Below are 115,343 nucleotides of genomic sequence, written 5' to 3' on the forward strand. Positions count from 1 at the left end.
GACTACCACAAAGAAAAATCGCGGCAAACGCCCCCTCTCCTTTTTTGCTAAGACCTTGCCTCGTGAGGTTAGCTAACTCGATTTAAACGAGCATGAAAAACAATAGTGCAAGGCATTGGCAGAAAAAATTAGCTATTATCTAAAACACCAAACAGTGCTGATGTGAGCAATGTTTTATAGCATCGTCGAGATCGAGAAAGCTAACTGTTTTATTCTTAACAATTATAAGTCAAGTGAATAAAAGAACTAACGAAAGCAGAGCAAGATATCGATTCACTACTACCTTTTGTATCGCTTCATAGGTTCATGTGCCGTGTACTTTCAAAACAACAAAGCCGGAGGTTAGCTCTCCGGTAAATGATTTATTTATTTGAAACCGGCTTCATTCATATTATTTACAACAATTTCTTTCTGTTCTGGTGTAAGTGGCAATAATGGCAAACGAGCATCGCCCGCATCAATATTATGAAGTGCCATAGCAGCTTTTCCTGCAGATACACCGCCAAATTCAACAAGTACCCGGATCAATGCAATAACATTATCCATTTTGCTAATCACGACATCATGTTGACCAGCTTCAAATGCTTCAATAATTGAATTAAAATGCTTTGCTGCATAATTATAAGTACTGCCAACCGCACTTTTAGCACCAACAGCAAGAGCTCCAGGTAAGAACTCGTCAACACCCCATGGAATATCAAATTTACCATCGCATGCACGTAAACAGCGTTGGTATTCATATAAGTCACCGCTATTGAATTTCAAACCCGATAGGTTAGGAATACGTTTATCCGCTGCTATTAAAAACTCTTCCATATCAACATTTACGCCTGACATACCTGAGTGGTAATAGTAAAAACCTTTTGAAGGCGCAGCTGCTGCAACGGAAGCACAATACTCAACAAGCTCATTCACGCTACCAGGTTTAAAAAAACAAGGGCCAATAGCTGATGTCGCTAAAATATCAAGCGTATCTGCGTGCTTGGTTAACTCTAGCGTATCAACAATGCTTAATGCGCCAGTATGTACAATGATATCCATTTTTCCATTGGTTGCAGAAACCCAACGTTCAGCAATCAGTTTTCTTTCTTCAACGCTACAGTGGATCCCTTCCCCCGTCGTTCCACAAATGTAGATACCTTTAACGCCATCCTTAATCAAATGAACAGCAATATTGTCAATCTCTTCAAAGTTGACTTGGTTGTCTGTGTTAAACGGTGTGTGCGGTGCTGCTATTAGACCCGATAATTTTTTCATGGTTTCCTCAGTCTGTACCAACGTACATTTAGTCTCATTGAAGTCAAACTTCATAATTAAAGCAAAAAGTGGAGCTGAACTCATACTATGGAGTGAAGTTCCACTATTCAATAAAAACCGTAATAGAAAAGACTATAAATGTGATGTCGGTTTAGATTAATGTTTGAGTCCCCCTTATAACGCCTCTTCAACTAAGGCTTACTGATTACAATAAATTCGGAGTTTAACTTCAAATAAAATACTTATTGTGTGAGAATACATACAATCAATGCTTAACGTCGAGTACACTCTATATGGCACAAATTCGAGCTGGCAACATCATAGATACCATGGGTAGCCTTTATAATAGCCTTACCCCCTCAGCAAAGCGTATTGCAGATTATGTATCATCTAACCCCGCTAAAATCAGTAAGCTCTCGATTGCGGACCTCTCCGTTGAGGTCAATACTGGAGACGCGACCGTTATTCGCTTCTGTCGCACTCTCGGTTTTAGCGGCTATCAAGACTTTAAATTACAGCTGGCGATAGAAGTTTCAACGACTCAAGCAACGGAACCAACGATACTCGATACAGATGTAACGGAAGACGACAGTTCCGAGATCATTGGTAAAAAGCTACAATCATCGATCGATCAGGTACTGTCAGAGACATTAAATCTACTCAACTTCACGCAGTTAGAAAAAGCCTCAGAAATTGTAAAGGAAGGAAAGGCCATCTATTTCTTCGGTGTTGGCTCTTCTGGCATCTCAGCGGAAAGTGCCAAATATAAGTTTATACGTATCGGACTTAATGTTGATGCTTATACCAACAACCACTTTATGTATATCAAAGCCTCCTTGTTACAGCCGGGCGACGTTGCTATTGGTATCAGTCACTCTGGTGATTCAGAGGAAACGACCAAGGTACTGAAGCTAGCAAAAGAGAACGGGGCGGCAACCATTGCTATCACGCACAACCCCCGCTCAGCTATTACCAAATACGCCGATAACGTGCTCGTTAATGGTAACCGTCAAGGGCAACTACAAGGTGATTCGATAGGCACTAAGATATCGCAACTGTTTGTTCTCGACCTTATGTACGCTCTATTGGTTCAAAAAGACATATCTGGCACTCACGATATCAAACTAAAAACCACAAAAGCATTAAGTTAATCCCCTTCATTCCCTTTTTTACAAATATTCCTCAGAGGGCATACCCGAGATACTTACCGAGACAACGCTAACGCGTATTGACATTCATCTACAGGGAAACCTGTAGCTTTCTATATTCACAGAAGAAAGCCAATATCGATAATATTGACTTTTTATCTTGGCATTAGGCGTTCAAACATTATGGTAAGAACGTCTATTTTATTTCTAGTTTGCCCGCTGATATACTAATTCGCCCATTTGAATGGTACGGTTGACTTTTAGCTCATCATCTAAAAAAACTAGATTGGCTTTGTATCCTTTCTCTATTTTTCCATAGCGATCATCCACACCAATGGACTCTGCAGGGTAGAGCGATGCCATATTCAACGCTTCAGGCAATGGCACATCCGCGTATTCAATCAAGTTTAGAATACTCTGATTCATGGTGATCGCTGCGCCGGCAATTGTTCCATCTTCATAATGACACTTCCCATTAGTGACAAAAGCTTGCATTCCCGCCATATCAAATTCAGTTAAGTCTGTACCCGCAGGTGTGACTGCATCAGTTACTAGAAATAGCTTTTCACCCAAGAGCTCGCGAGCAATCTTTAGTGAGGAGTAATCAACATGAATACCATCAGCAATAATGCCCGCGTGTGGTTTTTTGTTGAACACATAACCTACCGCCCCTGGCTCACGATTGGTGAGTGGTGACATGGCATTATATAAATGCGTTGCCATTTTTATGCCTTCTTTCGCAATGAGTTGATTGTACGTCGCATCGGTATGACCCATAGATACAGTAATCGATGATTCATTGAGTAGATCTAAAACCTTTTGACTAACGTTTTCTGGCGCGACCGTTAACACCGAAATGTGCTTCTGGTTTTCAATAAGGTAGTTGGCAGTAGCAATATCTAACTCACGAATAAATTGCGATTGATGAGCACCTTTTCTTTCAGCATTGATAAACGGCCCTTCTAAGTGCAAACCTAATACACCCACTTTTTCTGCACTTTTTATACTCGCCATTAGATCAAGGGCCTGTTTGAGAGATTGCTCCTCGCTGGTAATCAAAGTAGGGAGAAATTGCGTTACGCCGTATTGAACGTTTGTCTCGTTCATGGTTTTCAAGGTATCGCTCGATATGTCTGTATTGAATAACACGCCGCCACACCCATTAAGTTGTAGATCGATAAACCCAGGGTTAACCAACTGGTTCTTTGCGTCAATAACATTGAAAGGAAGTGAGTCTATTGTATCCATATCAGCGACCTCAGTAATCGTGTCCCCTTCGATAACAATTACCTGATTTTCTAATCGCTCACCATTACGATAAAAACTTGCATTTTTAATGACATATATAGGAGATGACTTCGTCGAATTTGTATTTTTGGACTCTATATCCATATTGATGCACTACCTTATGATGTGAAGTTATACTCCACAACCTCTCACAATCCTCCCCCACGAACAAGATACACTTAACAATCAGTTTGATATTTTTCATCCTTTAGTCACAAATCACTCGAATTTTTAGCCACAAAACGAGAGAACAATCACCATTTCAAAACAAACAATTTGAAGTAATACTCCAAAACAAAAATAATGGAGCAATACTTAATACTGAGTTTATTTTTTGGAGTTTAACTCGCATGATTAGCAACGATTCCCCTATTCTTGATAAGCTAGCACACGGATTTGTGTCTTCATGTCAACCTGTTGATGACGGCCCAATGGATAAACCATCAATTGTCGCAGCTATGGCCGCTGCAAGCGTAGCTGGTGGTGCGGTAGGTTTAAGAATTGAAGGTATTGAAAATCTTAAAGCAGTTCGATCGCTTGTGACAGTTCCAATCATTGGGATTGTTAAGCGTGACCTTTCTGATTCAGATATTCGTATCACCCCTTACATAGAAGATGTTATTGCGCTAAAAAATGCAGGCGCAGATATCATAGCTATTGATGCCACCAACCGATCTAGACCAACCGAAATCGCAGTTCTTATTGAAAAGATTCATCAACTCGGTTGTTTGGTCATGGCTGACTGCTCTGACTATGATGAAGGTATGGCTGCGTATAAATTAGGCGTCGAAATTATTGGAACCACCATGTCTGGTTACGTGTCGGGACCTGTGCCTAGTGAGCCTGACTTCCCATTCATTACTCGTTTATCTGAGCAGGGCTGTTTTGTTATGGCAGAAGGCCGTTTCAATTCACCGGAACTGGCCAATCAGGCAATTAAAGCCGGCGCATCTTGTGTCACCGTAGGCTCTGCTATCACACGAATTGAACACATTTGCCAATGGTTTGACCACGCGGTTCGCAACGCAAAAAGCGATAACATGGAGGCCATCGCATGAATACCTGCCTAGCTATCGACATTGGTGGAACCAAGATCGCTGTAGCACTAATTGAATCGGGTCAAATTCTAAAGATCGATCAGCGTGAAACGCCGTCGTCCAATTACTCTGAGGACATGACGCTCGCATTAAAGGAGTTACTTGCGCCTTTCAAAGAGCAAGCGGACTTTATTGCCGTCGCTTCTACAGGGATCATAAACCAAGGCGTGCTAACCGCGCTTAACCCTGACAATCTCGGCGGTCTAAATCAATACCGCTTAGCAGACACTCTTGAGCAGATCTGCCAAAAACCAGTAATGGTGATTAATGACGCTCAAGCAGCAGCATGGGCCGAGTACAAAACCCTGGAATCCAAATTTAATACAATGGGATTTATCACCGTTTCAACAGGCGTAGGCGCTGGGTTTGTCATCAACGACTCTCTTCTTATCGGTCAATACGGAATCGCAGGCCACGCAGGGCACATCCTAGCGGATCCTAATGGCCCTACGTGCGGCTGTGGTCGTCAAGGATGTGTTGAAAGCATTGCATCAGGCACCGCCATTGGAAAAGCAGGCCAGGCATTTTTCGGTAGTGACTGCACAGGTAAAATAGTTTTTGCTCAATACCAGAAAGGCCACCCAGAGGCGATAGCTATCGTAGACAACGCAGCTAAAACCATTGCTAATCTTATCGCTGATCTCAAGATCACTCTAGATCTTCAAGTTGTATGTCTTGGCGGTAGCATTGGATTAGCACCCGGTTTCTTACCACGTGTGCATCATCACCTCAGCTTATTACCTTCAGCTCATCAAGTTAAAGTGATGCATGCTCACAGTGGTGCTAATGCTGGTCTATTAGGTGTCGCATCATGGGCTCAGCATATTTACAACAATAAAGCTTTACCAAGATAGAAATGGCATTGCCATTTAATAAGATGCAAAGCCAACGATCTTATACCTACACATCAATATCTCTTTTATTAGGCACAAGAGTGTCTATTTAAATCCTACAAAAAAGGTCTACACTTATGGAAGCAAGTTCATTTGGTACCCTAAACTATTTAGCTTTAATAGTTTATTTAAGTGCAATTATGGGAGTCGGCGTATATTTCGCGAGGCGCCAAAAGTCAGCGGATGATTATTTTAAAGCAGGTGGGAGAATTCCGGGCTGGGCTGCTGGCTTCAGTGTTTTTGCAACTACACTGAGTTCCATTACATTTATGTCAATTCCAGCTAAGGCTTACACCGACGACTGGACGTTCTTAATCGGTCAATATATTGCGATCGCTATTTTACCTATCGTATTTTGGTTCTATATTCCTTTTTTTAGAAAACTGAACCTAACCTCTGTTTACGAATACCTAGAACGCCGCTTTGATGTAAAAATGCGTCTATTTGGTAGTATCTCGTTCATGCTATTCCACGTTGGCCGAATAGCAATCGTTACCTATTTGACAGCTCTTGCACTCATGCCGTTTATCGACATGAGCCCACTAATGATAGTGTTCCTGATTGGCGTGCTTTGCATCGTGTATACCTTCTTAGGTGGTATTGAAGGTGTAATTTGGACAGACGTTATTCAAGGTGTAATGCTTTCTGGTGCCGCTATCCTGATCTTCGTAGTCATCTGCTTCAACGTTGATGGAGGTATCAACGAAATATTCAGTATGTCAGCGCGTGAAGACAAATACTTCCCTGTGGACCAATTCCGCTGGAGCTGGAGTGAAAGTACCATTCCTGTATTGATGATTGGTTTCTTTTTCGCCTCTTTACAACAATTCACAGCGAGCCAAGATGTAGTGCAGCGCTATATTGTTACCGAAAACGTCGAAGAAACAAAAAAGGCACTGATCACTAACGCTAAACTGGTAGCGTGTGTGCCGATCTTTTTCTTCGCTGTTGGATCTGGCTTATATGCTTACTACTCGCAAAACCCAGGGCTTCTACCAGAAGACTTCAACACAGGTGGTATCTTACCATTTTACGTCATTTCGCACATGCCTGCTGGTATCGCAGGCCTGATAATCGCCGCTATTTTTGCAGCATCGCAATCAAGTATTTCAAGTAGCCTTAATAGCATCGCCGCTTGCTTTACTACTGATATCTACGAAAAAATCAGCAACACACCATCTCCAGAGCAAAAACTAAAAGTAGGACGTATAGTGACCGTCGCTACTGGTATCTTAGGGGTTGTCGCATCAACGTACCTTATCCTATCAAACGAAAGCGAAATATGGGATGCGTTCAACAGCCTACTTGGCCTAATGGGTGGCCCAATGACAGGTCTATTCATGCTGGGTATCTTCGTACGCAAAGCGAATGCTTCTAGTGCACTAGCTGGTGTGGTTTCAAGTATCGCGACGGTTGTGTGTGTACGCTATTTCACCGACCTGAACTTCTTCTTCTACGGTGTGATTGGTACGTTAATGGTAGTCATTGTGGGTTACCTAACTGCGCCACTGTTTAAAAACACGTTAAGCGACGCAGACAAAGAGCAACTGACTGTGGGAAAGCTTGCTAAGGCGTAACCAACCGTGCAAGGGCTCGCAACGAGCCCTTGCAACCTACCCTAGAATTTGGAGATAACCACTGTGATTTACGGTCATATTCAACATCATAACATTAATCAATATTTGCCAAAGCCAATCTTACGTTGCTTGGACTACCTACAAACCATCGACTTGATGGAATTAGAAGTGGGGCAACACACCATTGATGGCGACGATATCTTCGCGAACGTCATGGAATTCAATACAGTTCCTGCCGAAAGCAAACAAGCTGAAGTCCACCAAGACTATCTTGATATTCAATGCCTTATCTATGGTGAAGAGCGCATTCAATTTTGCAACGAGTCACCAAAGAACCTTCCGGCGAGCGACTACGATTCCGAGAATGACTTCTACTTAGTCAGTAACATGACCGACGCCAGCGAGGTGGCTCTACAACCAGGCATGTTTGCGGTGTTCTTCCCTGGAGAACCTCACAAGCCAGGCTGCGAAATAGTTCAGCCTGAAAAGATCAAGAAAGTGGTAGTGAAACTCCACAAGCGTTTGCTCGCTAACTAACAACTTTTACGAATACACGTCATCGTCCTCTTATTATGCCATTTCTAATGGCAGGGGCTTTGTCGTGCCAAAAACAAGCAAATACGGATATTTGCGAGTGAAACATTAGGGATATATCTCTACAAAAGTGGTACTTAGAATGAAAAAAACTTTACTTGCTCTAGCGCTGGCTCCGGTTGCTCTACTGCCTATTACCTCTCAAGCAGCACAAATTTATAAAGCAGAAGATGGCTCAATGTTGAACATGTATGGCCGTGTTCAAGGTGATTTCAAATATCACGATGAGCACAGCAACCCAGCCGCAGACGGCGACGAGAAACTGAACGGTTCAGTCAGTGCTCGTGTTGGCTTCAACGGTCACCAAGTGATCAACGACGATTATTCACTCATTGGTCAGATGCAGTACCAATTGGTTTCAAACGATGAAGACGCTAGCATTGATTGGCAAGCTCGTTACGTGTGGGCAGGTATCGACATGAACGAGAATGGCCGTATCGAAACAGGCCGTGTGCTGTCGGTTGTGACGCTGTTCTCTGACATTGGTGATATATTCTCTACTGGTGGCGACCCAGTTGCGGGTTACCACGTAGGTGAAGTTGACTCCAGTGCCGCGCTTATCTTCCGTCAAAACGGTACGTTCCAATACCGTAACGAAATCGGCAACTTGGCATTCGGTACAGCACTTATCACCAACAGCAACGTTGATTACGGTTACAACGCAGCAGCGCGTTACACCATCAATATGGGTGATGCGGGTGTCCTAAAGCCAGCCGCAATGTTCCAGTACAACCAATCTGACGATGTGAACGCTGACGTACAAGATTACCAGACTTGGGGCTTGGGCTCGCAATACTTCCTGGGCGGCCTATACCTAGGTGCAGCTTACACTCAAGAATCAATGGGGCTTAGAAACAGCAGCGACAATGCCGATACTACAGGCTACGACTTCCGTGCAGCATACGATTTTGGTAAATGGGTTGTCCGTGCGGGTTACCGTTACTTAGCACTGGATGAATCCACCAATGGCGAAGATGTGATTGAAGATGCAATTCAAACTGAGGTTCAATATCGCCTAACGCGTCAATCGTCTATATTCTTGAACTACACCGACAACAAAGGTGGCAACTCAGAAATTACGTCTTCTGGCGCAAGCGTATCTGGTCAGAAAGGCGCAGTGTTTACCACCAGCCTACGTTACGAGTGGTAGCATCTCCCCCATAACTACGTAATATGGTACCTTCCCCTATAGGTACCAATAAAAAGCCGAGCCCTAGTCCAGCTCGGCTAAATGTCTTAGTTCACGTCCTTCACCCTAGGTTGTACGCTTTTCGTCACCTTATTAAATATTTCTGAGTTATGTCGTCTGGCTAATAAGGTTCTGGATACCCCACCTTAAAGTTAATGCCCTAAAAAATCATCTCAGATTAGAAATAATCTACTCTTGTTGATATATTTGAATTAGCAAAATCCTCAATTATTACTTAAACGTGTATTTTATCGCTTTGCCTAGCGGTCTAGAATCTATCGCCTTTAGGGTCGTCATCCATTAGTAATGGTTCGTCGAGTATCGGCTTGGAAGACTTTATTTAAGAAAGAAGCAAATGATGATTTCGAATGAAATTAGTGCGCCTTCTTACAACGAACCGCAGTTTACCAGTTACTGAGTGACCATTGAGGAAGCATTAAAGCTTTAAGAGCGTATCGCAAAGATAATTAAAGTGAAGGTTTGAGCCCTATGCAGTACAAGTTGCACATACGCTTCAGAGAAGGGAGGCTCTATCCTACAAAATCAGTTAGCTCACTCCCCTCCAGGAAAACCAATCTGACGCCACGCTTCGTAACTTACAACCGCTACCGCATTCGACAAATTCATACTCCTAGCATCAGGCAACATCGCTATACGAATACGTTGTTCTTCGGGTATACCGTTACGGATCTCATCTGGCAAACCAGATGTTTCTGCCCCAAACAATAAAACATCACCCTCAACATAATTAGGTTCGTCATGCGGACGAGAGCCTTTCGTCGTAAGAGCAAATATGCGCCTTCCCTCCATCGCTTTCTCAAAAGCAAAGTAGTCAGGGTGCACAGTCACTCTTGCAAGATCTCTATAATCAAGAGCGGCACGTCGCAATTTTTTTTCCTCTAGATCAAAACCAAGAGGCTCAATCAAGTGCAAGTGGCAACCGTTATTACTAGCCAATCGAATAATATTACCAGTGTTAGCGGCTATTTTAGGAGAGTACAAAGCAATATGAAACATAGTCTTTCGATGCTCTTAAATTAATGGTAAGCGCTTTCTCTGCGCCAATTATTCGTTCAATTATACACTTTTTTTCTTAGGTCGCTTTCTTTAGGTAACGATCTATATGTAGGTACCTATCTTAATTGGGCTTTTTCATCTTAACCTAAAAAAAATAAAATTTTCAGATTGCCATAAGTTTCCACATCATCCGCCTATGTGCTAACTGCGGCGCAAACCTGCATCTTATCGAACCGCTTGGCTTTGATTTTGAAGAGAAGAAAGTTCGTCGTGCTGGCTTGGATTACCACGACCTTGCGCGAGTAAAGCGTCACAAGAACCTAGAAGCTTTTCTTGAGTATCTAGAGAATGAACGCGAGGGTGACTTCCGCATCTTTGCTTGCACCACTAAAACGACAGGCCACCACGTTGATGCGAAATTCCAACAAGGTGATGTGCTGATGTTTGGCCCAGAGACTCGCGGCCTGCCTGCTGAATTCATCGAAAGCATGCCAATGGAACAACGCATTCGTATCCCAATGATGCCAGACGCACGTAGCCTGAACCTGTCTAACGCAGTGGCAATCATTGCTTTTGAAGCATGGCGACAAATGGGTTTTGAAGGCGCGGTATAACCAAACGCTCAAACTAATCTGTTATCTGTTATCTGTTATCAATCGTAAACAGTAAGTAACATCAGGCGACAGACAATAAAAAAGGCTCTTACCATTATCACTTTCTTGCGAAGGATAAAGGTAAGAGCCTTTTCTGTTTTTCTATCTATATAAAGAAGAGAGAAAAACAAAGAAGAGAAAAAACGGATTAGTTTAAGCGGTTACGATCGTTGTCGTCGTCTTTCTTCTCAAACTCACCTTCAAAGGTGTTGCCGTCTTTTGATTGGTCAGATGGATCGCGATTGAATGGGTCTTGTCCAAATGGACTCTGGCCAAAACCAGCTTGTCCACCCGCATGGAAACCACCAGACATATTGGTCACCACCATTTTTTCCATCATTTTCTTGGCAATCATCGCTCTTGGTGCTGGCAGTAATACCAACATACCGAGTGCGTCCGTCATAAAGCCCGGAGTCAGCAGCAATACACCTGCAACCGCAAGCATCACGCCTTCAAGAATCTGCTGTGCTGGCATTTCGCCTTGTTGCAAACGACCTTGCACAGACATAAGCGTCTGAATGCCTTGGCTACGAACCAGTGATGCACCCACAAATGCAGTGATAAGAACCAACGCAATTGTTGGCCACAATCCTAAGAAGCCACCAACTTGAATAAATAACCCAATCTCAATGATGGGTACGAAGATAAATAGTAATAATAAGATAGGAAACACACGCCCTCCTTTGTTACTTGCAGTTTACGCTGAAAGCCCTAACAATCTCAAATTTATCCTGTAAATAAGCGTGTTTATTGACCAAGAATAACTTTGCAAAATATTGACTAAACAAAACCGAAAAAGGTGATCCACTTAATATTTTTATGCGCTAAGTACAGTATCATGTGCCACATAAGTCAGGACGGATTTATCAGCCCAATATTCTAGCGAACGGAGTATTTGCACACAGAATAGGCTAATAACTAACTATATAATCAGAATAATTCTCTAAGGATCCTGTTATGGCTACTCAATCAGAAGCTCAAGTTGAAGCTCCTCAAGCTACTCGTCTCGAAGAAGATCTATTAGGTCAACGTCATGTTCCGGCTGATGCTTACTACGGCATCCACACTCTACGCGCAGTTGAAAACTTCAACATCTCAAATGTAACGATCTCAGATGTACCTGAATTCGTTCGCGGTATGGTGATGACTAAGAAAGCAGCGGCTTTAGCAAACAAAGAGTTAGGCGTAATCCCAAGCGAAGTGGCTAAATATATCATCCAAGCTTGTGACCTAATTCTAGACACGGGTAAGTGCATGGATCAGTTCCCATCGGACGTTTTCCAAGGTGGTGCTGGTACTTCTGTAAACATGAACGCGAATGAAGTTATTGCGAACGTGGCACTTGAACTTATGGGCAAAGAAAAAGGCCAATACGAGTTCATCAACCCGAACGACCATGTAAACCGCAGCCAATCTACAAACTGTGCCTACCCAACTGGCTTCCGTATCTCTGTTTACAACAGCGTTCGTAAACTGATTGATGCGATTGAATACCTAAAAGGTGCATTCGAGCTTAAGAGCCAAGAATTCAACACGATTTTGAAGATGGGTCGTACTCAGCTTCAAGACGCAGTTCCAATGACGGTTGGCCAAGAGTTCCACGCTTGGGCTGTAACCATCAATGAAGAAATCAAAAACCTAGAATACACTTCAAAGCTACTGCTTGAGGTAAACCTAGGCGCAACAGCTATCGGTACAGGTCTGAACGCAGCACCGGGTTACCAAGGCCTAGCAGTTAAACACCTAGCAGAAGTAACGGGCCTAGAGTGTGTTGCGGCTGAAGATTTAATCGAAGCAACGTCTGACTGTGGCGCATACGTAATGACGCACGGCGCTCTTAAGCGTCTAGCCGTGAAACTGTCTAAAATTTGTAACGATTTGCGTCTGCTTTCTTCAGGTCCACGTACTGGCTTGAACGAGCTAAACCTACCTGAACTGCAAGCAGGTTCTTCAATCATGCCTGCTAAAGTAAACCCAGTTGTACCTGAAGTAGTAAACCAAGTTTGCTTTAAAGTTCTAGGTAACGACAACACGGTTTCTTTCGCAGCTGAAGGTGGTCAACTGCAACTGAACGTAATGGAACCTGTTATTGCACAAAGCATGTTTGAGTCTCTAGACATCCTAACAAACGCTTGTGTGAACCTACGCGACAAGTGTGTAGACGGCATTACGGTGAACAAAGAAGTGTGTGAATCTCACGTATTTAACTCTATCGGTATCGTCACTTACCTAAACCCATACATTGGCCACCACGAGGGTGACATCGTTGGTAAGATCTGTGCTGAGACAGGTAAGAGCGTGCGTGATGTGGTTCTAGAGCGCGGTTTATTAACCGAAGAAGAACTTGATGACATTTTCTCTGTTGAAAATTTGATGCATCCTCAGTATAAAGCAAAGCGCTACGAATAAAGTTAGCGAGAAAGGGCTCCAAAGGGAGCCCTTTTTTAGGCTCCAATACGGTTAACCATGATTATTTTGTGGATTTCCGTTGGTTGCGCTTTTGCCAAATTAAATCTAAACCATAGAACTATTATGTGAACATTCCAGTGGCGAATGTTCACATAATAAAATCTAACTGAGGTGTTACTTATGATTGCAGTAGAACTGTTTGTCGTCCTGCTCTTTATCTTTTTGGGGGCCAGAATTGGCGGTATCGGTATTGGTTTTGCCGGTGGTGCTGGTGTTATTGCCCTTTCACTTATTCTTGGCGTTCCAACAAGCCAATCTTTCATCCCGATCGACGTAATCTTGATCATCATGTCTGTTATCACCGCAATTGCTGCAATGCAAGTTGCTGGCGGTATGGACTGGCTGGTACAAATTGCAGAAAACTTTTTGCGTAAACACCCTGAACGCATCACCTTTTATGCGCCAATCGTGACCTTTGTAATGACATTGATGGCGGGTACTGGTCACACAGCATTCTCTACGCTTCCTGTTATTGCAGAAGTAGCAAAAGGCCAAGGCGTGCGTCCTTCTCGCCCACTGTCTATCGCAGTTGTTGCTTCTCAAATTGCTATCACAGCTTCGCCAATCTCGGCAGCGGTTGTGGCTTTCGCAGCAATGCTGGCACCATTTGGTGTTGATTACCTAACGCTATTGATGGTTTGTATCCCAACCACCTTCATCGCTTGTATGGTTGGTGCAGTTGTTGCTAACTACATGGGTAGCGAACTGAAAGACGATCCTGTTTACCAAGAGCGTCTAGAGAAAGGTCTAATCAAACTGGCAACAGAAGAGAAGCGCGAGATCCTTCCAACAGCGAAGAAAGCAACTTACATCTTCCTAGCAGCGATTGGTTTTGTGGTTTGTTATGCAGCGGCTATCTCTAGCTCTGTTGGCCTAATTGAAAACCCAGCTCTGGGCCGTAACGAAGCAATCATGTCTGTGATGCTGGCAGCTGCTGCTGCAATTGTTATGTTCACTAAGATTGATGCTGCGAAGATCTCTTCAGCACCAACATTCCGCTCTGGTATGACGGCATGTGTATGTGTACTTGGTGTAGCTTGGTTAGGTTCAACGTTTGTAAACGCACACGTTGCTGAGATCAAAGACGTAGCAGGCGCTCTACTGGCTGACTACCCATGGATGCTGGCTCTTGTTCTGTTCTTCGCTTCTATGCTGCTTTACTCTCAAGGCGCAACAACCGTTGCACTTATGCCTGCAGCTCTAGCGATTGGCGTAGCACCACTAACAGCCGTAGCTTCTTTTGCTGCAGTAAGTGCGTTGTTCGTACTTCCAACTTACCCAACGCTACTGGCAGCGGTTGAGATGGATGACACAGGCTCAACGCGTATCGGTAACTACGTATTTAACCACCCATTCTTCATTCCTGGTGTGGCAACAATCAGTACAGCGGTAGCACTAGGCTTCGCGTTCGGTGGTCTGTTCATCTAACATTCGCTGATGATTAAAATTTAAAAGGAAGCTTCGGCTTCCTTTTTTGTTTTCTACTCATGTGATATTTGATACACATCAAATAACCATTATAAACTTCAAAAACCGACCCAAAAAATAAAGTTTGAATAAAATTCCAAGATTATTCAACTCAACCAGAAGCAACACCTATCAAATCAATCTCCCCTCACTTTCCTTTAATCTATAGCGAATATTAATCCAAGCTAACCAACCAAAAAACCTTGCCATTTTTTTCACCATTTCCCAGTCCATTCATTAGCGATTATTTTTGTGAACAACACCAAAATTAAATAGTTAAGTAAGGAATAAAATAACCGCAGCTAAAATAAATCTAAATTCATTTGGATTGGTAAATATAAAAATAACCTTAATTTAAAGTCAGCAACTTTTTATCGTTGGGCACTTTATAATAGTCAATGTATTTACAATCTATAAATCATTAGTCGCTAATTCACATCACTTCTATTTAAGATGATGTAAGGAGATAGCCATGACAACTCAAACGATACCAAGCGAGACAAAAAAGGGCGGCTTCTTTGCCAATTTTAAATTCCCTTCTGCTTATACCATTTTATTTATTCTAATTGCGTTCGTTGCTCTACTTACCTGGATTGTTCCTGCGGGACAATACGACCGAGCAATGAATGAAGAACTCGGCCGAGAAGTACCCGTAACAGGCACTTATCAAGCGGTAGAGGGTAACCCTCAAGGCGTAATTGATGTACTGCTAGCGCCTATTGACGGCTTCTACGACCACAATAGCTACGAAGCTGCGGCAATCGACGTTTCGCTGTTCATCTTAATCATTGGTGGCTTCTTAGGGTTAGTAACTAAAACTGGTGCGATTGATGCCGGTATCGAACGTGTCACCGCCCGCTTAGAAGGGCGAGAAGAGTTGATGATACCGATACTGATGGCGCTGTTTGCTGCTGGCGGTACCGTCTACGGCATGGCGGAAGAATCACTGCCATTCTATACGCTGCTAGTACCAGTAATGATGGCCGCTCGCTTTGACCCTTTAGTTGCTGCTGCCACGGTACTGCTTGGCGCAGGGATTGGGGTGTTAGGTTCCACCATTAACCCATTCGCGACCGTGATCGCTGCCAACGCCTCTGGTATTCCATTTACCGATGGTATCGTACTGCGTGTCGGTATGCTGATTGTTGGTTGGGGTATTTGTGTCGCTTACGTTATGCGTTACGCAAGAATGGTTCAAGCCGATCCAAGCAAATCGATTGTGTACGACAAGTACGAAGAGAACAAAGCGCACTTCTTAGGTAATGCGAGCGGCGAAAAACTTGAATTCACCATGACTCGCAAACTGATTCTGACCATTTTTGGTGGCTCGTTCGCTGTGATGATTTACGGCGTATCCGTTGCTGGATGGTGGATGGCTGAAATCTCCGCGATGTTTTTAGCAGCAACTATCATCGTTGGTATTGTGTCTCGCATGAGCGAAGAAGAGTTTACCACTAGCTTCATTGACGGTGCTCGAGACCTACTGGGCGTAGCGCTTATCATAGGTATCGCACGTGGTATTGTGGTGGTGATGGACCGCGGTATGATCACCGACACTATCCTCTTCTCTGCAGAGCAAATGGTCACCGGCTTGTCTTCGGTTATCTTTATTAACGTGATGTTCTTCTTAGAGATTCTCTTGTCATTCTTAGTGCCTTCAACCTCTGGTTTAGCGGTACTCACCATGCCAATCATGGCGCCATTGGCTGACTTTGCAGGCGTAGGTCGTGACCTTGTTATCACCGCTTACCAATCAGCTTCTGGCTTGGTGAACTTAATCACACCAACCTCTGCGGTCGTAATGGGTGGTTTGGCGATAGCTCGTGTCCCTTACGTACGCTGGGTTAAATGGGTAATGCCATTAATCGGTATCTTGATGGTGTTCTGCATCATTGTTCTGAGTATTGGTGCACTTATCTAAAACCAACACACCTCACTTTCTCACTCAAAGCCGCTTTCTAGCGGCTTTTTTGTCACTATCGTTCACCAACAAGACCCTTCCATCGAAACACCCTCACAAGCTGCACACGCATCATTTAAAGCCTCTCTATCAACCTATAAGCCCTATCGCCCTATCAAAGCAGCAAAACCTAAACGAGCTGAGACACTTGCTAGAAAGCAAAACTAACCTTTAAACATCGACGCTAAGGTTAATTAAAAAGCAAATATTCATCGCTACTATATTTAGAAAAATACTTAGTCACGTATTATCGTTAATTATATTTAAAGTAATTCACGCTGTAATAACCAAAGGAAAAACATTAGCTATTTTCATAGAAAACCGGATTAAAACACTCGATTATAAAGTGTGACCGCAATAGCTTAATTCGCATTTAAATTGTTAAGGAATAATTAATTTCACATTCAAAATTAAATATATAAATACTAACATTGCATACTTCCACCTTAAGCTCATTCTTATCAATAAATTTAATTTGCATATAAACCCCTAGAATTCCCATTCTAGTAATACGGGTGAAAAAAGCATGCATAATATTCCCAAAGAGCTAACTATTTAGAAGGGGTAGCCAATAGTTAAAAGTGCATAAAGTTTGTTAAAACCATTAATTTTAAAGGGCTGCGGGATAAAAAACGATTTGTGATAGATCTCTAAGAATACCTGACTAGCAGGCGTAATATTAATTCCAGACAAGAGATATGAATAAATAATTCATTCTTCTCAACTGAAAATAAATAATTACTCTTAGCGATAAAAGTAATTCAAATATATAAGAGAGAGACGATCATGAGTAAGTTCTATGTAGGTTCTGAAATAGGTCAATTACGCCGCGTTCTAGTTCACCGCCCAAGACGCGCACTGACTCACCTAACACCCTCTAACTGTCACGATTTGCTGTTTGATGACGTACTGGCTGTTGAGCGTGCAGGTAAAGAGCATGACGCATTTACTCAAACGCTACGTGATCAAGGTGTTGAGGTTCTTCTTCTTACTGACCTACTAGCAGACACGCTAGCCGTGCCAGAAGCAAAAGATTGGCTTTTGAGTCATCAAGTTTCTGATTACCGCTTAGGCAAAACCTTTGCTAACGATGTGCGCTGCTACTTGGGCGACTTACCAAACCTAGAGCTAGCAAAAATCCTAACGGGTGGTCTGTCTTACGCTGAAATGCCAATGAAATCATCTTCAATGATGCAAGGAATGCACGCACCAACTGACTTCATTATCGAGCCTCTACCAAACCACCTATTTACTCGCGACACATCTTGCTGGGTGTACGGTGGTGTATCAATCAACCCAATGGCGAAACCTGCTCGTCAACGTGAAACTAACCACGTTCGCGCTATTTACCGCTGGCACCCAACATTCGCAGGCCAAGACTTCATTAAATACTTCGGCGATGAAGAAAGCATCAGCTACGACAACTCAACCATTGAAGGTGGTGACGTTCTTGTTATCGGTTGCGGCACGGTGCTTATCGGTATGTCTGAGCGTACAACAGCACAAGGTGTTGAGCACTTAGCATCGAGCCTATTCAAACACGGTCAAGCGAAACAAGTTATCGCAATGCAGCTACCAAAACACCGCTCTTGCATGCACTTAGACACAGTTATGACGCACATGAACGAAGATACCTTCTCTGTTTACCCAGAAGTGGTGAGTAAAGACGTGCAGTGCTGGAACCTTACTGGCGATGAGTCTGGCGCAGTAAAAGTGAAAGAAGAAGGCTACTTCGTAACGGCTATCGAAAAAGCACTGGGCGTAGACAAGCTAAACCTCATCACGACTGGTGGTGACAACTTCCATGCAGAACGTGAACAGTGGAACGATGCAAACAACGTTCTAACCGTTAAACCTGGTGTCGTGATTGGCTACGAAGGCAACACCTACACCAACGAAAAATACGACAAAGCAGGCATCACGGTTCTTCCGATTCCAGGCGATGAACTTGGCCGCGGTCGCGGTGGCGCACGCTGCATGAGCTGCCCAATTGAGCGTGATGGTATCTAATCACTAAGACGAAACGGCCAAGTTGAGCAATCTTAAGTCATCTCAGCTTGGCCAAAATGAGAGAACACAATTATGACTAAGCAAACTGTTGTTGTCGCACTCGGTGGTAACGCCCTACTTCGTCGCGGTGAGCCGTTAGAAGCCGATGTTCAACGCCGCAATATTGAAACGGCGGTGAAAACCATATCTGAAATCGCAAAAGTGTACAACGTGGTGTTAGTACACGGTAATGGCCCACAAGTTGGCTTACTTGCTCTTCAAGGTTTGGAATACAAAAAAGTAAATCCATACCCGCTAGATGTATTGGGCAGTGAGACTCAAGGCATGATCGGCTACATGCTGATGCAAGAGTTCAAGAACTACCTACCGAACCGCAACATCTCGTGCATGTTGACCCAAATGACAGTCGATCCAAACGATCCTGCGTTTGCGGATCCAACTAAGCCGATTGGCCCGATCTACGAAGAAGCAGAAGCGCGTGAGTTAGCAGAGAAATTCCACTGGATCGTAAAACCTGACGGCCAACATTTCCGTCGCGTAGTACCAAGCCCGCGCCCTACCGGCATTGTAGAACACGAAGCGATCACTCAGCTTATCGATGCGGGTCACCTTGTGATTTGTACTGGCGGTGGCGGTATCCCAGTGAAAAAAGAAAATGGCAAATTAGTCGGTGTTGAAGCGGTTATCGACAAAGACATGTCAGCGGCTTTCTTAGCGAAACAATTGGATGCGGATGCACTGCTAATTCTGACCGATGCGGACGCTGTATACCTTGATTGGGGCAAACCGACTCAACACGCATTGCGCAGTACCACGCCAAGCGAGTTAGCAATGTTCGAATTCGATGCAGGCTCAATGGGGCCAAAAATTGAAGCATCGTGCGAATTCATTCAACAAGGCGGCAAGGTAGTAGGTATCGGCGCACTCGAAGATGGTTTGCAAATTCTGCAAGGCCAAGCGGGCACCAATATCACCAGAGGTTAGCGCGCTAACGAGCCTCTATAATCTGATAAAACACAGAATTAAACGAAACAAACAGAACCGAACAAATTTAACTAAAAATTGAATCGCGCTTTCTTGAATTTTCTTTCCCTGTAACAAGGAAGCGCCTAAATCTAAAAAGGAATACATCATGGCTTTTAACCTACGCAATCGTAACTTCCTAAAACTACTAGATTTCACTCCACGCGAAATTCAACACTTGTTAGATCTTTCTATGGAGCTAAAAAAAGCGAAGTACAACGGTTACGAACAGCCAACACTGACTGGCAAAAACATTGCGCTTATCTTTGAGAAAACCTCCACTCGTACTCGCTGCGCATTTGAAGTAGCGGCATTCGACCAAGGTGCTCGCGTTTCTTACTTAGGCCCATCTGGCTCTCAAATTGGCCACAAAGAATCAATGAAAGATACAGCTCGCGTTCTTGGCCGTATGTACGATGGCATTGAATACCGCGGCTTCGGTCAAGAAATCGTTGAAGAGCTAGGCGCTTACGCTGGCGTACCAGTATGGAATGGTCTGACTGACGAATTCCACCCAACACAAATCCTGGCTGACTTCCTAACTATGACGGAATACGGCCGTGGTAAACAACTACATGAGATCAGCTTTGCTTACCTAGGTGATGCTCGCAACAACATGGGTAACTCTCTGATGGTTGGCGCTGCGAAAATGGGCATGGACATTCGCCTTGTTGCTCCAAAACAATTCTGGCCACAAGAAGAGCTATTAGCTCAATGTCGTGAAATTGCAGAACACACGGGCGGCAAAATCACGCTAACAGAAGATGTTCAAGAAGGCGTGCAAGGTTGTGACTTCCTATACACCGACGTTTGGGTATCAATGGGCGAAGCAAAAGAAGCATGGGCTGAGCGCATCAACCTAATGATGCCTTACCAAGTCAACATGGACATGGTCAAAGCGACGGGCAACCCACATGTGAAATTCATGCACTGCCTACCGGCTTTCCACGGTGAAGACACCACAGTCGGCAAACAGCTTGCTGCTGAATATCCGCAGCTTAAAGATGGCGTAGAAGTGACGGATGAAGTGGTTGAGTCTGAATACTCTATCGTGTTCGATGAAGCAGAAAACCGCATGCACACCATCAAAGCAGTAATGGTTGCGACATTAGGCAGTTAGTAAGCTGAACAACTAAGAATCTAGATAACTAATAATCTAAATAGTTAAGCACTCACTTGTTCGCAAGACAATGACAAGTAAAGTGCAGTAGCAGGGAAATGCGGGTGGCATACTTGGGTTTAACCCTTGGATAAAGCCCGCATTTTTTTTCATGAACTGGAAGGGATTATCACCCCAAAAAGCCTGAAAATTTCTGTTTCAACAAGGGCTTAAATCAAAGCTAAATGCAGACGTTATTTCGCATAAAAATCCATTAAATGAATACTTTACAGAAAGTATTGCATGGCGTTTTTATCTGAGTATAATCCTCCGCAATTTGTCTTAAGAGAGCAAAAAATGAACTGCAATTCTGTCACACATGATTGTCAAACTACACGCCAAAGAGTGGCGGTGGTGTCATTTTTATTTTGCTCTATTGATCGTTTCGAAGCCTCCTATTTTTAGGGGGCTTTTTTTTGTCCGCAATTTGACTGTATGCATAGAAGGAAGACCCGTTATGGCGCATTCGTTATTTAACAAGCACATCATCTCCATACCTGAGCTCACTCGTAATGAACTGGAGCTTATCGTCGACACAGCAGCAAGACTCAAGGCCGAGCCAAACCCAGAGTTGCTGAAAAATAAAGTCGTTGCGAGCTGCTTCTTTGAGCCTTCAACTCGAACTCGTCTTTCATTTGAAACCGCTGTTCAGCGTCTTGGTGGCACAGTCATCGGTTTTGATAATGGCGGTAACACATCACTAGCGAAGAAAGGCGAAACGCTTGCCGATTCAGTACAAGTTATTTCATCTTACGTCGATGCCTTTGTCATGCGTCACCCACAAGAAGGCGCAGCACGTTTGGCCTCTGAATTTTCTAACGGGGTTCCGGTAGTGAATGGCGGCGATGGTGCCAACCAACACCCGACGCAAACCTTGCTGGATCTATTCTCGATTTACGAAACGCAAGGCACGCTTGATAACCTAAATGTGGCATTCGTTGGCGACTTAAAATATGGCCGTACTGTCCACTCACTGACGCAAGCGCTGTCGAAATTCAATAACGTGCGTTTCTTCTTTATCGCGCCAGAAGTATTGGAGATGCCAGATTACATCTGTGAAGAATTAGAAGAGATGGGCATCCAATACAGCACTCACAGCAGCATTGAAGAAGTGGTGCCGGAATTAGATGTTTTGTACATGACTCGCGTACAGAAAGAGCGCTTTGATGCATCGGAATACGCACACATGAAATCGGCTTACATCCTAACCGCCGATACATTGAAAGACGCTCGTCAAAACATGAAGGTCCTTCACCCGCTGCCACGCGTCGACGAAATCACTACCGACGTTGATAAAACGCCACACGCTTACTACTTCGAACAAGCTGAAAACGGTGTATACGCTCGCGAAGCCCTATTGGCCCTAGTTCTTAACGACACTTTATAAGCAGGAGAAACAGTCATGGTTAAACAAACTCAGCTACAAGTAGAAGCGATCCGTAACGGCAGCGTGATTGACCACATCCCTGCGCACCTTGGTATCAAAATCCTTAAACTGTTTAAGCTACACAAGACAGAACAGCGCATCACCATGGGGTTAAACCTGCCATCATCGGCACTTGGCCATAAAGACCTAATCAAGATTGAGAACATCTTCCTGACCAAGGAACAAGCCAACCAATTGGCTCTTTATGCTCCCCAAGCCACGGTCAATCAGATTGAAGAATACAAAGTGGTTAACAAGCTAACCCTTGTGCTGCCAGAGCAAATCCACAGTGTGTTCTCTTGCCCAAATAGCAACTGTATTTCACACGGTGAACCTGTCGAAAGTAGCTTTAAAGTGCAGCTAAAACAGGAAAAAGTGCAGCTAAAATGTCACTATTGTGAAAAAGTATTCTCTCGCGAGATCATGAATGAAATTCGCTAACCCTTAGCGGAATTACCTTCGCAATAAAAACCATTTAAATAATATGGATATTTATTCCCAAGTCGGAATAAATATCCATTCACCATAGAATAAAACCCCAAAATAAAAGCAATAAACCAGAATATTATTTGGTGATCACCTTCAAAAAGATAACTATCCTTTAGTGGTAGACTCAATGCATAGATGATCATACATCTCGCATACCCTCCCTTCTTTACTTCGGGATTCATCGGTAAGCCCTATTAATAATCGTACTCTACGGCTTTGGGAGTGCGTTCGGCGCTATGGACAAGCGATATCCACAGTTTGACCTTAAGGAGTTGTTCATGAACGAAATCACTGAGCACGGTTGCTTGTATTCAGCTGAAGATAAAACACTGACTGCAGCGTGCAAACGCTTACTACAACAGCAAAGCTTCTCGACCCAAAATCAACTGCGCGAGAAACTGGTTGAGATCGGTTATACCGGTATTAGCCAATCGACTGTATCTCGTATTTTGTCACAACTTGGCGTGGTGAAAATCCAGAACGCCTGTGGCAAAAAGGTGTACTGCATCACTGTTGAAAGCGCACCGGTTCGTGTCGATGCATCCATCTCATCGCAAATTGAGTTGATTACTCATAACCAAGCGATGGTGATAGTAAAAACCCACCCAGGTTGTGCACAGTTAGTCGCACGATTGGTCGACATCGACCCACATACCGAGATTATCGGCACAGTTGGCGGCAACGACACCGTGTTAATCATCCCGAAAGACACGACCAACATTGATGCTTGCGAACAAGTGGTCAAAGCACGCTTGGGCGTTGCCTAAATGTCTTATTGGCAAGGTCTGTTAACTGCAGTTGCGCTGCTAACTCTCTCTCGACTACCTATGAAGGTGGCTCACCCGCCCTAGCGGATATTTGCTGGTCGATGAAACTAATCACAAACTATTACGGTCTGATTGAGTTAAGATACCTTCAACTCCATTTTGATGACTAAATTGTATGCGACGACTTGCCACATTACTTTTTGTTTGTATTTCCCTATTCACCCAGCCTGCGTGGGCGCTTTTTGGAAATGACAACGCCGAGCCAAGCTTCGGAGGCAATAACAACGGTTTTGTCCCTGTAGACCAAGCTTTCCCTTTCAATTACTACCAGCAAGACGGCAAGATGCTTCTCGACTGGCAAGTAAAAGAAGGCTACTACCTCTATCAACATAGCCTCTCTTTCACTGGCCAAAATCTTGCGATCGGCAATGTTGAAATGGAAGATGGCAAGCCACACCAAGATGAATTCTTTGGTGAGGTGAGCATTTATACCCAGCCATTATTCGTGCAAGTTCCGCTACAGAGTTACCAAGATGGTTCACAGCTGATCGTTAAATATCAAGGCTGTGCAGATGCAGGTTTCTGCTATCCACCCGAAACTCGAATCATCGATATTGAACCATTTACAGCTACAGATTCAGGTTCAGGCGGCTCTCAAGCTAATGCAGTGTCGCCAGAGTCACCGGCTGCAAACAATGAGGCCGATGCTTCAGCACAGCAAGCCTCTCCAAAAGCAGACGTTGCAACTAACACTACTCCACAATCAACTGCACCCGTTTCAAAAGAAGCGAGCCTAGCCGATAAGCTCGGTGACAGTTGGTGGACGCCATTATTATTCTTAGCACTTGGTGTTGGCTTAGCCTTTACACCGTGTGTTCTGCCGATGTACCCAATTCTAACGGGTATCGTATTAGGTGGCGGCAAGCTCAGCCAAGGTCGTGCGCTGATGTTGTCATTTATCTACGTGCAAGGTATGGCACTAACCTACACCCTATTAGGTTTAGTGGTTGCCTCTGCGGGTATGCAGTTCCAAGCGGCGATGCAGCATCCTTACGTGTTAATTGCATTGAGCGTTCTGTTTGTGGCGTTAGCTATGTCGATGTTTGGCGTTTATAACCTGCAACTCCCGAGCAGCATCCAAACGTGGCTCAACAACCAAAGCAACAAGCAGCAAGGTGGCAATACCTTGGGCGTGTTCGCGATGGGCGCTATCTCAGGCTTGGTGTGTTCACCTTGTACCACAGCACCACTATCCGGTGCGCTGCTGTACGTCGCTCAGAGTGGTGACCTGTTTACCGGCGCAATCGCTTTGTATGCATTGGCGATGGGTATGGGTATCCCACTGATTTTGGTGGCAGTATTTGGTAATAAGCTGCTGCCGAAAGCAGGCAGCTGGATGGACAAGGTGAAGATCGTATTTGGCTTTATCTTGCTGGCAGCGCCAATCTTCCTGCTAGAGCGCATTATCCCTGAGTTATGGGCAACGGTACTTTGGTCTGGCCTTGGCTTCATCGCCTTCGGTTGGCTATACCACAGCAAGAATGCACTGCCATTCGGCGGCTGGAAGCAGAGTGCGGTAGGCATCATCGCGATGCTTGGCTTATTCGCTTCCGCACAGCCCGCATTGAACTATTGGTTTGCGGAAAAGGGCGTAACGGTAGAACAACAGTATATCCAATTTGCACGCATCAACACCGTTGAAGAGCTCGAAATCCAGCTCATCGAAGCCAAGAAACTCGGCAAGCCAGTGATGCTCGATTTCTACGCTGATTGGTGTGTAGCATGTAAAGAGTTTGAGAAGTACACCTTCCACCAAGCTGATGTTGAGGACAAGCTTTCTGATTTCGTCCTGCTTCAGGCTGACGTGACAAGAAACATGCCTCAAGACATTGAACTGCTTAAACAATTACAAGTGCTCGGTTTGCCAACGATTGAGTTCTGGGATGGCGAGGGTAACCATGTTCCAAATGCTCGTGTCACTGGTTTTATGCCTGCCGATGTATTCTTAAAACACATGCAAGACCACCAGCTATAACGACGACATTCGTCTAAATACAAGCACTCACAAAAGCCGCACCGCTCCTCATAACGAGATGGCAGTGCGGCTTTTTTGTGATTATAGGAAACGCTTTCCAAGAACAGGGATAAAAGTCGATATGGTTCAGACTTTTCATGCATAGATATTGTCCACATACTCAATCAGGATGATAATAAATATTAACTAAATTGTTAAAAGTATGAACGTCATGGACTCGACCTATACCATCATCATTGCTGATGACCACCCTCTCTTTCGCAACGCCCTGTTTCAGTCAGTTCATATGGCGATCAGCGGTGCGAACCTGCTTGAGGCCGATTCTCTCGATGCCTTACTGACTCTGTTAAAGAAAGAAGACGAACCGGATCTATTGTTGCTCGATCTTAAAATGCCGGGCGCCAATGGCATGTCAGGCTTGATTCAACTGCGCGCGGAATACCCAGATCTCCCTATTGTAGTGGTCTCTGCCAGTGAAGATGCCAGCGTGGTCACTCAAGTGAAGAGCCACGGTGCGTTTGGCTTTATTCCTAAGTCGAGTGATATGCGTGAGTTGGTGAGTGCTCTGAATCAAGTACTAAATGGCGACCCGTTCTTCCCTGAAGGACTTATCACCAATAATGCAGCCTGTAGCGACCTTGCAGAAAAGCTTTCTACTCTGACGCCTCAGCAGTATAAGGTATTAGGGATGCTTTCTGACGGCTTGCTTAACAAGCAAATCGCGTATGAATTGAATGTTTCGGAAGCGACCATCAAAGCACATATGACGGCCATCTTCCGTAAACTGGATGTGAAAAATCGTACTCAAGCGGTTATCTTGCTACAAGAAGTCCACAATTAAGCTTCACTGATATCCTCTTCTAAAGTCGTCTTAGGTAAGCATAAACCCAACCTGACGACTTTATGATCATCTATCTCTGCAACTACCCAAGTGATGTCATGCCACTCGAAGCTATCGCCCAATACAGGGTGTGCGCCAAGCTCCTGAGCAACCAATTGTTTTAGCGTCATTTCTCGCTCTTCTTCCGAGCCAAGTTCAATACCATAACAATCACTCACCGCGGCAACTGATAGCTCAACATCGAGGAAGAAGTCACCAAAGAAACGCGCAGCTTCTTCTGCTAGAGGCGCCTCACTGAACAACGAACTTAAGCTGTCCAAATCTTTGTCTTGACCAAGCACACATAAAATATCGTTCGCCTCTAATACAGTACTGCCCGATGGGTGGAGCAAAGCATCTTTTCTAAACAGTGCGGTAATTCGCGTTCCTTCAGGCATAGACAAGCGCTTCAGTGGTTCGCCCACACACCACTTCTCTTCTTTCAGCTTGTAAACAAACATCTCCCACTCACTGGTCGGATAAATCTCCATACCGGTACGAGAAATCGGTGTTGGCGTCGGTGGTAAGGTCACTTGAGCCAGTCTCGCGACTTTCATTAAGCTACCGCCTTGAACAATCAGCGAAACCATAACCACGAAGAAGGCGATGTTGAAATACAGCTGAGCATTGGGCAAGCCTGCCATCATCGGGAATACAGCTAAAATGATCGGCACCGCGCCACGTAACCCAACCCAAGAAACAAACCAGCGCTCCTTGGTGGTAAAGCTTCTAAACGGTAGCAAGCCCAACCAAACAGACAGTGGACGTGCAAACAAGATCATACCGAAAGCCAATGCTAGCGCAGGCAGAGCAATGTCCATCAGCGTCGATGGCGTCACCAGTAAACCCAATACCAAGAACATCACGATTTGGCTTAACCACGTCATGCCATCAAGGACATTAAGAATAGAGTGTCGAGAACGTGTCGGACGATTACCAATGAACAAGCCCACTAAGTAAATCGATAAGATACCGCTGCCGCCAAGCATGTTAGAGAAGGCAAACAGAGCTACACCGCCACTGAGCACCAGAATCGAATACAAGCCATCAGCCAGCTGCACTCGATTGATTAAGCTCCACAGAACCCAACCGCCACCAAGGCCGATAAGCGTGCCTACACCAAACTGCATCGCGAAGCTTTTCAGTAGGAAGTTCATTCCCATCTCGGCATCTGGGGTGCCCAGCAGCGCAATTAAAGTCACTGTCAGGAACACCGCCATTGGGTCGTTGGTACCCGATTCGATCTCCAGAGTTGAGCCAACACGTTCATTGAGGCTCTGTCCTTTCAACAAAGAAAATACCGCAGCAGCATCAGTCGAACCGACAATCGCACCGACTAAGATACCCTGCATCAATGACAGGTCGAACAGCCAAGACGCCATTAAGCCTGTTAAGGTTGCGGTACATGCGACACCTATCGTCGCTAGCGAGAGCGACGGCCAAAAAGCAACCTTAAAACTCGCGACCTTGGTTCGCATACCGCCATCAAGCAGGATCACAGCAAGTGCAAGGTTACTCACCAAGTAAGTGAGTGAATAATCATCGAAATTGATGCCACCAGGACCATCTTCACCCGCCAACATACCAACGAACAAAAAGATCAAAAGAATCGGAACGCCCAATCGTGAGGACACTTGTGAGAAAAGCACACTGATGGCGATGAGTACCGCACCAGTTAAAAATAAGTGGTTAATAGTTATTGCGTCCAATTCGTTCCCCCAAAGAATAAAACTCAAGATATAAGCATGTTGATCTTCTAGCGCTAAGCATGGCACGGTCGATGAAAGTGCTTTAGTTACTATAACAAACTTATGTTTCCCTTCGTGTCATACGCAGGACTAAATACCGTTTCTCAGTCATTTAGTTGTTAAATTTTATGACTCGCACTCTAATTCATCCACTTTTGTTAGACCTTTGGCTAATTTAACAACCTTGTAACATCACATTTTACTATAGTTCTGCCTCCTAACTCCCATATTTCAGTACATTATCGCCAATCTCATCCCGACTAAAGTTGCACAGATCCCTTGACCCATCCTTGCTACATTCTAAATCGTAACATTACGTTAACACGGATATTTTACATAAACGGTTTAACAAAAACGGTTTCTACGAAACGGAATAAAGGAGAAGGCAATGGCGTTCGAATCTACGGAACATGCTCAAGCCTACTGGAAGGAAAACTTGGGAATTATGGGAACACTGCTCGCGGTTTGGTTTGCAGTGTCTTACGGCGCTGGCATCTTATTTGTGGATGCCCTCAATACCGTTCAGTTTGGCGGGTTCAAGCTAGGATTTTGGTTCGCTCAACAAGGTTCAATTTATACCTTCGTGGCGTTGATATTTATTTACGTTGTTCGCATGAATAAGCTGGACAAAAAATACAACGTACAGGAAGACTAGAGGCTAGAACATGGATATTCAAACTTGGACGTTTATTCTCGTCGGTATTACTTTCGCGGTATATATCGGCATCGCAATCTGGGCTCGTGCAGGGTCTACGAGTGAGTTCTACGTTGCCGGCGGTGGTGTGCACCCAGTAGCAAACGGCATGGCGACTGCCGCTGACTGGATGTCGGCAGCATCATTCATCTCAATGGCAGGTATCATCTCATTCGTTGGTTACGACGGTGCGGTTTACTTAATGGGTTGGACAGGTGGTTATGTACTACTTGCGCTATGTTTAGCACCTTACCTACGTAAGTTCGGTCAGTTTACGGTTCCGGATTTCATCGGTGAGCGCTACTACTCGAAAACAGCCCGTATGGTAGCGGTATTCTGTGCAATCTTCGTATCGTTTACGTACGTTGCAGGCCAGATGCGTGGTGTGGGCGTTGTATTCTCTCGTTTCCTAGAAGTCGACATTAACCTAGGTATCATCATTGGTATGGGTATTGTGTTCTTCTACGCAGTACTTGGTGGCATGAAAGGCATCACTTATACGCAGGTAGCTCAATTCTGTGTCCTCATTTTCGCCTTTCTTGTTCCAGCAATCTTTACATCAATCATGATGACAGGTAACCCACTTCCACAAGTTGGTATGGGCTCTACGCTATCAGGCACGGATGTATACCTACTTGATAAACTGGATGGACTCACCGAAGAACTCGGATTTACCGCCTATACCGAAGGTAACAAGAGCATGGTAGATGTATTCTTCATCTGTGCGGCTCTAATGGTCGGTACTGCGGGTCTTCCACACGTAATCATTCGTTTCTTCACGGTACCAAAAGTACGTGATGCTCGTATCTCAGCGGGTTGGGCTCTACTGTTCATCTCATTGCTATACACAACAGCACCAGGCGTTGCAGCATTCGCTCGTGTAAACATGATCGAAACAATCAACGGCCCAGACATGCAAGGTGTCGCAGCAGCAGACGCACCAAGCTGGTACAAAAACTGGGAAAGCACTGGCCTAGTAGGTTGGGAAGATAAGAACGGCGATGGCAAAATGTTCTACTCGGGCGATGAGCGCAACGAGATGAAGATTAACCGTGACATCATCGTACTGGCTTCTCCAGAGCTAGCGAAACTACCAAACTGGGTTGTAGCACTACTGGCAGCCGGTGGCCTAGCAGCCGCACTATCAACTGCCGCAGGTCTACTACTGGTAATCTCGACGTCGATTTCACATGACTTATTGAAGAAAGGCTTCAGACCAAACATGACCGACAAGCAGGAGCTATTAGCCGCTCGTTTGGCCGCTATGGTCGCGATTGTTGGCGCAGGTTACTTGGGTATTAACCCACCAGGCTTCGTAGCTCAGGTAGTAGCGTTTGCCTTCGGCCTAGCCGCTGCATCCTTCTTCCCGGCGATTATCCTAGGTATCTTCTATAAGAAGATGAACAAGGAAGGCGCAATTGCAGGTATGTTGTCAGGTATTGCCTTCACAGCAAGCTACATCATCTACTTCAAGTTCATTAACCCAGCAGCAAGCACACCGGAAAACTGGTGGTTTGGTATCAGCCCAGAAGGCATCGGTACGCTAGGTATGTGTCTAAACTTCGTAGTATCGATTGCTGTAAACAAAGTAACTGCTGAAGTACCACAAGATGTACAAGATATGGTTGAGAACATCCGTTACCCGAAAGGTGCTGGTGAAGCTCACGACCACTAAGCAGAGATGTTTAAAAAAAATGAAGCAGTACTTACATTGTAGGGATTAGGTACTGAATCTCAGAAAGCCGATACTTCATGTATCGGCTTTTTCTTTTTCTGCTCATTTTATAAAAAGACAAACAAAGGGTTGTTTTTAAAATTTCATTTGATAATAATTATCATTAACATCCAATAAAGAGATGCAGATGATGATGAAAGAGCAGCAGGGTCTCTATTCGAGGTTTTACAAAGCACAGGATCGCTTTGCTTCATTAGAGCAAGTTCAAGGCCATGAGCCGTTTGTAATTCGAGAGTATATCGAGTGTGCACTCACGCTTTCGGCTTACTATGAAAAGCATGCCGCTCAAGAAAACATCTTGTTGTGCGAGCTGTATCTACGCCAAGTTTTCTTTCATTTGATTGAAGCGATTGAGTCCCCTGAACGCAGCTTCGCCTTTCGTCATATCTGCCTAGACTCTATTCACTCACCACTATTTTATCTGAAACGCCACTACTGCCAACAACCTCAAGGCCAAGCGCGTTTTTTGAATCTCAGCCAAACACTACAACAAGTCCAAGCCCCACTTGGCTAACAAGGATAGAAGATGGCCCTACAATATCGAATTGAGAAAGACAGCATGGGGGAAGTGAAAGTCCCTGCTGATGCGCTATACCAAGCACAAACTCAACGTGCTGCAGATAACTTTGCTTTTAGTTCACACAAGATGCCAACCAGTTTCATCCAAGCACTGGCATTCATTAAACAGGCCGCCGCAGACACCAACGCTCAGTTGGGTTTGTTGGAAGGTGATATTGCCAACGCGATCGCCGAAGCAAGCCAAGAGATCATTGAGGGCAAACATCTCGATCAATTTCCGATCGATGTTTACCAAACTGGCTCTGGTACTAGCTCCAACATGAATGCTAATGAAGTGATTGCAACACTCGCTTCAAGAAGCTTGCAAGGCGACGTAAACCCCAATGATCACGTCAACATGGGCCAAAGCAGTAACGATGTGGTGCCAACCGCAATTCAAGTGAGCGTTGCTTTGATGGCAGAAAACAAGTTGTTGCCAGCACTAACTCACCTTGCTGAAGCTCTCACTATCAAGCAACAGGAGCTTGCTGAGGTAGTGAAGACAGGCCGCACTCACCTAATGGATGCGATGCCAATGACCTTTGCTCAAGAACTAGGTGGTTGGAAGTTTCAGATTGAACACGCTAAGCAAGCAATAGAGAACACCCTGCCTGCTATCAAGGCTTTAGCACAAGGTGGTACGGCGGTTGGAACAGGGATCAATGCAGACCCACGCTTTGCCGATAAGTTTTCGAGTAACCTGTCTCAATCGACAAAGATCAGTTTTAGCTCCAGTGAAAACTTCTTTTTTAACCTCAGCAGTCAAGACGCGATCGTTGCGCTCTCTGGTCAGCTCAAAACTGCAGCAGTTGCGATCATGAAGATCTCAAACGATCTTCGCTGGATGAACTCTGGGCCGTTGGCTGGCTTAGGGGAAATTGAATTGCAGGCTCTCCAACCGGGCTCGTCTATCATGCCTGGCAAGGTAAACCCTGTAATTCCAGAAGCAGCTGCAATGGCGGCAGCGCAAGTTATTGGTAATGACACCACCATTACGGTGGCTGGGCAGTCTGGCAACTTCCAACTGAATGTGATGCTGCCTGTGATTGCTCATAACGTATTAGAAAGCATAGAACTGTTAGCCAACAGCTCAGTCGCACTGGCTGATAAAGCGATTGCCACCTTCACGGTGCGCCAAGACAATCTCGATTTAGCGCTTTCAAAGAATCCAATTCTGGTGACCGCACTTAACCCTGTGATTGGTTACCTAAAAGCGGCGGATATTGCCAAGAAAGCTTATAAAGAAGGCTTACCGATTCTTGATGTAGCAGAAAGAGAAACCGATCTTAGTCGAGAAGAGCTCAGCAAGCTGCTTGATCCAACCACACTGACACAAGGTGGCATTGCAGGTTAGTTAGAAAACTGACAGGCATTTGCTAAAACTCGCTGAAATAGCAGAGACAAAAAAGGCCTCATACGAGGCCTTTTCAATATCCGTTAGCAAGCCCGAACGTGCTAATCCGAACCTGTTAATTCAAGCTAGCTCACTCGATTCAATACCGCTCTGAGTTTTAACGGCTTCACTGGCTTGGCAATAAAGCTAAAGCTGTTGGCCTTTATCGCTGCCAACATATCATCAGTTCTATCTGCACTAATAATGACCCCTTCAAAGGAATCTCCAAGGCGCAAGCGACATTGTTGCAACACCTCAAGTCCCGTTCGGCCATTATCGAGACGGTAATCCGAGAAGATCACATCCGGCTGCCAATCGTCATCGAGACACTTCAAGCTTTCAACCAGATCAACCGCTGTCTTAACCTCACAGCCCCAACGACCAATCAGGTTTTCCATCCCGACCAAAATCTCGCGCTCATTATCGACACACAAGATTTTCAGGTGCTCGATGTCGCTGGTTGCCATTGGCGCTGAAGCTTGCACAATTGGAGCCACCTGTTCGGCTCTTGCTAAGGTGATAGAGAAAACACTGCCTTGCCCCGGCCATGAACGCATCGATATTTGATGACCAAGCACATGAGCAATACCTTTCGAGATAGCCAGCCCTAACCCCAATCCTTGATCGGCTCGTACTTGGCTGCCACGAGTAAACTCTTCGAAGATCTCTTGTTGCTTATCTTCATCGATACCGGTTCCGTTATCCCACACATCGATTCGCACCTGTCCATTCACTCTTCTCGCACCCAGTACCACTTTCCCTTCAGGGTTATAGCGGAACGCATTGGTCAAAAAATTCTGAATCACACGCCTTAACAGCTTTGGGTCTGAGTGAATGAACAATGACGATGGAATCATCTTAAACTCAATTTTCTGCTGTCTCGCTAAGGCGCTAAATTCCGCGTTCAAGTTGGTCAGAACATCATGCACGGCAATCGCGTGAATGTTGGTTTCTAACTTTCCGGACTCCAATCGAGAAATATCCAGCAAGTCGCCAATCAAATCTTCTGCGGCGCCAAGTGCACTCTCGATATGAGACGAAAGCTGCTTCACCTCTTGCTCTTTTGCTACTTCGGAAAGTGATGAAGCAAACAAGCGTGCAGCATTGAGTGGCTGCATCAAATCGTGACTCACGGCAGCAAGAAAACGACTCTTAGATTGGGACTCTTGGTCAGAAATTTGGGTCGCCTTGACCAAGCGATGGTTCAATTTTTCGAGCTCTTGAGTTCGCTCATGCACTCTCGATTCCAAACTTTCGTTGGCATCTTTTAGCGCTTGCTCTGCTTGTCTGAATACCGTGATGTCGGTAAAGCTCATAACAAATCCACCACTCGGCATTGGGTTACCTTGCACCTCAATCACTCGGCCATCAGGACGAATACGAGATGAGGTGTGTCGCGTGCCTTGTTCCAGGTGATAAACACGACGTCGAACGTGATCTTCTGGGTCACCCGGGCCACACAAACCTTGCTCGGCATTGTGACGAATCACATCTGAAATAGGTCGGCCGACTTGAATCAAGCCAACAGGGAATTCAAACAGCTCTAAGTAGCGTTGATTCCACGCCACCAGCCTCATTTGTTTGTCTATTACTGCAATGCCTTGTCCTATGTGTTCAATCGCACCTTGCAGTAAACCACGGCTGAAGTCGTACAGTTCAGAGGCTTCATCAACGATGGTCGCCACTTCCTCAAGCTGCATGTTTCTACCCTGCAAAGCCGAAGTGAGTACTAACTTAGCGGAAGAAGCACCGAATACCCCTGCGAGTACGCGCTCTGCGTGTCGAATCAAACTCGCGGGCGCTTGTTGATTGGGAAGCAGTGGCTGACCATGTTGCTGCCAATAGCTATGCAATGCGCTTTTCGCTCGCTTGCGACCTACAAAACGCGAGGCGAGCATCTCTAATTCAGCCACCGTAACTCGGTTTTGATAAAGACTGATGTTTTCATTTTCAGGCAGTGGAGTGCCAACAAATGCCGCTGATTGTAAGCGCTCACTTAGGCTTGGTCGTGTCGTCATCGAGACCACTACATAACACAGGGTATTGAGCAAGATACTCATCACAATACCCCAGTTTGAACTGCTGACATCCCAACTACTGAGCAGTTCTGGCGGCGTGATAATCCACAATAAAAGATTACTTTCACTATCGCCTGCCAACATACTGGTTTGGCTCATCAAGGTAATCAGCCAAATCAACGAGCCCACCATTAAGCCGACATAAACGCCCTTGCGGTTACCCGGGCGCCAGTACAAACCACCGATAAGTGCTGGAGCGAATTGAGCAATCGCAGCAAAGGAAAGAAAGCCAATCGCTGACAGTGAATGAATGGTATCGAGCGCCTGATAAAACAGCCAAGCACCCAGTAACAGCAGTAAAATTAGTCCGCGGCGAATCACTAATAACAGGCCAGAAAAGTGCCGATGGGTTCTTTGGGTTAGACGCATACGGCGTAGTAACAATGGCATCACTAAATCGTTCGACACCATGATCGCCAAAGCGATGGTCGAAACAATCACCATGCCACTCGCCGCCGAAGTACCACCAAGGAAAGCCAGCAACGCAATGTGATTAGCGCCTTCTGCCATTGGCACACTGATCACGTAGGTATCCGCTGGCATGCCAGTAAGTAGCCCTTGTCCTGCCCAAGCAATTGGCAGCACGAACAGTCCCATCAAAATCAGGTAAAGCGGAAACAACCAGCGAGCGGTATGCAAATCTTGAGGACGTTCGTTCTCTACCACCATGGTATGGAACTGGCGCGGCAGACAGACAATCGCCAGCATGGTTAAAACGGTATGAATTATTAAGGTCGGAATATTGGGTGATTCGTAGGTGGAAGCCGCCACATCAAGCAGGTCGATTTTGTCGCTGCTCATCGCCAGATACATGATGAACAAGCCAACAATCAAGAATGCCGCTAGCTTAACGATGGACTCAAATGCTACCGCCATCATCATGCCACGGTGGTGCTCCGTGTTGTCGATATGTCTCGTACCAAACAGCATGGTGAAGATAGCCAGTGCACCAACTACAAACCAAGAGACGTGATAATCCTGATAACCGAAGTCAGCCGCTAGGTTGGGCGCAACAATATCCAGCCCCATGGTGATACCACGTAATTGCAGTGCGATATAAGGAAGAATACCGACCACAGCAATCACGGTAACGGCCACCGCTAAGCCCTGAGATTTTCCGTAACGAGCCGCGATAAAGTCGGCAATCGAGGTGATGTGCTCCCGCTTCGCAATCAGGATCAGCCGCGCCAAGATCCGCCAGCCTAGTGTAAAGACCAGAATCGGAGCGAGATAAATGGGTAAAAAAGACCAAGGGTTATTGCTCGCCTGCCCGACCGTTCCATAGAAGGTCCAAGAGGTACAATACACTGCAATCGAAAGGCTATAGATCCACGGGCGCCAACGCGATAACCAACGAACCTGCCTGTCTCCATACCAAGCGATCAAAAATAACACGCCCAAGTAGGCTAAAGAGACTGGAATTACTATCCATCCTTGCATTTAAAACCCTTTTTTCATCCATAAAAAAACCTCTCCATAAGGGAGAGGTTTCATTTAACTAAGGATGAGTGATTAACTCAATCGCATCGCTTAAATTCTGTGCTTTAGACTCTAATTATCAGCATTTGCTGTGAGACTCTGACTGTTCCGAATCCGATTGATTGATCTCAACCACTGAACTTCTTTCATCCAGTTTAATGAACAAGGCCAATCCGCCCATCGCAGCCATACCCCAGAAGATATTAGCCCCCCAAAGCTCATAACCCCAACCACTTAAGGTGGTCATCAGTGCAATAAAGGCACCCAATGGAATCGCGTTATACAGAGCTTGTAGCGCAACCATCTTGTTTTGTTCTTCAGATTGGATGTATTGAATCGCGGCGATGTGTGCCATCGCAAAGGTCACACCGTGCAACAACTGCACCATAACCAGTGCGAAAATCGCTGTCGTTGATGCGGTAATCCCCCAACGAGCCATCACCCCAATAGCCGCGACGACAAACAAAGTACGAAGTGACCAGCCTGAGAATAATCGCTTGCTCAGAGCAAACACTGCGACCTCGGCACCCACACCTAAACTCCATAGGTAACCAATAATCGCTTCAGAGTGCCCCGCTTCTTTCCAATAAATCGCACTAAAACTGTAGTAAGCCGCATGACTACCTTGCAGCAGCGCCATCAAGGCTAAAAATTTTACCACTGACGACTCACGCAGCAGTTCACCTAGTTTTGGTCGCGCCGCTTGCTGCTCAGATTGCGTTACTGGCATCACGTTGGGATTTCTCATCGCCAAAATCAATGACAACAACACGCCCGCAAGTGCAGTATACAAAATCATGTCGGTGCCAAATTGTGCCACCAAATAGCCAACAACCGTTGAACCCGCGATAAAGGCAATTGAACCCCAAAGACGAGTTCGGCCGTAGTCGAGCATTTTCAAACGACTGTAATGGTTCGCCATGGCATCAGAAAGAGGAATGATCGGCCCACAACAGAGGTTAAACAATACCGTTGCCAACAACATCAGTATAAAACTGCCACCGGTGAAGAAATGGAAGCCAACAAACAGCAACGCAGCGAAACTCAAACAGCGTAGCGTTGGCATCAAGTGTTCAACTTTATGGATACGCGGCGTAATCACAAGGTTTGCCACACAACGCGTCGCAAAGCCGATACCGATCAATACGCCAATATCACCAGCAGACACGCCTTGGTCTTCAAACCATAACGCCCAAAATGGCAAATACACGCCATACGCAAAAAAGAAACCAAGAAAATACTGAGAGATCCAGCCGTAGGGTGAAGGGCTAAACATAAATGACCTATAAAGTGTGCAGAAAAAGGCAGCACCAATTATGCCTATCTCGCATACGATGAAAAAGGGAATTATTACTGGGATAGTATTCCCATATTCAATGGGTCTGGATATCGCATTTCAACAAGAGATTTCACGCTCATTAATACCCATACTCGCATTTAGACTAAAGTCGTCTGGAGCTTCACTGGTATTTTGCCAGACTGATTAAAGACTCCCATTTCTTTCTTGTGATGCTTATGCCTGACAAATTTAATATGCAGCACCCACCCTTCGATAGCCTGTCCGACTCTGAACAGTTGAAGCTTCGCTCTTCATTAGACGTGGTATATTACCGCTCTCAAGAAGTGATACTGGAAGCTGATAGGCCGAGTCGACACCTGCACATTTTGATCAAAGGGGCAGTTGAAGAGCGCGCGAGCAGTGATGGCGAGATTTACGCACACTATGCCAATGACGACATTTTTGATGTCCGCAGCCAGTTTGAACCTCACACAAAACACCAATATATCGCACTCGAAGATACATTAAGTTACTTGCTGCCCACCGATATTTTTCTTGACCTTTACCACGCCAATGGCCAATTCGCTGCCTACTTTGATAGTAACCTCTCGACACGAAAAGCTCTAATTGAAGCCGCCCAGCAGCAACAGAACCTTGCCGAATTTATATTGACCAAAGTGGATGAGTCTATCTACCACCCACCACTGATACTTGAACCGAACCAACCTATCAACCAAGTCACTCAAACCCTTAAAGAACGAGGGTTGGACTCGGCTCTAGTTCATTTAGAACATGATGATCCAAAAGCTTTTGGATCATCATGTTCCTTACCGTATGGAATCGTCACTCGAACCAATTTATTGCATGCTGTGATGCTCGATAATTTCCCACTGGATGCGCCCGTCGGCAAGATCGCGACGTTTCCGGTGATGCACGTAAATCAAGGCGACTTCTTGTTTAACGCCATGATCACCATGACTAGAAATCGAGTAAAAAGGTTGATGGTTTGTGATGGTCAAAATGCGGTCGGCATGGTGGATATGACACAGATCCTCAGTGCATTCTCTACTCATTCTCACGTTCTCACTTTGCGTATTGCTCGTGCCACCAGCGTTGAAGAATTGGCAATGGCCTCTAACAAACAGCGTCAACTGGTCGATAGCTTGCTCAGTAATGGGATTCGCACACGCTTTATCATGGAGCTGATTTCTGCAGTCAACGAACAGATCATAGAGAAGGCTTTTGAGTTGATGATCCCACCGGCACTGCACAATCATTGCTGCCTGATCGTATTGGGGTCTGAAGGTCGCGGAGAACAAATCCTTAAAACCGACCAAGATAATGCGCTGATTATTCAAGATGGTTTGGAATGGCATCAATGCCAAAGTGCCATGAACGACCTCACTCATACCCTTCAACAATTGGGTTATCCGTTATGCCCGGGCAACGTGATGGTAAACAATCCGAAATGGGTGCATTCAGAGCAAGAGTGGAAACAAACCCTGACCAGTTGGGTAAGAAAAGCAACGCCAGACACCGTGATGGATATCGCCATCATGGCGGATGCGCACGCGGTGGCAGGAAACAGAGAACTTTTAAAACCGGTCAAGCAGCACCTGAGTGATTTGATGCTAGGACAGGAATTGATTCTGACTGAATTCTGCCGCCCTGCTCTTAACTTTTCGGTTCCCCTCACCCTGTTTGGTAATGTGAAGCAATCCAAGTCAGGGCTCGATATCAAACAAGGTGGTATTTTCCCTATCGTGCATGGTGTGAGAGCACTTTGTCTTGAGCATGGTGTCACCGTAAACAACACCTTCGAACGCATTGAGCAACTGGTCAGCAAGAAAGTGCTTGAGCAAAGCACCGCCGACAACCTCAATGAAGCACTCAAACAATTCTTTAAGTGGCGCTTAGCCCAAAGACTTTCTCAGCAACACAGCAGCAACAAGATTAACGTCAAACTGATGGAGCGAGCAGACCGAGACTTACTTCGTCATAGCCTACACGTGGTGAAGAAATTCAAGCAATGGCTCGGCTACCACTATCAGATACGAGATTAGGCGATTGAACGATGAATAGGTTGGTTCGCTATTACTGGCATCACAAGCTCAAAGGCTCTCTCTATCAGCCTCTGTTTACTGCGCCTATTGATCATGAATACGTATCGCTCGATTGTGAAACCACCAGCCTCGACCCCAATCAAGCCGAATTGGTCACCATTGCCGCGACCAAGATCATCGGTAATAGAATCATTACTAGCCAACCTTTTGAAGTCCGATTGCGCGCTCCGCAATCGCTCGATTGCAATTCAATAAAAATCCACCGCATTCGTCATCAAGATCTAAAACACGGCATCGAAGAAAAACAGGCTTTAATCGAGCTACTGAACTTCATTGGAAATCGTCCTTTAGTCGGTTATCACATACGCTATGATAAAAAAATTCTCGACCGCGCCTGTTTAAAACAGCTTGGATTTCCACTGCCTAATCGATTAGTCGAAGTAAGCCAACTCTACCAAGACAAACTCGAAAGACAGCTGCCCAATGCTTACTTCGATCTCAGTATGGACGCCATCTGCCGCCAGCTGGATTTGCCTATCCCAGTCAATAAACATGATGCATTACAAGATGCTATCTCCGCTGCGCTGATCTTTGTTCGCCTTAAACACGGTGATTTACCTCGTTTCAACTCTTCTTATTCTTAATTCAATCATTGCCTCTCAACATAGAGAGCAATATCGAAAAAATGAACTTAACTCGCTATTTTGTAAGTGAAAAGCGCCGTCTCATCCTAAAGTCTAATTGTGGAAATCGCCGTCCTAGCCGAGAGTGATAGCACAACGACAGTCCTGTAATAGACTTAGAAACTGAACACAAAGGAAGTTGCCAGTTCATTAAGAATGTAGGCACAAGGAGAGATGCAATGAGTGAAGCCCACGTTTATCCGGTAAAAGAAAGTATTAAATCAACCACACACGCGGATAATGACACTTACCTAGCCATGTACCAACAATCTGTTTCTGACCCTGAAGGCTTTTGGGGTGAACACGGAAAAATCGTTGATTGGATTAAGCCTTTCACACAAGTAAAAAATACCTCTTTCGACCCAGGCCACATTGATATTCGCTGGTTTGAAGATGGCACTCTTAATGTTTCGGCTAACTGTATCGACCGCCACCTTGCTGAGCGCGGTGATGAAGTCGCTATCATCTGGGAAGGCGATGACCCTGCTGATGATAAAACCCTAACCTTTAACGAACTGCACAAAGAAGTGTGCCTGTTTTCAAATGCTCTAAAAGAGCAAGGCGTACGTAAAGGTGATGTGGTTTGTTTATACATGCCAATGGTTCCAGAAGCTGCAGTTGCGATGCTGGCATGTACCCGTATCGGTGCGGTTCACACAGTGGTATTCGGTGGTTTCTCACCTGAAGCACTGTCTGGTCGTATTATCGATTCAAATTCTAAAGTCGTGATCACTGCCGATGAAGGCGTGCGTGGCGGCCGTGCGGTTCCACTGAAGAAAAACGTCGATGAAGCACTGACTAACCCTGAAGTGAAGAACATCGAGAAGGTTGTCGTATTCAAACGCACTGGCGGCGATGTTGCTTGGCATGAACACCGTGATGTGTGGTGGCATGATGCTATCGCAAACGTATCTGAGGATTGCCCACCAGAAGAGATGAATGCGGAAGATCCTCTCTTCATTCTTTATACGTCTGGTTCCACAGGTAAGCCTAAAGGTGTAATGCACACCACAGGTGGTTACCTTGTTTATGCAGCCATGACCTTCAAATACGTGTTCGATTACCAAGAAGGCGAAACTTTCTGGTGTACAGCCGATGTGGGTTGGATTACCGGTCACACATACCTTGTTTACGGACCGCTTGCTAATGGCGCAAAAACGATTCTGTTTGAAGGCGTGCCGAATTACCCGAACACAAGCCGCATGAGTGAAGTGGTCGATAAGCATCAAGTTAATATTCTTTATACTGCACCAACGGCGATTCGTGCCCTAATGGCAAAAGGTAATGAAGCGGTTGAAGGAACTTCTCGTGACAGCCTAAGAGTCATGGGCTCGGTAGGTGAACCTATCAACCCAGAAGCGTGGGAGTGGTACTACAAAACGATTGGTAATGAGCAATCTCCGATTGTCGATACATGGTGGCAAACAGAAACAGGCGGCATCTTAATCGCACCACTACCGGGCGCAACCGACCTAAAACCGGGTTCAGCGACTCGTCCATTCTTCGGTGTGCAACCCGCGCTTGTCGACAACATGGGCAACATCATTGAAGGCGCAACTGACGGCAACCTAGTCATTCTAGATTCTTGGCCTGGACAAATGCGTACAGTTCATGGCGATCATGACCGTTTTGAACAGACTTACTTCTCTACTTTTAAAGGTATGTACTTCACCAGTGACGGCGCTCGTCGCGATGAAGACGGTTACTACTGGATTACTGGTCGTGTCGATGACGTGCTTAACGTATCAGGTCACCGTATGGGTACCGCTGAGATTGAATCGGCTCTAGTAGCGTTCGATAAGATCGCTGAGGCCGCGATTGTGGGTATCCCTCATGATATTAAAGGCCAAGCGATTTACGCTTACATCACGCTGAATGATGGTGAGTTCCCAACTGCAGAGCTTCATAAAGAAGTGAAAGATTGGGTACGTAAAGAGATTGGTCCAATTGCAACGCCAGATGTACTGCACTGGACTGACTCTCTACCAAAAACTCGTTCTGGTAAAATCATGCGTCGTATCCTGCGTAAAATCGCGACTGGCGATACAGGTAACCTAGGTGATACCTCGACACTGGCCGACCCAAGCGTGGTTGATAAGCTTATTGCCGAGAAAGCAGAACTGGCATAAGCAACCAGTCACAGCAGCTAATCACTGTTTAAAACAGCCCTTTCTAAACCGTCATCTATGTGGCTAATGCCGTTCGGATAAGCATTACTGCTTGAACCTAAACGGATATTTGGCTGGAACAAAGAGGACTGAACGTGGAAACGTTCGGTCCTTTCTTTTATCCGGAAGAATGAAGTGACTCAGACTTTCTCTCATCCTTTTAAGTTTGACTGGTAGGGTTCCGTCTGGGCTTAAAGCTAGCCAACGTAATTGCGCATCAATAAGGTTAATTGCGGCGGTAAAACTTACCCTAGTTGCTCGAACCCCGGCTTCTGAAGCTATCTTAACCATCTCTAATCGCACTAAGTTATAGGCAAGTAATACGCCCCAAAGCTCTTGCTTCACTCCGGCAGAAAAACGACTTCGTAAAGTGACGTGACTTTGCAGTTGAGTCTGTTTAATTTCACCATAACCTTCTTCTATCTCCCAGCGTTGCCAATAAATACGCAGCAGGCTTTCTAGCGAGTATCTACTAGGGTCTGTAAGTGAAGTAATAAAACCTTTTATCTCACCTTTTGGCTCTTGATATAGGACTAATCTGGCTTCCCAACGTGCGGGTAAATTCGGATTCTGCCGTTGAGCTTGAGGAGAGATAGGCATTGAGATGAGCATGTCGTTCTCAGCATATTTCTCCAACACTTCATAGCGTAGCTTACGTTTTGCAGGCATTAACCAGTGAGCATTTTCCGCACTCTCTTGCCACGACAACAAAAGGTCTGCCGAGAAATAACAACGATCAAATAAGGTCAATGAGTGTGCGGGGATATCATTGAATAGGCGCTTGGCTAGGGTCGTTTCACCGACATGACAACCATCAAAAGCTGCCCCCATAATCATTCGTGTTTCTGTTGACATCAAAGCGACTAAACGAAGTTGAGGGTAAGGTTTCAATTTTTTAGAGATGAACCCAAATTCTTCAGCGTTCTCTGTGGAATCTTGACACCTAAATGTTGTCCCATCGACAGCAAGAACATTAAGCCCTAAGTCTTTGTCTTGTTGAAGGATATCTTCGCGCCAAGCCTTTACCGTTGTGTGAAACAGAGCCGCTAACGGACTCTCATCTAGACGTCGGCGTGAATCAGTTAGGACACTGGGTGCAACACGAGACCAACTATCTTCAGGTTTAGGCTGAAGTGCGATGTCTAATGAACTGCATACCTCTTTGATAGACATGTTGCGTTGCAGTCCCATCCAAATAACTAACCAGACAGCTTGCTGAGCGGGAAGTCGGCGTCGTCTTATGCTCGCTTTATTGGTTTCAAGAAGAGCTTGTTCTATCCACTCAATCTGAATGGCGTCGACGACAGATTCATAATTGTCGGCATCTTCAATGGTCTCGTGTGCCATTGCTAATTCTTGTTCAAGCATAAAAAAAATCCCCATCAACGTTGTTGATGGGGATTATCTGCTAACTGCAAGATCGTTCAAGTCTTCTTAAACGATCGGCATTACATCTATGTGGCGGTTTTTTTATGGCTGATCTTGATCTCAAATATCCCGCCCCAAATTAAGGCTAAGACGCTTTTTTGTTAAGTTGGTAACAATTCCAAGCTGTATCAATAGGAGATTAGACCAGTAAATTGCTGCGATTTGCGCTGAATTAGCTATAATCTGGTTCTAATTTTTAAATTTGGGTTTTTCTCACTGGAAATTAACCGCAAATTTTCAATAAAATGGCAACATTCACGTTCGTAAACACGATAAAGGAAGATAGCCCCACGATGTCTACAAAGTTTCGCATTCTAGTTTTAAATGGCCCAAACCTTAACCTGTTAGGCCTTAGAGAGCCTGCACACTACGGTTCTCAAACACTTGACCAGATTATTAGCTCACTGACCGAGCAAGCGAAAACACACGATGTTGAGCTATCTCACTTACAGTCAAATCGTGAGTATGAACTGATTGAAGCTATCCATAGTGCTTATCAAAATGTTGATTTTATCATTATCAACCCAGCAGCCTTTACACATACCAGTGTGGCACTGCGTGATGCACTACTTGGCGTTGCAATCCCATTTATTGAGGTTCATCTATCGAATGTTCACGCACGTGAACCATTCCGCCACCACTCTTACCTATCTGATAAAGCAGAAGGTGTGATTTGTGGCTTAGGTGCCCAAGGTTATCAATTTGCTTTGACCGCTGCGCTCAGCAAGCTCAATTCAAAGTAAACATAAACAACGAACTATTACTAACCTACTCAGTCATAGAGTAAGTTCAATTAACAGATAAAGAGAAAGAAACAATGGATATTCGCAAAATCAAAAAGCTAATCGAATTGGTTGAAGAGTCTGGTATTTCTGAGCTAGAAATCTCTGAAGGTGAAGAGTCAGTACGAATCAGTCGTAACAGCACTGCACCTGTAGCACCTGTTCAATATGCAGCGGCTCCAGCACCTGTAGCAGCAACTCCTGCGGCGGCACCTGTAGCAGCAGAAGCAGCAGCTCCTGCAGTTCCAGCTGGTCACCAAGTTCTTTCTCCAATGGTTGGTACTTTCTACGGCGCTCCAAGCCCAGACGCAAAACCATTCGTTAAAGTTGGTCAATCTGTAACGGCTGGCGAAACGCTATGTATCGTTGAAGCAATGAAAATGATGAACCAAATCGAAGCTGATAAATCTGGTGTTGTAACAGCTATCCTAGTTGAAGACGGTCAACCAGTAGAATTCGACCAAGCTCTAGTAATTATCGAATAATAGAGAGCACTCATTATGTTAGATAAATTAGTAATCGCGAACCGTGGTGAGATTGCACTACGTATTCTGCGTGCATGTAAAGAGCTTGGCATTAAAACGGTAGCGGTTCACTCAACTGCTGACCGTGACCTTAAGCACGTACTGCTTGCAGACGAAACCATTTGTATCGGTCCAGCTCGTGGTATCGATAGCTACCTAAACATCCCTCGTATCATCAGCGCAGCTGAAGTTACAGGTGCAGTAGCTGTTCACCCTGGCTACGGCTTCCTATCTGAAAATGCAGACTTCGCAGAACAGGTAGAGCGCAGTGGCTTTATCTTTGTTGGCCCTAAAGCTGAAACCATTCGCATGATGGGTGACAAAGTGTCAGCTATCACGTCAATGAAGAAAGCTGGTGTACCTTGTGTACCAGGTTCTGACGGCCCTCTTGACGACGACGAAGCAAAAAACAAAGCGCACGCTAAGCGCATTGGCTTCCCAGTTATCATCAAGGCATCTGGCGGCGGCGGCGGTCGTGGTATGCGTGTTGTTCGTTCTGAAGCAGAACTAACAGAAGCTATCGCGATGACTCGTGCTGAAGCAAAAGCATGTTTCAACAACGACATGGTTTACATGGAGAAATTCCTAGAAAACCCACGTCACATTGAAGTACAAGTGCTTGCAGATGGCCAAGGTAATGCTATCCACCTAGGTGAGCGTGACTGTTCAATGCAGCGTCGTCACCAGAAAGTTGTGGAAGAAGCGCCAGCTCCAGGTATCACTGAAGAGATGCGTAAGTACATCGGCGAACGCTGTACTCGTGCATGTATTGAGATCGGTTACCGCGGTGCAGGTACATTTGAATTCCTATACGAGAACGGTGAGTTCTACTTCATCGAAATGAACACTCGTATCCAGGTTGAACACACGATTACTGAAATGGTAACGGGTATCGACCTAGTGAAAGAACAGCTACGTATTGCAGCTGGTCAGCCTCTATCATTCACTCAGGATGATATTAAGCTGCGCGGCCACTCAATCGAATGTCGTATCAATGCTGAAGATCCAGTTCGTTTCCTACCTTCACCAGGTAAGATTGAACGTTTCCACGCACCAGGTGGCATGGGCGTACGTTGGGAATCTCACATCTACACGGGTTACACAGTGCCACCACACTACGATTCAATGATTGGTAAGCTGATCACTTACGGTGAGAACCGTGATGTTGCTATCGCTCGTATGAAGAACGCATTGGGTGAAATGATTATTGAAGGTATTAACGTTAATACCGAGCTTCAACTGTCTATTATGAACGACGAAAACTTCCAACACGGTGGTGCAAACATCCACTACCTTGAGAAGAAACTTGGTTTGTCATAATCCGTTCGTTTAAGAACAGTCAAAATGCTCACTTCGGTGAGCATTTTTGTTTTTGAACCGCCGAAAAAATCAATCTTTAATCCCCATTATATTCCGTGGGGTTTTGGTGAATTTGCTCATATTTTCTGCTAGACTCGCCATCCAATTTTTCTCATATAGAAGATGCAGCCATGCCTTGGATTCAAATCAAGCTTAATGCTACCAATGAAAATGCCGAACAAATCGGCGACATGTTAATGGAAGAGACTGGTGCTCTTTCTGTAACTTTCCTGGATGCACAAGATACCCCTGTATTTGAGCCTCTGCCGGGCGAAACTCGCCTTTGGGGTGATACTGACATTCTGGCGCTTTACGACGCTGAGACTGATACTGGTGTCGTTCTAGCGCAGATTAAAGCAAGCAACATGTTCCCTGCAGACTTTGCTCATAAAGTAGAGCAAATTGAAGACAAAGATTGGGAACGTGAATGGATGGACAACTTCCACCCAATGAAGTTTGGTGAGCGTTTATGGATTTGCCCTAGCTGGCGCGATATCCCTGAACCTGACGCTGTAAACGTAATGCTAGATCCAGGCCTTGCATTTGGTACAGGTACTCACCCGACAACGGCATTGTGTCTTGAGTGGCTTGAAGGCCTAGACCTTACAGGCAAAACCGTGATCGACTTCGGTTGTGGCTCTGGCATCCTTGCGATCGCTGCGATCAAACTAGGCGCGGCAAAAGTTATCGGGATCGACATTGATCCTCAAGCTCTGCTTGCATCAAAAGACAACGCACAACGCAATGGCGTTGCTGAGCAACTAGAGGTGTTCTTGCCACAAGATCAACCGGAAGGTTTGCTAGCAGACGTTGTTGTTGCCAACATTCTTGCAGGTCCATTACGCGACCTTTCTGGCATCATCAAGGGCCTAGTTAAGCCAAATGGTGTACTTGCGATGTCGGGTGTTTTAGATACACAAGCAGAAGATGTTGCGACTTATTATCGTGATGAGCTTCACATTGATCCGATCATCGAACAACAAGAATGGTGTCGAATCTCAGGTCGCAAGCAAGGCTAGACAAGACTTTGGGTGCTAATTGACTGAAATTTAAACAAATTACAAAAACAAATTGTAAATGCTCAAATATTAGTCTTTTCACGCAGCGAAAAAATGCGTAAAATGCGCGCCCTTGCTGGTACAGAACTGTGATGACATTTTTGAAAATCGGAAATTATCAACTTAAGAACAATCTAATCGTCGCTCCTATGGCTGGCGTAACGGATAGACCATTCCGTGAGTTGTGTCTTCGCTACGGTGCGGGGATGGCAGTCAGTGAAATGATGTCCTCCAATCCGAAAGTTTGGAAAACGTCAAAGTCTCAGCAGCGTATGGTACATGAAGGCGAATCGGGCATTCGTTCAGTACAAATCGCTGGTGCAGATCCACAGCTTATGGCCGAGGCTGCTCAATTTAATGTCGATAACGGTGCGCAAATCATCGATATCAACATGGGGTGTCCAGCCAAAAAAGTGAATAAAAAGCTTGCGGGCTCAGCCTTACTGCAGCATCCAGAACTCATTGAAGACATTCTGAAAGCTGTGGTAAATGCTGTCGACGTTCCAGTAACGTTGAAAACGCGCACAGGCTGGGATACAGACAATAGAAACTGTGTCCAAATCGCGAAAATAGCCGAAGACTGCGGCATACAAGCTCTTGCCCTCCATGGAAGAACACGCGCTTGTATGTACAAAGGTGAGGCAGAATACAAACACATTAAAGCAGCGAAACAAGCAGTATCTATTCCGGTTATCGCTAACGGTGATATCGATAGTCCGGAAAAAGCGAAGTTTGTGCTGGAGTACACCGGCGCTGATGCTTTAATGATAGGTCGACCTGCCCAAGGACGTCCTTGGATTTTTAACGAAATCCTACACTATTTGGAAAACGGCACCACGATGGACCCACTCCCGATTTCGGAAGTGAAAGACATCATGCTTGGTCACGTGCACGCTCTACATGAATTTTATGGAGAGTTTTTAGGCCCTCGCATCGCTCGTAAGCATGTGGGTTGGTATCTAAAAGAACATGAACAAGCGAGTGAGTTTCGCCGTACCTTCAACGCATTCGAAGCAGGTGATCTGCAGCTTGAGGCGCTAGAAGGTTTTTTTGATAACGTTGCACCATAATTACGAGAAGAGCTAGACCGAATATGTTCGAACAAAATCTGACTTCAGAAGCATTGACAGTAACTACAGTTACATCACAAGACCAAATCACGCAGAAGCCACTACGTGACTCAGTTAAAGCATCATTGAAAAATTACCTTGCTCAATTAAACGGTCAAGAAGTCAGCGAGTTATACGAATTAGTATTAGCTGAAGTTGAACAGCCACTACTAGACACTATCATGCAATACACTCGCGGTAATCAAACTCGCGCAGCAACCATGATGGGTATTAACCGCGGTACTCTTCGCAAGAAACTTAAAAAATACGGCATGAACTAATCGTTCTTTCGTAATTTATTGAATGGAAAGCCAAGCTCATTTTTGAGTTTGGCTTTTTTTTGGCTTGTAGAACTGTAATAGATGGCTGATTACTCTCCAGTGCGACAGCAGCGCTCTTTATCAAGGTTTGCTGAATCCAAGGCTGCCAGAATAGAACAATGGCTTGCATCGTCGTCTACGTGGCCACAACACGCATCATTAATCTTTTTAAGTGCGGTGCGAATCTTAGTTAACTCGGTAATTTTCTCATCAATCATCTCCAACTTGGCTGTTGTAATCGATTTAACTTCGGCACAACTGTGCTGCGTCGCTTCCAAGCGAATCTCGAGTAATTCTTTAATCTCATCCAAACTCAGCCCCAACGCTTTAGATTTGAGAATAAACGTCACCTGTTTCTGGTTATTTTCATCATATAGGCGATAACCCGACTCACTGCGACGGGCTGGCGCGATAAGGTTATTCTTCTCATAAAATCGCAAGGTATCGGCCGTCACACCGCACCGTTTCGCTAATTCACCGATCTGAAACATGTTTTTTCCTACTGTTTCGTCCATTCCACTATTAACCTTATCGTTACTTTTCAGGCTGAAATGACACTTTTCATAATTAATTTTGAGATGCCAAACGATTGCGCGAGCTTTTTTGTAATAAATTAGTTAGAATCTGCGCCATCAAATTTGGAGTTGGTTATCTTATAGCTAGATCATAAGACAAACCCAAAAGGTCTTTACCAAAACTGGCCAATATTTTATCTCTTACTGGTATCTAAGATAATCCACGCTAAGAAGGTAGAAACAAGTTCTTTTTTGGCAAATATCTTTATTTTAACCCCATGAATTTGAGGAAGATGGAAGCATGAATAACGCTCGTCCAATTCGCCGCGCTCTAATCAGCGTATCAGACAAAACTGGTATCGTTGAATTTGCACAAGCTCTTGCTAACCGTGGTGTAGATATCCTATCTACCGGTGGCACTGCTCGCCTGCTTGCTGAAAAAGGCATCTCTGTTACAGAAGTATCTGACTACACTGGTTTCCCAGAAATGATGGATGGCCGTGTTAAGACTCTGCACCCAAAAGTTCATGGTGGTGTTCTAGGCCGTCGTGGCCAAGATGATGACGTGATGGAAACTCACGGTATCAACCCTATCGATATGGTTGTTGTAAACCTATACCCATTCGCAGAAACCGTTGCTAAAGAAGGTTGTACCCTTGCTGACGCTGTTGAGAACATCGACATCGGCGGTCCAACAATGGTTCGCTCTGCAGCGAAAAACCACAAAGACGTCACTATCGTTGTTAACGCACACGACTACGAGCGCGTTGTCGCTGAAATGGACGCGAACGAGAAATCTCTAACGCTAGAAACTCGCTTCGACCTCGCTATCGCAGCATTCGAGCACACAGCTTCTTACGACGGCATGATCGCAAACTACTTCGGCACTATGGTTCCATCTTACGGTGAGAACAAAGAAGGTGACGAAGAAAGCAAGTTCCCTCGCACGTTCAACCAACAGTTCGAGAAGAAACAAGACATGCGCTACGGTGAGAACAGCCACCAAGCAGCGGCATTCTACGTTGAAGCAAACCCTGAAGAAGCGTCAGTGTCTACTGCTCGCCAAATTCAAGGCAAAGCCCTTTCTTACAACAACATCGCTGACACTGACGCAGCACTTGAGTGTGTGAAAGAGTTCGACCAGCCAGCATGTGTGATTGTTAAGCACGCTAACCCATGTGGTGTAGCACTAGGTGAAGACATCCTAGAAGCTTACGACCGTGCATTCAAAACAGACCCAACGTCTGCATTTGGCGGCATCATCGCTTTCAACCGTGAACTAGATGCTGCAACTGCAACGGCTATCACTGAGCGTCAATTCGTTGAAGTTATCATTGCACCTTCTGTTTCTGCTGAAGCAGTAGAAATCGTAGCGGCTAAGAAAAACCTTCGCCTACTTGAGTGTGGCGAGTGGACGACTAAGACAACAGGCTTTGACGTGAAACGCGTTAACGGTGGCTTGCTAGTTCAAGACCGCGACCAAGGCATGGTTTCTGAAGACTACTTAAAAGTGGTTTCTAAGCGCCAACCTACAGCTGAAGAGCTAAAAGACGCACTGTTCTGCTGGAAAGTAGCGAAGTACGTTAAATCTAACGCGATCGTTTACTCAAAAGGCGATATGACTATTGGTGTAGGCGCAGGCCAAATGAGCCGCGTTTACTCTGCGAAAATCGCAGGCATCAAAGCGGCAGACGAAGGTCTACAGGTTGAAGGTTGTGTGATGGCATCAGATGCATTCTTCCCATTCCGTGACGGTATCGACGCGGCAGCAGAAGCTGGCATCAAGTGTGTTATCCAACCGGGCGGCTCTATGCGTGATGACGAAGTTATCGCAGCAGCAGACGAGCACGGCATGGCGATGATCTTTACGGGCATGCGTCACTTCCGCCACTAATTTCCTCTTCGTATTTGGCACTGTGGCGTCGTTAGCTGCTTTCGCCCACCCCGGTCACATAGCAGACTATGCTCCCGGGGATGGGCTCAATTGCTGCCTAGCCACATCACCAACTACTTTGAGCAAGACTTATAATTTTGTTTTTTAAATATTCCAATATTTGAAATACGTAGAGCAAGTCAGTGACTTTAGTTCAAGGAAAACACGCGGAGCTTATGACCATAAGTGAGCATGTTTGACACAGAAATAAAGGCTCTGAAGCAGCTATAAGGATTTTAAAACATGAATGTACTAATTATTGGTGCTGGCGGTAGAGAACATGCTTTGGGTTGGAAAGCAGCACAAAACCCAAGCGTTGAAACAGTATTCATTGCTCCAGGTAACGCAGGTACTGCACTTGAGCCGAAACTTGAGAACGTAAACATCGGTGTTGAAGACATCGCTGGTTTAGTCGCGTTTGCTCAAGAGAAAAAAATCGAACTGACTATCGTTGGCCCTGAAGCGCCATTGGTTATTGGTGTGGTTGACGCATTCCGCGAAGTCGGTCTGCCTATCTTTGGCCCAACTCAAGCAGCAGCGCAGCTTGAAGGTTCGAAAGCATTCACTAAAGACTTCCTAGCTCGTCATGACATCCCAACAGGTTACTACGCAAACTTCACTGAGATTGACCCAGCTATCGCTTACGTACGTGAGCAAGGCGCACCAATCGTAGTGAAAGCAGATGGTCTTGCCGCTGGCAAAGGCGTTATCGTTGCGATGACACTTGAAGAAGCTGAAGATGCAATCAAAGACATGCTTGCTGGCAACGCATTTGGCGAAGCAGGCAGCCGCGTGGTGATTGAAGAGTTCCTTGAAGGCGAAGAAGCGAGCTTCATCGTTATGGTTGACGGCTCTAGCGTGCTTCCTATGGCCACCAGCCAAGATCACAAACGTGTTGGCGACAAAGACACGGGGCCTAATACTGGCGGCATGGGTGCTTACTCTCCAGCTCCAGTTGTGACTCCTGAAATCCACAACCGTATCCTTGAGGAAGTTATCTACCCAACGGTACGTGGTATGGATGCTGAAGGCGCGCCTTACACTGGTTTCCTTTACGCTGGCCTAATGATCGATGCTGATGGCACGCCTAAGGTTATCGAATACAACTGCCGCTTCGGCGACCCTGAAACACAACCTATCATGATGCGCATGGAGTCAGACCTTGTTGAACTTTGCCTAATGGCTATCGACGAGAAGCTGGACGAAGCTGAGTCTAAGTGGGATCCTCGCGCTTCGATCGGTGTTGTTCTTGCGGCTGGCGGTTACCCTGCTGACTACGCAAAAGGTGACGTTATTTCACTACCAACAAGCGAAGTTGAAGGCCAAAAGGTTTTCCATGCAGGTACTACAAATAACGAAGCTGGCGACGTTGTGACAAACGGCGGCCGTGTACTTTGTGCAACAGCGCTAGGTAACACAGTTTCTGAGGCTCAGGAGCGTGCTTACGCGTTAACGAAGCAAGTTAGCTGGAATGGTATGTTCCACCGCAATGACATTGGTTACCGTGCGATTGCGCGCGAGCAAGAGCAGTAATCAATGCCGCCACTCGCTTAATCCGAATACGGTGAGTGAGTGACGCAAAAACTGTTCGCAACAAAATGAAAAAAGGCGCCTCTAAGGCGCCTTTTTATTGCTTAATCTGCATCTGTACAGACAAATAAGCACTTGGCCTACCATAGGCCAAATACCCTTAATCCTTTGATTACTCACTACTCTTTCAGTAATGAAGGCCTAACGACACAATCATGGCTGTCTTCAGCTAGCATCAGTAACTCTTCCACGCTCATCTTACCCAGTGAATTACTGCCAAGAAACGCTGCATAGCTTTCCACAGATGCCAATCGGTCAATCACGAAGCTTGGTAAGGTCTGGTTAAATTCAATGCGATCAAATTCTCCACCAACACACGTCTTAAAAGAGCTGCCATCCCAGTAACCTTGAACCAGTCTGAGCCCTTCGTCATTCTGCTTCATAGTAGTATCTAGAACCGATTTAGCTTCTTTTTGGTAGTTTTCGAGCTGCTTAGCTTGGATAGGTAAGATTTTGCTGTCGATACGATACTGTTGATACACAGCTTCGCCTGACGTATTGAAACGCACATGGACACGATAAGGAACCAGTTCATTAGAAGAGTTACGTTGCTCGCCTTCACGAATGAATTCACGAAGCACGCCTTCTGACCAAGCATAGTCAGTTTGATACCAGCCGTAATCGCCCACAGTGACGTAGTCAGCTGAAGTATGAGGTTGTGTTAGCTTGTTTGTAACCCAGTAGAAACTTGTCGCGTCGCCCATGACTTGGCCGCCGGTATGAGTTTCAAATTGCTCTAGGTTTTTGCTAGGGCTTGTAGAAGAACAGCCAATAAGAAATGTAGATAATAGTGAAACGAGAAGAAATGCTTTTTTCATAAAAACCTGTACCGAGGTGGAATACGACTACCTCGGTACAGTTTAGATTATTTCACTGAATCTTTCAGCGCTTTACCTGCAACAAATGCTGGAACATTTGCAGCAGCGATTTGGATCTCATCACCAGTTTTTGGGTTACGACCAGTGCGAGCTGCACGGTGGTTTACTTTAAAAGTACCAAAACCAATTAGCTGAACTTGATCGCCATCTTTAAGAGCATCTGTAACACCGCCAAGAGTCGCTTCTAGAGCAGCTTTAGCTTGTGCTTTAGAAAGGTCCGCTTTTTCAGCAATAAAGTCGATTAATTGAGTCTTGTTCATTTTAGGTTTCCCTTCTTTGTATTTTTGAATTCAATTCACTCTAAAACATAAATGCCCCATCTGGCAAAGGTTTGTCGTCGATCTTTAGCTCTAATGCCGTAGTTTTAGCCATAATATGAGTAATAACTCACAATTTGTTACTGATTTTATTAAGCAAGCCCTTGTTTAAAAGGGGCTGAGAGCAAAATTAATGATGTCCTAGCCACTACTTTGTCACTATAATCCACGCTGAATCGCTGCTAAAGCGTACAATTTAATTTAAGGGCAAACATGCTGCTGCTAACTATTTATATCTCCATTGCTATTGGAGTTTCTTTCATTTGTTCTGTTTTGGAAGCTGTACTTTTGAGTATTAGTCCGAGCTACATTGCTCAACTAAAGCAAAATGGGCACCCTGCAGCAGAGTCTCTAGACAAACTGAAAACAGATATTGACCGCCCGCTTGCGTCAATTTTAACGCTCAACACCATCGCGCATACTATCGGTGCTGCGACAGCGGGTGCACAAGCGTCTGTCGTTTTTGGTAGCCAATGGTTAGGTGTTTTCTCTGCCGTGCTCACTCTAGGTATTTTGGTTTTGTCTGAGATTGTTCCAAAAACCATTGGTGCAACCTACTGGCGTCAACTTGCTCCGGCTTCAGCAAGCGTGCTTCGTTGGATGGTGTTCTTCCTAACACCATTTGTCTGGTTCTCAGAACAGATCACCAAACGCCTTGCTCGTGGCCACCAAGCACCAAAAATGCGTGATGAGCTATCTGCGATGGCGATTTTGGCAAAAGAGAGCGGCGAGTTTGCAGAAGGCGAGTCAAAAATCCTGAGCAACCTGTTGGGTATTCAAGATGTACCCGTGACTCAGGTAATGACACCGCGCCCAGTAGTATTCCGTGTTGATGCGGAAATGAGTGTGAATACGTTCCTAGAGCAACATAAAGACACGCCATTCTCACGTCCGCTGGTTTACAGCGAGCAGAGTGACAACATCATCGGTTTTGTTCACCGCTTAGAGCTGTTTAGATTGCAGCAAGCGGGTTGTGGTGAGAAAGCTCTGGGTGAAGTAATGCGCCCTATCCACGTGTTGCTGAACAACATGGGCTTGGCTAAGGCCTTTGACCAGATGATGGCAAACCGCCTGCAACTGTCTCTAGTTGTGGACGAGTACGGCACCATTCAAGGCATCATCACCCTAGAAGATATCTTTGAACACCTAGTGGGCGAAGAGATTGTCGACGAAGCGGATAAGACGACTGACATGCAAGAACTGGCGTTCCAACGCTGGGAAAAGTGGAAAGAGACACACGGTGTTATCGAAAACCGCGATGACGAGGACGAGCTAGAGGAAGAAACTCCTGCAGACGACGAATCATCAAAAGATAAGGCATCAAAAGACAAAGTGCAGAACGAAGACAATAAAGACGCTTAATCTAAATTTGATATCGTCAGATACAACAAAGGCTCCCTAGGGAGCCTTTGTTTTTATACGTACTTTGGTGCGATAACGAATTATAACGCCACACCAATGTTACTGACTGGGTCTTCACGCAGTTCGTGGCGTAGGTCTTTGATCAGCTCTAAGTCACGTTCAGTCGTTTCACGTAGAGGTCGGAAAATGGCCCACTGAACGTCCCACTCTTCACATACCGCTTCGTTTTCTTTCTGGTTTTCGTTCGTCACTTCTTCAGCGCCTTGAGCAAACTCAAGCTCAGCAACCGTCTTCACAGATTGTTGACTCACTTTAATTACCGCTTCCAACATATGTTCACGGTCAAGCAGACCATGAATGAGCGTTGCTAGGCCTTGGCACGCGTCCATTGCTGGGTAAACACCATAAAAATCAAAATCATCACCGCTAGGGAATAGCTCTTCAACCTTCTCAAGTTGACGCTCAAAGTTCACCTTTGCTGTTTTAACCGTCAGGATTTCCCAAATGCTATCCAAAACATCACGATAGATTCGAGCTTCCGCAAATTCTGTATTCTCACAAAACATGGCATAGTTAGGGTACATACGCTCACATAGACACGCCATAAAGGTAATTTGTTGCCAAGGTTCTAACTTTTCAAGACGAACCTGCAGTGGATTCTGAAGCATAGTCACTCAATAATTGCAGAAAAAGACAGCGAAAGTGTACTTGATAAACCCTGGGGGGAAAAGGTAAGCCGATGAACAATTTTACGAATAAGCTCTATATTCTTACTGAGCATGACGATACCTATACGCAACTGATTCTAAACCAAGATTTACCCGACCTAGAAATCACTCAAAACCCCGAATCAGCACAGATTGTCTTGGCGTCACCACCTCTAATCGCAGAGCGCCTCGGCGAGTTTAAAGACCTAGACTGGGTACAGAGTACCTATGCTGGAATCAATAAACTCACTCAGCCAGATTTGCGTCAGGACTATACTCTAACCAACGTCAAAGGCATCTTTGGCCCAGCTATCGCAGAATACGTGTTAGGTTACACAATCAGTCACTGTAGACACTTCCCTCATTACCACCAGCATCAACAACAACGAAACTGGCAGCCACAGCTTTATACTAGCCTAACTGACAAAACTATGGTGATTTTAGGAACAGGTTCAATCGGCAGTCATTTGGCAAAAACCGCGACGGCTTTTGGTATTCATACCATAGGTGTCAACCGTACGGGTATCCCATCCAAACAAGAAACCTTTAAAGAGACGTTCCACATCAATGAGATAGGGTCAGCCCTTAAGCAGGCCGATATTGTGGTCAACACCTTGCCATCAACAACCGAAACCTATCAGTTGTTGAATCAAACCACCTTAAGCTACTGCTCTAACGTATTGCTGTTTAATGTGGGTCGCGGGGAAAGCGTAGACAATAAAGCGTTACTGCTTGCGATTAAGAATAAATGGGTTGAACACGCTTTCTTGGATGTATTTGAATGCGAACCCCTCACGCAAGAACACCCGTTTTGGACACTACCGCAAGTCACCATCACTCCACACATCGCTGCACTCAGTGAACCAAGACAAGTGGTCGAGATCTTCGCAGAGAATTACCAACAGTGGCGAGATGGCTTTACACTTAATCATGTCATCGATTTTGATAAAGGTTACTGATGTCCTCTTCGTTACTTAAAGAGATTCGACAATGCCGAGCTTGTGAGCCTCACCTATCACACGGTGCTAACCCGGTGATTCAAGCACACCCAAACGCGCGCTTGCTGATAATAGGTCAAGCGCCGGGGATTAAGGTGCATGAGTCGTCGATACCTTGGAATGACGCCAGTGGCGAACGATTAAGAGGATGGTTAGGGATAGATAGCGATACTTTTTACGACGAGCAAAAAGTTGCGATTGTGCCTATGGGGTTTTGTTACCCGGGAAAGGGAAAGAGTGGCGATCTCCCACCACGTAAGGAGTGTGCGGAGCTTTGGCATAACAAAGTGCTGAAATCGCTACCCAACATCCAAATGACACTGCTGATTGGTCAGTACGCACAAAACCATTACCTAACAAATAAAACCACCAGTACGCTCACAGAAACAGTACGTAACTGGCAGGTTTGGGCACCTGATTTTTTACCGCTACCTCACCCTTCGCCACGCAATAATATCTGGCTCAAGAAGAACCCTTGGTTTGAGAGTGACGTTATTCCTTACATCCAAAAGCACATCTCGGAGCATTTGGCCTACTATGATCCAAATACCTAATTAGCTGCACATCCACGATGATTAAGCCGATATTGGATGTAGATAAACAGATAATAAAAAAGCGCTGCCGATTTCTCGACAGCGCTTTTTCTAAAAACACATACTGAATTACTTATGGTATGGCTTAGATAGGTCGTGAACTGCGTCCACAAATACACCAGCATTTTCTGGTGGCACATCTAGGTGAATACCGTGGCCAAGGTTAAATACGTGACCTGTACCACCGTCACCAAAACCTTCAAGGATAGTGCCGACTTCTTCGCGAATACGCTCAGGTTGTGCGTAAAGTACTGATGGATCCATGTTGCCTTGTAGAGCCACTTTATCGCCAATACGCGCTTTTGCATCTGCGATGTTGATTGTCCAGTCTAGGCCAACTGCATCACAGCCAGTCGCTGCGATAGATTCTAACCACATGCCACCGTTTTTAGTGAACAGGGTAACCGGTACACGGCGACCTTCGTTTTCACGGATTAGGCCATCGACAATTTTATGCATGTACTGTAGTGAAAACAGGTTGTAGTCACGCGGCGTCAGTACACCACCCCATGTATCAAATACCATTACTGATTGAGCACCCGCTTTAATTTGCGCGTTCAGGTATTCAATCACGGTGTCAGCGAGTTTATCTAGAAGTAAATGCAGTGTTTGTGGCTCTGCGTACATCATCTTCTTGATCTTAGTAAACGCCTTCGAGCTGCTGCCTTCAACCATGTAAGTTGCCAGTGTCCAAGGGCTACCAGAGAAACCAATCAATGGCACTTCGCCTTTCAGATCTTTACGGATCTGACGAACAGCATTCATTACGTATTGAAGCTCACCTTCTGGATCAGGTAGTCCAATCTTCTCTACGTCGGCTTTACATGTGATAGGACGCTCAAACTTAGGACCTTCACCAGTTTCAAAGTACAAGCCTAAGCCCATTGCATCAGGGATCGTTAGGATGTCAGAGAACAAGATTGCCGCATCAAGCGGGAAACGACGTAAAGGCTGAAGTGTTACTTCTGATGCTAGTTCCGCATTCTTGCACAAAGACATGAAATCGCCCGCTTCAGCGCGCGTTGCTTTGTATTCAGGAAGATAGCGACCCGCTTGGCGCATCATCCATACTGGAGTGCAATCAACAGGCTGCTTTAAAAGTGCGCGTAAATAGCGATCATTTTTTAATTCGGTCATTCCGTTCAATTCCAATTCAATCTTGTCTAGTTTTGATAGCAAGTATTCTAACACTGATTGAGGGGTAAAAGCTGTGTGCTTTGCAACCTAGATCAAGTTATTAACTTTTAAATCAATGCTTAATTTGCACCCAATTGCAGGCGCATGTTAAAAATTTGTTCGCTAGCGAAAATTACAATTATAACATCTGAGTAGTCACTACTCAGCATCTCATAACGACATCTTACTTACCCCCTCCACTTGTGGAGGGTTTTTTTTAGCTTTTGACCACCCATAGGCCAAATACCATCACAGGCCAATTAGTGCTCGAGCGCCTGCTCCGTCACTGCATCTTTCATCACGTCATCGACTGTTTTATCAATCAATTGTCTCGCAATTGTTCCAACTGGAGCGACATCCGGCAGGCTTGTTACGTCAAACCATTGAGCATCCGATAGTTCGCTGTAATCAGGCTTAAGCGTACCACCAGCATAATCAGCCAGAAAGGCCATCATCATACTCGACGGAAACGCCCATGGCTGGCTGCCAAAGTAACGAATATTATCGACATCGATACCCGTTTCTTCTTTGACTTCTCTTGCCACACACTGTTCTAAGGTCTCTCCAACCTCTAGGAAGCCCGCTATCACGGTATACATACCAGTTTTATGTCTAGGGTGCTGTGCAAGCAATATCTTGTTGTCGTTACGTACAGCGACAATGATACACGGGAAGATACGAGGATAATGAAGTGTTCGGCAGTCTCCGCATTGCATCGCTACCTGATTGTGATTGAGGTGATTACGACCGCCACACTGAGGACAAAAACGCATACTTTGCGTCATGTGCCCATATTGGATGGCTTTGCTTGCAGTCAAGAAACTCGCTTCAGGCCAGTGCAGTAACTCTCTTAGGCTGACCATGCTCAGCTCATTCTCCACATCACAATCATTGAGCCAATACACCTTGCGACCTTGATGCTGACCAATACAGATTGCATGCTCCGCACTCAGCCCTAGCTCTTCAGCAGAGCCAAACGGAAACTGATCATTATTAACCCAAATATCACTACCAGAAACGACGCACCAATAAGCTTGCTCTGTCATTTTGTTATCACTTTTTTTTAACATCCCTATACCTCATTGCTTGCAGTTCGTTCATTTTACTGGCAATCTAATTTCATACTAGAGTTGTAGCAGAGAATATTTCAAGCTATTACTTTTAGTAGCTACCAATAAAACGGACCCTGCTTAGGCAATTACTTGATCACAAGGTTGTGATCAGATCATGAGGACATGGTCATGCTAAATAAATTCAAACAAATACAAGAACAATGGGGTGGCTCTAATGAGGTCATCGATCATTGGCTCGAAACTCGACAGTCTCTAATCGTTGAGTATTGTAAGCTTGCCGCTCTACAGCCTTCATCGTCGAAAGCAACTGCAATCACCGAACTGCCTTCTCCAGAAGAACTCCAAAAATTCAGCCAACATCTTGTTGATTACATCTCCGAAGGTCATTTCAAAATCTATGACATGGTGATGGACAAATGGCAGTCTACTGGCTTCAAAGCAACAGACGAAATCAACCAATCTTATGGTCATATCGTTCTTACCACCGATCCACTGCTCAACTTCACCGATAAATACGCTGCCATTGAAGCGACCGATACATTAGAAAGCTTTGATAGTGAGCTATCACTCATAGGTGAGATACTTGAGGCTAGGTTTGCGGTTGAAGACCAGCTGATACAACAAATTGCCGACAGCCTAGCGGTTCCACCAGGAGCTTAATGGCTTAACATCTTCTAAGCTTGCCTCTGTGCAAGCTTTTTGTTTTGTCTGTAGCGTTACCTAACAGATCCAACTCTTTTACCAGAGCCTATTGGTTCGTCGCTACTCTGATGTTTTGCGATAACCCGACGTAACACTTCTCACCGGTTTCATCCTCAGCGCCTCCCTATAAACACGCAAGCTGCCTTCGAGAAAGTACTATCGACTAAGTCCACCAGCCAAGCAATCGACAAGCAAGCATACCTATCAACTTCTAATCTATAAGCCTCTCGTTAAACACCTATACGCCAGATACAAAAAAGGCACCCGAAGGTGCCTTTTTCTTATCTCTTAGAGACTACTCGTAGAGCTTACTCTTCTGAAGAGAAACCAGCGTTTAGAAGTGCTGCTAGATTGTCAGTAGCTTGTTCAGCTGAAGGACCTTCTTGCTCTTCTTCACGTTGCTTTTGACGCTCTTGGTGGTATGCGAAACCAGTACCAGCTGGAATCAGGCGACCAACAATTACGTTCTCTTTCAGACCGCGAAGGTCATCACGCTTACCAGAAACCGCAGCTTCTGTTAGTACGCGAGTCGTTTCTTGGAACGATGCAGCTGAGATGAATGACTCAGTTGCAAGAGATGCTTTAGTAATACCTAGTAGATCACGTTCGAAACGTACTAGTTCTTTACCTTCAGCTTCTAGCTTACGGTTAGCAATCTTAACATTGTGGTACTCAACTTGTTCGCCAGGTAGGAACGGAGAGTCACCAGAATGAGTGATTGTACACTTACGTAGCATTTGACGAACGATAGTCTCGATGTGCTTATCGTTAATCTTTACGCCTTGTAAGCGGTAAACTTCTTGAACTTCGTTCGCGATGTACTGAGTTACTGCGTGGATACCACGTAGACGCAGGATATCGTGTGGAGTTTCAGGACCGTCGGCGATTACATCACCACGTTCAATCTTCTCACCTTCGAACACGTTCAATTGACGATGCTTAGGAATCATCTCTTCGTAAGCGTCACCGCCTTCACGAGTGATTACTAGACGACGCTTACCTTTCGTTTCTTTACCGAAAGACACAGTACCTGTGTGCTCAGCAAGGATCGCAGGCTCTTTAGGCTTACGAGCTTCGAATAGGTCAGCTACGCGTGGTAGACCACCGGTGATATCTTTGTTTCCGCTCGATTTTTGAGGGATACGAGATAGTGTGTCACCAATGCCAACTTCAGCGCCATCTTCGATGTTTACAATCGCTTTGCCAGGTAGGAAGTAGTGAGCTGGCATATCAGTACCAGGGATCATTACGTCGTTACCTTGCTCATCAACAAGTTTGATAGCTGGACGCATATCTTTACCTGCTGCTGGGCGAGCTGCTGCGTCTGTAACTTCACTTGAAGAAAGACCCGTTAGATCGTCAGTGTTACGAGAAACTGTAATACCATCGATCATATCTACGAATTGGATACGACCTGCCACTTCAGTGATGATTGGCATGGTATGCGCTTCCCAGTTAGCTACAACTTCACCAGCAGTAACTGCTGCGTTGTCGCCTTTGGTTAGCATCGAACCGTAAGGAAGTTTGTGCTTCTCTTTAGTACGGCCGAATTCATCAATAATCGTCATCTCAGATGCACGAGAAGTGATAACCAGTTTCTTATCTTTGTTAGTTACGAACTTAGCGTTGTGAAGCTTCACAGTACCAGTTGTCTTAGCTTGGATGCTGTTCTCTGCTGCTGCAGTAGATGCCGCACCACCGATGTGGAACGTACGCATCGTTAGCTGTGTACCCGGTTCACCGATAGATTGTGCAGCGATAACACCAACTGCTTCACCTTGGTTTACTAGGTGGCCACGTGCTAGGTCACGACCGTAACACTGTGCACAACAACCGAAGTCTGCATCACAGGTAACAACAGAGCGCACTTTCATGCTATCTACTGAGTTGTCTTCCATGATTTGACACCACTTCTCATCAATCAGAGTATTACGTGGAATCAGTACATCTTCAGTACCAGGCTTAAGAACGTCTTCAGCTACTACACGACCAAGAGCAAGCTCAGAAAGTGCAACTTTAACGTCACCACCTTCGATGTGAGGCATCATGTCGATACCTTCATGCGTGCCACAGTCATGTTCGTGTACTACAACGTCTTGAGCAACGTCTACTAGACGACGAGTTAGGTAACCCGAGTTTGCTGTTTTCAGTGCTGTATCCGCAAGACCCTTACGAGCACCGTGCGTTGAGATAAAGTACTGAAGGACGTTTAGACCTTCTTTAAAGTTCGCAGTGATCGGCGTTTCGATGATTGAACCATCTGGACGCGCCATCAGACCACGCATACCTGCTAGCTGACGAATCTGAGCTGCAGAACCACGTGCGCCCGAGTCGGCCATCATGTAGATGCTGTTGAACGATTCTTGCTGTTCTTCTTCGCCGTCACGGTTAATAACTGTTTCAGAAGATAGGTTATCCATCATTGCTTTCGCAACGCGGTCATTCGTAGATGCCCAGATATCGATAACTTTGTTGTAACGCTCACCCGCAGTAACAAGACCAGATTGGAATTGCTCTTGGATTTCGCGAACTTCTTCTTCAGCAGATTCGATCTCGTCGTATTTCGCTTGAGGAACAACCATATCGTTGATACCTACAGAAACACCAGAAAGAGCCGCGTATGCGAAACCTGCGTACATGATTTGGTCAGCAAATACTACTGTATCTTTTAGACCAAGCTTACGGTAACACTCGTTAAGAAGAGTAGAGATCTGCTTCTTACCTAACTTTTGGTTAACGATGCTGTACGGAAGGCCTTTAGGAACGATCTGCCATAGCATTGCACGACCTACGGTCGTATCTACTAGACCAGTATTTGTTGTGCTATTGCCGTCTTCGTCTACTACTGTTTCAGTGATACGTACTTTAACGCGAGCGTGTAGCTCAGCAGTCTTAGTACGGTATGCCTTTTCAGCCTCAGCAGGGCCAGCAAGGTACATACCTTCACCTTTCACGTTGATCTTGTCACGTGTCATGTAGTAAAGACCCAATACAACGTCCTGAGAAGGTACGATGATCGGATCACCTGATGCTGGCGACAGAATGTTATTCGTCGACATCATTAGGGTACGAGCTTCAAGCTGTGCTTCTAGAGTTAGAGGCACGTGTACAGCCATTTGGTCACCATCGAAGTCGGCGTTGTATGCCGCACACACTAGTGGGTGAAGCTGAATCGCTTTACCTTCGATTAGTACTGGTTCAAACGCTTGGATACCTAGACGGTGAAGTGTAGGTGCACGGTTAAGCAGTACTGGGTGTTCACGGATAACTTCGTCTAGGATATCCCAAACGATCGCTTCTTCGCGCTCTACCATTTTCTTAGCAGCTTTGATTGTCGTAGCCATGCCACGAGTCTCTAGCTTGCTGTAGATGAACGGCTTAAATAGCTCAAGTGCCATCTTCTTAGGAAGACCACACTGATGTAGACGAAGGTATGGACCTACTGTGATTACAGAACGGCCAGAGTAGTCTACACGTTTACCTAGAAGGTTCTGACGGAAACGACCTTGCTTACCCTTGATCATATCAGCAAGAGATTTCAGAGGACGCTTATTAGAACCCGTGATCGCACGACCGCGACGACCGTTATCTAGAAGGGCATCAACAGACTCTTGCAGCATACGTTTTTCGTTACGTACGATGATGTCTGGAGCCGCTAGCTCTAGAAGACGCTTCAAACGGTTGTTACGGTTAATCACACGACGGTAAAGGTCGTTCAGATCTGAAGTCGCAAAACGACCGCCATCTAGAGGTACTAGAGGACGAAGATCTGGCGGTAGCACTGGAAGTACAGTTAGGATCATCCACTCAGGCTTGTTGCCTGACGAGATGAACGCTTCAACTAGCTTCAAACGCTTAGTAACTTTCTTACGCTTAGTTTCAGAGTTAGTTGTTTCCAACTCTTCGCGCATTTCTTCCACTTCTTGATGAAGGTCCATTGTTGAAAGCAGATCTTTGATCGCTTCAGCACCCATCTTAGCAGTGAATTCGTCACCCCACTCTTCTAGACGATCCAGATACTCTTCTTCAGTAAGCATCTGAGATTTTTCTAGATCAGTCATACCCGGTTCAGTTACTACGTACATTTCGAAGTAAAGAACACGTTCGATATCACGTAGAGGGATATCCATTAGTAGACCGATACGAGACGGTAGTGATTTTAGGAACCAGATGTGAGCAACTGGTGAAGCAAGCTCGATGTGGCCCATACGGTCACGACGAACTTTAGTTTGTGTAACTTCAACGCCACACTTCTCACAGATAACACCACGGTGCTTCAGGCGCTTATATTTGCCACAAAGACATTCGTAGTCTTTAACTGGACCAAAAATACGTGCACAGAACAGACCATCACGTTCAGGTTTGAACGTACGATAGTTAATTGTTTCTGGCTTTTTAACTTCACCAAAAGACCACGAACGGATCGTGTCTGGTGAAGATAGACCGATTTTGATTGCATCAAATTCTTCGGTCTTATGCTGTGCTTTTAGAAAGTTTAATAAGTCTTTCACGTTCAGCTCCTGTAAGGAGTTAAAGGAGCTCACCGACTAAAGTGAGCCCCCTTTACCAAGTAATCCAATCTTCTTTATAAAAAAGAGGGATTACTCTTCGTCTTCTAGCTCGATGTTGATACCTAGCGAGCGAATCTCTTTCAACAGTACGTTGAACGACTCTGGCATGCCAGGTTCCATGCTATGGTTGCCATCTACGATGTTCTTATACATCTTAGTACGGCCGTTAACGTCATCCGACTTAACTGTTAGCATTTCTTGTAGAGTATATGCAGCACCGTATGCTTCTAGTGCCCATACTTCCATCTCACCGAAACGCTGACCACCGAACTGAGCTTTACCACCAAGTGGTTGCTGAGTTACTAGGCTGTAAGAACCAGTTGAACGAGCATGCATCTTGTCATCAACCAAGTGGTTCAGTTTCAGCATGTACATGTAACCAACAGTTACAGGACGCTCAAACGAATCACCAGTACGACCATCAAACAGTTTAAGCTGACCAGATTCTGGCAGATCACCCAGTTTAAGTAGTTCTTTGATTAGAGACTCAGAAGCACCGTCGAACACAGGAGTAGCAATCGGTAGACCGCCACGTAGGTTCTTAATCAGTGTACGCACTTGATCATCAGACAGTTCAGCAATATCAACTTTCTGACGAGTATCACCAAGATCATAAACCTTCTGTAGGAACTCACGGAACTTATGCAGTTCTTGTTGTTCCTTAACCATTTGGTTGATCTTGTCACCGATACCTTTCGCAGCCAAACCTAAGTGAACTTCTAGGATCTGACCGATGTTCATACGCGATGGTACACCCAGCGGGTTAAGTACGATGTCTACAGGCTGACCTTTCTCATCGTATGGCATGTCTTCAACAGGGTTAATCTTAGAGATTACACCTTTGTTACCGTGACGACCGGCCATCTTATCACCAGGCTGGATACGACGTTTAACCGCTAGGTAAACTTTAACAATCTTAAGAACGCCAGGCGCTAGATCATCACCTTGAGTGATTTTACGACGCTTAGTTTCAAACTTCTTATCGAAGTCTGCTTTTAGCTCATCCCACTGCTCAGCAAGTTGCTCAAGCTGTGTTTGTAGCGCATCGTCTTCTAGAACTTGCTCTAGCCATTGCTTACGACCGATAGTATCAAGCTTAGCTTCAGAGTAACCACCAGACAGAAGTACAGCTTTAACACGGTTAAGAAGGCCACCCTCAAGAATTTGGAACTCTTCAGTTAGGTCTTTCTTAGCTTCTTTAAGCTGCATCTGTTCGATTTCAAGTGCACGTTTGTCTTTCTCTACGCCATCGCGAGTGAAGACTTGTACATCGATGATAGTACCCGAAACAGAGTTTGGTACACGTAGAGAAGTATCTTTAACATCAGATGCTTTCTCACCGAAGATAGCACGTAGTAGCTTCTCTTCAGGAGTCAGTTGAGTTTCACCTTTAGGGGTTACTTTACCAACTAGGATGTCGCCACCCTTAACTTCAGCACCAATGTAAACGATACCTGACTCGTCTAGTTTAGACAGAGCAGACTCACCTACGTTTGGAATATCAGCCGTGATCTCTTCAGAACCCAGCTTAGTATCACGAGCCACACAAGATAGTTCTTGGATGTGGATTGTCGTGAAACGGTCTTCTTGAACTACGCGCTCAGATACTAAGATCGAGTCTTCGAAGTTGTAACCATTCCAAGGCATGAATGCGATACGCATGTTTTGGCCAAGAGCTAGTTCACCAAGGTCTGTTGAAGGACCATCAGCAAGAACATCGCCGCGTGCAACTGGTTCACCAGGAAGTACAGTTGGACGTTGGTTAATACATGTGTTTTGGTTCGAACGCGTGTACTTAGTTAGGTTGTAGATATCGATACCAGCTTCGCCAGGTACCAATTCATCTTCGTTAACCTTAACTACGATACGAGAAGCGTCTACAGACTGAACTTGACCACCACGTTTAGCAACAGCTGTAACACCAGAGTCAACTGCGATGTTACGTTCAATACCAGTACCTACTAGAGGCTTATCAGCCTTAAGTGTTGGTACAGCTTGACGTTGCATGTTCGCACCCATCAATGCACGGTTCGCATCATCGTGTTCTAGGAACGGGATAAGCGAAGCAGCGATAGATACTACTTGGTTTGTCGCAACGTCCATGTAGTCAACGTGATCGCGTGGGTGAAGACCAGATTCACCTTTTTGACGAGCTGTGATTAGCTCATCTGCAAACGTACCTTCTTCAGTAAGAATGGTGTTTGCTTGCGCGATTACGAATTGACCTTCCTGGATTGCAGACAGGTAATCAACTTCTTCTGTTACTACACCATCTACTACACGACGGTACGGAGTTTCTAGGAAACCGTAATCGTTACAACGTGCAAACGCAGATAGCGAGTTAATTAGACCGATGTTTGGACCTTCAGGCGTTTCGATCGGACATAGACGACCGTAGTGAGTTACGTGAACGTCACGTACTTCGAAGCCTGCGCGCTCACGAGTAAGACCACCAGGACCTAAAGCAGAGATACGACGTTTGTGCGTAACTTCTGACAATGGGTTGTTTTGGTCCATAAACTGTGAAAGCTGTGAAGAGCCAAAGAATTCTTTAACTGCAGCAGAGATCGGCTTAGCGTTGATAAGATCTTGAGGCATGATTGCATCAAGGTCACCAAGGCTTAGACGTTCTTTAACGGCACGTTCTACACGAACTAGACCAACACGGAATTGGTTTTCTGCCATTTCACCTACAGAACGGATACGACGGTTGCCAAGGTGGTCGATATCGTCCACTTCGCCAATACCGTTACGGATACCAATCAGTTTCTTCATCACTTCGATGATGTCTGATTCATCCAGAGTACCGCGCTCTTCTTCTTCTTCACGCTCGATAGAGCTGTTGAACTTCATACGGCCTACAGTTGATAGGTCGTAACGTTCTTCAGAGAAGAATAGGCTTTCGAATAGAGACTCTGCAGCTTCTTTCGTTGGTGGCTCGCCAGGACGCATCATGCGGTAGATTTCTACCAATGCAGAGATGCGATCTACTGTGCTATCTGCACGTAGAGTGTCTGACATGAATGGACCGTGATCTAGGTCATTCGTAAACAGAGTTTGTAGAGCCTTGTGACCTGCTTGAGATAGGTTAGCAAGTGCTTCTAGGCTAATCTCTTGGTTCGCGCCAACGATGATCTCGCCAGTTGCTTCATTGATGTAATCTTTAGATGCAACTTTACCAACGATGTACTCTACTGGTACTTCGATGTGCTCAACGCCATCTTTTTCAAGTTGACGGATATGACGAGCAGTAACACGACGACCAGTCTCAACGTAAGTTTTGCCGTTTGCTTCGATGTCGAATGACGCAGTTTCACCGCGTAGACGATCAGGAACCAACTCCATAAGTAGAGTTTGGTCTTTAACTTCGAAGTTCACCTTGTCGAAGAACAGATCTAGGATCTCTTCAGTCGACTTACCAAGTGCACGAAGAATAATCGATGCTGGTAGCTTACGACGACGGTCGATACGTACGAATAAGTTATCCTTAGGATCGAACTCAAAGTCTAACCATGAGCCACGGTAAGGAATTACACGTGCGTTATAAAGAACTTTACCTGATGAGTGGGTCTTACCCTTATCACTGTCGAAGAACACGCCTGGGCTTCGGTGCAGCTGGGATACGATAACCCTCTCGGTACCATTAATTACGAAAGTACCATTGTCTGTCATAAGCGGAATTTCGCCCATGTAGACTTCTTGTTCTTTAATGTCTTTTACAGTGCCTGCTGGTGCGTCTCGATCAAAGATAACTAGACGTAGTTTTACGCGTAGTGGCTTTGAGTAAGTTACACCGCGGATTTGACATTCTTTAACGTCAAAAACTGGCTCACCAAGACGGTAGCTAACGTATTGCAGCTCAGAATTGCCGTTGTAGCTCTGAATTGGAAATACAGAACGGAAAGCAGCTTCAAGACCGTATTGACCTTCTGGATCCTGTTCGATGAATTTGTCGAAAGAATCAAGCTGGATCGATAACAGGTATGGAATGTCCAAAACTTGTGGACGAGTACCAAAATCCTTACGGATGCGCTTTTTCTCGGTATAAGAGTAAACCATGGGGTTCCTCAGCTCGCTGATAAGTGACCCAAACCACCCAAAACACTCTTCAAGAGGGGGCGGTGACAAACAGCTGTTTACTGTAGTGAACAATCATTTCGAAAAAATGACTGTTTTTTTGCTCGGATTATGACGGTTAAACAGCGGAAAATTCGTCATAGCCCTACAGCGCAAAAAGGCCGGTGGTTAATAAACCACCAGCCATTAGCCTTGCGGCTAAGAAATTAAGTAATAATTACTTGATTTCAACAGAAGCGCCAGCTTCTTCTAGCTGTGCTTTAAGAGCTTCAGCTTCAGCTTTGTCAACGCCTTCTTTAAGCGCTGCAGGAGCTGAGTCTACAAGACCTTTAGCTTCTTTAAGACCTAGGCCAGTTGCGCCACGTACAGCTTTGATAACTTGTACTTTGTTAGCGCCAGCAGCAGTTAGGATTACGTCGAATTCAGTTTGCTCAGCAGCAGCTTCAGCAGAAGCACCACCAGCTACAACTGCAGCAGCAGCAGTAACACCGAATTTTTCTTCCATAGCTTCGATAAGCTCAACAACTTGCATTACAGACATTTCTGCAACTGCGTCTAGGATTTGCTCGTTAGTAATAGACATAACAATTCTCTTTTAAGTCAACAATAAGTTTAAATAGCAACCAGTGAAAAGCAAGGCTTAAGCCGCAGCTTCTTCTTTTTGGTCGCGAACAGCAGCGATAGTACGAACCAGCTTGCCAGCAGAAGCTTCTTTCATGCACATCATTAGGCGTGCGATAGCTTCGTCGTAAGTTGGTAGTGTCGCTAGTACTTCAGCATCAGTAACTGCGCCTTCAAATGCAGCAGCTTTGATCTCGAAATCTTTATTCTCTTTAGCGAAGTCTTTGAAAAGACGCGCTGCAGCACCTGGGTGCTCATTAGAGAATGCGATCAGAGTTGGACCAGTGAAAGTGTCAGTTAGACACTCGTAGTCTGTACCCTGAATCGCACGGCGTGCTAGTGTGTTACGAACAACTCTCATGTAAACACCCGCTTCGCGAGCTTGTTTACGTAGAGAAGTCATTGCGCCAACAGTAACGCCACGAGAATCAGCTACAACTGCAGAAAGTGCACCACTGGCAGCTTCGTTGACTTCAGCAACAATTGCTTTTTTGTCTTGAAGATTTAAAGCCATTTGGATTAACCTCTGGTTGTGATTACAGCACTCATACAAAATGTAATGAGCGTTTACGATGTTATTTAAAAATGAATAAATTCACTTCAAACCACAACATCGCCTACGTAGGTTTTATTAAGCCATATCTCCGAAGAGTACAGCGCCTACGGTCTTGGGACGGATGACCTGAATTGCTTCAAAAACCACCCAACCACAAATATTAGGCGCAGAATTATACACTAAATCTGCGCCGAAGCAAATTAGTTTGCTTGAGTGTCAAGACTAGCTTGATCAACAGTAACACCAGCACCCATTGTAGTAGAGATGCTTACTTTCTTCAGGAAAGTACCTTTCGCTGAAGAAGGCTTAGCTTTCTTAAGAGCAACTAGAAGTGCTTCTAGGTTCTCTTGAAGCTGGTTAGCTTCGAAAGATGCTTTGCCGATAGTAGTGTGGATGATACCGTTCTTGTCGTTACGGTAACGAACCTGACCAGCTTTAGCGTTCTTAACCGCTTCAGCAACGTTAGGAGTTACAGTACCAACTTTAGGGTTTGGCATAAGGCCGCGTGGACCTAGGATTGTACCTAGTTGACCAACAACACGCATTGCATCTGGAGAAGCAACAACTACGTCGAAGTTCATTTCGCCTTTTTTCACTTGCTCAGCAAGATCTTCCATACCAACGATATCTGCGCCAGCAGCTTTAGCTGCTTCTGCGTTTGCACCTTGAGTGAAAACAGCAACGCGGATGTCACGGCCAGTACCGTGAGGTAGCACAGTTGCGCCACGAACGTTTTGGTCAGATTTACGAGCATCGATGCCTAGGTTAACAGCAACGTCTACAGACTCAACGAATTTAGCAGTCGCTAGTTCTTTAAGAAGAGCAACAGCTTCGTTGATTTCGTATTCTTTAGTTGAGTCAACTTTGTCGCGGATTACGCGCATACGCTTAGTAAGTTTTGCCATGATCTTATCCCTCTACCACTAGGCCCATTGAACGAGCAGTACCAGCAATAGAACGCTTCATTGCTTCGATGTCAGCACCAGTCATATCAGCAGCTTTAGTTTCTGCGATTTCTTGGATTTGAGCGTCAGTTACTGTGCCCACTTTTTCAGTGTTTGGACGACCAGAACCAGACTTAACGCCAGCAGCTTTCTTAAGAAGAACAGCAGCAGGTGGAGTCTTAGTTACGAACGTGAAAGAACGGTCGTTGTAAACAGTAATTACTACTGGAGTAGGTAGACCTTTCTCAACAGATTCTGTTTTTGCGTTGAACGCTTTACAGAATTCCATGATGTTCACGCCGTGTTGACCTAGAGCAGGACCAACCGGTGGACTTGGGTTTGCCATACCAGCTGCAACTTGCAGTTTGATATAAGCTTCAACTTTCTTAGCCATGATATTTCCTAATTTTTGGGTACATGCGCTAGCCGTAAGGCAAGCTCCCCTTAATTTCAATTAACTCTTTCTTACTTCGATAGAAGTAAAAAGGCGCGAAATTATAATCATAATTCGCGCCTTTAACAACCCTAAAAAGGTGATTTTTTATACTCTTTCATTTTGAACAGCTTGTTAAATAGTTATCAACAGCTTACTCAAACTAACCGAGTCTTAGTCTAGTTTTTCAACCTGACCGAATTCAAGCTCAACAGGTGTTGCACGACCAAAGATCGATACAGATACCTTAATGCGGCTCTTCTCGTAATCCACTTCTTCAACAGTACCGTTAAAGTCAGCAAATGGACCATCGTTCACACGAACCACTTCACCCGCTTCGAACATTGTCTTAGGACGTGGAGACTCGCTCGCTTTCTCTAGACGGTTCAAGATAGCATCTGCTTCTTTGTCAGTGATTGGTGCAGGACGATCAGAGGTACCACCAATGAAGCCCATAACACGAGGAATACTGCGTACTAAGTGCCATGATTCATCATTCATGATCATTTGCACTAATACGTAGCCAGGGAAGAACTTACGTTCGCTTTTACGGCGTTGACCTGCACGCATTTCCACTACTTCTTCAGTAGGTACTAAAACGTCACCAAAGAATTCTTCCATGTCGTGCATTTTAATATGTTCGCGTAACGATTGAGATACACGACCTTCATAGCCAGAAAAGGCTTGAACTACATACCAACGTTTTTTTGGAGCTTCACTCATGAATCAGAACCCTCTACACCCCAGTCGCTAGAGAAACTAAACGGACCATAATGCCGTCAATTCCCCAAAGCACTAGAGACATAACAATACATACAGCTAAAACGATCAATGTAGTTTGCATAGTTTCTTGGCGTGTAGGCCAAACAACTTTACGAATCTCCATACGAGATTCTTTTGCAAAATCGATCGCAGCTTTACCTTTAGTTGTTGTTGCTGCAACGCCTAGTGCGGCAGCAATCAGCACAACTACACCTGCAGCGCGAATTACAACAGACAATTCACCATACAGGTAATTACCCACAACAGCAGCTGCCAACAGTACAAAAGCGACTACCCACTTCATTGTATCTGCTGCACCTGAGCTATCAGGAGTCTCAGCGTTTGCTTTCATAAAACCAACCTGTGATAAGTCTTAAATATAGACGACAATAACCCCGCTGTTGCAGGGCACATTCCTTTGCGTTGCAAAACAACACATCTAACAGTCATTTTAGTCAAAAAGACCGTTTAATTCTTTGCTAAGAGCTAAAATTGATGCCAAAACACCCAACTCTTTTTTCAGCGCAGAAAAAGGGCATCAAATGATGCCCTTTTTACTAGTGGTTCGTCAAATCTTATGCAAAGATTTTAGCTACAACACCAGCACCAACTGTACGGCCACCTTCGCGGATTGCGAAACGTAGACCTTCGTCCATTGCGATTGGAGCGATTAGCTCAACAGTCATTTGAACGTTGTCACCTGGCATTACCATTTCTACGCCTTCTGGTAGAGTGATGTCGCCTGTTACGTCAGTTGTACGGAAGTAGAACTGTGGACGGTAACCCTTGAAGAAAGGAGTGTGACGGCCGCCTTCGTCTTTAGAAAGTACGTATACTTCAGACTCAAACTTAGTGTGTGGGTTGATTGAACCTTTAGCAGAAAGTACTTGGCCACGTTCAACGTCATCACGCTTAGTACCACGTAGAAGTGCACCAACGTTCTCACCTGCACGACCTTCGTCAAGCAGCTTACGGAACATTTCAACACCAGTACAAGTAGTAAGAGTCGTTTCTTTGATACCAACGATTTCTACTTCGTCACCTACGCGTAGGATACCGCGCTCGATACGACCAGTAACTACTGTACCACGACCTTGGATTGAGAATACATCTTCAATAGGAAGTAGGAACGGTAGATCAACAGCACGCTCTGGAAGTGGAATGTAAGAATCTAGTGCTTCTGCAAGCTCAACGATCTTGTCTTCCCACTGCTTTTCGCCGTTTAGAGCGCCAAGTGCAGAACCTTGAATTACTGGAAGGTCGTCTCCTGGGTACTCGTACTCAGAAAGAAGTTCACGAACTTCCATTTCTACTAGCTCAAGTAGCTCTTCGTCATCAACCATGTCACATTTGTTCATGAATACGATGATGTAAGGGATACCAACTTGACGACCAAGTAGGATGTGCTCACGAGTTTGTGGCATAGGGCCATCTGTAGCAGCAACAACTAGGATACCGCCGTCCATTTGAGCAGCACCAGTGATCATGTTTTTAACATAATCGGCGTGTCCAGGACAGTCTACGTGTGCGTAGTGACGTTCAGGAGTATCGTACTCAACGTGAGAAGTTGCGATTGTGATACCGCGCTCGCGCTCTTCTGGAGCGTTATCGATAGATGCGAAATCTTTAGCAACACCGCCGTACACTTTTGCAAGTGTAGTACAGATAGCAGCAGTTAGAGTTGTTTTACCGTGGTCAACGTGGCCGATAGTACCAACGTTTACGTGCGGTTTCGTACGTTCAAATTTTTCTTTAGACATGGGGTGTCCCTCTAGGTACGGATTAGGTGGCTTAAAATAAGACCACGCAACCAAAAAAATGGTTTTCTTTATTAAAGGAGAAGAAGCTTTAGACTGGTGCTAATACCCAGAGTCGAACTGGGGACCTCACCCTTACCAAGGGTGCGCTCTACCGACTGAGCTATATCAGCACACAAAATGAGTTGGAGCGTGCAGCGGGAATCGAACCCGCATCATCAGCTTGGAAGGCTGAGGTAATAGCCATTATACGATGCACGCAACACGTAACTCTGTTTGAGCTATTTAACCTTTAGAATATGGTGGAGGGAGACGGATTCGAACCATCGAAGGCAGTGCCGGCAGATTTACAGTCTGCTCCCTTTGGCCACTCGGGAACCCCTCCAAATTTTGAGCTTTCTCTCGCTTTCCTTTATAGGAAGGGAGAAAGTGGTGCCGACTACCGGAATCGAACTGGTGACCTACTGATTACAAGTCAGTTGCTCTACCTACTGAGCTAAGTCGGCACAAGTGGGGCGCATTTTATTGAATGATTTTCCACCTTGCAATAGCAAATTGAAAAAAAGTGCAAAATTCTCTGACCAAACTCCTACATACAGCTATTTAGCTCAAGGTTTACGTCTTTAACCCGCATCTAGTACAGGAAGATATTTTATTTATCTATCGCTTGATGTATTTTCCATGCACTTGTTTTGTTATCCACTATAGAGTTTTGTATGAGCCCATTTATGTCATTTGACCGCGAACGTTGGTCTGAACTAAGGAATTTAGTTCCAATGACACTTTCTGAGAGCGACTTAAAAGAGCTTCAAGGCATCAATGAAAAGCTCACAATGGAAGAGGCAGTAGAGATCTATTTACCGCTATCTCGTCTATTGAATCTCTATGTAGCAGCCAGACAGAATAGAAACTCGGTACTCCACCAATTTCTAGATAAGAAAGAGAAGGCGCCACCTTTTATCATCGGTATTGCGGGCAGTGTTGCCGTTGGCAAAAGTACGACTGCGCGTCTGCTTAAAGCCCTACTATCTCGTTGGGAGAACCATCCAAAAGTTGAGTTAGTGACAACCGATGGCTTTTTGTATCCGAATGAGGTGTTAGAAGAGAAAGGGTTGATGAGCAAAAAGGGCTTTCCGGAGTCTTACGATATCAAGCGTTTAGTGAACTTTGTTTCTGATGTGAAAGCATGCAAGAGAAATGTCACAGCTCCTGTTTACTCACATCTTACGTACAACATTACTGATGACGTTAAGAGCGTCGACCTACCAGATGTGCTTATTATTGAGGGACTTAATGTCTTACAAACCGGAATGAACTACCCGCACGAGCCACATCGGGTATTTATTTCAGACTTCCTTGATTTCTCACTCTATGTTGACGCTGATAGCCAACAAATTAAAGAATGGTACGTCAATCGCTTTATGAAATTCCGCGATGGCGCGTTTACTAAGCCTGGCTCTTACTTTAGTCATTACACTAAATTATCGAACCAAGCTGCATTGAATAAAGCGGAAGGTATCTGGAGTTCAATTAATGGCTTGAACCTCGAACAAAATATTCTTCCGACACGAGAAAGGGCTCACTTGATTCTACGTAAAGGCGCAGATCATATGGTTGAAGAAGTGTTACTAAGAAAATAGTAACGCCTAGTCGCCTTTTCTTAGCGATATCTCACCACCGATATAGCTCTCAACACCATTCTCAGTTTTGAGCAATACAGCGCCTTGTTCATCGATGCCTTGAACAACACCTTCAATTTCTCTAGGTCCAATAATCAACCTTACGTTGCGACCTAAGAAATTATCTAAGCGGTTCCACCGTTCGACAAAATTAGACATTCCTTTCAACTCATAGTCGGCAAGAGATTTATCCCAGGCATTTATTAAAGCCTGCGCTAGCTGATTACGGTCAGGCACCTTCCCATCACACACTTCTTTAAGAGAAGTCCATGGCTGCCCGATACCTGATGTTGTTGGATCCATGGATAGGTTTAGCCCTAAACCAATCACAATATGAGCAGCGCCACCAGACTGTCCTGACAGCTCGACCAAGATACCAGCAAGCTTCTTATCATTATGGTAAAGGTCGTTCGGCCATTTGAGCTTTACACCTTCTACACCCATCTCTTCCAAAGCTTCAACAACAGCTACACCAACCACAAGGCTTAAGCCCATCGCGGCAGCCATACCTGCGTCGAGTCTCCAATACATTGAAAGGTAGAGGTTTGCACCGAATGGCGATACCCATTCTCGCCCACGACGTCCACGTCCTGCAGCTTGATATTCAGCAATACAGACAGAACCCGATTCAAGGGTGTTAGTGCGCTCTAATAGGTGTTGGTTTGTAGAACCTATGATTGGAATGAGTTCAAGAGAAGCATCGCGATTAACTGCAGACAATTTTTCTTGGTCAAGCATATCTAAACGGCTAGCTAGCTTGTAACCCTTGCCTTGTACTCGGTAGATATCTAAACCCCACTCTTGAATACCTTTAATATGCTTACTGATAGCCGCCCGTGATACACCAATCATTTCACCCAGATCTTCACCTGAATGAAACTCACCGTCAGCAAGGCATCTCAATAGCGCAAGCTTGGTACTGTGTTCTCTCATGCTAATGACTCCAAAGCCTTATCTAGGTTTGTCTCACCGTCTCGTCCCATAAAGCGCACTTCATGTTCCAGTCGAATATCGAATTTATTCAAGACGGACTGGCGCACTCGCTCTGCAAGCTTAAGGATATCCATAGCAGAAGCCTCATCATAATTGATGATAACCAATGCTTGGTTAGGGTGAACCTGAGCGCCACCTTCTGTCACGCCCTTGAACTGGCATTGATCAATCAGCCAGCCAGCAGCAACTTTGATCATGTCATGATTCTCATAACCGACAATGCTTGGGTAGAGAGCTAACAGGCGATCAAAATGATCTTTGGTGATCACAGGGTTTTTGAAGAAGCTGCCCGCATTACCTTGCACTCTAGGGTCTGGCAGCTTACTTGAACGGATAGTACACACTTCATCAAATATGGTGCGAGGAGAAAGCGTATCGGCTGCTAGGCTTTTTAACGGACCATAGTGATTACATGGCTCCCACTCTTTCGGCAACGTTAAACCAATCGCAACAACAATCGCTTTATCGTAGAGAGCGTGCTTGAAAATAGAATCTCGGTAACCAAAGAGACACTCTTCTTTGCTTAATCGCTTAACTGTATAAGTATCCAGACATAGAATATCGACATAATCGCATACGTCTTGCAGTTCAACACCATACGCGCCAATATTCTGAATCGGAGCAGAGCCTGAACAGCCGGGTATCATTGCTAGATTTTCTAAACCACCAAGCCCTTTATCTACACTCCAGCCAACCAAGCTTGGCCAATCCTCGCCACCACTTACATGCAGTAGGTGATGACTGTCCGTCTCGGTCAACTCGATCCCGGCTAATTTATTCACGATGACCAGGCCAGCGAAGTGCTCGGTAAAAAGCATATTACTGCCCTTACCCAGTATTAACTTAGGTAAAGCTGACCATTTGGGGTCTTTGTAAAGCGAAATCAGTTCTTCGATAGTGGTTACTTCAACCAACGCATCACACGTCTGATCGATGGAAAAAGTATGAACATTTTTTAAACTAGCATTGAGATGGAATTGCATGGCGATATTCAATTAACTTACACTGCGTGTCATTCTACAGCAGATAAATCAATGGCGCAGTGACTGAATGAACAATGTCATCATTACTCAATTAGACCCAGTAAAGGTTCCCCTAGTTAAACGTTTCTATAAAGAACATTACCCAACGGGAAAAGCGAATAAGAGTGAACTGATCTATTCGTTATTACTGGATAACGAGCTGTGCGGGATCGTGCGCTTTCGTACAATAGAAAATAATCGCTTACTTACCGGTATGGCGATATCAAAACAACATCGTGGTAAGCAATTAGGCTCCCAACTTATGGATTATTGCGCGCAACACACGCTTACGGAAAACGATTACTGCTTTGCGTACGCTCATCTCACCAATTTTTACGCGCGACACAAATTTATACAAGTAGACCCTAAAGACCTGCCAAATGGTTTAAGAGTTTTATACGATCGCTATTCGAATAGCGGAAAAGATCTCATTCCTATGCATTATCAGCAAAATTGTTAGAGAATGCCTCGATTATCTAGTATTTGATACTATCCCTTTGGTAAAATTAAAGGTTCGCAATTTTGCATATTTTTAAGGTAAAACAGTCAATATGATTGCCAGTAGGAATCCATTCATACAGTTGCCAACCATAGCGCAGAATCCTGACAAGTTTGAAGTACTACTATCAGCGCAAGAGTTTCGAACTCGCCTACTTGATGAGATATCTCGCGCTACGACTCGTATTAGTTTAGTCGCTTTGTATCTTGAAGATGATGAGGCTGGCCGTGAGATCCTAACTGCCTTATATGAAGCAAAGCAAAAGAATCCAGAATTAGACGTAAGCGTTTGTGTCGATTGGCACCGAGCGCAGCGCGGATTGATTGGTGCAGAGTCTTCTGAAGGCAATGCTGCAATGTATAAAGAGTTTTCAGAAAAATATCAGCACTCTGTACCTGTCTATGGTATCCCAGTTCGCGGCAAAGAAGTCTTTGGCGTATTGCACTTAAAGGGCTTTATCGTCGATGACAGCGTAATATACAGCGGTGCAAGCCTTAACAATATCTACCTGAATTACCATGACCGCTATCGCTTTGATCGTTACCACGTTTTAAACAACGCGGCTCTTGCTGACTCAATGTTTGCCTACGTACACGAACAGATGGTTGCGGACAGCGCTGTTTATGACCTGGCTGATAAGAACAAGCCGGTGACCAAAGAACTGAAACCAGCGATTCGCCAGTTCCGTTCATCATTAGCAAGATCTCAATATCAGTTCGATGGACAAGATGTTTCACCTGAACAAGTTGCCATAACGCCACTAGTCGGTATCGGTAAAAGACGTAACCGCCTGAATCAGGGAATCAATCAACTAGTTGCTCAAGCTAAAGATGAAATCTTTATCTGCACACCTTATTTCAACTTCCCACCCAGCCTAGCTAAAGAAGTGAAGAAAGCGCTTAAGCGTGGCGTAAAGGTCAGTATTGTTGTTGGCGATAAGACAGCGAATGATTTCTTTATCTCACCAGAAGAAGAATTTAAAACAATTGGTGGTTTGCCATATCTTTACGAATTAAATTTACGTCGTTTCGCTAAAGCTAATGAAGCTCATATTGCTAGCCGTAATCTATCAATTCGACTTTGGCAACACGATTCCAATAGCTTCCATCTAAAGGGCATTTGGGTAGATAAGCGCTACATGCTACTAACAGGTAATAACCTAAACCCACGTGCATGGAAGCTTGATCTAGAGAACGGCATCTTTATCCAAGATAACTACCACCACCTAACAGACAAGTTCCAGGCAGAAGTCGATAATATCCTTCAGCACACTCAGCTTATCTGTACTTATAAGCAATTAGACAAAGTAGAAAGCTACCCAATGGAAGTTCAGAAGTTGATTCGTAAGATCACTCGTGTGAAAGCCGATAGAGTGCTTAAGCAAATACTGTAGTCGATGTATTAAAAACACTATTTATCAACGCCTAGCAAACGCTAGGCGTTTTTGTATCCATGAGATAGCGAGATAGCGAGATAGCGAGATAGCGAGATAGCGAGATAGCGAGATAGCGAGATAGCGAGATAGCGAGATAGCGAGATAGCGAGATAGCGAGATAGCGAGATAGCGAGATAGCGAGATAGCGAGATAGCGAGATAGCGAGATAGCGAGATAGCGAGATAGCGAGATATTTTGAAGGTCAGACTCTTTTTGTCAAATTCCAAACGTAAAAAAGCCCTGCTATTTCTAGCAGGGCTTTTCTAATAAGTGGCGGAGTGGACGGGACTCGAACCCGCGACCCCCGGCGTGACAGGCCGGTATTCTAACCAACTGAACTACCACTCCGCAGTGGAATACTTGTCGTCGCTGACAAGTGTTCAAATTTAAAGCCTGGCGATGTCCTACTCTCACATGGGGAAGCCCCACACTACCATCGGCGCTATTGTGTTTCACTTCTGAGTTCGGCATGGAATCAGGTGGGTCCACAATGCTATGGTCGCCAAGCAAATTTTGCTTTTACTTTCAGTTTTTTAAAAACTGAAGGCAAAATAATCTGGAAAACTGTATTTAAAAGTATTTCTCTTCAAACTCATTCAAGGTCTGGTACATCTGAGTCCACAAAACCCCTTGGGTGTTGTATGGTTAAGCCTCACGGGCAATTAGTACAGGTTAGCTCAATGCCTCGCAGCACTTACACACCCTGCCTATCAACGTCGTAGTCTACGACAACCCTTTAGGACACTTATAGTGCCAGGGAAAACTCATCTCAAGGCTCGCTTCCCGCTTAGATGCTTTCAGCGGTTATCGATTCCGAACTTAGCTACCGGGCAATGCCATTGGCATGACAACCCGAACACCAGAGGTTCGTCCACTCCGGTCCTCTCGTACTAGGAGCAGCCCCTTTCAATTTTCCAACGCCCACGGCAGATAGGGACCGAACTGTCTCACGACGTTCTAAACCCAGCTCGCGTACCACTTTAAATGGCGAACAGCCATACCCTTGGGACCGACTTCAGCCCCAGGATGTGATGAGCCGACATCGAGGTGCCAAACACCGCCGTCGATATGAACTCTTGGGCGGTATCAGCCTGTTATCCCCGGAGTACCTTTTATCCGTTGAGCGATGGCCCTTCCATTCAGAACCACCGGATCACTATGACCTGCTTTCGCACCTGCTCGAATTGTCATTCTCGCAGTCAAGCGGGCTTATGCCATTGCACTAACCACACGATGTCCAACCGTGTTTAGCCCACCTTCGTGCTCCTCCGTTACTCTTTGGGAGGAGACCGCCCCAGTCAAACTACCCACCAGGCACTGTCCGTAATCCCGATTCAGGGACCAACGTTAGAACATCAAAACTACAAGGGTGGTATTTCAAGGACGACTCCACCACATCTAGCGACGCGGTTTCATAGTCTCCCACCTATCCTACACATGTAGGTTCAATGTTCAGTGCCAAGCTGTAGTAAAGGTTCACGGGGTCTTTCCGTCTAGCCGCGGGTACACTGCATCTTCACAGCGATTTCAATTTCACTGAGTCTCGGGTGGAGACAGCGTGGCCATCATTACGCCATTCGTGCAGGTCGGAACTTACCCGACAAGGAATTTCGCTACCTTAGGACCGTTATAGTTACGGCCGCCGTTTACCGGGGCTTCGATCAAGAGCTTCGACCGAAGTCTAACCCCATCAATTAACCTTCCGGCACCGGGCAGGCGTCACACCGTATACGTCATCTTACGATTTTGCACAGTGCTGTGTTTTTAATAAACAGTTGCAGCCACCTGGTATCTGCGACTCTCGTCTGCTCCATCCGCAAGGGACTTCACTGATAAGAGCGTACCTTCTCCCGAAGTTACGGTACCATTTTGCCTAGTTCCTTCACCCGAGTTCTCTCAAGCGCCTTGGTATTCTCTACCCGACCACCTGTGTCGGTTTGGGGTACGATTCCTTACAATCTGAAGCTTAGAGGCTTTTCCTGGAAGCATGGCATCAATGACTTCACTACCGTAGTAGCTCGACATCGTATCTCAGCGTTAAGAAAGTCCGGATTTACCTAAACTTTCCGCCTACATACTTGAACCTGGACAACCGTCGCCAGGCCCACCTAGCCTTCTCCGTCCCCCCATCGCAATTGTAAGAAGTACGGGAATATTAACCCGTTTCCCATCGACTACGCCTTTCGGCCTCGCCTTAGGAGTCGACTTACCCTGCCCCGATTAACGTTGGACAGGAACCCTTGGTCTTCCGGCGAGGGAGTTTTTCACTCCCTTTATCGTTACTCATGTCAGCATTCGCACTTCTGATACCTCCAGCAGCCCTTACAGACCACCTTCAACGGCTTACAGAACGCTCCCCTACCCCACATACCCTAAGGTACGTAGCCGCAGCTTCGGTGTATAGCTTAGCCCCGTTACATCTTCCGCGCAGGCCGACTCGACCAGTGAGCTATTACGCTTTCTTTAAATGATGGCTGCTTCTAAGCCAACATCCTGGCTGTCTGAGCCTTCCCACATCGTTTCCCACTTAGCTATACTTTGGGACCTTAGCTGGCGGTCTGGGTTGTTTCCCTCTCCACGACGGACGTTAGCACCCGCCGTGTGTCTCCCGGATAGTACTTACTGGTATTCGGAGTTTGCAAAGGGTTGGTAAGTCGGGATGACCCCCTAGCCTTAACAGTGCTCTACCCCCAGTAGTATTCGTCCGAGGCGCTACCTAAATAGCTTTCGGGGAGAACCAGCTATCTCCAGGTTTGATTGGCCTTTCACCCCTAGCCACAAGTCATCCGCTAATTTTTCAACATTAGTCGGTTCGGTCCTCCAGTTGATGTTACTCAACCTTCAACCTGCCCATGGCTAGATCACCTGGTTTCGGGTCTAATCCTAGCAACTGTACGCCCAGTTAAGACTCGGTTTCCCTACGGCTCCCCTAAACGGTTAACCTTGCTACTAAAATTAAGTCGCTGACCCATTATACAAAAGGTACGCAGTCACACCACGAAGGTGCTCCTACTGCTTGTACGTACACGGTTTCAGGTTCTATTTCACTCCCCTCACAGGGGTTCTTTTCGCCTTTCCCTCACGGTACTGGTTCACTATCGGTCAGTCAGTAGTATTTAGCCTTGGAGGATGGTCCCCCCATATTCAGACAGGATATCACGTGTCCCGCCCTACTCGTTTTCACTGATTATGAGATGTCGATTACGGGGCTATCACCCTTTATTGCGGCACTTTCCAGAGCCTTCATCTGTCTCATTAAAAGCTTAAGGGCTAATCCAATTTCGCTCGCCGCTACTTTCGGAATCTCGGTTGATTTCTCTTCCTCGGGGTACTTAGATGTTTCAGTTCCCCCGGTTTGCCTCCTGTTGCTATGTATTCACAACAGGATACTTGCTTATGCAAGTGGGTTTCCCCATTCAGGAATCCCAGACTCAAAAGGTTATTACTACCTAATCTGGGCTTATCGCAAGTTATTACGCCTTTCATCGCCTCTGACTGCCAAGGCATCCACCGTGTACGCTTAGTCACTTAACCATACAACCCGAAAGGGTCTTAGCGTATGGCAACTAACCAAGGTTTTTGGTTGTCATCAAGAAGGGTTAATTCTTGATAACTGTTTGCCGGACTCAATTGTGAATCAATGTAAACATTGATTCGAATACAAGACACTTGAATGTGTTTGTTGTGTTTACCATAAAGGTAAACATTGAGAACTTTTAAATTTGATTTGAATTACTCGTAAGTAATCAAATCAGTCAGCTTTCCAAATTGTTAAAGAGCATGAGACTTTAAGAACCAGTGTTCTAAAATTCACATTTTCTAAAGACTCTCACAGTCGAAAAATCCAACCAACGACATAAGAAGTGGTTTGGAGATTTAACTTCCAAGAATATTTAGAGAATGGTGGGCGATACCGGGCTCGAACCAGTGACCCCCTGCTTGTAAGGCAGGTGCTCTCCCAACTGAGCTAATCGCCCACGATAGTTTTAATTCCTTCGCGGAGAAAGAATGGTGGGTCGTGCAGGATTCGAACCTGCGACCAATTGATTAAAAGTCAACTGCTCTACCAACTGAGCTAACGACCCAATGGTATCCCGTAGGGGAGTCGAACCCCTGTTACCGCCGTGAAAGGGCGGTGTCCTAGGCCTCTAGACGAACGGGACACTGCTAATTCATCTCTACTTTAAAAAGTAGAAACAAACCTTGAAGAACTTGGGAGTTCTTCATCTCTTTGCTTTTCTAAACCTAATCAATCTGTGTGGACACTCATCGTAAGTATCTTCGTATAAGGAGGTGATCCAGCCCCAGGTTCCCCTAGGGCTACCTTGTTACGACTTCACCCCAGTCATGAACCACAAAGTGGTGAGCGTCCTCCCCGAAAGGTTAAACTACCCACTTCTTTTGCAGCCCACTCCCATGGTGTGACGGGCGGTGTGTACAAGGCCCGGGAACGTATTCACCGTGACATTCTGATTCACGATTACTAGCGATTCCGACTTCATGGAGTCGAGTTGCAGACTCCAATCCGGACTACGACGCACTTTTTGGGATTCGCTCACTATCGCTAGCTTGCTGCCCTCTGTATGCGCCATTGTAGCACGTGTGTAGCCCTACTCGTAAGGGCCATGATGACTTGACGTCGTCCCCACCTTCCTCCGGTTTATCACCGGCAGTCTCCCTGGAGTTCCCGACATTACTCGCTGGCAAACAAGGATAAGGGTTGCGCTCGTTGCGGGACTTAACCCAACATTTCACAACACGAGCTGACGACAGCCATGCAGCACCTGTCTCAGAGCTCCCGAAGGCACACCTGCGTCTCCGCTGGCTTCTCTGGATGTCAAGAGTAGGTAAGGTTCTTCGCGTTGCATCGAATTAAACCACATGCTCCACCGCTTGTGCGGGCCCCCGTCAATTCATTTGAGTTTTAATCTTGCGACCGTACTCCCCAGGCGGTCTACTTAACGCGTTAGCTCCGAAAGCCACGGCTCAAGGCCACAACCTCCAAGTAGACATCGTTTACGGCGTGGACTACCAGGGTATCTAATCCTGTTTGCTCCCCACGCTTTCGCATCTGAGTGTCAGTGTCTGTCCAGGGGGCCGCCTTCGCCACTGGTATTCCTTCAGATCTCTACGCATTTCACCGCTACACCTGAAATTCTACCCCCCTCTACAGCACTCTAGTTCACCAGTTTCAAATGCAGTTCCGAGGTTGAGCCCCGGGCTTTCACATCTGACTTAATGAACCACCTGCATGCGCTTTACGCCCAGTAATTCCGATTAACGCTCGCACCCTCCGTATTACCGCGGCTGCTGGCACGGAGTTAGCCGGTGCTTCTTCTGTTGCTAACGTCAAGATGCGCAGCTATTAACTACACACCCTTCCTCACAACTGAAAGTACTTTACAACCCGAAGGCCTTCTTCATACACGCGGCATGGCTGCATCAGGCTTTCGCCCATTGTGCAATATTCCCCACTGCTGCCTCCCGTAGGAGTCTGGACCGTGTCTCAGTTCCAGTGTGGCTGATCATCCTCTCAGACCAGCTAGGGATCGTCGCCTTGGTGAGCCATTACCTCACCAACTAGCTAATCCCACCTAGGCATATCTTGACGCGAGAGGCCCGAAGGTCCCCCTCTTTGGCCCGTAGGCATTATGCGGTATTAGCCATCGTTTCCAATGGTTATCCCCCACATCAAGGCAATTTCCTAGGCATTACTCACCCGTCCGCCGCTCGACGCCCATTAACGCACCCGAAGGATTGTTAGTGTCGTTTCCGCTCGACTTGCATGTGTTAGGCCTGCCGCCAGCGTTCAATCTGAGCCATGATCAAACTCTTCAATTTAAGATTTTGTGACTCAACGAATACTGACTTCAAAACTAATATTTACCGAAGTAAACATGTAATTCTAAAGCTATTACCATTCCAACAGAATGGTAATGAATTGACTGTGCCGAATAACTACAAGTAGTTAAACGTATTGGTCACTCAGTTCATTGAAATCAATTTTGATTCCGAAGAATCTGTTTTATCTAACGATAAAACGTTTTGATATTCATCAACGAGTGCCCACACAGATTGATAGGTTTAAATTGTTAAAGAGCTTTGCTTTCAGTGCCTTAGCACGTAAGCAGGACGCGTATAATACGCTTTCCACTTTGAAAGTCAACATAAAACTCTAAGAAACTTAGAACTCTATGGTGACTTGTCTATTAAATAGACAAAGTCGAAATTAAAGCCTGGCGATGTCCTACTCTCACATGGGGAAGCCCCACACTACCATCGGCGCTATTGTGTTTCACTTCTGAGTTCGGCATGGAATCAGGTGGGTCCACAATGCTATGGTCGCCAAGCAAATTTTGCTTTTACTTTCAGTTTTTTAAAAACTGAAGGCAAAATAATCTGGAAAACTGTATTTAAAAGTATTTCTCTTCAAACTCATTCAAGGTCTGGTACATCTGAGTCCACAAAACCCCTTGGGTGTTGTATGGTTAAGCCTCACGGGCAATTAGTACAGGTTAGCTCAATGCCTCGCAGCACTTACACACCCTGCCTATCAACGTCGTAGTCTACGACAACCCTTTAGGACACTTATAGTGCCAGGGAAAACTCATCTCAAGGCTCGCTTCCCGCTTAGATGCTTTCAGCGGTTATCGATTCCGAACTTAGCTACCGGGCAATGCCATTGGCATGACAACCCGAACACCAGAGGTTCGTCCACTCCGGTCCTCTCGTACTAGGAGCAGCCCCTTTCAATTTTCCAACGCCCACGGCAGATAGGGACCGAACTGTCTCACGACGTTCTAAACCCAGCTCGCGTACCACTTTAAATGGCGAACAGCCATACCCTTGGGACCGACTTCAGCCCCAGGATGTGATGAGCCGACATCGAGGTGCCAAACACCGCCGTCGATATGAACTCTTGGGCGGTATCAGCCTGTTATCCCCGGAGTACCTTTTATCCGTTGAGCGATGGCCCTTCCATTCAGAACCACCGGATCACTATGACCTGCTTTCGCACCTGCTCGAATTGTCATTCTCGCAGTCAAGCGGGCTTATGCCATTGCACTAACCACACGATGTCCAACCGTGTTTAGCCCACCTTCGTGCTCCTCCGTTACTCTTTGGGAGGAGACCGCCCCAGTCAAACTACCCACCAGGCACTGTCCGTAATCCCGATTCAGGGACCAACGTTAGAACATCAAAACTACAAGGGTGGTATTTCAAGGACGACTCCACCACATCTAGCGACGCGGTTTCATAGTCTCCCACCTATCCTACACATGTAGGTTCAATGTTCAGTGCCAAGCTGTAGTAAAGGTTCACGGGGTCTTTCCGTCTAGCCGCGGGTACACTGCATCTTCACAGCGATTTCAATTTCACTGAGTCTCGGGTGGAGACAGCGTGGCCATCATTACGCCATTCGTGCAGGTCGGAACTTACCCGACAAGGAATTTCGCTACCTTAGGACCGTTATAGTTACGGCCGCCGTTTACCGGGGCTTCGATCAAGAGCTTCGACCGAAGTCTAACCCCATCAATTAACCTTCCGGCACCGGGCAGGCGTCACACCGTATACGTCATCTTACGATTTTGCACAGTGCTGTGTTTTTAATAAACAGTTGCAGCCACCTGGTATCTGCGACTCTCGTCTGCTCCATCCGCAAGGGACTTCACTGATAAGAGCGTACCTTCTCCCGAAGTTACGGTACCATTTTGCCTAGTTCCTTCACCCGAGTTCTCTCAAGCGCCTTGGTATTCTCTACCCGACCACCTGTGTCGGTTTGGGGTACGATTCCTTACAATCTGAAGCTTAGAGGCTTTTCCTGGAAGCATGGCATCAATGACTTCACTACCGTAGTAGCTCGACATCGTATCTCAGCGTTAAGAAAGTCCGGATTTACCTAAACTTTCCGCCTACATACTTGAACCTGGACAACCGTCGCCAGGCCCACCTAGCCTTCTCCGTCCCCCCATCGCAATTGTAAGAAGTACGGGAATATTAACCCGTTTCCCATCGACTACGCCTTTCGGCCTCGCCTTAGGAGTCGACTTACCCTGCCCCGATTAACGTTGGACAGGAACCCTTGGTCTTCCGGCGAGGGAGTTTTTCACTCCCTTTATCGTTACTCATGTCAGCATTCGCACTTCTGATACCTCCAGCAGCCCTTACAGACCACCTTCAACGGCTTACAGAACGCTCCCCTACCCCACATACCCTAAGGTACGTAGCCGCAGCTTCGGTGTATAGCTTAGCCCCGTTACATCTTCCGCGCAGGCCGACTCGACCAGTGAGCTATTACGCTTTCTTTAAATGATGGCTGCTTCTAAGCCAACATCCTGGCTGTCTGAGCCTTCCCACATCGTTTCCCACTTAGCTATACTTTGGGACCTTAGCTGGCGGTCTGGGTTGTTTCCCTCTCCACGACGGACGTTAGCACCCGCCGTGTGTCTCCCGGATAGTACTTACTGGTATTCGGAGTTTGCAAAGGGTTGGTAAGTCGGGATGACCCCCTAGCCTTAACAGTGCTCTACCCCCAGTAGTATTCGTCCGAGGCGCTACCTAAATAGCTTTCGGGGAGAACCAGCTATCTCCAGGTTTGATTGGCCTTTCACCCCTAGCCACAAGTCATCCGCTAATTTTTCAACATTAGTCGGTTCGGTCCTCCAGTTGATGTTACTCAACCTTCAACCTGCCCATGGCTAGATCACCTGGTTTCGGGTCTAATCCTAGCAACTGTACGCCCAGTTAAGACTCGGTTTCCCTACGGCTCCCCTAAACGGTTAACCTTGCTACTAAAATTAAGTCGCTGACCCATTATACAAAAGGTACGCAGTCACACCACGAAGGTGCTCCTACTGCTTGTACGTACACGGTTTCAGGTTCTATTTCACTCCCCTCACAGGGGTTCTTTTCGCCTTTCCCTCACGGTACTGGTTCACTATCGGTCAGTCAGTAGTATTTAGCCTTGGAGGATGGTCCCCCCATATTCAGACAGGATATCACGTGTCCCGCCCTACTCGTTTTCACTGATTATGAGATGTCGATTACGGGGCTATCACCCTTTATTGCGGCACTTTCCAGAGCCTTCATCTGTCTCATTAAAAGCTTAAGGGCTAATCCAATTTCGCTCGCCGCTACTTTCGGAATCTCGGTTGATTTCTCTTCCTCGGGGTACTTAGATGTTTCAGTTCCCCCGGTTTGCCTCCTGTTGCTATGTATTCACAACAGGATACTTGCTTATGCAAGTGGGTTTCCCCATTCAGGAATCCCAGACTCAAAAGGTTATTACTACCTAATCTGGGCTTATCGCAAGTTATTACGCCTTTCATCGCCTCTGACTGCCAAGGCATCCACCGTGTACGCTTAGTCACTTAACCATACAACCCGAAAGGGTTTCTATTTACTTTCACTTTCCTTTTTATTTTCACTTCTAAAAAGTGAAGACAAACAGGAGTGAAGACAAATAAGCGTATGGCAACTAACCAAGGTTTTTGGTTGTCATCAAGAAGGGTTAATTCTTGATAACTGTTTGCCGGACTCAATTGTGAATCAAATAAATTTAATTCGAATACAAGACACTTGAATGTGTTTGTTGTGTTTATCTAATGAAAGATAAACATTGAGAACTTTTAAATTTGATTTGAATTACTCGTAAGTAATCAAATCAGTCAGCTTTCCAAATTGTTAAAGAGCTTGATTTCTTTCGAAACCATTTTTAAAGATTCTTAGGGAAAAACCCTTAAAGATGGTGGAGCTATGCGGGATCGAACCGCAGACCTCCTGCGTGCAAGGCAGGCGCTCTCCCAGCTGAGCTATAGCCCCATCTAGGTCGATATTGGTGGGTCTGAGTGGACTTGAACCACCGACCTCCCGCTTATCAGGCGAGCGCTCTAACCAGCTGAGCTACAGACCCAATATCGTCTCTTTACTTTTCTAAACCTAATCAATCTGTGTGGACACTCATCGTAAGTATCTTCGTATAAGGAGGTGATCCAGCCCCAGGTTCCCCTAGGGCTACCTTGTTACGACTTCACCCCAGTCATGAACCACAAAGTGGTGAGCGTCCTCCCCGAAAGGTTAAACTACCCACTTCTTTTGCAGCCCACTCCCATGGTGTGACGGGCGGTGTGTACAAGGCCCGGGAACGTATTCACCGTGACATTCTGATTCACGATTACTAGCGATTCCGACTTCATGGAGTCGAGTTGCAGACTCCAATCCGGACTACGACGCACTTTTTGGGATTCGCTCACTATCGCTAGCTTGCTGCCCTCTGTATGCGCCATTGTAGCACGTGTGTAGCCCTACTCGTAAGGGCCATGATGACTTGACGTCGTCCCCACCTTCCTCCGGTTTATCACCGGCAGTCTCCCTGGAGTTCCCGACATTACTCGCTGGCAAACAAGGATAAGGGTTGCGCTCGTTGCGGGACTTAACCCAACATTTCACAACACGAGCTGACGACAGCCATGCAGCACCTGTCTCAGAGCTCCCGAAGGCACACCTGCGTCTCCGCTGGCTTCTCTGGATGTCAAGAGTAGGTAAGGTTCTTCGCGTTGCATCGAATTAAACCACATGCTCCACCGCTTGTGCGGGCCCCCGTCAATTCATTTGAGTTTTAATCTTGCGACCGTACTCCCCAGGCGGTCTACTTAACGCGTTAGCTCCGAAAGCCACGGCTCAAGGCCACAACCTCCAAGTAGACATCGTTTACGGCGTGGACTACCAGGGTATCTAATCCTGTTTGCTCCCCACGCTTTCGCATCTGAGTGTCAGTGTCTGTCCAGGGGGCCGCCTTCGCCACTGGTATTCCTTCAGATCTCTACGCATTTCACCGCTACACCTGAAATTCTACCCCCCTCTACAGCACTCTAGTTCACCAGTTTCAAATGCAGTTCCGAGGTTGAGCCCCGGGCTTTCACATCTGACTTAATGAACCACCTGCATGCGCTTTACGCCCAGTAATTCCGATTAACGCTCGCACCCTCCGTATTACCGCGGCTGCTGGCACGGAGTTAGCCGGTGCTTCTTCTGTTGCTAACGTCAAGATGCGCAGCTATTAACTACACACCCTTCCTCACAACTGAAAGTACTTTACAACCCGAAGGCCTTCTTCATACACGCGGCATGGCTGCATCAGGCTTTCGCCCATTGTGCAATATTCCCCACTGCTGCCTCCCGTAGGAGTCTGGACCGTGTCTCAGTTCCAGTGTGGCTGATCATCCTCTCAGACCAGCTAGGGATCGTCGCCTTGGTGAGCCATTACCTCACCAACTAGCTAATCCCACCTAGGCATATCTTGACGCGAGAGGCCCGAAGGTCCCCCTCTTTGGCCCGTAGGCATTATGCGGTATTAGCCATCGTTTCCAATGGTTATCCCCCACATCAAGGCAATTTCCTAGGCATTACTCACCCGTCCGCCGCTCGACGCCCATTAACGCACCCGAAGGATTGTTAGTGTCGTTTCCGCTCGACTTGCATGTGTTAGGCCTGCCGCCAGCGTTCAATCTGAGCCATGATCAAACTCTTCAATTTAAGATTTTGTGACTCAACGAATACTGACTTCAAAACTAATATTTACCGAAGTAAACATGTAATTCTAAAGCTATTACCATTCCAACAGAATGGTAATGAATTGACTGTGCCGAATAACTACAAGTAGTTAAACGTATTGGTCACTCAGTTCATTGAAATCAATTTTGATTCCGAAGAATCTGTTTTATCTAACGATAAAACGTTTTGATATTCATCAACGAGTGCCCACACAGATTGATAGGTTTAAATTGTTAAAGAGCTTTGCTTTCAGTGCCTTAGCACGTAAGCAGGACGCGTATAATACGCTTTCCACTTTGAAAGTCAACATAAAACTCTAAGAAACTTAGAACTCTATGGTGACTTGTCTATTAAATAGACAAAGTCGAAATTAAAGCCTGGCGATGTCCTACTCTCACATGGGGAAGCCCCACACTACCATCGGCGCTATTGTGTTTCACTTCTGAGTTCGGCATGGAATCAGGTGGGTCCACAATGCTATGGTCGCCAAGCAAATTTTAAAATTCGGAAAGCTATAATCTAAAAGTATTTCTCTTCAAACTCATTCAAGGTCTGGTACATCTGAGTCCACAAAACCCCTTGGGTGTTGTATGGTTAAGCCTCACGGGCAATTAGTACAGGTTAGCTCAATGCCTCGCAGCACTTACACACCCTGCCTATCAACGTCGTAGTCTACGACAACCCTTTAGGACACTTATAGTGCCAGGGAAAACTCATCTCAAGGCTCGCTTCCCGCTTAGATGCTTTCAGCGGTTATCGATTCCGAACTTAGCTACCGGGCAATGCCATTGGCATGACAACCCGAACACCAGAGGTTCGTCCACTCCGGTCCTCTCGTACTAGGAGCAGCCCCTTTCAATTTTCCAACGCCCACGGCAGATAGGGACCGAACTGTCTCACGACGTTCTAAACCCAGCTCGCGTACCACTTTAAATGGCGAACAGCCATACCCTTGGGACCGACTTCAGCCCCAGGATGTGATGAGCCGACATCGAGGTGCCAAACACCGCCGTCGATATGAACTCTTGGGCGGTATCAGCCTGTTATCCCCGGAGTACCTTTTATCCGTTGAGCGATGGCCCTTCCATTCAGAACCACCGGATCACTATGACCTGCTTTCGCACCTGCTCGAATTGTCATTCTCGCAGTCAAGCGGGCTTATGCCATTGCACTAACCACACGATGTCCAACCGTGTTTAGCCCACCTTCGTGCTCCTCCGTTACTCTTTGGGAGGAGACCGCCCCAGTCAAACTACCCACCAGGCACTGTCCGTAATCCCGATTCAGGGACCAACGTTAGAACATCAAAACTACAAGGGTGGTATTTCAAGGACGACTCCACCACATCTAGCGACGCGGTTTCATAGTCTCCCACCTATCCTACACATGTAGGTTCAATGTTCAGTGCCAAGCTGTAGTAAAGGTTCACGGGGTCTTTCCGTCTAGCCGCGGGTACACTGCATCTTCACAGCGATTTCAATTTCACTGAGTCTCGGGTGGAGACAGCGTGGCCATCATTACGCCATTCGTGCAGGTCGGAACTTACCCGACAAGGAATTTCGCTACCTTAGGACCGTTATAGTTACGGCCGCCGTTTACCGGGGCTTCGATCAAGAGCTTCGACCGAAGTCTAACCCCATCAATTAACCTTCCGGCACCGGGCAGGCGTCACACCGTATACGTCATCTTACGATTTTGCACAGTGCTGTGTTTTTAATAAACAGTTGCAGCCACCTGGTATCTGCGACTCTCGTCTGCTCCATCCGCAAGGGACTTCACTGATAAGAGCGTACCTTCTCCCGAAGTTACGGTACCATTTTGCCTAGTTCCTTCACCCGAGTTCTCTCAAGCGCCTTGGTATTCTCTACCCGACCACCTGTGTCGGTTTGGGGTACGATTCCTTACAATCTGAAGCTTAGAGGCTTTTCCTGGAAGCATGGCATCAATGACTTCACTACCGTAGTAGCTCGACATCGTATCTCAGCGTTAAGAAAGTCCGGATTTACCTAAACTTTCCGCCTACATACTTGAACCTGGACAACCGTCGCCAGGCCCACCTAGCCTTCTCCGTCCCCCCATCGCAATTGTAAGAAGTACGGGAATATTAACCCGTTTCCCATCGACTACGCCTTTCGGCCTCGCCTTAGGAGTCGACTTACCCTGCCCCGATTAACGTTGGACAGGAACCCTTGGTCTTCCGGCGAGGGAGTTTTTCACTCCCTTTATCGTTACTCATGTCAGCATTCGCACTTCTGATACCTCCAGCAGCCCTTACAGACCACCTTCAACGGCTTACAGAACGCTCCCCTACCCCACATACCCTAAGGTACGTAGCCGCAGCTTCGGTGTATAGCTTAGCCCCGTTACATCTTCCGCGCAGGCCGACTCGACCAGTGAGCTATTACGCTTTCTTTAAATGATGGCTGCTTCTAAGCCAACATCCTGGCTGTCTGAGCCTTCCCACATCGTTTCCCACTTAGCTATACTTTGGGACCTTAGCTGGCGGTCTGGGTTGTTTCCCTCTCCACGACGGACGTTAGCACCCGCCGTGTGTCTCCCGGATAGTACTTACTGGTATTCGGAGTTTGCAAAGGGTTGGTAAGTCGGGATGACCCCCTAGCCTTAACAGTGCTCTACCCCCAGTAGTATTCGTCCGAGGCGCTACCTAAATAGCTTTCGGGGAGAACCAGCTATCTCCAGGTTTGATTGGCCTTTCACCCCTAGCCACAAGTCATCCGCTAATTTTTCAACATTAGTCGGTTCGGTCCTCCAGTTGATGTTACTCAACCTTCAACCTGCCCATGGCTAGATCACCTGGTTTCGGGTCTAATCCTAGCAACTGTACGCCCAGTTAAGACTCGGTTTCCCTACGGCTCCCCTAAACGGTTAACCTTGCTACTAAAATTAAGTCGCTGACCCATTATACAAAAGGTACGCAGTCACACCACGAAGGTGCTCCTACTGCTTGTACGTACACGGTTTCAGGTTCTATTTCACTCCCCTCACAGGGGTTCTTTTCGCCTTTCCCTCACGGTACTGGTTCACTATCGGTCAGTCAGTAGTATTTAGCCTTGGAGGATGGTCCCCCCATATTCAGACAGGATATCACGTGTCCCGCCCTACTCGTTTTCACTGATTATGAGATGTCGATTACGGGGCTATCACCCTTTATTGCGGCACTTTCCAGAGCCTTCATCTGTCTCATTAAAAGCTTAAGGGCTAATCCAATTTCGCTCGCCGCTACTTTCGGAATCTCGGTTGATTTCTCTTCCTCGGGGTACTTAGATGTTTCAGTTCCCCCGGTTTGCCTCCTGTTGCTATGTATTCACAACAGGATACTTGCTTATGCAAGTGGGTTTCCCCATTCAGGAATCCCAGACTCAAAAGGTTATTACTACCTAATCTGGGCTTATCGCAAGTTATTACGCCTTTCATCGCCTCTGACTGCCAAGGCATCCACCGTGTACGCTTAGTCACTTAACCATACAACCCGAAAGGGTCTTAGCGTATGGCAACTAACCAAGGTTTTTGGTTGTCATCAAGAAGGGTTAATTCTTGATAACTGTTTGCCGGACTCAATTGTGAATCAATGTAAACATTGATTCGAATACAAGACACTTGAATGTGTTTGTTGTGTTTATCTAATGAAAGATAAACATTGAGAACTTTTAAATTTGATTGAATTACTCGTAAGTAATCAATCAGTCAGCTTTCCAAATTGTTAAAGAGCATAAAGCAAAAAGCTTTAATCAATAACTTACGTTATTAATTAAAGCTCTGGCTTTAACTAAATCTAAACCATCAATCTGTGTGGACACTCATCGTAAGTATCTTCGTATAAGGAGGTGATCCAGCCCCAGGTTCCCCTAGGGCTACCTTGTTACGACTTCACCCCAGTCATGAACCACAAAGTGGTGAGCGTCCTCCCCGAAAGGTTAAACTACCCACTTCTTTTGCAGCCCACTCCCATGGTGTGACGGGCGGTGTGTACAAGGCCCGGGAACGTATTCACCGTGACATTCTGATTCACGATTACTAGCGATTCCGACTTCATGGAGTCGAGTTGCAGACTCCAATCCGGACTACGACGCACTTTTTGGGATTCGCTCACTATCGCTAGCTTGCTGCCCTCTGTATGCGCCATTGTAGCACGTGTGTAGCCCTACTCGTAAGGGCCATGATGACTTGACGTCGTCCCCACCTTCCTCCGGTTTATCACCGGCAGTCTCCCTGGAGTTCCCGACATTACTCGCTGGCAAACAAGGATAAGGGTTGCGCTCGTTGCGGGACTTAACCCAACATTTCACAACACGAGCTGACGACAGCCATGCAGCACCTGTCTCAGAGCTCCCGAAGGCACACCTGCGTCTCCGCTGGCTTCTCTGGATGTCAAGAGTAGGTAAGGTTCTTCGCGTTGCATCGAATTAAACCACATGCTCCACCGCTTGTGCGGGCCCCCGTCAATTCATTTGAGTTTTAATCTTGCGACCGTACTCCCCAGGCGGTCTACTTAACGCGTTAGCTCCGAAAGCCACGGCTCAAGGCCACAACCTCCAAGTAGACATCGTTTACGGCGTGGACTACCAGGGTATCTAATCCTGTTTGCTCCCCACGCTTTCGCATCTGAGTGTCAGTGTCTGTCCAGGGGGCCGCCTTCGCCACTGGTATTCCTTCAGATCTCTACGCATTTCACCGCTACACCTGAAATTCTACCCCCCTCTACAGCACTCTAGTTCACCAGTTTCAAATGCAGTTCCGAGGTTGAGCCCCGGGCTTTCACATCTGACTTAATGAACCACCTGCATGCGCTTTACGCCCAGTAATTCCGATTAACGCTCGCACCCTCCGTATTACCGCGGCTGCTGGCACGGAGTTAGCCGGTGCTTCTTCTGTTGCTAACGTCAAGATGCGCAGCTATTAACTACACACCCTTCCTCACAACTGAAAGTACTTTACAACCCGAAGGCCTTCTTCATACACGCGGCATGGCTGCATCAGGCTTTCGCCCATTGTGCAATATTCCCCACTGCTGCCTCCCGTAGGAGTCTGGACCGTGTCTCAGTTCCAGTGTGGCTGATCATCCTCTCAGACCAGCTAGGGATCGTCGCCTTGGTGAGCCATTACCTCACCAACTAGCTAATCCCACCTAGGCATATCTTGACGCGAGAGGCCCGAAGGTCCCCCTCTTTGGCCCGTAGGCATTATGCGGTATTAGCCATCGTTTCCAATGGTTATCCCCCACATCAAGGCAATTTCCTAGGCATTACTCACCCGTCCGCCGCTCGACGCCCATTAACGCACCCGAAGGATTGTTAGTGTCGTTTCCGCTCGACTTGCATGTGTTAGGCCTGCCGCCAGCGTTCAATCTGAGCCATGATCAAACTCTTCAATTTAAGATTTTGTGACTCAACGAATACTGACTTCAAAACTAATATTTACCGAAGTAAACATGTAATTCTAAAGCTATTACCATTCCAACAGAATGGTAATGAATTGACTGTGCCGAATAACTACAAGTAGTTAAACGTATTGGTCACTCAGTTCATTGAAATCAATTTTGATTCCGAAGAATCTGTTTTATCTAACGATAAAACGTTTTGATATTCATCAACGAGTGCCCACACAGATTGATAGGTTTAAATTGTTAAAGAGCGCTAGCGTTTTGTGATTTACATCTCAGTCGCTAGGGGTGCGTACTATACCTGTACCACTTAGAGAGTCAAGGGTTATTTTAAACTCCTTTTCCTCTACCGATTTCGCTGTGTGACTTTCGTCTCACTCCGTGTCGGTGAGGCGGCATTATAGAGAGATCGACATAGAGCACAAGGGCTTTTTTGAATAAAAGTTTTGTTCGCCTAAAAAGCCACCAGATCCGCATTTTTCGAATAAAAACTAAACATTTGAGACGTATCACAGCAATACATTGGCAAAATGGAAACCATGAACGTAAGATTCATGTATCTATTTTGTTAAGAGTAGATGCGTCTATTTCGTTTATTAATATGTAGTATTCCGATATGAACTCAAAAAAATCGATGTTGTTAATTGTCGCACTAGCTGTTCTAGGTGGCATTGTTTTCTCTCAGGTAGATATATCGCCTGCAATTACCTTTATCCTTGGTGTCTTGGCTTCCGCTTTTGTTGTTAACTTTTCAAGCACCGACTCAAAATCAGATTCAGAACCGAAGGCATCAACAAAAACACTTTATGTAGGTAACCTTCCATACAAAGCGAATGAGTCACACGTACGTGAATTATTCTCAGAGTATGGTGAAGTATTTGCAGTACGCTTAATGAAAGACAAACGTACTGGTAAAAGAAGAGGCTTTGGATTTGTCGTAATGGCTAGCAATGATGTGAATCATGCTATTTCAGAACTTAACGATAAAGATTACATGCAACGAACTTTAAAAGTGCGAGTTGCAAATGATCCTAAACATCCAGAAACGGACGAAGCTGAACTGAGCTAAATCCTAACTGCTTCAACATGCTATTTAGTGCACTTTCTTTCTTAGGAAGTGCACTACAAAAAACCTCACGCACTCCCCCTTCTTTATCACTACTTTCCAAATCCAATAAATCTTGAACTCGCTTCGCAATCGCTTTACCAGAATCAACCAATAAAACACTCTTACCTAGGACTTGTTGAATCTCTGATTTTATCAGCGGGAAATGTGTGCATCCTAAAACGGCCACATCAATTGTGTTGATCATCGGTTGAAGGATAAGTTGCAACTCTTCAAGATCAATCACCTCACCTCTGAGTTTATCTTCGGCCATATCCACCAGCCGAGTAGAGCCTAAAAGTTCGACTCTTTTATTACTCGAGAAGTTTTTGATGAGCTCGTGTGTGTATTCACGAGTAATCGTTGCGGGAGTAGCAATAAGACCCACCGCTTTATTGGCAAGTAGGGATGCAGGTTTGATTGCCGGAACAACGCCAACAATTGGGATTAGATTATTAGCACGCAGTGTAGGTAAGACAATCGTACTTGCGGTATTGCAGGCTATAACTACGATATCAATAGCGTGGCTAGCCACAAAGCTAGCGACGATACTTTGGACTCTGCGGACAAGAACTTGTTGATCGAGTTCACCGTATGGGTAAGCCTCGTTATCGAATACATAAGTATAGTTATGATTTGGTAGTAACTGGCTTATCTCCTTATATACAGATAGGCCACCCACTCCAGAATCAAAGACCAATATGTTTTTTTGTATGCTTTCCGACACAACCATTACCTGTAAGAAGTTCCGCAGCAATGATACCCCTTCACTGAGTTTTCGCCAATCCTCACTCTATATAATGCAAGCTTGATAACGTTGATGAACAAAGCGCTCACCTTGCTCTACATTTTCTAGATCTATCTTGAGCTTACCTTTAAAGCATGGCGCTGATGTCACTAAGGTATGGAACTCGCCATCTTCGCCACATGGATCAACATGACTCGGTAAGCTGTCTATTAGTTCAAGCGTGTATTTTTTCCCGCAATAGCTCATGTCTAATGCATCGCTATCGACCGTTACAAGAAAGGTTTCGATTCCTCTGTCTATTATTTCACTAGCAAGTGCCTGACTGCTCTCTCCCATAAGAGGAAACACAGACTCCCAACCCGCTGGTTCTATATAGCTTCTTCGATAGTCGGCAATACCATTACAAAACATGTCTCCAAACGCGACTGCATCGATTGATAAGCCAGAACCTTTAAGTGCGGAGACAATGGTACTTTGATAAATCTCATTACTAGGAAACACTTCCGGGAGCTCAATCGTGATTAATGGCAAACCGATTAATTGCGCCTGCATGGCAACCACATCAATCGGAGTCACTTGAAAAGGAACTTCATCTCCAACATACGTCGTATAGAGAGCAACAACTTCATATTCGGAGCTTTCAAGTAGACGCTCTAGCGTTAATGTTGAGTCTTTACCTGATGACCAACTTATGACGACTTTCTTTTTCATTGATATACCCATTAAGAAAAAACCGCCCGAAGGCGGTTTAGGTGTAAATTAGAACTGGTAAGCTACGTTTAAGTAGTAAGCTCGCTCTGCGGCTGGGTACCCTAAAGCCGTTTCGTAATCTTCATCAAGTAAGTTATCAACACGAGCACTGATCGTAGTGTTGTCATTAGCATAATAGCTAACAGCAGTGTCAACCAATGAATAAGATGGGAGAGTTACATCACTATATGGCCACGTCCCGTAATCAACATCAGGTCGCTTACCTACATATTGATAGCTTATAGACCAATCGACGACGTCAAATGCCACCAATGCATTCCACTTATACAGTTCTTTTGCTCGGCGTTGCAACTGCTTGCCATCATCACCTTCTGCATCTTTATAATCAGCACTCAGCTGGTGTTGAACAATGCCCGTATCAAACTCGGCAGTCAGCTCTACACCTTGAATATGCGTCTCACCATCAACATTGATGTATTTATATGTTGTTGGGTGGTAATCGATTAGATTGGTGATTTTGTAATCGTATCCAGTTAATGTCCAATATACGTCTTTCACTAGACCATAAAAGCCCACCTCAATCGCATCAGATTCTTCTGGCTTAAGATCTTGAGTTCCGTAAGACGGATCATACTGTTGGTAAAGGTTTGGAGCTTTAAAAGCTGTACCGTATGAAGCTTTCATACCAAATTCTGGAATAAATTGATAACCAGCCCCGACGTTATATGTCGTTTCTGTACCAAATTCTTCATTGTCATCGACTCTTGCACTTGCTTCTAAAGTTGCAGAATCAACAGTGACCGAAGATAGACCGAATACTGCCAAGTTAGAACGGTCGAATGTTTTATTCGCATTCTTATCTACATATGACTCATCGCGCCAATCAACGCCACCAGCTAACACAACATTCTTGTTTAATTTATAGCTATTAACCCACTGAACATTGCTTTGTTCTAACTCGTCTTGAGTTCCAGATGTTTTGCTTTCACCAAATTGATAGTTCCAAGAATCTTGGCTTTGTACTGTAGCTTGCATTTCAGAGCGTAATTGACGGCCTTGATAAGTACCACCAATCGACACTGATAAATCGTCTTTTTCAGATTCCATATAACTACGTGTACTGTATGTATTGTCGTACTGGTAAATATTCTCATAGGCACGAACATTACCAAATACACTGAATTGTTCATTCAACTTATGAGTATAACCAATCAAACCGTTCAACGTCTCGAAGCCATGGCGGTCGCCATCATTTAAGCCTGGTACGGGCTTAACATTGTAGCCTTCATCGCTTTCATGGCTAATAGCAAGGTTTAGCTGACCATTTTCAGAAGTCGCAACACCGGATGCTAGACTAAGTTCTTGATAGTCTAGGCTACCCAAACCAGCACTCAATGTTGTTGACTCATCCGTCGCACGAGCAATCGTAATAATGTTGATTACACCACCAATAGCTTCGGAACCGTATAAAGAAGCTCGAGCTCCTCGTACATACTCGATCCTCTGAACATAACTCAATGGAATCTGGTTGAAATCTACCGCACCTTTTGCTGCACGAGCAAAACGAACACCATCAACTAAAACGAGGACTTGATCAGAACTTGTTCCGCGAACAAATATAGAAGCGAGCTGTCCCCTACCACCATTTTGAGTAATCTGGATACCTGTTAATCTTCTCAACACATCTGGGATTGTTTTAGCTTGTGTTCTTTGAAAATCTTGGCGGGTAACAACTTCAACATCAGTTAATGTCGCCGTGGCAGACTGCTCAAAACGGTTAGCCGTAACTACCATGGTTTCGTCGGCAGAGGCTTCTTGGGCATGTAAATTGGAGATAGGTGAAAGCAGCGATGCTACAGCAACCGCTAAAAGGGATTTGTTCATGTTGTGATCCTAAATCGCGTAAAGTCCTACCAAACCACATTGTGTGGCTTAGCCGCTGGCAGGTATTCGGACTCAAGAGCACAACCTTATGGTTACCTAATATTCGACTTCCCACAAAAAGCTATTTGCAGTGTCTTATGAATACTCGTTCTCTTTTACCGCTGCGCGTCAGTTCTGGATTCACACCAGATTCCCTCTTCAGCCATCTATACATCCAAATGGCACCAGCTTGCCGAAGATAGTATTGGCCTATGAATCATTTGTCTAGTCTAAGATAGTTAATAAGCTATAGTTTTCATGGCCGATTTACACTGAATGGCTCTCAACACTGGACAAGCGCCTGTGATTGAATAAAATCTGCGCTCTTGATTTAAAAGCACGACAGCAAAAGGCATAACAATGGCGAATTTAGATGTAAACCCGCAACGCTACCAAGAACAACTGACAGAAAAGACTGAGCGTCTTACTGAAATGTTCTCAGAATATAATGTGCCTGAGCTGGAAGTGTATGAATCTCCAGAACAACACTACCGCATGCGTGCTGAGTTCCGCGTGTGGCATGAAGGTGACGATATGTATTACGTCATGTTCAATCAAGAGACTAAAGAAAAATACCGTGTAGACCAGTTCCCTGCGGCTAGCCGTCTTATTAACGACCTAATGCCTCTATTAACGGATGCAATGAAGAACAACCACTCTCTACGCCACAAGCTATTCCAAGTAGATTTCCTCTCTACGTTGAGTGGCGAGATTTTGGTGTCACTGCTTTACCACCGTCAATTAGGTGAACAGTGGATTCAAGATGCTAAAGCACTTAAGCAGCAATTAAACGATGAAGGTTTTAACCTGAACCTGATTGGTCGTGCGCGTAAGATGAAAATCGTATTGGACCGCGACTACGTCATTGAAAAGCTAGATGTGAATGGTGATAGCTACATCTACCAACAAGTAGAGAACAGCTTTACTCAACCAAACGGCAAAGTGGCAGAGAAAATGTTGGAATGGGCTGTCGACTGTACTCAAGACAGCAAAGGCGACTTGCTTGAGCTTTACTGTGGTAACGGTAACTTCTCATTAGCGCTGGCACAAAACTTCGAGCGTGTACTGGCAACAGAATTGGCGAAGCCGTCAGTAGAATCTGCACAATACAACATCGCGGCGAACAACATTGAAAATGTTCAGATCATCCGCATGTCTGCAGAAGATTTTACCGTAGCAATGGAAGGTAAGCGTGAGTTCCGTCGTCTACAGCAAGCGAACATCGATCTTAAGAGCTACAACTGCAACACTATCTTTGTTGACCCACCGCGTTCAGGTATGGACGTTGATACTTGTAAGATGGTTCAAGGGTACGAGCGCATCATGTACATCTCTTGTAACCCTGAGACATTGAAAGAGAACCTAGACATTCTAAGCGAAACGCACGACATCACTCGTTTTGCTCTATTTGACCAGTTCCCTTATACGCACCACATGGAAGCCGGTGTATTCCTAGAGCGTAAAGCGTAAATCTCGCTCTCTAGATAGTACAACAGATACAAAAAAACGAGCCCATTGGCTCGTTTTTTTTATTTATACGTTGGTTTAAGCAGTTTTACCGATAAAGCCTAGCTTCTTACCTACCCAAGCGAGCAGTAACATAGCGACAATAATCGCAAAGAAGTTTGAACCTGCATCAGGATGTTGTGCTTTCACAAAAGCCGAGTGGCCAAATGCGCCGACAAAGAAACAAGCTAAACCCACTAATGGAATATCTTCAGATACTGGATTCGTTAGGTATTCTTGGTAAAGCGCTTGTACAGCCAAAACTAAAGCAATTAGCGGGAAAATAGAGAAGCCCACTTCGCTCATTGTTACCCAAGATAACAGTGCATCACCACACACACCTGCAACAACAGCAAGTACGAGTGTCTTTCTTTCAGAACCACGGTTTACAGTATTATTTTCATTCGACATTATTCAATCCCGCCTTTTAATCGGTTACGTTCACGTTCTTTACGATACCAAAAAGCCCCTTTGGCCATCATTCGTAATTGCATGATCAAGCGTTCAGCCAATTCATCTCGCTGACGTCGATCTAAATCTAATGCTTCTGCCCCTGAATTGAAAACCAATATGACCGAGGCTTCTGCTTGAGTAAAAGCTTCATCTCTTGTCATGCCTGTCGTTATCAGATATTCGGTTAATTCAGCAGAAAAGTGTTGTATCTCACGAGCTACCGCTGCACGAAACTCAAATGAAGTTCCTGAGCGCTCTCGTAATAACAGTCTGAATACGTTTGGGCTGCTTTCAATAAATTCCATAAAGGTTTCAACCGATGTGCGAATCACACTGCCTTCCTTTGCTATACGCTGACGAGCTTGACGCATTAGTTGGCGTAATAATAAACCACCTTCATCAACCATGGTTAAGCCAAGCTCATCCATATCTTTAAAGTGACGATAAAAGGAAGTCGGTGCTATTCCAGCCTCACGAGCGACTTCTCTCAAGCTTAGGTTGGAAAAACTACGATCGGCGCTGAGTTGGCTAAATGCTGCATCAATTAAGCTACGACGAGTTTTTTCTTTTTGCTGTGCGCGAATGCCCATTGGTTTCATACTTTATCAATTTCTTCTTTTACAGCCTAAACAGGCATGTCTAATTCTCTGTTTAATATAACGCGAATCACTTCTTTATATAAGGCACTCTGGTTATATAAGACACTAAACACACCTCTTTGTTCACGTACCGAAGTAAATACGTTCGAAGAAAAAATTTCAATATCCACACTGTCATTTGGAGACATACGACATACCAAATATTATTTTTTCGATAACACTGCGTGATCCCACCGACTCTCTGATGCCCTTTTCATGTACCCAAGAACAGAATCAGTTAAAATCTCGCTAAAGCAATGTTAATCAAATATAACAAGGAAGATATCTATGCCGCACTCCAACCACTTTGATGTAATCGTAATTGGTAGTGGCCCCGGGGGAGAGGGGGCAGCGATGGGATTAACCAAAGCCGGGTTGAACGTTGCAATCATTGAAAAAGAGAGCAGCGTTGGTGGGGGTTGTACTCACTGGGGAACCATTCCTTCCAAAGCACTGCGTCATGCCGTAAGCCGTATTATCGAATTCAACAGTAATCCTCTGTTTTGTCAGAACAACAAAAGCATTCACTCAACGTTTTCCAACATCCTGGGCCATGCTAAATCAGTCATCGACAAGCAGACTCGCTTACGCCAAGGGTTCTACGACCGCAACCAGTGCACACTGGTATTCGGTACGGCTCGTTTTATCGATACCAACACCATCTCGGTGATACAGAGTGATGGTACTGAAGAACACTACAGTGCAGACAAATTTGTTATCGCGACAGGCTCTCGCCCTTACCAACCAGATAACGTCGACTTCCTGCATGAACGTATCTACGACAGCGACTCAATTCTTTCTCTTAAACACGATCCGCAACACATCATCATCTATGGTGCTGGCGTTATTGGTTGTGAATACGCGTCGATTTTCCGCGGTTTGGGTGTCAAAACCGATCTTATCAATACTCGTGACCGTTTGTTGTCATTTCTAGACAATGAAACCTCGGATGCGCTTTCTTACCACTTCTGGAACAGCGGCGTGGTGATTCGGAACGACGAAACCTTTGAGAAAATCGAAGGCACGGACGATGGCGTGATCATTCACCTAGAATCAGGCAAAAAAATGCGCGCCGACTGCCTACTGTATGCCAATGGCCGAACCGGTAATACCGATAAGTTAAACCTTGGTGCGGTTGGCTTAGAAGCAGACTCTCGTGGGCAAGTATCAGTAAACACCAATTACCAAACCAATGTTGACCATGTTTACGCAGTAGGTGATGTGATTGGCTACCCTAGCCTAGCGAGTGCGGCTTATGACCAAGGTCGATTCGTTGCACAGGCGATTGTCAAAGGTGAAGCTGAACGCCACCTTATTGAAGACATCCCAACAGGTATCTACACCATCCCTGAGATCAGTTCTGTTGGTAAAACCGAGCAAGAACTAACGGCTGCGAAAGTACCGTACGAAGTGGGACGTTCTTCATTCAAACACTTAGCTCGCGCTCAAATCGCCGGTAAAGATATTGGTAGCTTGAAGATCCTATTCCACCGTGAAACCAAAGAGATTTTGGGTATCCACGTGTTTGGTGAGCGTGCTGCTGAAATCATCCATATCGGCCAAGCGATTATGGAACAGAAAGGTGAAGCAAATACCATCGAGTACTTTGTAAACACCACCTTTAATTATCCAACGATGGCAGAAGCTTATCGTGTTGCAGCACTTAACGGACTTAACCGTTTGTTCTAAATAAAGAACCAACAGGAGCATTTGACCACCTATAGGCCAAATACATAAACAGCAAGCCATGAGCTTGCTGTTTTTATTTAAGATACTGAATAATATGATAATAGTAGCAATTAGATCATGATGTTCTAAATACCCCTTTTCCTGTACAGCTTCTATTTGTTGCTCCCTGAACTGAGCTATCTAAGCTATCTAAGTAAGCTAAGCGAGAAACTCACCCTTCTTCCACTGAGAAACAAACAACACACCAAGACCAATTCCGCGCATTGCCATAAAGCTCAGCATCGCTAGCCACAGTGCATGGTTCTCTAAACCTGATGCTAAATAGAAAATCGCGAAGAAACTGCAGGTCGCAACAAACATACTATTGCGCATATCCTTGCCTTTAGTGGCCCCAACAAAAATACCATCCAACAAGAAGCACCACATAGACACCAATGGCATCGCAATCAGCCATGGCAGATACACCTCGGCTTGGCTCTTTACGTCTGGGATTGTGGTGATCATATTGATTAAGCCAGAGCCAGCGATTGCGAACGCTATGGTCAGTACTAAACAAATATTGAAGCTCCAGAAGAAAGTACCAATCAATGACTGGTTTAGTTCATCTTTGTCTTTCGCGCCTATCGCCTTACCGACCATAGCTTCCATTGCATAGGCAAAGCCATCCATCCCATAAGAGATGATCATCAAGAAACTCATCAACACGGCATTGACCGCAACAACATCATCGCCAAAGCTTGCACCTTGGAAAGTCATGAAAGTGAAAGTCGCTTGTAGACACAATGAACGAAGAAAGATATCGCGATTCAGTTTCACGAAACGACTCAAACCTTGGCTGGTTTTCTTAAGCAGATCCCATGGCGATGGTAACTGTTTCTTCGCCCAGATTCGGTAAACACAAATCAGGCCAAATGTTAGACCAGCATAATCAGCCATTACAGATGCTAATGCAGCACCTTCCACTTGCCACCCTAAACCGATAACAAAAACGATATCCAAAACGATATCCAAAACGATATTGGTGACGTTGGTTATAATCACCATCCACATGGGCGCTTTGGCATTTTGAGTCCCGAGCAGCCAGCCTAAAATAACAAAGTTAGTTAGCGCAGCAGGTGCACTCCAAGCGCGGATTGAGAAATATTGCTGACCATAGTGCTTAACTTGATCACTGGCGCTACTCAATGAGAAAACTAAATCGGCGACTAGACTGTGTAAAAGCAAAAAGACACCAGCAAACCCTAAGGCCATAGTCACGCCTTGCACAAAGACTAAGCCAAGTTGCTTGCCATCATTCGCACCATAGGATTGTGCGGCTAGCCCTGTTGTCGACATACGCAGGAAGCCAAGCAACCAAAAGGTCACACTGATCATAGTGCCGCCTAATGCCACACCACCTAAATACCAAGAATGCTCTAGATGACCAATAACCGCCGCATCGACTAAGCCCAGCAGTGGAACCGTAATATTAGAGAGAACCATCGGGATTGCGAGCAACAGCACTTTTTTGTGCATCGCCTGATTGGATAGCGTTTGAAAAATAATTTGGGGATTAAATAGCTTCACGATCACCTCTTAGTTTAGAGGCGATAGTTTAACCTAGTGGGTGGGCTTTCACTATGTTGTGTACTTTGTGTATTGGTTAGCTTTTACCAAACTATGTGTTGATAGAAGAAGCTAGCGCTACCATTTAACGAGTACTAATTGAGGAGTTAAACGCTTTTTAAACTGAGAAATCTTACACAACAATCGCTGCCACAACTTCCAACGATTACATTGCTGCTCTAATGGTGAAAATGACTTAACCCATTGCGCCCATGGCAACCAATTGAGAACACTGTCTATTGGTGAAGACAACCCGTGAGCATACTTTCCAGAACCGAGCTTTTGCCCAAGAGCACTCGAGCTTTTGTCTCCAGCTAACACTAAACACGCGTGTGCATGAGTAAAGTAACGACTCAATGACTGAATAAAGTGCGCCGTCAGTTGTTCATTACAATCAAGCAGAGCATGTTCACACACCACCATCACAGAAGCTTGCTCTGGAATGTTAAGTTCATCTAACCAAGTTAAGTCGTCAACAGAGCCACACTCTAAACGATAGCGTTCGTTTTTGTGGAACAGGCGTTGTCGCCAAAGCAGATTCTCGGTTACATCCAGCTCAACCCAATGACAGCGGCCATTATCTAAACGGTAGAAACGGGTATCGAGCCCTGCTCCCACATTAATAATCCAAGCATCTGGGTTATGAGATAAAAATTGTTGAACTTGAGAATCACAAAGTTGAGTCAGTGTCGCGTAAAGGAGTTGTTGTTGGTCGAGTTCACCAGTAAGACATTCTGGTGCTAATTGGCAGCGTTTGCAGGCTTGAGCTGCGATAGGGTCATAGACTAGGCCGTCATCGGCAAGGCTTTCGCGACTGCGAAACCAAAGATGTTGAACGAGATTCGTCGGAACTTGGAATTCTTGATGTGCAGACCCTTGATCTGAAGAAGCCTTTTGAACAGAGGAGCGCGGCTTACGAATAAGCGGCTTCATTTGAGGTTTGGTTGGATTTGGCATCATCATCTTCCTTGTATCTCGACAAAGAAGATGATAATGAATATCAATTACAATAACAAGTTATTGAGAATAAATATCAATAAGCTTTTTGTACTGACTACATCCAGTCGGTGTTACGAATAATACCAACAGCCAGTCCTTCAATAGACAAGTGTTGAGACTCTAGATCGACGTGAATTGGAGAAAACTCTTCATTTTCAGCATGTAACAGAACCATTGAACCTTTACGTTCTAGGCGTTTTACCGTTACATCATCATCAACACGAGCTACAACAACCTGACCGTCGCGTACGTCTTGTGTTTTATGAACAGCCAGTAGATCACCATCCATAATACCGATGTCTTTCATACTTTCGCCATTTACACGAAGTAAGAAGTCAGCCTGAGGCTTAAACATACCTGGGTCTACTTGGTAATGCATTTCTACATGTTCTTGAGCCAGAATAGGCTCACCAGCGGCAACCTGACCGATTAATGGTAAACCTTGTTCCTCATTTGCTGCATCTTCAAGCAAAATACGAATACCACGAGACGCACCCGGGATAATCTCAATCGCTTCTTTACGAGCAAGAGCTTTTAAATGTTCTTCTGCAGCATTAGCAGAGCGGAAGCCTAGTTCTCGTGCAATTTCTGCACGTGTCGGTGGCATACCGAAATCGTCAATCTTACTTTTGATAAGATCAAAAACTTGTTGTTGGCGGGGCGTTAACGGCTTCATGATTCACCTGTCTTTTTATACAGTTGACTGTGAGTATATCCAGTAACTGAACAAAAGCAAAGCAATTGGTTGTTTTTAGTTCATTTTTCAAGAATCACAAAAATAGGATCTCTAGCCATACGTAACCCGCTAGTACTAGGCAGATAAGAACAGCCGCTGAGCCGACATCTTTCGCCATCCCAGAAAGCTCATGATGCTCACTACCGATTCGATCAACAACTGCTTCAATCGCGGTATTGATTAACTCGACAACCATCACTAACACAACAGCTGAGATCATCAAGATTCGCTCTACTTGGCTTACATCCAAATAGAATGCCAGCGGAATCAGTATTGCTGCCATGAACACTTCTTGCCGAAATGCAGCCTCGCTTTTAAACGAACTTGTGAGCCCTTGCCATGAAAAGCCTGCTGCTTTTATGATGCGTTTTAATCCGGTGTTTGATTTTTTGGTCATTTTTAACTCTATACTCAATCAGTTGATGAATGATTTTCCACAAACTTAACGGCAATATGACTATTTCCATTAAAAGGTTAGACCAGTTTCTGGTATTCTTGCATCGATTAAATTTACGCCTAGGCTTATCCCTATTTCACTCATAGGATTTATCCTTTTTCATCATAGAAATAGAGATACGCTTGAGCACATTGAAATAACTATTGAGGCAGTGAACCTATATGTCTTCTGGACAATCTTTTTCACGTTCATTAATGAAGCTACCTTTATCCGTATTGGTAAAGGGCACATCAATTCCTTCAAACCCTGTTGAGGATTTGAACATTGATTTGAGCAAACCGATTGTATACGCCTTACCGTTTCGCTCAAGTGTCGACATTCTTACATTGCAAAAACATGCACTTGAATTAGGTCTACCTGATCCATTAAGCAAGCTTGAAATCAACGGCAAATCACTGCAACGCTATGTTTTTATCTCTTCTCGCAAAACTCTGCTTCAAGACGATGATTATGTACCAAGCTCTTCAATTGAAGTGTTCTCTGAGTTGCTTTCACTGCATGCTGACGACTCTGAGCTCGATGTTCAAGTTATCCCTGCCACTGTGCTTTGGGGACGTAAACCTGGTAAAGAGAATAATCAGAAGCCTTACCTCCAAGCAATGAACGGCTTAGAGAAATCAAAAGCGGTATTGCTAGCAGGTCGTGACTGTCTGGTTCGTTTCAGCCCAGTGGTTTCTCTACGTTACATGGCTAACTCACATGGCACCGACAGCACCATCGCGCACAAATTAGCGCGTGTGGCACGTATTCACTTCTCTCGCCAAAAGCTTGCTGCATCAGGCCCTAATCTGCCAAGCCGCCAAGCTCTGTTTGATCGCCTACTCAAATCAGAAGCAATCAAGAAGGCGATAGAAGACGAGGCTGAAGCAAAAAATATTTCCATAGAGAAAGCGAGCAAAGAAGCTCAGGACATCATGGATGAGATCGCAGCTAACTTCTCTTACTCGTTAATTAAACGCGGTGAGAAAATTCTTGGTTGGTTGTGGAATAAGTTGTACCAAGGTCTGCATATCAGCAACGCTTCAACGGTTCGTAAATTGGCTCAAGATGGTCACGAGATCGTTTACGTCCCTTGTCACCGTAGCCACATGGATTACTTGTTGCTTTCTTATGTGCTTTATCATGAAGGCATGGTGCCTCCGCACATCGCTGCAGGTATCAACCTCAACTTCTTCCCTGCCGGTCCTATTTTCCGTCATGGTGGTGCGTTCTTTATTCGCCGTAGCTTCAAAGGCAACAAGCTTTACTCGACGATTTTCCGTGAATACCTAGCGGAATTGTTCGCTAAAGGTTACTCAGTAGAGTACTTCAGTGAAGGTGGTCGTTCTCGTACGGGTCGTCTTCTGCAAGCGAAAACGGGCATGCTAGCGATGACCATTCAGGCAATGCTGCGTGGTATGAACCGTCCTGTTACTTTGGTTCCTGTGTACATTGGTTATGAACACGTGATGGAAGTGGCAACTTACGCGAAAGAACTTCGTGGCAAGCGTAAAGAGAAAGAAAACGCGAGCTTAGTGATTCGTACCATTCGTAAGCTGCGTAACTTTGGTAAAGGCTACGTTAACTTCGGTGAGCCGATTCAACTGAACCAATACCTGAACGAGCACGCGCCAGAATGGACCAAAGACATCGACCCAATGGGCACCAGTAAACCACAATGGATGAACCCGGTGGTTAATGACTTGGCGACCAAGATGATGACGCACATTAACGATGCTGCGGCGACCAACGCATTGACCCTTTGTGCAACGGCGCTATTGGCCTCAAGACAGCGTGCATTGTCTCGTGACTCTTTGGTTTCTCAGATCAATTGCTACCTATCACTGCTTAAGAACGTTCCATATTCAACAACGTTCACTGTGCCAAAAGACAGCGCTGAAGATTTGGTAAAACATGCTGAATCACTGAACAAGTTCTTGATTGAATCAGACTCAATGGGCGACATTATTTCGCTAGACCGTCACCAGTCAATTCTGATGACCTACTACCGAAACAACATCATTCACTTGTTCGCTCTGCCATCTTTAATTGCCCAGATGACCATTCGTCAGCGCGGTTTATCGATTGAAGCGATTCAAAAGAATGTTGCAGCAATTTATCCGTTCTTGAAGAAAGAGCTATTCTTAAGCTACGACGAATCACAGCTTGAAGACGTAGTATCAAACATCATTGATGAGCTTGTTAGCCAAGGCATGATTGTTGTGTCTGACAATGAAGTGACGATCAACCAATCGAACAGCCAAGCTCTTATGCTGTTAGGCCGTACGATTTCAGAAACGCTACAGCGCTACTCTATTGCTCTAAACTTGCTGGCAGAGAATCCTGAACTGGACAAATCTGACCTTGAGCAGAAAAGCCAAGACATCGCACAGCGACTTGGTCGACTGCATGGTATCAATGCTCCCGAATTCTTCGATAAAGGCGTGTTTGCTTCTATGTTCGCAACGTTGAAGCAGCAACAGTACCTAGATAACGACGGCAACTGCGATTTAGAGAAGACTCAGCAATTCGCTAAGCTTCTTTACTCGATGCTTTACCCTGAAGTTCGTCTGACGATTCAAGAGAGTATTCACCAAGCCGAGTAATTCCTGTATATAGCAGGGCTCTGATAGCAAATTCAACGCGATCAAAAAAGGCACCCACAGGGTGCCTTTTTCTTGAATATTCGTTTGATAAAAACTGATGCTTACCAGAAGGTAACGAACAAACCGACCGTTACGGCCATGCCAACATAGTTGTTATTGAGAAAAGCTTGAAAACATAAGTCTCGGTCACGATGACGCATCAAATGTTGTTGGTACACAAACAAGCTGCCTGCAACTAACAATGCCCAATAGAAAGTATCACCCAATTGGTAGTGCATACCTAACACAATCAGCATCGCTAGAGTAACAAGTTGCAAAGAGCCGACGATAAGCTTATCGAAGCGACCAAATAAAATAGCCGTCGATTTAATACCAATCTTCAGGTCATCATCTCGGTCTACCATCGCATATTGCGTGTCGTAAGCAACCGTCCACAAAGCATTAATAACGAAGATAAACCAAACAATACTTGGTAGTTCATTGGTTTGTGCAGCCCATGCCATTGGTATCGCCCAACTAAACGCTAAGCCGAGGAACAACTGTGGAAGATGTGTAAAACGCTTCATGAAAGGGTAAATGAACGCCAGACCCACACCAATAAATGAGAGCTTAATGGTCAGTGGATTCATGGTGAGTACTAGCAAAAATGAAACTACGGCTAGCACTAAAAAGAGCAGAATCGCTTCCTTACTGGAAACCAAACCTGAGGGTAATGGACGCTGCTTGGTGCGTTTAACATGACCATCCACTTTACGGTCCGCAAAGTCATTGATCACACAGCCAGCTGAACGCATCAACACGACGCCGAGTACGAAAACAACCAAGACATCAAAATCAGGCATACCTTGTGCGGCGATAATCAGCGACCACAAAGTCGGCCAAAGGAGTAACAGAGTACCAATCGGGCGATTCATTCGCGTTAATTGCCAGTACGCCTTCGCTTTGGTGGCAAGCATTTACACATTCTCCTTAGAGTAAATGGGTGACGTAGGTAAAAACAGTTCTGCCACAAGCATCGGTTTATGGTTCATCCATAATCGAGAGCGACGTGCGAGTAATCGCTCATCACCTGCGATAACCCAACCGACTTGCAGCGCATCTCGCTCCACGTTCTCAGCACTGAAAACGGTTAATCCAAGCGGGACATTACCTTGTTGAGAAAGGTCGGAGTGCTGATGATCTTCTAATGTGACTCGGGGAATCAAGGTTCGACCTAATACCCACGGGTCATCATCACCCTTTAAAATCACTTTACGCAGTAAGCAATCAAACGATGATAAAAGATGTTCCTCGTCCTGTTGCAACATTGAGCGTTCTACAACTTGATTATGAAGCAACTCAACAGACAGGTGCTGACAACACTTCCCCAACTTGCGGGAAAGAGAACCTTGCTCCATAAGCCACTCTTTGGTGGTTTTATTAGGAAAATCAAATGTTTCTGTACTTTGCCAATCTACATTCATTAACGAATTAAGATACAGCGATATTGGCTGATTCATACTAGTATTCAATAGGTGACTTTACACGTACAATAAAGCTTCAACTTTCGAACAAAATTAAAGCGTTCTTCGAAATTGTAAACGTATTTAGATTTAGACCGCTCATTGTAACAAGACTAATGCGTTTCGAATATCGCGAATAAACTAAAGAAAAGTCACAAATATGCACAAACGTTATGTAGCCCAAATATTTCTTGCGATTACCCTACTCTTTTCAGCATCAAGTTTCTCTGAAGAGGAATCGGCACCAAAACTAGCCTACTTCACGCTAGAGCCTGACCTGACCACCAATTTTTACACTAAAGGTAAAAAACTGGGCTACATTCAGGTTCGTCTCGATATTATGGTTGCGAATAGTAACGACTTAGCAGCCATTGAGCACCACCAACCACTGATTCGTGATGCTGTGATTGAATTGCTCGGCAAACAAAACGAAGAAACAATTAAATCTCTATCTGGTCGTGAAGATTTAAGAAAAACTTTAGTCGAGCATCTCAACAAGGTCTTGCTTCCTGAAACAGGCAAAACACTCATTGCTGACCTACTGTTTACCAAATACCTTTATCAGTAATAATGATGTAAAAACGAATCCAAATAAAAAGCGGCTCATCTGGCCGCTTTTTTGTCTCTACCGTTTGGCTACTCACTAGAAGAGATGAATTAACTTCTTGCCGAGCTTGGTGCTTTCATTGCATCGATAAAGCCAATAATCACACCAGCGGCTAGACCAGCTAAATGCGCGGTATTGGCGATAGCCATAAATGGTTGCATGTACCCAAGTATCAACCACACCAACATAAAGCCGACAATCTGTCTTGGGATGCCTAAACCAAGTTGCGGCGCCTTCGCACCGATAACCCATAAGTAGCCAACCAGAGCATAAACAACACCTGACAAGCCGCCGAAGTTTGCTCCTTCAACCCAATACTGCCCAGCGCCAGAAAGCGCAGAAGATATAGCAAAGATCTGAAGTAACTTGAGGCTACCTAGCTTTTTCTCGATGTCTCCACCTAACTGCCACCACCACAAGATATTAAATGCGATGTGCATAACAGAGAAATGCAGAACGGCATGACTCAACCAACGCCACAATTGCCATTGCTGTCCATCCACCGCTGGGAAATGCAGGGCATTGAAAATAGCTTGGCCAAAACCGATCTGTTGTAGCGCAAAAATCACCACACACACCAACATCAGGCTTAGTGTCACAGGGCCTGCTTTGGCTTTGATCATGCCCATGAAACTTGGCGTGTGGTAATGGAAGTTGCTCTTTCTGGTCTCTGCCATGTCCCAAGACGCCGCTTGATAGCGTTTATGATTGGGCTCCGCAAGAAAGCGATTCAGCTCAGCTTCAGTTTCAACCTGAAATTGGCCATCAAGAAGCCAAAGAGCAAAACGCCCCTCACCTTCAGGAGACATTTGAATAGGGATCTGGCGAGAAGCCATGTAATCAATAAATGCTTGAGCAAGACGCGGGTTATCTAACACCATCAGTCTAATCATTATCACTTCCTATTCATTATACTGAGAAACGTTTAACGCAACTAACCAGCGTTCACTGGAAGTTCTGCGCGATGCCAGGCTTCAAACCCACCATCAACACTATATACCTCTTCAAAGCCTTGGTTCACTAAATATTGTGCCGCACCTTGGCTACTAATACCGTGGTAACACATCACTAAAATAG

85 protein-coding genes, 10 tRNA genes, 9 rRNA genes and 1 riboswitch (2 of these 105 only partly in view) are annotated in these 115,343 nt (G+C 45.4%); of the genes, 46 read left to right on the forward strand and 58 right to left on the reverse strand.

All coding sequences use genetic code 11. The features are described from left to right. Window positions 1-76, forward strand: the 3' portion of a protein-coding gene (locus tag ITG09_15165) for a hypothetical protein (GenBank protein ID UPR51989.1). It extends 71 nt beyond the left edge of the window; 76 of the gene's 147 nt are visible here — the last part of the coding sequence; its start codon lies off the left edge, out of view; it ends in the stop codon at window positions 74-76. A gap of 290 nt (window positions 77-366) precedes the next feature. Here the strand turns inward: ITG09_15165 and ITG09_15170 are convergent, their stop codons facing one another. Beyond that, window positions 367-1,257, reverse strand: a complete 891-nt coding sequence (locus ITG09_15170; protein UPR51990.1) for a dihydrodipicolinate synthase family protein — start codon at window positions 1,255-1,257, stop codon at window positions 367-369. A gap of 293 nt (window positions 1,258-1,550) precedes the next feature. On the opposite strand from ITG09_15170, the gene ITG09_15175 reads away from it, so the two are divergent. Next, window positions 1,551-2,408 (forward strand): MurR/RpiR family transcriptional regulator, encoded by an 858-nt coding sequence (locus ITG09_15175; protein ID UPR51991.1) that lies wholly within the window; start codon window positions 1,551-1,553, stop codon window positions 2,406-2,408. Between the two features lie 204 nt (window positions 2,409-2,612). Here ITG09_15175 and nagA read toward each other — a convergent pair whose 3' ends face one another. Next, on the reverse strand, window positions 2,613-3,797 hold the full coding sequence (gene nagA, locus ITG09_15180; GenBank protein UPR51992.1) for an N-acetylglucosamine-6-phosphate deacetylase: 1,185 nt from the start codon (window positions 3,795-3,797) through the stop codon (window positions 2,613-2,615). Between the two features lie 245 nt (window positions 3,798-4,042). On the opposite strand from nagA, the gene ITG09_15185 reads away from it, so the two are divergent. The 5 genes from ITG09_15185 to ITG09_15205 all read left to right on the forward strand — a co-directional run bounded on the left by ITG09_15185 (window position 4,043) and on the right by ITG09_15205 (window position 9,003). Further along, window positions 4,043-4,750, forward strand: a complete 708-nt coding sequence (locus tag ITG09_15185) for a putative N-acetylmannosamine-6-phosphate 2-epimerase (GenBank protein UPR51993.1) — start codon at window positions 4,043-4,045, stop codon at window positions 4,748-4,750. Beyond that, window positions 4,747-5,643 (forward strand): N-acetylmannosamine kinase, encoded by an 897-nt coding sequence (locus ITG09_15190; protein ID UPR51994.1) that lies wholly within the window; start codon window positions 4,747-4,749, stop codon window positions 5,641-5,643. The genes ITG09_15185 and ITG09_15190 overlap by 4 nt, the downstream gene beginning before the upstream one ends. Before the next feature lie 116 nt (window positions 5,644-5,759). Beyond that, window positions 5,760-7,259 carry a sodium:solute symporter gene (locus tag ITG09_15195; protein UPR51995.1) on the forward strand — a complete coding sequence of 500 codons (1,500 nt, stop codon included), beginning with the start codon at window positions 5,760-5,762 and terminating at the stop codon, window positions 7,257-7,259. 63 nt (window positions 7,260-7,322) lie between these two features. Beyond that, entirely contained in the window at window positions 7,323-7,796 is a 474-nt protein-coding gene (locus ITG09_15200) for a YhcH/YjgK/YiaL family protein (GenBank protein ID UPR51996.1), read from the forward strand. 139 nt (window positions 7,797-7,935) lie between these two features. Then, window positions 7,936-9,003: a porin gene (locus ITG09_15205; GenBank protein ID UPR51997.1), complete on the forward strand. Its 1,068-nt coding sequence runs from the start codon at window positions 7,936-7,938 to the stop codon at window positions 9,001-9,003. A 591-nt stretch (window positions 9,004-9,594) separates the two neighbouring features. Here ITG09_15205 and ITG09_15210 read toward each other — a convergent pair. After that, window positions 9,595-10,059: a tRNA (cytidine(34)-2'-O)-methyltransferase gene (locus tag ITG09_15210; GenBank protein UPR51998.1), complete on the reverse strand. Its 465-nt coding sequence runs from the start codon at window positions 10,057-10,059 to the stop codon at window positions 9,595-9,597. A 167-nt stretch (window positions 10,060-10,226) separates the two neighbouring features. Here ITG09_15210 and ITG09_15215 point away from each other — a divergent pair, with 167 nt between their 5' ends. Next, window positions 10,227-10,673 (forward strand): tRNA (cytidine(34)-2'-O)-methyltransferase, encoded by a 447-nt coding sequence (locus ITG09_15215; GenBank protein ID UPR53656.1) that lies wholly within the window; start codon window positions 10,227-10,229, stop codon window positions 10,671-10,673. Between the two features lie 187 nt (window positions 10,674-10,860). Here the strand turns inward: ITG09_15215 and fxsA are convergent, their stop codons facing one another. Further along, window positions 10,861-11,385 carry a membrane protein FxsA gene (fxsA, locus tag ITG09_15220; GenBank protein ID UPR51999.1) on the reverse strand — a complete coding sequence of 175 codons (525 nt, stop codon included), beginning with the start codon at window positions 11,383-11,385 and terminating at the stop codon, window positions 10,861-10,863. Between the two features lie 284 nt (window positions 11,386-11,669). On the opposite strand from fxsA, the gene aspA reads away from it, so the two are divergent. From aspA to ITG09_15275, 11 genes are all read left to right on the forward strand, one after another. After that, window positions 11,670-13,121: an aspartate ammonia-lyase gene (aspA, locus tag ITG09_15225; GenBank protein UPR52000.1), complete on the forward strand. Its 1,452-nt coding sequence runs from the start codon at window positions 11,670-11,672 to the stop codon at window positions 13,119-13,121. 180 nt (window positions 13,122-13,301) lie between these two features. Then, a complete protein-coding gene (locus ITG09_15230; protein ID UPR52001.1) occupies window positions 13,302-14,609 on the forward strand; it encodes an anaerobic C4-dicarboxylate transporter in 1,308 nt (435 codons plus the stop codon). Between the two features lie 511 nt (window positions 14,610-15,120). Beyond that, the gene (locus ITG09_15235) at window positions 15,121-16,569 is read left to right on the forward strand and encodes a YfcC family protein (GenBank protein UPR52002.1); all 1,449 of its coding nucleotides are present in this window, start codon (window positions 15,121-15,123) and stop codon (window positions 16,567-16,569) included. An 825-nt stretch (window positions 16,570-17,394) separates the two neighbouring features. After that, window positions 17,395-18,618 carry an arginine deiminase gene (gene arcA / locus ITG09_15240; GenBank protein ID UPR52003.1) on the forward strand — a complete coding sequence of 408 codons (1,224 nt, stop codon included), beginning with the start codon at window positions 17,395-17,397 and terminating at the stop codon, window positions 18,616-18,618. Between the two features lie 72 nt (window positions 18,619-18,690). Further along, complete coding sequence (gene arcC, locus ITG09_15245) at window positions 18,691-19,602, forward strand: carbamate kinase (protein ID UPR52004.1); 912 nt, start codon at window positions 18,691-18,693, stop codon at window positions 19,600-19,602. Between the two features lie 148 nt (window positions 19,603-19,750). Next, complete coding sequence (locus tag ITG09_15250) at window positions 19,751-20,761, forward strand: ornithine carbamoyltransferase (GenBank protein UPR52005.1); 1,011 nt, start codon at window positions 19,751-19,753, stop codon at window positions 20,759-20,761. Window positions 20,762-21,257: 496 nt separating this feature from the next. Next, on the forward strand, window positions 21,258-22,187 hold the full coding sequence (gene pyrB, locus ITG09_15255; protein UPR52006.1) for an aspartate carbamoyltransferase: 930 nt from the start codon (window positions 21,258-21,260) through the stop codon (window positions 22,185-22,187). A 15-nt stretch (window positions 22,188-22,202) separates the two neighbouring features. Continuing rightward, window positions 22,203-22,667, forward strand: coding sequence for an aspartate carbamoyltransferase regulatory subunit (locus ITG09_15260; protein UPR52007.1), 465 nt, complete (start codon window positions 22,203-22,205; stop codon window positions 22,665-22,667). A gap of 326 nt (window positions 22,668-22,993) precedes the next feature. Then, entirely contained in the window at window positions 22,994-23,482 is a 489-nt protein-coding gene (locus tag ITG09_15265; protein UPR52008.1) for an arginine repressor, read from the forward strand. Window positions 23,483-23,657: 175 nt separating this feature from the next. Next, the gene (locus tag ITG09_15270; GenBank protein UPR52009.1) at window positions 23,658-25,517 is read left to right on the forward strand and encodes a protein-disulfide reductase DsbD; all 1,860 of its coding nucleotides are present in this window, start codon (window positions 23,658-23,660) and stop codon (window positions 25,515-25,517) included. Window positions 25,518-25,728: 211 nt separating this feature from the next. Next, window positions 25,729-26,358, forward strand: coding sequence for a response regulator transcription factor (locus tag ITG09_15275; GenBank protein ID UPR52010.1), 630 nt, complete (start codon window positions 25,729-25,731; stop codon window positions 26,356-26,358). Here the strand turns inward: ITG09_15275 and ITG09_15280 are convergent. Continuing rightward, the gene (locus tag ITG09_15280) at window positions 26,355-28,106 is read right to left on the reverse strand and encodes a potassium/proton antiporter (GenBank protein ID UPR52011.1); all 1,752 of its coding nucleotides are present in this window, start codon (window positions 28,104-28,106) and stop codon (window positions 26,355-26,357) included. The genes ITG09_15275 and ITG09_15280 overlap by 4 nt on opposite strands. Before the next feature lie 427 nt (window positions 28,107-28,533). On the opposite strand from ITG09_15280, the gene ITG09_15285 reads away from it, so the two are divergent. The 4 genes from ITG09_15285 to ITG09_15300 all read left to right on the forward strand — a co-directional run bounded on the left by ITG09_15285 (window position 28,534) and on the right by ITG09_15300 (window position 32,486). Further along, window positions 28,534-28,800 carry a DUF4212 domain-containing protein gene (locus ITG09_15285; protein UPR52012.1) on the forward strand — a complete coding sequence of 89 codons (267 nt, stop codon included), beginning with the start codon at window positions 28,534-28,536 and terminating at the stop codon, window positions 28,798-28,800. A 10-nt stretch (window positions 28,801-28,810) separates the two neighbouring features. Then, a complete protein-coding gene (locus ITG09_15290; GenBank protein ID UPR52013.1) occupies window positions 28,811-30,514 on the forward strand; it encodes a cation acetate symporter in 1,704 nt (567 codons plus the stop codon). Between the two features lie 187 nt (window positions 30,515-30,701). Beyond that, the gene (locus tag ITG09_15295) at window positions 30,702-31,088 is read left to right on the forward strand and encodes a hypothetical protein (GenBank protein ID UPR52014.1); all 387 of its coding nucleotides are present in this window, start codon (window positions 30,702-30,704) and stop codon (window positions 31,086-31,088) included. 12 nt (window positions 31,089-31,100) lie between these two features. Continuing rightward, window positions 31,101-32,486: a class II fumarate hydratase gene (locus ITG09_15300; GenBank protein ID UPR52015.1), complete on the forward strand. Its 1,386-nt coding sequence runs from the start codon at window positions 31,101-31,103 to the stop codon at window positions 32,484-32,486. A gap of 125 nt (window positions 32,487-32,611) precedes the next feature. Here the strand turns inward: ITG09_15300 and ITG09_15305 are convergent, their stop codons facing one another. Both ITG09_15305 and ITG09_15310 read right to left on the reverse strand, forming a co-directional pair. Then, window positions 32,612-36,043, reverse strand: coding sequence for a hybrid sensor histidine kinase/response regulator (locus ITG09_15305; GenBank protein UPR52016.1), 3,432 nt, complete (start codon window positions 36,041-36,043; stop codon window positions 32,612-32,614). A gap of 118 nt (window positions 36,044-36,161) precedes the next feature. Then, complete coding sequence (locus tag ITG09_15310) at window positions 36,162-37,358, reverse strand: 3-phenylpropionate MFS transporter (protein ID UPR52017.1); 1,197 nt, start codon at window positions 37,356-37,358, stop codon at window positions 36,162-36,164. 233 nt (window positions 37,359-37,591) lie between these two features. On the opposite strand from ITG09_15310, the gene ITG09_15315 reads away from it, so the two are divergent. The 3 genes from ITG09_15315 to acs all read left to right on the forward strand — a co-directional run bounded on the left by ITG09_15315 (window position 37,592) and on the right by acs (window position 42,236). Next, on the forward strand, window positions 37,592-39,424 hold the full coding sequence (locus ITG09_15315) for a cyclic nucleotide-binding/CBS domain-containing protein (GenBank protein UPR53657.1): 1,833 nt from the start codon (window positions 37,592-37,594) through the stop codon (window positions 39,422-39,424). An 11-nt stretch (window positions 39,425-39,435) separates the two neighbouring features. Continuing rightward, complete coding sequence (locus tag ITG09_15320) at window positions 39,436-40,068, forward strand: 3'-5' exonuclease (GenBank protein ID UPR52018.1); 633 nt, start codon at window positions 39,436-39,438, stop codon at window positions 40,066-40,068. A gap of 218 nt (window positions 40,069-40,286) precedes the next feature. Further along, the gene (gene acs / locus ITG09_15325) at window positions 40,287-42,236 is read left to right on the forward strand and encodes an acetate--CoA ligase (GenBank protein UPR52019.1); all 1,950 of its coding nucleotides are present in this window, start codon (window positions 40,287-40,289) and stop codon (window positions 42,234-42,236) included. Between the two features lie 84 nt (window positions 42,237-42,320). Here acs and ITG09_15330 read toward each other — a convergent pair whose 3' ends face one another. After that, complete coding sequence (locus ITG09_15330) at window positions 42,321-43,643, reverse strand: IS4 family transposase (protein ID UPR52020.1); 1,323 nt, start codon at window positions 43,641-43,643, stop codon at window positions 42,321-42,323. A gap of 353 nt (window positions 43,644-43,996) precedes the next feature. Between ITG09_15330 and aroQ the strand changes: the two genes are divergently transcribed. From aroQ to fis, 6 genes are all read left to right on the forward strand, one after another. After that, entirely contained in the window at window positions 43,997-44,446 is a 450-nt protein-coding gene (gene aroQ, locus ITG09_15335) for a type II 3-dehydroquinate dehydratase (protein ID UPR52021.1), read from the forward strand. A 74-nt stretch (window positions 44,447-44,520) separates the two neighbouring features. Beyond that, window positions 44,521-44,970, forward strand: coding sequence for an acetyl-CoA carboxylase biotin carboxyl carrier protein (locus tag ITG09_15340; GenBank protein ID UPR52022.1), 450 nt, complete (start codon window positions 44,521-44,523; stop codon window positions 44,968-44,970). 15 nt (window positions 44,971-44,985) lie between these two features. Then, window positions 44,986-46,329: an acetyl-CoA carboxylase biotin carboxylase subunit gene (accC, locus tag ITG09_15345; GenBank protein ID UPR52023.1), complete on the forward strand. Its 1,344-nt coding sequence runs from the start codon at window positions 44,986-44,988 to the stop codon at window positions 46,327-46,329. A gap of 170 nt (window positions 46,330-46,499) precedes the next feature. Beyond that, window positions 46,500-47,387, forward strand: coding sequence for a 50S ribosomal protein L11 methyltransferase (gene prmA / locus ITG09_15350; protein UPR52024.1), 888 nt, complete (start codon window positions 46,500-46,502; stop codon window positions 47,385-47,387). A gap of 131 nt (window positions 47,388-47,518) precedes the next feature. Then, the gene (gene dusB, locus ITG09_15355; protein ID UPR52025.1) at window positions 47,519-48,496 is read left to right on the forward strand and encodes a tRNA dihydrouridine synthase DusB; all 978 of its coding nucleotides are present in this window, start codon (window positions 47,519-47,521) and stop codon (window positions 48,494-48,496) included. 23 nt (window positions 48,497-48,519) lie between these two features. Continuing rightward, window positions 48,520-48,816 (forward strand): DNA-binding transcriptional regulator Fis, encoded by a 297-nt coding sequence (gene fis / locus ITG09_15360; protein UPR52026.1) that lies wholly within the window; start codon window positions 48,520-48,522, stop codon window positions 48,814-48,816. A gap of 89 nt (window positions 48,817-48,905) precedes the next feature. Here fis and zntR read toward each other — a convergent pair whose 3' ends face one another. Beyond that, window positions 48,906-49,346, reverse strand: a complete 441-nt coding sequence (gene zntR, locus ITG09_15365; GenBank protein ID UPR52027.1) for a Zn(2+)-responsive transcriptional regulator — start codon at window positions 49,344-49,346, stop codon at window positions 48,906-48,908. A gap of 325 nt (window positions 49,347-49,671) precedes the next feature. Between zntR and purH the strand changes: the two genes are divergently transcribed. Together purH and purD are read left to right on the forward strand one after the other, a co-directional pair. After that, entirely contained in the window at window positions 49,672-51,264 is a 1,593-nt protein-coding gene (gene purH / locus ITG09_15370; GenBank protein ID UPR52028.1) for a bifunctional phosphoribosylaminoimidazolecarboxamide formyltransferase/IMP cyclohydrolase, read from the forward strand. 282 nt (window positions 51,265-51,546) lie between these two features. Next, window positions 51,547-52,836 carry a phosphoribosylamine--glycine ligase gene (gene purD, locus ITG09_15375; GenBank protein ID UPR52029.1) on the forward strand — a complete coding sequence of 430 codons (1,290 nt, stop codon included), beginning with the start codon at window positions 51,547-51,549 and terminating at the stop codon, window positions 52,834-52,836. 176 nt (window positions 52,837-53,012) lie between these two features. Here the strand turns inward: purD and ITG09_15380 are convergent, their stop codons facing one another. Together ITG09_15380 and hupA are read right to left on the reverse strand one after the other, a co-directional pair. Beyond that, the gene (locus ITG09_15380) at window positions 53,013-53,711 is read right to left on the reverse strand and encodes a DUF1481 domain-containing protein (protein UPR52030.1); all 699 of its coding nucleotides are present in this window, start codon (window positions 53,709-53,711) and stop codon (window positions 53,013-53,015) included. Window positions 53,712-53,758: 47 nt separating this feature from the next. Beyond that, window positions 53,759-54,031, reverse strand: coding sequence for a DNA-binding protein HU-alpha (hupA, locus tag ITG09_15385; protein UPR52031.1), 273 nt, complete (start codon window positions 54,029-54,031; stop codon window positions 53,759-53,761). Window positions 54,032-54,301: 270 nt separating this feature from the next. Between hupA and ITG09_15390 the strand changes: the two genes are divergently transcribed. After that, the gene (locus ITG09_15390; GenBank protein UPR52032.1) at window positions 54,302-55,450 is read left to right on the forward strand and encodes an HlyC/CorC family transporter; all 1,149 of its coding nucleotides are present in this window, start codon (window positions 54,302-54,304) and stop codon (window positions 55,448-55,450) included. An 80-nt stretch (window positions 55,451-55,530) separates the two neighbouring features. Here the strand turns inward: ITG09_15390 and ITG09_15395 are convergent, their stop codons facing one another. Next, a complete protein-coding gene (locus ITG09_15395) occupies window positions 55,531-56,118 on the reverse strand; it encodes a DUF416 family protein (protein ID UPR52033.1) in 588 nt (195 codons plus the stop codon). Window positions 56,119-56,189: 71 nt separating this feature from the next. Here ITG09_15395 and ITG09_15400 point away from each other — a divergent pair, with 71 nt between their 5' ends. Together ITG09_15400 and ITG09_15405 are read left to right on the forward strand one after the other, a co-directional pair. Further along, on the forward strand, window positions 56,190-57,116 hold the full coding sequence (locus tag ITG09_15400) for a D-2-hydroxyacid dehydrogenase (GenBank protein ID UPR52034.1): 927 nt from the start codon (window positions 56,190-56,192) through the stop codon (window positions 57,114-57,116). Continuing rightward, window positions 57,116-57,709: a uracil-DNA glycosylase family protein gene (locus ITG09_15405; GenBank protein ID UPR52035.1), complete on the forward strand. Its 594-nt coding sequence runs from the start codon at window positions 57,116-57,118 to the stop codon at window positions 57,707-57,709. The genes ITG09_15400 and ITG09_15405 overlap by 1 nt, the downstream gene beginning before the upstream one ends. 108 nt (window positions 57,710-57,817) lie before the next feature. Here ITG09_15405 and hemE read toward each other — a convergent pair whose 3' ends face one another. Both hemE and nudC read right to left on the reverse strand, forming a co-directional pair. After that, window positions 57,818-58,885 carry a uroporphyrinogen decarboxylase gene (gene hemE / locus ITG09_15410; GenBank protein UPR52036.1) on the reverse strand — a complete coding sequence of 356 codons (1,068 nt, stop codon included), beginning with the start codon at window positions 58,883-58,885 and terminating at the stop codon, window positions 57,818-57,820. Between the two features lie 299 nt (window positions 58,886-59,184). Beyond that, a complete protein-coding gene (gene nudC / locus ITG09_15415) occupies window positions 59,185-59,994 on the reverse strand; it encodes an NAD(+) diphosphatase (protein UPR52037.1) in 810 nt (269 codons plus the stop codon). Between the two features lie 165 nt (window positions 59,995-60,159). Between nudC and rsd the strand changes: the two genes are divergently transcribed. Beyond that, window positions 60,160-60,657 carry a sigma D regulator gene (gene rsd, locus ITG09_15420; protein ID UPR52038.1) on the forward strand — a complete coding sequence of 166 codons (498 nt, stop codon included), beginning with the start codon at window positions 60,160-60,162 and terminating at the stop codon, window positions 60,655-60,657. Window positions 60,658-61,007: 350 nt separating this feature from the next. Here the strand turns inward: rsd and rpoC are convergent, their stop codons facing one another. The 13 genes from rpoC to ITG09_15485 all read right to left on the reverse strand — a co-directional run bounded on the left by rpoC (window position 61,008) and on the right by ITG09_15485 (window position 74,926). Then, the gene (gene rpoC / locus ITG09_15425) at window positions 61,008-65,210 is read right to left on the reverse strand and encodes a DNA-directed RNA polymerase subunit beta' (protein ID UPR52039.1); all 4,203 of its coding nucleotides are present in this window, start codon (window positions 65,208-65,210) and stop codon (window positions 61,008-61,010) included. Between the two features lie 90 nt (window positions 65,211-65,300). Next, window positions 65,301-69,329 carry a DNA-directed RNA polymerase subunit beta gene (gene rpoB, locus ITG09_15430; GenBank protein ID UPR52040.1) on the reverse strand — a complete coding sequence of 1,343 codons (4,029 nt, stop codon included), beginning with the start codon at window positions 69,327-69,329 and terminating at the stop codon, window positions 65,301-65,303. Between the two features lie 235 nt (window positions 69,330-69,564). Continuing rightward, a complete protein-coding gene (rplL, locus tag ITG09_15435) occupies window positions 69,565-69,930 on the reverse strand; it encodes a 50S ribosomal protein L7/L12 (GenBank protein UPR52041.1) in 366 nt (121 codons plus the stop codon). 57 nt (window positions 69,931-69,987) lie between these two features. Then, entirely contained in the window at window positions 69,988-70,482 is a 495-nt protein-coding gene (gene rplJ, locus ITG09_15440; GenBank protein ID UPR52042.1) for a 50S ribosomal protein L10, read from the reverse strand. Between the two features lie 242 nt (window positions 70,483-70,724). After that, on the reverse strand, window positions 70,725-71,429 hold the full coding sequence (rplA, locus tag ITG09_15445; GenBank protein ID UPR52043.1) for a 50S ribosomal protein L1: 705 nt from the start codon (window positions 71,427-71,429) through the stop codon (window positions 70,725-70,727). Between the two features lie 4 nt (window positions 71,430-71,433). Next, the gene (gene rplK / locus ITG09_15450; protein UPR52044.1) at window positions 71,434-71,862 is read right to left on the reverse strand and encodes a 50S ribosomal protein L11; all 429 of its coding nucleotides are present in this window, start codon (window positions 71,860-71,862) and stop codon (window positions 71,434-71,436) included. 213 nt (window positions 71,863-72,075) lie between these two features. Continuing rightward, on the reverse strand, window positions 72,076-72,624 hold the full coding sequence (gene nusG / locus ITG09_15455) for a transcription termination/antitermination protein NusG (protein ID UPR52045.1): 549 nt from the start codon (window positions 72,622-72,624) through the stop codon (window positions 72,076-72,078). A gap of 13 nt (window positions 72,625-72,637) precedes the next feature. Next, window positions 72,638-73,015 carry a preprotein translocase subunit SecE gene (gene secE, locus ITG09_15460; protein ID UPR52046.1) on the reverse strand — a complete coding sequence of 126 codons (378 nt, stop codon included), beginning with the start codon at window positions 73,013-73,015 and terminating at the stop codon, window positions 72,638-72,640. 223 nt (window positions 73,016-73,238) lie between these two features. After that, a complete protein-coding gene (gene tuf / locus ITG09_15465) occupies window positions 73,239-74,423 on the reverse strand; it encodes an elongation factor Tu (protein ID UPR52047.1) in 1,185 nt (394 codons plus the stop codon). Between the two features lie 94 nt (window positions 74,424-74,517). Next, window positions 74,518-74,593: transfer RNA gene (locus ITG09_15470), tRNA-Thr, on the reverse strand. A gap of 13 nt (window positions 74,594-74,606) precedes the next feature. Further along, a tRNA-Gly gene (locus ITG09_15475) sits at window positions 74,607-74,681 on the reverse strand. A gap of 39 nt (window positions 74,682-74,720) precedes the next feature. Then, a tRNA-Tyr gene (locus ITG09_15480) sits at window positions 74,721-74,805 on the reverse strand. Window positions 74,806-74,850: 45 nt separating this feature from the next. Beyond that, window positions 74,851-74,926: transfer RNA gene (locus ITG09_15485), tRNA-Thr, on the reverse strand. 210 nt (window positions 74,927-75,136) lie between these two features. On the opposite strand from ITG09_15485, the gene ITG09_15490 reads away from it, so the two are divergent. Continuing rightward, entirely contained in the window at window positions 75,137-76,060 is a 924-nt protein-coding gene (locus ITG09_15490; protein UPR52048.1) for a type I pantothenate kinase, read from the forward strand. Window positions 76,061-76,066: 6 nt separating this feature from the next. Here the strand turns inward: ITG09_15490 and birA are convergent, their stop codons facing one another. Together birA and murB are read right to left on the reverse strand one after the other, a co-directional pair. Continuing rightward, window positions 76,067-77,032, reverse strand: coding sequence for a bifunctional biotin--[acetyl-CoA-carboxylase] ligase/biotin operon repressor BirA (birA, locus tag ITG09_15495; GenBank protein ID UPR52049.1), 966 nt, complete (start codon window positions 77,030-77,032; stop codon window positions 76,067-76,069). Continuing rightward, entirely contained in the window at window positions 77,029-78,075 is a 1,047-nt protein-coding gene (gene murB / locus ITG09_15500) for a UDP-N-acetylmuramate dehydrogenase (GenBank protein ID UPR52050.1), read from the reverse strand. The genes birA and murB overlap by 4 nt, the downstream gene beginning before the upstream one ends. Window positions 78,076-78,142: 67 nt before the next feature. Here murB and ITG09_15505 point away from each other — a divergent pair, with 67 nt between their 5' ends. Both ITG09_15505 and pssA read left to right on the forward strand, forming a co-directional pair. Then, window positions 78,143-78,574: a GNAT family N-acetyltransferase gene (locus ITG09_15505; protein ID UPR52051.1), complete on the forward strand. Its 432-nt coding sequence runs from the start codon at window positions 78,143-78,145 to the stop codon at window positions 78,572-78,574. A 91-nt stretch (window positions 78,575-78,665) separates the two neighbouring features. Next, window positions 78,666-80,006, forward strand: a complete 1,341-nt coding sequence (gene pssA, locus ITG09_15510) for a CDP-diacylglycerol--serine O-phosphatidyltransferase (protein ID UPR52052.1) — start codon at window positions 78,666-78,668, stop codon at window positions 80,004-80,006. A gap of 41 nt (window positions 80,007-80,047) precedes the next feature. Here the strand turns inward: pssA and ITG09_15515 are convergent, their stop codons facing one another. The 16 genes from ITG09_15515 to ITG09_15590 form a co-directional block, all read right to left on the reverse strand. Then, entirely contained in the window at window positions 80,048-80,275 is a 228-nt protein-coding gene (locus tag ITG09_15515; protein UPR52053.1) for a hypothetical protein, read from the reverse strand. A 44-nt stretch (window positions 80,276-80,319) separates the two neighbouring features. After that, window positions 80,320-80,396, reverse strand: a tRNA-Asp gene (locus tag ITG09_15520). Window positions 80,397-80,439: 43 nt separating this feature from the next. Further along, window positions 80,440-80,555, reverse strand: a 5S ribosomal RNA gene (gene rrf / locus ITG09_15525). A 134-nt stretch (window positions 80,556-80,689) separates the two neighbouring features. Then, window positions 80,690-83,582, reverse strand: a 23S ribosomal RNA gene (locus ITG09_15530). A gap of 367 nt (window positions 83,583-83,949) precedes the next feature. Further along, a tRNA-Val gene (locus ITG09_15535) sits at window positions 83,950-84,025 on the reverse strand. 32 nt (window positions 84,026-84,057) lie between these two features. Next, a tRNA-Lys gene (locus tag ITG09_15540) sits at window positions 84,058-84,133 on the reverse strand. Between the two features lie 2 nt (window positions 84,134-84,135). Beyond that, window positions 84,136-84,211, reverse strand: a tRNA-Glu gene (locus tag ITG09_15545). 123 nt (window positions 84,212-84,334) lie between these two features. Further along, window positions 84,335-85,889 (reverse strand): 16S ribosomal RNA (locus tag ITG09_15550). A gap of 393 nt (window positions 85,890-86,282) precedes the next feature. Further along, window positions 86,283-86,398: ribosomal RNA gene (gene rrf, locus ITG09_15555) — 5S ribosomal RNA — on the reverse strand. 134 nt (window positions 86,399-86,532) lie between these two features. After that, a 23S ribosomal RNA gene (locus ITG09_15560) occupies window positions 86,533-89,425 on the reverse strand. 369 nt (window positions 89,426-89,794) lie between these two features. Beyond that, window positions 89,795-89,870: transfer RNA gene (locus tag ITG09_15565), tRNA-Ala, on the reverse strand. 14 nt (window positions 89,871-89,884) lie between these two features. Further along, window positions 89,885-89,961, reverse strand: a tRNA-Ile gene (locus tag ITG09_15570). 67 nt (window positions 89,962-90,028) lie between these two features. Beyond that, window positions 90,029-91,583: ribosomal RNA gene (locus tag ITG09_15575) — 16S ribosomal RNA — on the reverse strand. Between the two features lie 393 nt (window positions 91,584-91,976). After that, window positions 91,977-92,092: ribosomal RNA gene (gene rrf, locus ITG09_15580) — 5S ribosomal RNA — on the reverse strand. A gap of 99 nt (window positions 92,093-92,191) precedes the next feature. Continuing rightward, window positions 92,192-95,084: ribosomal RNA gene (locus tag ITG09_15585) — 23S ribosomal RNA — on the reverse strand. A 355-nt stretch (window positions 95,085-95,439) separates the two neighbouring features. Then, a 16S ribosomal RNA gene (locus tag ITG09_15590) occupies window positions 95,440-96,994 on the reverse strand. Together the 16S, 23S and 5S rRNA genes with 6 tRNA genes alongside form the textbook arrangement of a ribosomal RNA operon. 624 nt (window positions 96,995-97,618) lie before the next feature. On the opposite strand from ITG09_15590, the gene ITG09_15595 reads away from it, so the two are divergent. Further along, window positions 97,619-98,071, forward strand: coding sequence for an RNA-binding protein (locus ITG09_15595; GenBank protein ID UPR52054.1), 453 nt, complete (start codon window positions 97,619-97,621; stop codon window positions 98,069-98,071). Here ITG09_15595 and ITG09_15600 read toward each other — a convergent pair. The 3 genes from ITG09_15600 to btuB are packed head-to-tail and all read right to left on the reverse strand — an operon-like array spanning window position 98,034 to window position 101,450. Next, window positions 98,034-98,840: a glutamate racemase gene (locus ITG09_15600; protein ID UPR53658.1), complete on the reverse strand. Its 807-nt coding sequence runs from the start codon at window positions 98,838-98,840 to the stop codon at window positions 98,034-98,036. The two genes, ITG09_15595 and ITG09_15600, sit on opposite strands and share 38 nt — an antisense overlap. A gap of 60 nt (window positions 98,841-98,900) precedes the next feature. Further along, window positions 98,901-99,566 carry an adenine nucleotide alpha hydrolase gene (locus ITG09_15605; GenBank protein ID UPR52055.1) on the reverse strand — a complete coding sequence of 222 codons (666 nt, stop codon included), beginning with the start codon at window positions 99,564-99,566 and terminating at the stop codon, window positions 98,901-98,903. A 48-nt stretch (window positions 99,567-99,614) separates the two neighbouring features. Further along, window positions 99,615-101,450, reverse strand: coding sequence for a TonB-dependent vitamin B12 receptor (gene btuB, locus ITG09_15610; protein ID UPR52056.1), 1,836 nt, complete (start codon window positions 101,448-101,450; stop codon window positions 99,615-99,617). Window positions 101,451-101,489: 39 nt separating this feature from the next. Further along, window positions 101,490-101,694: riboswitch (cobalamin riboswitch) on the reverse strand. A gap of 155 nt (window positions 101,695-101,849) precedes the next feature. Between btuB and trmA the strand changes: the two genes are divergently transcribed. Continuing rightward, window positions 101,850-102,959, forward strand: a complete 1,110-nt coding sequence (trmA, locus tag ITG09_15615) for a tRNA (uridine(54)-C5)-methyltransferase TrmA (protein ID UPR52057.1) — start codon at window positions 101,850-101,852, stop codon at window positions 102,957-102,959. A 75-nt stretch (window positions 102,960-103,034) separates the two neighbouring features. Here the strand turns inward: trmA and ITG09_15620 are convergent, their stop codons facing one another. Beyond that, complete coding sequence (locus ITG09_15620; protein ID UPR52058.1) at window positions 103,035-103,406, reverse strand: YijD family membrane protein; 372 nt, start codon at window positions 103,404-103,406, stop codon at window positions 103,035-103,037. Beyond that, window positions 103,406-104,047 (reverse strand): HTH-type transcriptional repressor FabR, encoded by a 642-nt coding sequence (gene fabR, locus ITG09_15625; GenBank protein ID UPR52059.1) that lies wholly within the window; start codon window positions 104,045-104,047, stop codon window positions 103,406-103,408. Before fabR ends, ITG09_15620 begins: the two co-directional genes overlap by 1 nt. A 327-nt stretch (window positions 104,048-104,374) precedes the next feature. Here fabR and sthA point away from each other — a divergent pair, with 327 nt between their 5' ends. Continuing rightward, window positions 104,375-105,775 carry a Si-specific NAD(P)(+) transhydrogenase gene (gene sthA, locus ITG09_15630; GenBank protein ID UPR52060.1) on the forward strand — a complete coding sequence of 467 codons (1,401 nt, stop codon included), beginning with the start codon at window positions 104,375-104,377 and terminating at the stop codon, window positions 105,773-105,775. A gap of 198 nt (window positions 105,776-105,973) precedes the next feature. Here sthA and dinF read toward each other — a convergent pair whose 3' ends face one another. From dinF to ITG09_15650, 4 genes are all read right to left on the reverse strand, one after another. Continuing rightward, complete coding sequence (gene dinF / locus ITG09_15635) at window positions 105,974-107,341, reverse strand: MATE family efflux transporter DinF (GenBank protein UPR52061.1); 1,368 nt, start codon at window positions 107,339-107,341, stop codon at window positions 105,974-105,976. A gap of 117 nt (window positions 107,342-107,458) precedes the next feature. Further along, window positions 107,459-108,337, reverse strand: coding sequence for a class I SAM-dependent methyltransferase (locus ITG09_15640; protein ID UPR52062.1), 879 nt, complete (start codon window positions 108,335-108,337; stop codon window positions 107,459-107,461). A gap of 97 nt (window positions 108,338-108,434) precedes the next feature. Beyond that, entirely contained in the window at window positions 108,435-109,055 is a 621-nt protein-coding gene (gene lexA, locus ITG09_15645) for a repressor LexA (protein ID UPR52063.1), read from the reverse strand. A 94-nt stretch (window positions 109,056-109,149) separates the two neighbouring features. Then, window positions 109,150-109,512, reverse strand: coding sequence for a diacylglycerol kinase (locus ITG09_15650; protein ID UPR52064.1), 363 nt, complete (start codon window positions 109,510-109,512; stop codon window positions 109,150-109,152). Window positions 109,513-109,733: 221 nt separating this feature from the next. Between ITG09_15650 and plsB the strand changes: the two genes are divergently transcribed. After that, window positions 109,734-112,157, forward strand: coding sequence for a glycerol-3-phosphate 1-O-acyltransferase PlsB (gene plsB / locus ITG09_15655; protein ID UPR52065.1), 2,424 nt, complete (start codon window positions 109,734-109,736; stop codon window positions 112,155-112,157). Between the two features lie 101 nt (window positions 112,158-112,258). Here the strand turns inward: plsB and ubiA are convergent, their stop codons facing one another. Together ubiA and ITG09_15665 are read right to left on the reverse strand one after the other, a co-directional pair. Beyond that, window positions 112,259-113,113: a 4-hydroxybenzoate octaprenyltransferase gene (gene ubiA, locus ITG09_15660; protein UPR52066.1), complete on the reverse strand. Its 855-nt coding sequence runs from the start codon at window positions 113,111-113,113 to the stop codon at window positions 112,259-112,261. Next, the gene (locus ITG09_15665) at window positions 113,114-113,656 is read right to left on the reverse strand and encodes a chorismate lyase (protein ID UPR52067.1); all 543 of its coding nucleotides are present in this window, start codon (window positions 113,654-113,656) and stop codon (window positions 113,114-113,116) included. 163 nt (window positions 113,657-113,819) lie between these two features. Between ITG09_15665 and fliL the strand changes: the two genes are divergently transcribed. Then, on the forward strand, window positions 113,820-114,227 hold the full coding sequence (fliL, locus tag ITG09_15670) for a flagellar basal body-associated protein FliL (protein UPR52068.1): 408 nt from the start codon (window positions 113,820-113,822) through the stop codon (window positions 114,225-114,227). Between the two features lie 89 nt (window positions 114,228-114,316). On the opposite strand, the gene glpG is transcribed toward fliL, so the two are convergent. Both glpG and glpE read right to left on the reverse strand, forming a co-directional pair. Continuing rightward, window positions 114,317-115,159 carry a rhomboid family intramembrane serine protease GlpG gene (gene glpG, locus ITG09_15675; protein ID UPR52069.1) on the reverse strand — a complete coding sequence of 281 codons (843 nt, stop codon included), beginning with the start codon at window positions 115,157-115,159 and terminating at the stop codon, window positions 114,317-114,319. A gap of 41 nt (window positions 115,160-115,200) precedes the next feature. Beyond that, window positions 115,201-115,343, reverse strand: the final stretch of a protein-coding gene (gene glpE, locus ITG09_15680) for a thiosulfate sulfurtransferase GlpE (protein ID UPR52070.1). The gene runs 178 nt beyond the window's last position; 143 of the gene's 321 nt are visible here — the last part of the coding sequence; its start codon lies off the right edge, out of view; the stop codon is at window positions 115,201-115,203.

The organism is Vibrio cyclitrophicus (assembly GCA_023206055.1).
Lineage (GTDB): Bacteria > Pseudomonadota > Gammaproteobacteria > Enterobacterales > Vibrionaceae > Vibrio > Vibrio cyclitrophicus_A.

Bases quoted from the DNA above. Each gene is read 5' to 3' on its own strand.
- ITG09_15605 (UPR52055.1), bottom strand. From the start codon at position 99,566: ATGAAAAAGAAAGTCGTCATAAGTTGGTCATCAGGTAAAGACTCAACA.
- ITG09_15305 (UPR52016.1), bottom strand. From the start codon at position 36,043: ATGCAAGGATGGATAGTAATTCCAGTCTCTTTAGCCTACTTGGGCGTG.
- ITG09_15265 (UPR52008.1), top strand. From the start codon at position 22,994: ATGAACGAAATCACTGAGCACGGTTGCTTGTATTCAGCTGAAGATAAA.
- ubiA (UPR52066.1), bottom strand. From the start codon at position 113,113: ATGCTTGCCACCAAAGCGAAGGCGTACTGGCAATTAACGCGAATGAAT.
- ITG09_15390 (UPR52032.1), top strand. From the start codon at position 54,302: ATGCTGCTGCTAACTATTTATATCTCCATTGCTATTGGAGTTTCTTTC.
- prmA (UPR52024.1), top strand. From the start codon at position 46,500: ATGCCTTGGATTCAAATCAAGCTTAATGCTACCAATGAAAATGCCGAA.
- ITG09_15665 (UPR52067.1), bottom strand. From the start codon at position 113,656: ATGAATCAGCCAATATCGCTGTATCTTAATTCGTTAATGAATGTAGAT.
- ITG09_15380 (UPR52030.1), bottom strand. From the start codon at position 53,711: ATGAAAAAAGCATTTCTTCTCGTTTCACTATTATCTACATTTCTTATT.
- accC (UPR52023.1), top strand. From the start codon at position 44,986: ATGTTAGATAAATTAGTAATCGCGAACCGTGGTGAGATTGCACTACGT.
- murB (UPR52050.1), bottom strand. From the start codon at position 78,075: ATGCAATTCCATCTCAATGCTAGTTTAAAAAATGTTCATACTTTTTCC.
- ITG09_15175 (UPR51991.1), top strand. From the start codon at position 1,551: ATGGCACAAATTCGAGCTGGCAACATCATAGATACCATGGGTAGCCTT.
- lexA (UPR52063.1), bottom strand. From the start codon at position 109,055: ATGAAGCCGTTAACGCCCCGCCAACAACAAGTTTTTGATCTTATCAAA.
- ITG09_15340 (UPR52022.1), top strand. From the start codon at position 44,521: ATGGATATTCGCAAAATCAAAAAGCTAATCGAATTGGTTGAAGAGTCT.
- zntR (UPR52027.1), bottom strand. From the start codon at position 49,346: ATGTTTCAGATCGGTGAATTAGCGAAACGGTGCGGTGTGACGGCCGAT.
- ITG09_15270 (UPR52009.1), top strand. From the start codon at position 23,658: ATGCGACGACTTGCCACATTACTTTTTGTTTGTATTTCCCTATTCACC.
- ITG09_15285 (UPR52012.1), top strand. From the start codon at position 28,534: ATGGCGTTCGAATCTACGGAACATGCTCAAGCCTACTGGAAGGAAAAC.
- fliL (UPR52068.1), top strand. From the start codon at position 113,820: ATGCACAAACGTTATGTAGCCCAAATATTTCTTGCGATTACCCTACTC.
- trmA (UPR52057.1), top strand. From the start codon at position 101,850: ATGGCGAATTTAGATGTAAACCCGCAACGCTACCAAGAACAACTGACA.
- nagA (UPR51992.1), bottom strand. From the start codon at position 3,797: ATGGATATAGAGTCCAAAAATACAAATTCGACGAAGTCATCTCCTATA.
- hupA (UPR52031.1), bottom strand. From the start codon at position 54,031: ATGAACAAGACTCAATTAATCGACTTTATTGCTGAAAAAGCGGACCTT.
- purD (UPR52029.1), top strand. From the start codon at position 51,547: ATGAATGTACTAATTATTGGTGCTGGCGGTAGAGAACATGCTTTGGGT.
- birA (UPR52049.1), bottom strand. From the start codon at position 77,032: ATGAGAGAACACAGTACCAAGCTTGCGCTATTGAGATGCCTTGCTGAC.
- ITG09_15235 (UPR52002.1), top strand. From the start codon at position 15,121: ATGACAACTCAAACGATACCAAGCGAGACAAAAAAGGGCGGCTTCTTT.
- ITG09_15650 (UPR52064.1), bottom strand. From the start codon at position 109,512: ATGACCAAAAAATCAAACACCGGATTAAAACGCATCATAAAAGCAGCA.
- rplL (UPR52041.1), bottom strand. From the start codon at position 69,930: ATGTCTATTACTAACGAGCAAATCCTAGACGCAGTTGCAGAAATGTCT.
- ITG09_15185 (UPR51993.1), top strand. From the start codon at position 4,043: ATGATTAGCAACGATTCCCCTATTCTTGATAAGCTAGCACACGGATTT.
- ITG09_15250 (UPR52005.1), top strand. From the start codon at position 19,751: ATGGCTTTTAACCTACGCAATCGTAACTTCCTAAAACTACTAGATTTC.
- ITG09_15505 (UPR52051.1), top strand. From the start codon at position 78,143: ATGAACAATGTCATCATTACTCAATTAGACCCAGTAAAGGTTCCCCTA.
- plsB (UPR52065.1), top strand. From the start codon at position 109,734: ATGTCTTCTGGACAATCTTTTTCACGTTCATTAATGAAGCTACCTTTA.
- rpoB (UPR52040.1), bottom strand. From the start codon at position 69,329: ATGGTTTACTCTTATACCGAGAAAAAGCGCATCCGTAAGGATTTTGGT.
- ITG09_15395 (UPR52033.1), bottom strand. From the start codon at position 56,118: ATGCTTCAGAATCCACTGCAGGTTCGTCTTGAAAAGTTAGAACCTTGG.
- fabR (UPR52059.1), bottom strand. From the start codon at position 104,047: ATGAAACCAATGGGCATTCGCGCACAGCAAAAAGAAAAAACTCGTCGT.
- aroQ (UPR52021.1), top strand. From the start codon at position 43,997: ATGTCTACAAAGTTTCGCATTCTAGTTTTAAATGGCCCAAACCTTAAC.
- rplK (UPR52044.1), bottom strand. From the start codon at position 71,862: ATGGCTAAGAAAGTTGAAGCTTATATCAAACTGCAAGTTGCAGCTGGT.
- aspA (UPR52000.1), top strand. From the start codon at position 11,670: ATGGCTACTCAATCAGAAGCTCAAGTTGAAGCTCCTCAAGCTACTCGT.
- btuB (UPR52056.1), bottom strand. From the start codon at position 101,450: ATGAACAAATCCCTTTTAGCGGTTGCTGTAGCATCGCTGCTTTCACCT.
- secE (UPR52046.1), bottom strand. From the start codon at position 73,015: ATGAAAGCAAACGCTGAGACTCCTGATAGCTCAGGTGCAGCAGATACA.
- ITG09_15640 (UPR52062.1), bottom strand. From the start codon at position 108,337: ATGCCAAATCCAACCAAACCTCAAATGAAGCCGCTTATTCGTAAGCCG.
- ITG09_15260 (UPR52007.1), top strand. From the start codon at position 22,203: ATGGTTAAACAAACTCAGCTACAAGTAGAAGCGATCCGTAACGGCAGC.
- ITG09_15210 (UPR51998.1), bottom strand. From the start codon at position 10,059: ATGTTTCATATTGCTTTGTACTCTCCTAAAATAGCCGCTAACACTGGT.
- ITG09_15600 (UPR53658.1), bottom strand. From the start codon at position 98,840: ATGGTTGTGTCGGAAAGCATACAAAAAAACATATTGGTCTTTGATTCT.
- ITG09_15205 (UPR51997.1), top strand. From the start codon at position 7,936: ATGAAAAAAACTTTACTTGCTCTAGCGCTGGCTCCGGTTGCTCTACTG.
- rplJ (UPR52042.1), bottom strand. From the start codon at position 70,482: ATGGCTTTAAATCTTCAAGACAAAAAAGCAATTGTTGCTGAAGTCAAC.
- glpG (UPR52069.1), bottom strand. From the start codon at position 115,159: ATGATTAGACTGATGGTGTTAGATAACCCGCGTCTTGCTCAAGCATTT.
- ITG09_15330 (UPR52020.1), bottom strand. From the start codon at position 43,643: ATGCTTGAACAAGAATTAGCAATGGCACACGAGACCATTGAAGATGCC.
- pyrB (UPR52006.1), top strand. From the start codon at position 21,258: ATGGCGCATTCGTTATTTAACAAGCACATCATCTCCATACCTGAGCTC.
- ITG09_15295 (UPR52014.1), top strand. From the start codon at position 30,702: ATGATGATGAAAGAGCAGCAGGGTCTCTATTCGAGGTTTTACAAAGCA.
- ITG09_15230 (UPR52001.1), top strand. From the start codon at position 13,302: ATGATTGCAGTAGAACTGTTTGTCGTCCTGCTCTTTATCTTTTTGGGG.
- tuf (UPR52047.1), bottom strand. From the start codon at position 74,423: ATGTCTAAAGAAAAATTTGAACGTACGAAACCGCACGTAAACGTTGGT.
- arcA (UPR52003.1), top strand. From the start codon at position 17,395: ATGAGTAAGTTCTATGTAGGTTCTGAAATAGGTCAATTACGCCGCGTT.
- ITG09_15170 (UPR51990.1), bottom strand. From the start codon at position 1,257: ATGAAAAAATTATCGGGTCTAATAGCAGCACCGCACACACCGTTTAAC.
- ITG09_15320 (UPR52018.1), top strand. From the start codon at position 39,436: ATGAATAGGTTGGTTCGCTATTACTGGCATCACAAGCTCAAAGGCTCT.
- ITG09_15315 (UPR53657.1), top strand. From the start codon at position 37,592: ATGCTTATGCCTGACAAATTTAATATGCAGCACCCACCCTTCGATAGC.
- ITG09_15190 (UPR51994.1), top strand. From the start codon at position 4,747: ATGAATACCTGCCTAGCTATCGACATTGGTGGAACCAAGATCGCTGTA.
- fis (UPR52026.1), top strand. From the start codon at position 48,520: ATGTTCGAACAAAATCTGACTTCAGAAGCATTGACAGTAACTACAGTT.
- rplA (UPR52043.1), bottom strand. From the start codon at position 71,429: ATGGCAAAACTTACTAAGCGTATGCGCGTAATCCGCGACAAAGTTGAC.
- ITG09_15405 (UPR52035.1), top strand. From the start codon at position 57,116: ATGTCCTCTTCGTTACTTAAAGAGATTCGACAATGCCGAGCTTGTGAG.
- nusG (UPR52045.1), bottom strand. From the start codon at position 72,624: ATGAGTGAAGCTCCAAAAAAACGTTGGTATGTAGTTCAAGCCTTTTCT.
- arcC (UPR52004.1), top strand. From the start codon at position 18,691: ATGACTAAGCAAACTGTTGTTGTCGCACTCGGTGGTAACGCCCTACTT.
- ITG09_15595 (UPR52054.1), top strand. From the start codon at position 97,619: ATGAACTCAAAAAAATCGATGTTGTTAATTGTCGCACTAGCTGTTCTA.
- ITG09_15195 (UPR51995.1), top strand. From the start codon at position 5,760: ATGGAAGCAAGTTCATTTGGTACCCTAAACTATTTAGCTTTAATAGTT.
- purH (UPR52028.1), top strand. From the start codon at position 49,672: ATGAATAACGCTCGTCCAATTCGCCGCGCTCTAATCAGCGTATCAGAC.
- pssA (UPR52052.1), top strand. From the start codon at position 78,666: ATGATTGCCAGTAGGAATCCATTCATACAGTTGCCAACCATAGCGCAG.
- ITG09_15300 (UPR52015.1), top strand. From the start codon at position 31,101: ATGGCCCTACAATATCGAATTGAGAAAGACAGCATGGGGGAAGTGAAA.
- nudC (UPR52037.1), bottom strand. From the start codon at position 59,994: ATGTTAAAAAAAAGTGATAACAAAATGACAGAGCAAGCTTATTGGTGC.
- rsd (UPR52038.1), top strand. From the start codon at position 60,160: ATGGTCATGCTAAATAAATTCAAACAAATACAAGAACAATGGGGTGGC.
- acs (UPR52019.1), top strand. From the start codon at position 40,287: ATGAGTGAAGCCCACGTTTATCCGGTAAAAGAAAGTATTAAATCAACC.
- ITG09_15290 (UPR52013.1), top strand. From the start codon at position 28,811: ATGGATATTCAAACTTGGACGTTTATTCTCGTCGGTATTACTTTCGCG.
- hemE (UPR52036.1), bottom strand. From the start codon at position 58,885: ATGACCGAATTAAAAAATGATCGCTATTTACGCGCACTTTTAAAGCAG.
- ITG09_15620 (UPR52058.1), bottom strand. From the start codon at position 103,406: ATGTCGAATGAAAATAATACTGTAAACCGTGGTTCTGAAAGAAAGACA.
- ITG09_15400 (UPR52034.1), top strand. From the start codon at position 56,190: ATGAACAATTTTACGAATAAGCTCTATATTCTTACTGAGCATGACGAT.
- sthA (UPR52060.1), top strand. From the start codon at position 104,375: ATGCCGCACTCCAACCACTTTGATGTAATCGTAATTGGTAGTGGCCCC.
- ITG09_15310 (UPR52017.1), bottom strand. From the start codon at position 37,358: ATGTTTAGCCCTTCACCCTACGGCTGGATCTCTCAGTATTTTCTTGGT.
- ITG09_15275 (UPR52010.1), top strand. From the start codon at position 25,729: ATGGACTCGACCTATACCATCATCATTGCTGATGACCACCCTCTCTTT.
- dusB (UPR52025.1), top strand. From the start codon at position 47,519: ATGACATTTTTGAAAATCGGAAATTATCAACTTAAGAACAATCTAATC.
- ITG09_15490 (UPR52048.1), top strand. From the start codon at position 75,137: ATGAGCCCATTTATGTCATTTGACCGCGAACGTTGGTCTGAACTAAGG.